This window comes from Marilutibacter maris, from assembly GCF_003233695.1.
Taxonomy (GTDB): Bacteria; Pseudomonadota; Gammaproteobacteria; order Xanthomonadales; family Xanthomonadaceae; genus Marilutibacter; species Marilutibacter maris.
The window spans coordinates 734202-846267 of record NZ_CP029843.1 but is presented as its reverse complement, the minus strand read 5'-3'; the positions used below and the strand labels follow the sequence as shown (position 1 = coordinate 846267).

Here is a 112066-nt window from a genome sequence, read left to right as displayed (position 1 = left end):
GGCAGACCTGCTGCGGCAGCCTGCACGCGCACGGTGGCGACGGCAGCGCCGCGCGCGCGCTGGCCGACGCCAACCGCGCCGCCTTCGCCGGCTGCGACACCGTGCTGACCCTGGCCAGCGGCTGCCACGACACGGTGGCCGCGGCGATGCCCGCCGGCACGGCCGCGGTCGACGCGCTCGCGTTCGTGCACCGCCATCGCGAGCGCCTGCGCTTCGGCGACGCCGGCGGCGAACGGGTCGCGCTGCACCTGCCCTGCACCCAGCGCGGCGTCGCCGGCTCGGTCGCGGCCCTGCGGGCGCTGCTGGCACGGATACCGGGGCTGGAGGTGATCGAGCTCGATCCCGGCCTCGGCTGCTGCGGCGCGGCCGGCATCCAGATGCTGACCGACCCCGTACGCGCGGCCGGCTACCGGGAGCCGCTGCTGGCGCAGTTGCACGACAGCGGCGCGACCCGCCTGCTCAGCGCCAACGTCGGCTGCCGCCTGCACCTGGCCGCCGCCGCCCGAGTGCCGGTCCAGCACCCGCTGGAGCTGCTGGCCGAACGCCTGCGTCCCTGAAGCCGCCGGCCGGCACCCGCCCCGCCAACGGCCGCGGCCGGCGGCGTAAACTGCATGCATGAACAGCTCCTCCACGCCTCCCCGCCGACTGACCCCGCTCGACCGGCTGCTCGACGGCACCCAACGCGCGCTCGACACCGTGTTCGGCGCACCGCGCGCCGAGCGCGCCAATCCCGCCGCGACCGAAGCCGACGTCGTCCTCGACGAGGCCGAGCGCCGCCACGCCGCCGGCCTGATGCGGATCAACCACGTCGGCGAAGTCTGTGCGCAGGCGCTGTATTGCGGCCAGGCCGCGGTCGCGCGCGACCCGGCCACCGAGCGCCACCTGCTCGACGCCGCCCAGGAGGAAACCGACCACCTGGCCTGGTGCGCGGACCGCCTGCGCGAGCTCGACAGCCGCCCGAGCCTGTTCAACCCGCTGTGGTACGGCGGCAGCTACGCGATCGGCGTGCTGGCCGGGCTGCGCGGCGACGGCTGGAACCTCGGCTTCGTGGTCGAGACCGAACGTCAGGTCGAGGCCCACATCGACGAGCACCTGACCTCGCTGCCCGAAGCCGACATCCGCAGCCGCGCGATCCTGGAGGTGATGAAGGCCGACGAGGCCCGCCACGCCGACAACGCCGAGGCCGCCGGCGCGCGGGTGCTGCCGCCACCGATCCCGACCGTGATGGCCGCCGCGTCGAAGCTGATGAAGGCCGTCGCCTACCGGCTGTGACCATGCCCCTGCGCTCGCAGGAGCGGCGCAAGCCGCGATGAAGCCCTCCCATGAAAGCCCCATCGCGGCTCACGCCGCTCCTACGAAATGCGACACAGCATGGACCCAGCCCCCTGAGTCAGGGGGCGATTCGCATCGCAGATGCGAATGGGGGTGTGGAAGCGCAACGGCGGGGCCCGAGGTTTGCGCAGCAAACCTTGGGAGATATCCGCGCGCAGCACGGATATCGTTCCCCCTGAGTCAGGGGGCGATTCGCATCGCAGATGCGAATGGGGGTGTGGAAGCGCAACGGCGGGGCCCGAGGTTTGCGCAGCAAACCTTGGGAGATATCCGCGCGCAGCCGGATATCGTTCCCCCCTGAGTCAGGGGGCGATTCGCGCATAGCGCGAATGGGGGTGTGGCAGCGCAACGGCGGGGCCCAAGGTTTGCGCAGCAAATCTTGGGAGATATCCGGGCGCAGCACGGATATCGTTCCCCCCTGAGTCAGGGGGCGATTCGCATCGCAGATGCGAATGGGGGTGTGGAAGCGCAACGGCGGGGCCCGAGGTTTGCGCAGCAAACCTTGGGAGATATCCGCGCGCAGCCGGATATCGTCCCCGCGCAGGAGCGGCGCAAGCCGCGATCGATGCCCCGCCACAAACGCGAAAGCCCGCCGGAGACGGCGGGCTTTCGGCTTTCCGGGCCCGGGGGCGAGCGCCCGGCGTCCGGCGCTCAGTCGACCAGATTGCGCCCGTGGTAGAGCTCCTCGATCTCGCGCTTGAGCCGCGCTTCGATCTTCATCCGCTCCTTGAACGACAGGTTGCGCGCCTTCTCCTCGAACAGGTAGGTGTCGAGGTCGAACTCCTTCAGGTGCATCTTGGTGTGGAAGATGTTCTCCTGGTAGACGTTGACGTCGAGCATCTCGTAGCGCGACTTCACGTTCTTGGCCAGGAAGTCCTGGATCGAGTTGATCTTGTGGTCGATGTAGTGCTTCTTGCCCTTCACGTCGCGGGTGAAGCCGCGCACGCGGTAGTCCATGATCACGATGTCGGACTCGAAGCTCTCGATCAGGTAGTTCAACGCCTTCAGCGGCGAGATCACGCCGCAGGTGGCGACGTCGATGTCGGCACGGAAGGTCGCAATGCCGTTGTCCGGATGGGTCTCCGGATAGGTGTGCACGGTGATGTGCGACTTGTCCATGTGCGCGACCACGGCGTCGGAGATCACGCCCTTGGCCTGCGACTTGTCGATCACCGGCTCCTCGGAGATCAGGATCGTCACCGACGCGCCCTGCGGATCGTAGTCCTGGCGCGCGATGTTGAGGATGTTGGCGCCGATGATCTCCGCCACGTCGGTCAGGATCTGGGTCAGGCGGTCGGCGTTGTAGGCCTCGTCGATGTACTCGATGTAGCGCTGACGCTGGTCTTCGGACACGGCGTAGCAGACATCGTAGATGTTGAACGAGAGGGCCTTGGTAAGGTTGTTGAAACCCTGCAGCCTCAGGCGAGGCAACGGCTTGACCACGTCGGCAATTCCGGGGGACGGCTGGGGGCACGCATTATGCGGCAATCGTCATGACCGTTAAAGCGATTGCCTCGCGGTCAGGTGAACGGCGTCGCACTCCGCTACCGGGTCGGCCGGGGTCGCGGATCCCGCCTCGCGAGCCGCCCCGGATCCCCGCCGGAGCTTGCTCTCAGGGCCCGCGACGGACCTGCGCACGGCGCCGCTCCGGCCCCGCGGCCACCGCCAAAAACGTCAGGATTTGCCCCCGGGCGTCGCTTGGGCCTAAGCTCCGTCGATTGAAGGATCACCACTACACCCAATTCAACCTATGCCTGCCGACCCGGTCGCCCATCTCACCGCGCTCCGCCGCACCCACAGCCCGCTGACTCCGGATGCCGCCACGATCGAGCGCTTCCTGGTTCACTGCCATCGCCGCCGCTACCCGTCGAGGACCGACGTGTTCCGGCCCGGCGACCCGGCCAGCACGCTCTACTACATCATCTCCGGCTCGGTCAGCATCATCACCGAGGAGGACGACGGTCGCGAGCTGGTGCTCGGCTACTTCGGCCCCGGCGAGTTCGTCGGCGAGCTCGGCCTGTTCATCGAAAGCGAGCAGCGCGAAGTGATCCTTCGCACGCGCACCGCCTGCGAGCTGGCCGAGATCGGCCACGACCGCTTCTACGACCTGCTGATGACCCGGCTGGCCGCGGATGCCCCGAAGCTGCTGTACGCGATCGGCGCGCAGATCTCGCGGCGCCTGCTCGATACCAGCCGCAAGGCCGGCCGCCTGGCCTTCCTCGACGTCACCGACCGCATCGTGCGCGCCCTGCACGACCTGGCCCGGGAGCCGGAGGCGATGAGCCATCCCGACGGCACCCAGCTGCGGGTGTCGCGCCAGGAGCTCTCGCGCCTGGTCGGCTGCTCGCGCGAGATGGCCGGCCGCGTGCTCAAGAAGCTGCAGGCCGACGGCAAGCTGCACGCCCGCGGCAAGACCGTGGTGCTGTACGGCACCCGCGGCTGACGCCAGCGACATCGCCGCGTCCCCGACGGGCAGCCCGTGCTTGCGGCATGAGCTGCCCGTTTCGTTTGCGCGCCGGCATCTGCGCAGCAGCGGCGTGAGTCGCGATCCGGGGCCTTGCCATGAAGGCCCCATCGCGGCTTGCGCCGCTCCTACAAAAAGCGGCGGAGCGGCGCGGGATGGATGGGCTGGTCTCGTGGGAGCGGCGTACGCCGCGGTCCCGGGCGCAGCCGGATATCGTTCCCCCCTGAGTCAGGGGGGCGATTCGCGCGCAGCGCGAATGGGGGGATGGATGCGCAACGGCGGGGCCCAAGGTTTGCGCAGCACACTTTGGGAGATATCCGGGCGCAGCCGGATATCGTCCCCGCCGGCTCAGGCCACCGGGTCGCCGGCGCGGCCCGGGCATCCCCAGTTGAGGATCGGCGTGCCGGCCGGCAGCAACTGGCGGAAGCGGTCCACGCGGCGCGCCTTCGGGTTCACCACCACCGGCTCGGCGGCCGCCAGCAGCAGCGGCAGGTCGGCGGTGCTGTCGGAATAGGCCTTGTGCACGGTGCCGTCGAAGCCGGCCTCGTGCAGCATCGTCATCTTCATCCGGTTGTGGCAGTGGCGGACCGGGCCGACTCCGCCCAGGCGCGGTCCGACCCGGGTGCCGACCACCGGCACGTCCTCGTGGGCGACGAAGGCCAGGATCGCCCGCGCCAGCTCCGGCGGCGCACCGGTGGCGACCACCACCCGGTCGCCGCGCTCGCGGTGCCCGTGCAGCACCTCCAGTGCGATCGGCAGCAGGCGGGCGCGGATCTGCTCGCGGTGGCCGTCGACGTAGCGGTCGATCACCGCGTCGAGATCGCGGCGGCCATGCAGGCCGAACACCGAGCCCACCCAGACGAAGCCGGAGATGCCGAACCGGCGGGTCGGCAGGAACGCCACCAGCGGCCCGAACAGCGGCGCGATCAGCACCGCCATCGCCACCCGCCACCACGACCGCCCGATCATCCAGCGGAACAGATGGGTACCGGAGTCGCCGTCGTAGAGCGTGTGATCGAAGTCGAACACCACCAGCGGCGCGTCCGCCCGCGCCGGCGGATAGCCGCGGCCGGCAACGCCGTCGTCGCCGCCGACCGCACTCATGCCGCGAACAGCCTCTGCAGGGCGGCGCCCGGGTCGGGTTCGCGCATGAAGCTCTCGCCGACCAGGAACGCGTCGATCCCGGCCTCGCGCATGCGCGCGACGTCCGCCGGCGTGGCGATGCCGCTCTCGGTGACCAGGGTGCGGTCCGGCGGCACCGCCTGCTTCAGCGCCAGGGTGGTGTCGAGCGAGACCTCGAAGGTGCGCAGATTGCGGTTGTTGACCCCGATCAGCTCGCAGTCGGTCTGCAGCGCGCGCTCCAGCTCGTCGATGTCGTGCACCTCGACCAGCACGTCCATGCCCAGCTCGTGGGCCAGGTTGGCCATCTCGATCATCGGTCCGTCCTCGAGCGCGGCGACGATCAGCAGGATGCAGTCGGCGCCGATCATCCGCGCCTCGTAGACCTGGTAGGGGTCGATGGTGAAGTCCTTGCGCAGCACCGGCAGCGCGCAGGCGCCGCGGGCCTCGCCCAGGTAGAGATTGCTGCCCTGGAAGAAATCGACGTCGGTCAGCACCGACAGGCAGGCGGCGCCGCCGGCCTCGTAGCTGCGCGCGATCTCGGCCGGCTGGAAGTCCGGACGGATCAGCCCTTTCGACGGGCTGGCCTTCTTGACCTCGGCGATCACCGCCGCCTGGCCGGCGCCGATCTTCCCGCCGATCGCGCGGACGAAGCCGCGCGTGGCCGGCATGGCCTCGGCGCGCGCGCGCACCATTTCCAGCGGCCGCATCCGGCTGCGCTGCTCGATCTCCTCGACCTTGCGGGCGAGAATGGTGTTGAGGATGTCGCTCATGCGTGCTGTTTCTTTCCGTAGGCGCGTTCGACCCGGGCCACGCGCAGTTCGAAGTGTCGGTACCAGTGTTCGCGACCGTGGGCGCGGGTCGCGGCGTGCTCGGCGTGGCGCTTCCACGCGAGGATCGCATCCTCGTCGCTCCAGTAGCTGACGGTGATGCCGAAGCCGTCGCCACCGCGGGTGGACTCGACCCCGAGGAAGCCCGGCTGCTGCCGCGCCAGCTCGACCATGCGGTCGGCGGCGCGGGCATAACCGGCGTCGTCGCCGTCGCTGCGGCGCGAGCTGAAGATCACCGCGTAGTACGGCGGTTCGGGCAGCTCGGCGAAGGCGTCGTCGCGGCTCATCGTCGCCCCCCCGGGTCAGGCCGGCGCCCGCGCGCCGAGCTCGCGGGTCAGGGCGACGAACGCGTCGAGCCTGGCTCTGGCCGCGCCCGAGCCCATCGCTTCGCGCGCGCGCTCGATGCCGTCGGCGATGCTGTCGGCGACGCCGGCCACGTACAGCGCCGCGCCGGCGTTCATCGCGACGATCTCCAGCGGCAGCCCGGGCTTGCCCGACAACACGTCGAGGACGATGTCGCGCGACTCCATCGCGTCGCCGACCTGCAGGTTGCGGGTCGCCGCCATCGAGATGCCGAAGTCCTCCGGGTGCACCTCGTACTCGCGCACCTGCCCGTCGCGCAGCTCGCCGACCAGGGTCGACGCGCCCAGCGACAGCTCGTCGAGGCCGTCGCGCCCCCACACCACCAGCGCACGCTGCGCGCCGAGCTTGCGCAGCACGCGGACCTGGATGCCGACCAGATCGGGATGGAACACGCCCATCAGGATGCTCGGCGCGCCGGCCGGGTTGGTCAGCGGACCGAGGATGTTGAACAGGGTGCGCACGCCCATCTCGCGACGCACCGGCGCGACCACCTTCATCGCCGGGTGATGCACCGGCGCGAACATGAAGCCGATTCCGCAGCGATCGATGCACTGCGCGACCTGTTCCGGCTGCAGCTCGATGCAGGCGCCCAGCGCCTCGAGCACGTCGGCGCTGCCCGACTTCGACGACACGCTGCGGTTGCCGTGCTTGGCGACCTTGGCGCCGGCGGCCGCGACCACGAACATGCTGGCGGTGGAAATATTGAAGGTATGGGCACCGTCGCCGCCGGTGCCGACGATGTCGACCAGACCGCTGCGGTCGGCGACCTCGACCGGGCGCGCGAACTCGCGCAGCACCGTCGCCGCGCCGGCGATCTCGCCGACGGTCTCCTTCTTCACCCGCAATCCGGTCAGGATCGCCGCGGTCATCGTCGGGCTCACCCCGCCCTGCATCACCTGGCGCATCAGCTCGACCATCTCGTCGTGGAAGATCTCGCGATGCTCGATGGTGCGTTGCAGGGCTTCCTGCGCGGTGATCGGCATGGGCTGGACTCCGTGTTCGCTCAAGGAATGGGCCGCCGGGCGGCGGCGATGGTGGATCGGGCGCGCGTGTCGACCGCTCAGCTCGCGCCCGGCCGCTCGAGGAAGTTCCTCAGCAGCGCATGACCGTGCTCGGTCAGGATAGATTCGGGGTGGAACTGTACGCCCTCGACCGGATGCTCGCGGTGGCGCAGGCCCATGATTTCGTCGAACGCCGGCGCATCGTCGGCGTCGGACTCGGTCCACGCGGTGATTTCCAGGCACTCGGGCAGGCTGTCGCGCTCGACCACCAGCGAGTGGTAGCGGGTCGCCTCGTAGTGGTCCGGCAGCCCCGCGAACACGCCCTCGCCGCGATGACGGATGCGCGAGGTCTTGCCGTGCATGATCCGCTTGGCCCGCACCACCCGGCCGCCGTAGGCCTGGCCCAGGCTCTGGTGGCCGAGACAGACGCCGAAGATCGGCACCTGCGCTCCCAGCTCGCGGATCACCTCGACCGACACACCGGCCTCGTTCGGGGTGCACGGACCGGGCGAGATCACGATCCGCTGCGGCGCCAGGGCGCTGATCCCGGCGACGTCGAGCTCGTCGTTGCGCACCACCTTGACCTCGGCCCCCAGCGTCTGCAGGTACTGCACGAGGTTCCAGGTGAAGCTGTCATAGTTATCGATCATCAGCAGCATGACACGCCCATCTCATTGATTCATATGAACAAATAGGCCATTGCCGATGAGCTGCACCGCTCCGGGTGCCCGCGCTTTTCGTGGGCCGCCTGCGCCCAGGCCACCATTTTGGACGAAGTCGGGACCTCCGTGTCCAATGAATAGCGGCTATGGCGACCCGCCCGCGGCCGCATTCGCCCGCTCCCGGACGCCCCGGCGACGGCCGCTCACCCGCGCACCTGACCTGGATCAAGTCGCGCCCGGGACGCGCGGCGCAGACTGTCGGCAGACCGTTCCAGGAGTCCCTGCCATGTCCACGCCCCGCCGTTCCGCTCCCCAGGCGCTCGCCCTGCTCGCCCTCGCCCTGCCACTCGCGATGGCGGCGACGCCGGCCTCGGCCGATCCCTGCGCCGCCACCATCGAGAGCACCGACGCGATGCAGTACACGGTCCACGAGCTGTCGGTACCGGCCTCGTGCAAGACCTTCACGGTGACCCTCAAGCACACCGGCAAACTGCCCAAGACGGTGATGGGCCACAACTTCGTGCTCGGCCGCAGCGCCGACATCGATGCGATCAACCGCGACGGCATGGCCGCGGGCGCGGCCAACGACTACGTCAAGCCCGCGGACGCGCGGGTCATCGCCTCCAGCAAGGTCATCGGCGGAGGCGAGACGACGACCATCGCGATCCCGGTCGCCAGGCTCGACGCCGGCGAGCGCTACACCTATACCTGCACCTTCCCCGGCCACTCGGCGGTGATGCGCGGCAGCCTCGCGCTGAAGCCGTGAGCACCGCGGCGCCCACCCCCGATGCGCCGACCGCCCACGCGCCGCTCGCCGAAGCGGATATCGCGCGCCTGGTCGAGCGCTTCTACCAGCGGGTCCGTCTGGACCCGTTGCTGGGGCCGGTGTTCGCGCCGGTGGTCGAGGACTGGGATGTCCACATCGCGACCCTGATCGACTTCTGGAGCGCCGTGGTCCTGCGCAGCGGGCGCTATCGCGGCAACCCGATGGCGATGCACCGCCGGCTGCCGATCCAGCCGGAGCACTTCGAGCGCTGGCTGGCGCTGTGGAACGAGACCGCGCGCGAAGAGCTGGGCGAGGACAACGCCCGGATCGTCGGCGACCATGCCGCGCGCATCGGCCGCAGTCTGCGCCATGGACTGGGACTGGGCCCGACGCGTCCATCGCCGCCGCAGGCGGACGCGTCCGGATCGATGCCGGGTTGACCCGGATCAAGACCGCGCGCCGCGCGCCTGCATAGGCTGTCGCCATGGACACGTCATTCGCCTTCGATGCGGACCTGCTGCGTCGCTACGACCGCCCCGGCCCGCGCTACACCTCCTATCCGACCGCCCCGCAGTTCGATGCCGGCTTCGACGAGGCGCAGTTGCGGCAGGCCGCCGCGGAAAGCAACGGCGACCCGATCCCGCGCCGGCTGTCGCTGTACGTCCACGTGCCGTTCTGCACGAGTCCGTGCTTCTACTGCGGCTGCAACCGGATCATCACCCGCGACACCGCGCGCGGCGAGGCCTACCTGGCGCGCCTGTACCGCGAGGTGGCGATGACCGCCGCACTGTTCGACCGCGACCGCGAAGTGATCCAGCTGCACTTCGGTGGCGGCACGCCCAACTTCCTCGCCCCCGGACAGCTGGGCGAGGCGGTCGACACGCTCCGCCATCACTTCCGCTTCAGCGATGCCGACGACCGCGACATCTCGATCGAGATCGACCCGCGCCAGGTCTCGCCGGGGGAGATCGGCGAGCTGGCGGCGATCGGATTCAACCGCGTCAGTCTCGGCATCCAGGACTTCGATCCACGGGTGCAGGAAGCGGTCAACCGCATCCAGCCGGCCGCGGACACCCTCGCCATCATCGACGCGGCGCGCCGCCACGGCATGCGTTCGGTCAACGTCGACCTGATCTACGGACTGCCGCGACAGACGCCGGAGGGCTTCGCGCGCACGCTCGACATCGTCACCGGGGCGCGTCCCGACCGGCTCGCGGTCTACGGCTACGCGCACATGCCGCGCCTGTTCCGCGCCCAGCGCCGGATCGTCGAGGAGGAACTGCCGTCGCCGGCGTCGCGGCTGGCCCTGCTGCAGTTGACGATCGAGAAGCTCACCGCCGCCGGTTACCGCTACATCGGCATGGACCACTTCGCCCTGCCCGAGGACGAGCTCGCCCGGGCGCAGGAAAACGGCAGCCTGCATCGGAACTTCATGGGCTACACCACCCATGCCGACACCGACCTGATCGGCCTGGGCGTGAGTGCGATCAGCCATGTCGGAAACAGCTTCAGCCAGAACCCGCGCGAGTTGGCCGACTGGCAGACCGCCCTGGACGAGGGACGGCTGCCGGTCGCCCGCGGCATGTGGCTGGACCCCGACGACGCGATCCGCGCCGACCTGATCCAGCAGCTGATGTGCCAGGGCTGCATCGAGGTGCCCGCGTTCGAGCGCCGCCACATGCTGCGCTTCCACGAGTACTTCGCCGCCGACCTGGCGCGCCTGCAGCCGCTGCTGGACGACGGCCTGGCGCGGTGGGACGGCAAGCGCCTGCAGGCGACTTCGCGTGGCCGCCTGCTTCTGCGTAACATGGCGATGTGCTTCGACCGGTACCTGCATCAGGATGTCCCAGCGAACACCCTCCGCTACTCGCGTGCCATCTGATCCCGCAACGGTGTCCGGACGCGCCGCGGATGGCAGCGGCGATCCCGCCGCGTTCCCGCGCAACGATTCGCGGACCTTCGCCAACGATGGCGACGCGCTGCGCTTCTGCTCGACCTGCGCGTTCTCGCAGGCCTGCCTGGCCGAGGGCATGGACAAGAGCGGCCTGGCCGACCTGCACATGCTGGTCGAACACATCGGCCCGTTCCGCGAGGGCGAACACATCTTCCGCGAGGGCGACCCGTTCGAGGCCATCGCCGCGGTCCGTGCCGGCACGGTGAAGACCTACATCGTCGACCGCGACGGCCGCGAGCACGTGCTGGGCTTCCACCTGCCCGGCGAGGTCATCGGCCTCAACGCCATCGACGGCGACCACTATCCCTGCAACGCGGTGGCGCTGGACACGGTGATGCTGTGCCGGTTCTCGTTCCCGCGGATATCGGTGCTGGCCACGCAACTGCCCGGGCTGCAGCGCCACCTGTTCCGGCTGATGAGCCGCGACATCAGCCGCGCCGCCCTGCACGCCGGCGACTGGAGCGCCGATCAGCGCATGGCGGCGTTCCTGATCGGCCTGTCGCGACGGCTGGCGGCACGCGGCTTCTCGCCCACGCGCTTCCAGCTGACGATGGCGCGCACCGACATCGCCAACTACCTGCGACTGGCGCCGGAAACGGTCAGTCGCGTGCTCAGGCGCTTCCAGCGCGACGGCCTGTTGCAGGTCGATCGCCGCGAACTCGAGCTGACCGACCCGCCCCGCCTGCAGGCGCTCGCCGCCCCGGTGCTGCGCAGCTGAGCGCGCGGCTCCGGCCGTTCCGGTTGACCTGCATCAAGGAGCCGCACGGACGCCGGCGCGACCATTTCCCGGTCCGAACCGGGAGACCGTCAATGAGCAGCACCCGAAAGCTATGGATGGGCCTGGCCCTCCTCCTCGTCGCATCGTTCAGCGTGCTGCTGTGGGCGGGCGGGGAGATATTCCGCAATGCGCCGCCGATGCCCGAACGCGTGGTCACCGCCCAGGGCGACGTCGTTTTCACCCGCGCCGACATCGAGCGCGGCCGCCAGGTCTGGCAGTCCATCGGCGGCATGCAGCTGGGATCGATCTGGGGCCACGGCGGCTATGTGGCGCCGGACTGGAGCGCCGACTGGCTGCACCGCGAGGCGACCGGCATCCTCGACCTGTGGGCCCGCGCCGAAGGCGGCGTCGCGGCCTGGTCGCAACTGGAACCGGAGGAACAGGCGCGGCTGCAGGGGCGGCTGAAGGCGCTGATGCGCGGCAACACCTACGATGCCGCGACCGGCACGATCACGATTGCGCGCGACCGCGCCGCGGCGATCTCCAACGTCGCCGCGCACTACGAAAGCCTGTTCGGCAACGATCCGGCCACCGCGGAACTGCGCGAAGCCTATGCGATGAAGGACAACACCGTGCCGGACCCGGCGCACCGCCGCGCCCTGACCGCGTTCTTCTGGTGGACCGCCTGGGCCGCCGGCACCGAACGCCCGGCCGCCATCGCCGACGACGGCAGCGCCGCACCGGTCGGACAGGTCGTCACCTACACCAACAACTGGCCCAGCGAACCGCTGATCGGCAACGCGCCGGCGGCGCCGATGTGGGTATGGTCGGCCTTCAGCGTGCTGTTCCTGCTCGCCGGCATCGCCCTGCTCGGCTGGCACCACGCGGTGACCCACGACCGCAACGACGCCCCGTCCCGGCTGCCGGCGACCGACCCGCTGGCCGGCATCCGCGTGACCGCCTCGATGCGGGCAACGGCGAAGTATTTCTGGGTGGTGCTGGCCCTGTTCCTGGTCCAGATCCTGCTGGGCGCGGTCACCGCCCACTATCAGGTCGAGGGCCAGCAGGCCTATGGTTTCGCGCTGTCGGAGGTACTGCCCTATTCGCTGTCGCGCACCTGGCATACGCAGCTGGCGGTGCTGTGGATCGCGGTGGCCTGGCTGGGCACCGGCCTGTACATCGCGCCGGCGCTGTCCGGACACGAGCCGCGCTTCCAGCGCTTGGGGGTCAACTTCCTGTTCGTGTGCCTGCTGGTGATCGTGATCGGCTCGTTCGCCGGCCAGTGGATGGCGGTGATGCAGAAGCTGGGGCTGGAGCACAACTTCTGGTTCGGCCACCAGGGCTGGGAGTACGCCGACATGGGGCGCTTCTGGCAGTGGTTCCTGTTCGTCGGGTTGTTGCTGTGGCTGACCTTGGTCGGCCGGGCGCTGTGGCCGGTGCTGCGCGGACCGGCGACCGAGTCCAAGTCGATCGTCGCGTTGTTGTTCATGTCGACCGTGGCGATCGGCCTGTTCTTCGGCGCCGCGCTGATGTGGGGCGAGCACACCCATCTGTCCGAGGTCGAATACTGGCGCTGGTGGCTGGTGCACCTGTGGGTGGAAGGCTTCTTCGAAGTGTTCGCCACCGCCGTGATGGCGCTGATCTTCACCCGCCTGGGCCTGGTGAAGGCGTCGATGGCGACGACCGCGGTGTTGTTCGCGACCATCGTGTTCATGGCCGGGGGCGTGCTGGGGACCCTGCACCACCTGTACTTCGTCGGCACGCCGACCGCGGTGGTGGCGCTGGGCGCGAGCTTCAGCGCACTGGAAGTGGTGCCGCTGGCCTACATCGGCTTCGAGGCCTACCACACCTGGAAGCTGGGGCGGGCCACTCCCTGGATGGCCCGCTACCGCTGGCCGATCCTGTTCTTCATCGCGGTCTCGTTCTGGAACCTGGTCGGCGCCGGTCTGTTCGGCTTCCTGATCAATCCGCCGTTGTCGCTGTACTACATGCAGGGTCTGAACCTGACTCCGCTGCACGGCCACACCGCACTGTTCGGCGTCTACGGCATGCTCGGCATCGCGCTGGTGCTGTTCTGCCTGCGCGGACTGCGCGGGCAAATGGTGTGGAACACCGGTGCGCTGAAGCTTGCGTTCTGGTCGCTCAACATCGGCCTGGCGCTGATGGCGCTGCTCACCCTGCTTCCGCTGGGCACGATGCAGCTGATCGCCGCGATCGAACACGGCTACGCCCATGCGCGATCGGCCGAGTTCATGCAGCAGCCGCTCGTCGACCTGCTGGTGTGGATGCGGGTACCGGGCGACACGATCTTCAGCATCGGCGCGGTCGCGCTGGCCTGGTTCGTGCTCAGGCTGTGGGTGGCGCCCCGGCGTGGCACGCTGCCCGAATGCGCCGCGGAGATGGCGGACTGAGTGGCGCACGCCGGCGCGGGCCCGACCGCGCCGGCCGTCTTCGATCCCGGCCGGCCGCCCTGCAGCTGACCTGGATCAAGGCGGCCGCACCACGACCTGGCCGATCCTGAGCCGATGCACGATTCGTCCGCCCTGCCGCCTCCGTCCCTGCATCGACTGGGGGGCGCACCGCACCGCCTGATGTTCTTCATCGGCTGCGTCAACCTGCTGGCGGCGATGCTCTGGTGGACGGCATGGCTCGCCGCCGCGCGCGGGGCGTTGCCGGCGATGCCGCAACCGCAGCCCTACGCTGGCTGGCTGCACGCCTTCGTCATGCAGTACCAGATGCTGCCCAGCTTCATCTTCGGCTTCCTGCTGACGACATTTCCGCGTTGGCTGGACCTGCCCGGGTTCACCGCGCGGCGCTTCCTGCCGGTCGGCGCGGGCATGTTCGGCGGCCAGCTGGCGACCCTGCTCGGCGCGCTGGGCTGGGGGCCTGGCATTTCCGTGGGCCTGGCAATGACCGCGGCAGGGTGGCTGGCCGGGCTGATCGCACTGGGCGGATGCCTGCTGCGCGACCGCGACAGCAATTGGCACGCGCGCTCCTGCTTCGCCGCACTCGCGATCGGCTTCGTCGGCCTGCTGTTCTGGGGCGGCCATGTCTGGGGCGGTTCGGCAACGGCGGCCTTCGTCAGCATCAAGCTGGGCACCTTCGGCATGCTGCTGCCGGTCTACCTGACCGTCGCCCACCGGATGTTCCCGTTCTTCGCCAGCCGCGTGGTGCCCGGCTATGTGCCGTGGCGTCCGGGCTGGGTGCTGGCATTGTTCTGGGCACTGCTGGCGGCCCACCTGACGCTGGAGCTGCATCACGCCTACGCATGGCTGTGGCTGGTCGACATCCCGCTGCTGGCCGGCTCGGCGATGCTGTTGCTGCGATGGTGGCCGGACCGCCCCGCACCCGGCCTGCTGAAGGTGCTGTTCCTCGGCAGTCTCTGGCTGCCGCTGACATTCGCGTTGTACGCGGCCCAGAGCGCCGCCTACCAGCTGACCGGCGCCTTCTGGCTTGGACGCGCACCCGCGCACGCACTGTTCATCGGCTTCTTCGGCAGCGTCCTGATCGCGATGGTGACCCGGGTCACCCGCGGCCACTCCGGACGCAGCCTGCGGATGCCGCCGATCGCCTGGTTCGCGTTCGCGACGATCCAGTTGTGCGCGCTGAGCCGGATCGGCGCCGAGCTGGCCGCCGCGCCGTTGACCTGGCAGTTGCTGTCGGCGTCGCTGTGGTTGCTGGCGCTGGGCCCCTGGGCGCTGCGAATGGGCCACATCTACCTCTCACCGCGCGTCGACGGCAAGCCCGGTTGAGCGCACCGCACAGGCAACCGCCCGATGATCGAGTTCTATCCCCAGATCAGGTCCATCCACATCGCGCTGGCGCTGTGCAGCGGTCTGCTGTTCGCGCTGCGCGGCGCCTGCGTGATCGCCGGCATGCGCTGGCCGCGTCACCCGCTGGTGCGCTGGAGCAGCTACCTGATCGACACCGCGCTGCTGACCGCCGCGCTGATGCTGCTGGCGATCCTGCCCGGCACGGTGTTCGCCAACGGCTGGCTGACCGCCAAGCTGGCCCTGTTGGTGCTGTATATCGGGCTGGGGGTCTGCGCGATCAGGCGCTCGCTCGGCAACCGCTGGCGGCTGCCGGCCTATCTCGCCGCATTGGCGACGTTCGCCCTCGTCTACACCATCGCGCGCGCCCATCACCCGCTCGGAGTCCTGCGCCAGTTCCTGGGCTGAGCCACTCGCACGCGCATCGTTCGGGTTCAACGCCGGTACCGCACGCTCCCGTCATCGGGCCACGCGGGCATCCGGCAACGGCCGTCGTCGCCGCCCTCGCCGCATGCCGCACAGCCGCGGTCGCAACCGCCATCGCAACCCGCCGCGTCGATGGCTTCGAGAATCGCCCGCTCGGGGCTGGCGCCGAACTCGGGAACGAAGGCCTGGACATGGGACATGGCGGGGCTTCCTGACTGGAGTGCCGGCAATCACAGCAGCCCCGCGCGGGCACCGCCCTGATCCAGGTCAGGCCGGCGACGCCCGCCGCGTCCGCCATCCGCAACCGCTTGACCTGGATCAAGCCGGCGCCATTGCCGCGCCGCCAGCGGCCGCAACTTGATCCCGATCAAGGCCGGCGGCGCATGCGGGTCGCACCCTCGTCCGTGAATGCTCACCCCCTTCCGGGACAAGGAGAACGCACGATGCGCCGTCATCCACGATTCGCCGCCGCCATCGCCCTGGCCGTCGCGCTTGCCGCCTGCGGCGGCCCCGCGCCCGCGCCGACCGCCGACGCCGGCGCCCAGGACACCGGCGGCTCGCGCCGCGGCGACTTCGGTCCTCCCCAGGGCGAGCCGGTCAAGGCGGTCCTGACCAGCCCGCCGCTGGTCCCACCCGCCACCGGTCGCGATCGTCCGGCGCGCGTGGTCGTGGAGCTGGACGTGGTCGAGAAGGTCATGCCGATTTCCGAAGGGGTCGAGTACACCTTCTGGACCTTCGGCGGCACCGTGCCCGGCAGCTTCATCCGCGTGCGCCAGGGCGACACCGTCGAATTCCATCTGCGCAACATGCCCGACAGCAAGATGCCCCACAACATCGACCTGCACGGGGTCACCGGTCCCGGTGGCGGCGCGACGTCCAGCTTCACCGCGCCCGGGCACGAGACGCAATTCAGCTTCAAGGCGCTCAACGCCGGACTGTTCGTCTATCACTGCGCCACCGCGCCGGTCGGCATGCACGTCGCCAACGGCATGTACGGCCTGATCCTGGTCGAACCGCCGGGCGGCCTGCCCGAGGTGGACCGGGAGTACTACGTCATGCAGGGCGACTTCTACACCACCGGCAACTACCGCGAGAAGGGCCTGCAGCCGTTCGACATGGAGAAGGCGATCGAGGAGCGGCCCACCTACGTGCTGTTCAACGGCGCCGAGGGCGCGCTCACCGGCGACAAGGCGCTGCAGGCCAACACCGACGAGACCGTCCGTCTCTACGTCGGCAACGGCGGCCCGAACCTGGTGTCGAGCTTCCACGTGATCGGCGAGATCTTCGACAAGGTCTGGTACGAGGGCGGCACCCGCTACCAGGAGAACGTGCAGACCACCCTGATTCCCGCCGGCGGCGCGGCGATGATGGAGTTCCACATGGAGGTGCCCGGCAGCTACGTGCTGGTCGACCACAGCCTGTTCCGCGCCTTCAACAAGGGCGCGCTGGGCATCCTCAAGGCCGAGGGTCCGGAGAACAAGGCGATCTACTCGGGACAGGAAGTGGACGCGGTCTACATCGGCGATCGCGCGCAACCGAACATGCAGGCGGTGGCCAGTGCCGCCGAGTCGGCGAGCAGCGGCGAGTTGACCGTCGAGCAGCAGATCGCCGCCGGCAAGGAGTTGTTCCTGGGCACCTGCTCGACCTGCCACCAGCCCACCGGCGCCGGCATGAAGGGCGTGTTCCCGCCGCTGGCCGCATCCGACTACATCGCCAACGACCCGGCCAGCCTGCCTCGGGTGATCGTCCACGGCCTGCAGGGCCCGATCAAGGTCAACGGGACCGACTACGACTCGGTGATGCCGCCGATGGCGCAGCTGACCGACGACGAGGTCGCCAACATCTCCACCTTCGTGCTCAACAGCTGGGGCAACCCGGGTGGCCGGATCAGCAAGGACGAGGTCGCCAGGCTCCGCGACGCGGCGCCCGCCGGCCCCGCGGCCGGGCACTGACATGCGCACGGCCTGGCTGCTGGCGCTGCTGCTCCCGTTCGCCGCCGCGGCCGGCGATGGCCGATACGTGAGCGTCCCGGCGGGCACGATCCGCAGCGCGCTGGCCTACGAGGACATCGTCGACGCGGTCGAGGTGGCGCCGTTCGCGATGCGCGAACGGCCGGTCACCAATGCGGAGTTCCTCGCCTTCGTCGCCGCCAACCCGCAGTGGCGACGCGACCGCGCGGCGAAGGCCCTGGTCGACGAGCGCTACCTCGGCCACTGGCAGGGGCCGCTGACGCCGGGCGAGGCCCGGGGCGGGCAGCCGGCGACCCAGGTCAGCTGGTTCGCGGCCGCCGCCTACTGCGCCAGCGAATCGGCGCGCCTGCCGACCTGGAGCGAATGGGAGTACGTGGCCGCCGCCGACGAAACCCGGCGCGACGCGCGACGGGACCCGGCCTGGCGCGAGCGCATCCTCGCCTGGTACTCCCGCCCCTCCGACAGCGCATTGCCGCGGGTCGGCCTGCAGGCGCCCAACGCCTACGGCGTCCAGGACATCCACGGCCTGGTGTGGGAGTGGACCGAGGACTTCTCGTCGCTGCTGGTGTCCAGCGACAACCGCAACCAGGGCGACCCCGACAACACCCGTTTCTGCGGCGCCGGCGCGCTGTCGATGCGCGACCGCGACAACTACGCGGTGCTGATGCGGGTCGCGATGCTGTCCTCGCTGTCGGCCCGCAGCACCACCGCCAACCTCGGTTTCCGATGCGTCAGGAGCCTGCCATGAACCGCTTCACCCGATCGCTGCCGGTCCTTGTGCTCGTCGCGGTCGCGGCGCTGGCCCCGGCCCGCGCCGCCGATCCTCCGCTGCCGTCGGAGTCGGTCTACCAACTGCCCGCGCGGCTGACCGACCAGGACGGCCGCAGCCGCAACTGGTCCGGGCTGCAGGGCAAACCACGCGTGATCTCGATGTTCTACACGTCCTGCCAGTACATCTGCCCGCTCATCGTCGAGAGCGGGAAGGCGATCGAGCGGCAACTGGATGACCCGCAGCGCGACCGGATCGGCTTCGTCCTGATCAGCATGGACCCGCGCAACGACACGCCGCAGGCCCTGGGCGAGGTCGTTTCGCGCTACCGGCTGGACACGCGTCGCTGGACCCTCGCCAGCCCGGCGCCGGACCAGGTCCGCGCGCTCGCCGGCGTGCTCGACATCCGCTACCGGGCACTGGCCGACGGCGGCTTCAACCACACCAGCGCGCTGGTGCTGGTCGATGCGCAGGGTCGGATCCTCGCGCGCACCGAAAAGACCGGCTCGCGACCCGATCCCGACTTCGTCCGCGCGGTGCGCGAAGCGGCGCATTGACCGGCCGCCCCGCGCGCAACGGCGCGGTCGGATGGCACGGGGCTCAGGCCGCCCGGGTTGTCAGGCCGCGCCAGATCCCCGTCGCAGCGGCACCGGCGCGGTCGCGATGCGCCGTTTCAGGTCGTCCATCGTGCCGGGCATGACCACCAGGTAGGCGATCAACTGCTCGGCCAGCTCCAGCATCAGGTCGACCGTCATCCGTTCGATCGCGGCCTCGTCCTCGAACTGGCGTCCGAAGGTGCCGGTCGGCGCCATCAGTTCGGCGACGTCCTGCAGCGGTCGCGACAGGTCCAGTTGGCGCGCCAGCGCGTCGAGCCGCTGCGGCAGCGACTGGTCGCGCTGCTCATCGCCCAGCAGCTGCACGGTCAGCCCCGCGATCAGGTGCCGCAGCATCAGCGCCGACGCACCCCACTCGGCATGGTTGTAGAGCTTCAGCGCGGAGTCGTAGGTGCGCGCCAGCGGCCCGGACAGGGCCTGCAGATGGGCCTGGCCGGCCATCGGCTCGCGTCCGCCCGGCGCCGGATGGCAGTACAGCCCATCGGGCTTGCGGCTGCCATCGGGCTGCAGCAACTGCACGAACAGCACCGTGCCCTCGCAGCGCGAGCAGGCCAGCTCGCTCGCCGCGACCTGCTGGCCGTGCTCCTGCCAGCTGGACGCCTCGAGGATCGCCGGCCGGTCGCAATGCGGACACAGCAACTCCACCGTGCGCGGAAACGTGTTGGAGAAGCGGGTTTGCACGAATCGGTCTTCGACAGGCTTCATCGCCGTCACCTCCTGGCCGTCACTCGCATGCCCCCAGGGCGGTACCCGGCTCCCAATGAACACCGCCACTTGTGAAGGAAACGTTGCTGAAGCGGCAAAGAGGTCGCCGGATCGCGAAACTGGTGCGCGCCTCACGGTTCGCCCGCGGCGATGAGATGCCGGCCACGGCGGTGCGCGGGGCCCGTCAGCCCCGTTCAGGAATCATGTCCAGAAGCGTCCGCCGCGCATCCCGCCGGCGCGCGGTTCACAGCCCGCGCGCGGCCTCGGCGACGGCGCGGAACAGCGCCCGGCCCTTGTTCATCGTCTCCTCCCACTCCTTCTGCGGGTCGGAGTCGTAGACGATGCCGGCGCCCGCCTGCACGTACAGACGGCCGTCCTGGATGACCGCGGTACGGATCGCGATCGCGGTGTCGGCGTCGCCGTGCCAGCCGATGTAGCCGACCGCGCCGGAGTAGATGTTGCGGCGGATCGGCTCCAGCTCGCGGATGATTTCCAGCGCGCGGATCTTCGGCGCGCCGCTGACGGTGCCGGCCGGGAAGGTCGCGCGCAGCACGTCGGCGTAGCTCATGCCGGCCTTCAGGCGCCCGGTCACCTCGCTGACGATGTGCATCACGTGGCTGTAGCGCTCGATGGTGAACTGCTCGCCCATCTGCACCGTGCCCGGCTCCGAGACCCGGCCGGCATCGTTGCGGCCCAGGTCGATCAGCATCAGGTGCTCGGCGCGTTCCTTGGGGTCGGCCAGCAGCTCGGCTTCCAGCGCGTCGTCCTGCTCCGGGGTCGCGCCGCGCGGACGGGTGCCGGCGATCGGGCGCACGGTCACGGTGTCGTCCTGCAGGCGCACCAGGATCTCCGGCGAGGAGCCGACCACCTGCATGTCGCCGACGTCGAGGAAGTACATGTACGGCGACGGGTTGAGCGCGCGCAATGCGCGGTAGACATCGACCGGACGCGCCTTGAACGGCACCGACAGGCGCTGGCTGAGCACGACCTGGAAGATGTCGCCGGCGCGGATGTACTCCTTCGACCTCTCGACCGCGGCGATGAAGCCCTCGCGGGTGAAGCCGGACACGAAATCGGCCTCGTCCAGGCCGTTGGGATCCAGTGTTTCCGGATAGCTGGTGCCGCCGTGGCGCAACCGGTGCACCAGCTGGTCGAGCCGCCGGGTGGCCTTGGCATAGGCCTGCGGCTCGCGTGGGTCGGCGTGCACGATCAGGTACAGCCGGCCGCGCAGGTTGTCGAACACCGCCAGCTCTTCGCTGAGCATCAGCAGGATGTCGGGCGTGCCGAGCTGGTCCTCCTTGTCGCCGCCGGCCAGGCGCGGCTCGATGTAGCCGACGCACTCGAAACCGAACCAGCCGACCAGGCCGCCGGTGAAGCCGGGCAGGCCCTCGATCTGCGGCACCGAATGCTCGCTGCGCAGGCGCTCGACCTCGGCGAACGGATCCTCGACCTGGCGGTGCTCGGCCAGCTCGCCGTGCTCGGTCACGAACAGGCTGTTGCCGGCGAACGCGTACACCCGCCGCGCCGGCAGACCGATGATCGAGTAGCGGCCGAAACGTTCGCCGCCTTCGACCGACTCGAACAGATAGGTGTGCGGGCCGTCGGCCAGCTTCAGGTAGACCGACAGCGGCGTGTCGAGGTCGGAAAACACCTCGCGGACCACCGGGATCCGGGTGTGGCCCTCGGCGGCGAGCTGCTGGAAACGTTCAGACGATGGTGTGGCGGTACGGGCGGGATGGTTCACGCGGCGATTCCTCGGAGTGCGACAGGGCGAGAGCGACGGTGGTCTGCAGCCGCCATCGCCAACCCGTGTCGCCACGGCAGGAATGCTGGATCGCCCGGATCTTCATCGGCGGCTACTTTATCCGATTTGGGCGACGCCGCTCAGACGGTCGCCAGTCCCGCCGCGGACCCGTCGCCGGAGCGGTGCCGGCTCCGCGCCGGCGCATCCGCCGGGCCGAGCAGCGGGCAGTCCGCGGACAGGTGCATGCGCAGCCGCGCCGGCACGCATTCGATCCGGAACGTCCGCGCGCGCACCGGCTCGCCGTCGAGGTTCAGGGTCATCGGCGTCGGCGACCGCAGTCGCAGCCACGGCAGCCGCGCGCGCACCGCGATGCGCTCGGCCACCGCCTCGCGGCCCTCGGTCAGCAGCGAATGCGCCAGCGCACCCAACTCGCCGTCCAGCGGCGGGATCACGGTCACGTCCAGCGCGCCGTCGTCGACCCACGCGTCCGGGCACAGCGGATGACCGCCGCCGGCCTGGCGGCCGTTGCCGATTCCCAGCGCGATCAGTTCGCCCGACCACTCGAAACCGGTCCCCTCCAGGCGCGCAGCGATCGGCTCGATGCGGCCCAGCCGGGCGATCCCGGTGACCAGGTAGGCCAGACCGCCCAGGGCCTTCTTCAGGGCCTCGTCGGTCTGCACGGTGATCTCGGTCCCGAAGCCGCCGCTGGCCACATTCACGCACCAGCGGCATGCGTCGTCGGCTTCGACCCGCAGCAGGTCGAGCGGGACCGCCGCGGTCCGGCCGATCAACCGCAACGCGCGCAGCGGATCGCGAGGGAGGCCGGCGGCGGTGGCGAAGTCGTTGGCGGTGCCCAGCGGCAGCACGGCCAGCGACGGCAGCGCCGCGGCGGTCCGGTCGTGCCTGGCCAGGGCCGTGGCGACCTCGTTCAGGGTGCCGTCGCCGCCACCGGCGATCACCGTGTCGACGCCATCGGCGATCGCCTCGTCGACATGGCGCGCGGCATCGCCGCCCTCCCAGGTCACCCGTACCGACAACGTGGTGCCTGCCTCGCGCATCGCCGCCACCGCCTGCCGCACGGCATCGTCGGCGGCGCGCTTGCCGTGCAGGATCAGGCGCCAGTGCGGGGGCCGGCTGGCCGCGTCGAATCCGGAATCGTCGTTCATCGCGTCAGGCTAGGCGAGCCGGGGCTACCGGTTCGTGAACGCGGCGCGCCGGTTGTCGATGCCGCCGTGCGCGTCATCATCCTGTAACCATCCGGACGGAGCATGGGAGTCCATTCTCAAGGATGACGGGCGGAGGCAGGATCGCCTCCAATTTTCCGAAGGGCGACGCCGAACCGCGTCGCCCTTCACCGCTTCTAAAGGATCGTTTCTAAAGGAGCGTTCTGCAGGACAGTTCCGCAGACCGCCGCCGCAAGCCAGCGGCAGACGGCGTCCACGCCGCGCTCAGCGCGCGGCGGCAACGGCGGCCTTCATCCGGCCGATCACGTCGGCGTAGTCCTCGGCATTGAAGATCGCCGAGCCGGCAACGAAGGTGTCGGCGCCGGCGGCGGCGATCTCGCCGATGTTGTCGGCCTTGACCCCGCCGTCGATCTCCAGCCGCACCTGTGGCGCGCGCGCGTCGATCATCGCCCGCACCCGGCGCAGCTTGTCCAGGGTCGAGGGGATGAAGGACTGGCCGCCGAAACCGGGATTGACCGACATCAGCAGCACCATGTCCAGGTCCTCCAGCACGTAGTCGAGCACCTCGACCGGCGTCGCCGGATTCAGCACCAGGCCGGCCTGGCAACCGTTGGCCTTGATCAGCTGGATCGTGCGGTGCACGTGCCGGCTGGCCTCCGGATGGAAACTGATCATCGAAGCGCCGGCCCTGGCGAAATCCGGCACGATCCGGTCGACCGGCTCGACCATCAGGTGCACGTCGATCGGCGCGGTGATGCCGTGCTTGCGCAGCGCCTCGCAGACCATCGGACCGATGGTCAGGTTGGGCACGTAGTGGTTGTCCATCACGTCGAAATGGACCCAGTCGGCTCCGGCTCCGAGGACCGCATTCACTTCATCGCCCAGGCGGGCGAAGTCGGCGGACAGGATGGACGGGGCGATCACGGTCGGTTGCATGGCGGTCACGGGCTCCGGGTCTTGCGCAGGGTCTTGATGCGGTCGTAGGCGGCGTTGAGCTCGCGCGAGCGGGCCTCGGCCTGGCGGCGCAGCTCGGGGGCGGCGCCCTCGAGCCGGTCGGGATGGTACTGGGCGATCAGCCGGCGATAGGCGCGATCGACCTCGGCGTCGCTGGCGTCCTCGCCCAGTCCAAACGCCGCGTACGGGTTGGCGCGGCGCTGCAGCCGGAACCAGTCGGCGTCGAAGGCGTGGCCGACCAGCAGGCCGATCAGTGCGCCCAGCAAGGGGTTGAAGCGCAGCAACAGCGCCCCGGCGATGAAGCCCAGCAACTTGCCGTACCAGCGGTTCATGGCACCTCTCTGCCTGTGGCCGGAGCGGGACCCGGCCGCGGCGGCGGGACCGGGACCCGAATTCAGGCCGGCAGTGTACCTGCACGGACGCCCGGACCGGCGTACACTGGCCGGCCCTGTCGCGCGGACGCGGCTTACCGGCCCCGCCCCCGCGAGGGGATGCATGTACAAGGAAATGCGCTAGACCGGGGGTATACCGTTGTCCACGCTGTCCACGACATTGACCCAGGCGCCGCCGTCCAGGACGGTCCTGTCCGAATCCGACCTGCCGGGGCTGGTGCTGCGCCACCGCGGCAAGGTCCGCGACGTGTTCGACCTGCCGCGCGAGGCCCTGCCGGCCGAGGCGCCGGCCGGCGACTGCCTGCTGATGGTCGCCACCGACCGCCTGAGCGCGTTCGACGTGGTGCTGCCCGACCCGATTCCGGGCAAGGGCGCGATGCTCTGCCAGATCAGCAACTTCTGGTTCGGCAGGACCGAGCACATCGTCCGCAACCACCTGACCGGCATCGACGTGGCCTCGGTGCTGCCCGACGGGGTCGATCCCGCCCCCTACCTGCAGCGCGCGGTGGTGACCCGGCGGCTGAAGCCGGTGCCGATCGAGTGCATCGCCCGCGGCTACGTGATCGGCAGCGGCTGGAAGGACTACCAGCGCACCGGCCGGATCAGTGGCATCTCGCTGCCCGACGGCCTGCGCCAGGCCGAGCAACTGGCCGAGCCGATCTTCACCCCCTCGACCAAGGCCGCGGTCGGCGACCACGACGAGAACATCGACTTCGACACCGCGGTCAAGCTGTGCGGCGCCGAACTGGCCGAAGCGGTCCGCGACGCGACCCTGCGGCTGTACCGCTTCGCCGCCGAATACGCGGCCGAGCGCGGCATCCTGCTGGCCGACACCAAGTTCGAGTTCGGCACCGACGCCGACGGCCGCCTGTACGTGATGGACGAGATGCTGACCCCGGATTCCTCGCGCTACTGGCCGGCCGACGAGTACGAGGTCGGCAGCAGCCCACCCAGCTACGACAAGCAGATCGTGCGCGACTACCTGGAGACGCTGGACTGGGACAAGACCCCGCCGGGCCCGCGCCTGCCGGCCGAGGTGATCGAACGCACCCGCGCCCGCTACGCCGAAGCGCTGCAGAAACTGGCCGGACTTTCGGTCGACTGAGCCCCGTCGGCCGGACCCGATCGACCGGACCCGACGGACCCGATCACTCCAATCCCAGGGGCTCCGGGCGTGCCGCAACGCGGCGGGCGCCCAGCCGCGCTTGCCGGTATGCTCGGGCGGTCGCCATACGCCAGCGCATTCCGAGCCGGGAGCCGCCATGAGCACCGCCACCGACACGCCCCGTGAGCCGGCCGCGCCGCAGCGCCGGATCGACCTGTGGTTCGCCCACTATTCCGGCGACCACCGCAACGCCACCAACCAGCTGATCCACGTGATCTGCGTGCCGGCGATCCTGTGGAGCGTGATCGCGCTGCTGTGGTGCATCCCCTCGCCCGGCACCTGGTTCCTGCCCGGGTTCTGGGCCGGAGCGGCGATGTTCGCGACCTGGGCGTTCTACTACCGCGCCTCGCGCCGGCTGGCGTTCGGCATGCTCGCGGTGTTCGTGGCGATGGGCTGGCTGACCCGCTGGCTGCACGACGGCTACGGCACGATGCACCTGCTGTACCTGGCGATCGCGGTATTCGTGGTCGCCTGGATCGGCCAGTTCGTCGGCCACAGCAAACTGTTCGAGGGCAAGCGCCCGAGCTTCCTGACCGACCTGCGCTACCTGCTGATCGGCCCCGCCTGGGTGCTGGCCAAGCTCTATCGCAGGCTGGGCTGGCGCTACTGACGCCCCAACCAACGGCCAATTGCGCCCGTCGGCGCATCTGCCCGATCATGCCCTCGTCCGTCTACGCAGCGATGGCGTAGGAGCGGCGTAAGCCGCGATCGGGCCTTCACGGCAAAGCTTCATCGCGGCTTGCGCCGCTCCTACGGTTTTTTTCCTTCCCGCCGCGGGCCCATCCCGTGGCCTTCCGGCGTCCGCCCATGTCTCCGCGCGATTTCCTGCTGATCCTGATCGTCGTCCTGGCCTGGGCCGGCAACTTCCTGACCTCGGCGCTGGCGATGCGCGAGATCCCGCCGCTGCTGTTCACCGCGCTGCGCTTCGCCCTGCTCGCGATCCCGCTGGCGTTCGTGCTCAAACGGCCGGCGCCGGGCCAGTGGCCGCGACTGATCGCGGTCTGCCTGTGCGTGGGCGTGCTGCACTTCGGACTGAGCTTCACCGCGCTGAAACTGGCCGGCAACCTGTCCTCGCCGGCGATCGTGATGCAGAGCTACGTGCCGATGACCGCCCTGCTGGGATGGGCGGTGCTGGGCGAGCGCTTCGGCTGGAAGACCGGCGTGGCGATCGCGACCAGCTTCGCCGGCGTGCTGGTGCTGGGCTTCGACCCGATCGTGCTCGATCGCCCGGCCGCGGTCGGGGTGATGCTGGTCTCGGCGCTGTTCCTGGCCGTCGGCACCGTGCTGATGAAGCCGCTGCGCGGGCTCGACATGTTCAGCCAGCAGGGCTGGACCGCGGTGATCAGCCTGCTGCCGCTGATCGCGCTGAGCGCCTGGCTGGAACCGGGCGCGATCGCGCGGCTGCCGCAGGTGAGCTGGGTCGGCTGGGCCGGCGCGCTGTACGCGGCCTTCGTGTCCTCGCTGCTCGGCCACGGCCTGTACTACGTGCTGGTGCAGCGCCACCCGGTCGCCCAGGTCACCCCCTGGCTGCTGCTGGTGCCGCCGCTGGCGATCGCGCTGGGCATCGCGTTCTGGGGCGACCGACCCGGCCCGAAGCTGTGGCTGGGCGGCGCGATGGTGCTCGGCGGCGTGCTCGGCGTCGCCCTGCGCACCCTGACCAAGAGCCGGCGACCGGCGCGCGCCGAAGAAATCTGAGCCGAAGAAATCTGATCGGACCGGCAGCGCTGGCGCGCGCTGCCGGCCCCACGATCAGGCCGGCGCGCGGAACATCGCCGCCTGCGGCCGGAACGGCCGCGGCGCATAACCGAAGTCGCGCGCGGCCGGGCCGGCATCGAACACCAGGTCCTCGCGCATCCGCGCCAGCACCGCATTGCCCGGCCCGCGCCCCAGCGCGCGCGCGGCGCCAGCGGCGAGTGCGAACAGGGGCGCCGGCAACTCAAGCAGCCGCGCCGGCGGCTGCAGGCTGGCCAGCACCCGCTCGACCATCTCGCGGTAGGCCAGGGTCTCGCCGCCGGGCAAGGCATAGGCCTGGCCGAAGCTGGCCGGGGCATCGATGCAGGCCAGCGCCGCCGCGGCCAGGTCCTCGACGTGCACCGGCTGGCGTCGGCCACTGGCGCCGGTCGGCAGCGGGAAGCGACGCCAGCGTGCGGCCAGCGCGGCGATCCGGGTCAGGGTCGCGTCGCGGCCGGCGCCGTAGACCAGGGTCGGCCGCAGCAGGGTCGCGGCGGCACCACGGGCGGCGGCCGAGGAAAACACACCGGCCTCGCCTTCGCGCAGGCGACCGGCGACGTCGCGCTCGGCCGCATCGGCGGAATCCTGTTTGGTCTCGACGCTGGTCGAACCGAACGCGATCACCCGCGGCGCCACAATCGCGGCGTCCGCGTACCAACGGGCGAACGCGTCCAGCGGGCCGGCACTGATCAGCGCATCGACCCGTTCCGGCAACGGCGGCATCGATTCGAACCCGCCCTGCAGCCACACCGTCCGGGCATCGCCACCGGGCGGCGCGGCGCGGGTCAGCGCGGTGACCGCCCAGCCGTCGCGGCGCAGGCCGGCGAGCAGCGGTTGCCCGATCTGCCCGCTGGCGCCGAAGATCAGCGCCCGGCGCACGGCAGGCGTTCGCGACCGTTGCGGCCGCGCGCGGGCGGCGTTTCATTCGGCGCTTCGACCAGCGCTTCGGCCGGCATGGGGCGGACATCGACCATCATCCGCACAGCATACCGAGCGTTGCGGCCGAACCGCCCCGACGGGCGACGCGATACCTTCGGGTAGAATGGCCGGCCGCGACGGCGAACCGGCGTCGCCCACCTCCCCCAACCCCTGAAGCGCTTGATTCCAAAGGAAGATTCCCGAGGAGTCGCGCAGGCCCCAGGAGCGAGATGCTGGAACTGCTGCTAGCCCTGCCGTTCGTGTTCGCCATCGTGGTGTTGCTGCACCGTTCGGCCTCGCGCCGGACCACCGCCTGGCTGGCCGGTGCCGCTCCGCTGATCGGACTCGGCCTGCTGGCCACCCTGACGCCGGCGGTGCTCGACGGCACCATTCCGCAATCGGTCCACCCGTGGATCCCGCAGCTGGGACTGGCGTTCTCGCTGCGGATGGACGGCCTGGCGTGGATGTTCGCGCTGATGGTGCTGGCGATCGGCGTGCTGGTGGTGATGTACGCCCGCTACTACCTCAGCGCCGAGGAGGATGCGCCGAAGTTCTTCGGCTACCTGCTGCTGTTCATGGGCTCGATGCTGGGCATGGTGATCGCCGGCAACCTGTTGCTGCTGGCGATCTTCTGGGAGCTGACCTCGATCAGCTCGTTCCTGCTGATCGGTTATTGGTCGCGGCAGAACGAGGCGCGCGAGGGCGCGCGCATGGCGCTGACCATCACCGGCGCCGGTGGCCTGGCCCTGCTCGGCGGCGTGATCCTGATCGGCCAGGTGGTCGGCAGCTACGAGCTGGACGCGGTGCTGGCGGCCGGCGACCAGCTGCGCGCCGACCCGATGTATCCGGCGATCCTGGCGCTGGTGCTGGCCGGCATCTTCACCAAGAGCGCGCAGTTCCCGTTCCATTTCTGGCTGCCGCACGCGATGGCGGCGCCGACCCCGGTCTCGGCTTATCTGCACTCGGCGACGATGGTGAAGGCCGGCGTGTTCCTGCTGGCGCGCCTGCACCCGGCCCTGGCCGGCACCGAACTGTTCTTCTACGTGGTCACCAGCATCGGCGCGGCGACCCTGCTGGTCGGCGCCTGGAACGCGATCTTCCAGCACGACCTCAAGGGCCTGCTGGCCTATTCGACGATCTCGCACCTGGGCCTGATCACGATGCTGTTCGGGTTGTCGACGCCGATGGCGGTGGTCGCCGGCCTGTTCCACATCCTCAACCACGCGACCTTCAAGGCCTCGTTGTTCATGGCCGCGGGCATCATCGACCACGAGACCGGCACCCGCGACATGCGCCGGCTCGGCAACCTACGCCGCTACCTGCCGTTCACCAGCACCCTGGCGATCATCGCCGCACTGGCGATGGCCGGCATCCCGCTGCTCAACGGCTTCCTGTCGAAGGAGATGTTCTTCGCCCTGGCGCTGGAGATCGAGGGCCACGCCGGGATGCGGATCGCCGCCTCGGTGGTCGCGTTCCTGGCCGGCGTGTTCGGCGTCGCCTACAGCCTGCGCTTCGTCCACGACACCTTCTTCGGCGACGGTCCGCGCGCGGTCGACCGCGAGATCCACGAGCCGCCGCGGTTCATGAAGATCCCGGTCGAGGTGCTGGTGGTGCTGTGCCTGGCGGTCGGCATCGTGCCGGCCTGGACGATCGCGCCGGTGCTGGCGACCGCCGCCCACGGCGTGCTCGGCGATGCGGTGCCCGAGTACAGCCTGGCGATCTGGCACGGCATCAACCTGCCGCTGCTGATGAGCTTCGGCGGCGTGATCGGCGGCGCGCTGCTGTACCTGGGCCTGCGCCGGCTGATCAACCTGCACGCGGTCGCCCGCCACGCGCTGGGCCGCCACCTGTTCCGGGTCAACACCCGCGCCCTGCTGACCAGCGCGCGCCGCTTCACCTTCCACGTCACCGACGGCAGCCTGCAGCGTTCGCTGTGGTGGGTGCTGATCGCCCTGATCGCGATCGCCGGCCTGCCGACCCTCGCCGCCCTCGCCGACGGCGTCGGCGCCAGCCAGCCGATGCCGGTGCTGGGCTGGGCGGTGTGGCTGGTCGCGATCGCCGCGACCGTCGGGACCGTGCTGCTGCATCGCCAGCGCCTGCTGGCGCTGCTGGTCATCGGCGCGGTCGGGCTGGCGGTCAGCCTGATCTTCGTGCTGATGTCGGCGCCCGACCTGGCCCTGACCCAGTTGCTGGTGGAGATGGTCACGATCGCGCTGATGCTGCTGGCGCTGAACTACCTGCCGCAGGAATCGCAGCGCACCGACGATGCCGCCCGCCGCTGGCGCGACGGCGCGATCGCGCTGGTGGTCGGCGCCGGCATCGGCGCGCTGGCCTACGCGATGATGACCCGCCCGCTGGACACCGTCGCCACCGAACTGCTGGCCCGCTCGCTGCCGGAGGGCTACGGCCGCAACGTGGTCAACGTGATCCTGGTCGACTTCCGCGGCTTCGACACCTTCGGCGAGATCACCGTGTTCGGCATCGCCGGCCTGGTCGTGCACGCGCTGCTGCGGCGCGCGCGGATCGCCGCCGACGAGGTCGTGCCCGGCGTCGCCGGTCCGCTGCCGATGCCGTCCAACCTCAGCCATCTGCTGTTCCCGCTGGCGCTGGCGGTATCGGCCTACCTGTTCCTGCGCGGCCACAACGCGCCCGGCGGCGGCTTCATCGCCGGCCTGGTGCTGGCGGTGCCGCTGTTGCTGCAGTACGTACTGCTGGGCTCGCAGTACGTCGAGTCGCGGCTTGGCTTCAACTACGTGCGCTGCATCGGGATCGGCCTGCTGATCGCCGCCGCGACCGGGCTGGCGCCGATGCTGCTGGGCTACCCGTTCCTGACCAGCGGCCACGTCGAGCCGCAGTTGCCGCTGATCGGCACGGTGCCGCTGGCCAGCGCGATCGGTTTCGACACCGGCGTGTACCTGGTCGTGTTCGGCGGCGCGATGCTGATCCTGTCGATGATGGGCACGGTCAATCCGCCGCGCCCACTGGTCCGGCGCGCCCAGCCGGCGCCGGATTCACCCGCCACCACAGGGGAGGACGCCTGATGGAACTCGCCCTCGCCAGCCTGATCGGCCTGCTGAGCGCCGCCGGGGTCTACCTGCTGCTGCGCGCGCGCAGCTTCGACGTGATCCTCGGCCTGACCCTGTTGTCGTACGCGACCAATCTGCTGATCTTCTCCTCGGGTCGGCTGGTGATCGGCAAGCCGCCGGTGTTGCAGGTCGATGAGGCCGGCAAGGCGATCGCGCCGACCCTGGCCCACTACACCGACCCGCTGCCGCAGGCGCTGGTGCTGACCGCGATCGTGATCGCCTTCGCGATGACCGCGGTGACCATCGTGATCGCGATGCGCAACCGCTCCGACAACGGCAGCGACCACGTCGATGCCGGCGGCGAGGGCATGCCGTGATCGCAGCGATCGATACCGCCGGAACCCTCACCACCCTCGGCGCCCACCTGCCGGTCCTGCCGATCCTGCTGCCGCTGCTGTTCGGCGCGGTGCTGCTGCTGGCCGAGCGTCGCGGCATCGCCGTGCAGCGCGCGGTGTCGGCGCTGGCGATGGCGGTGCTGACCCTGGTCGCCATCGCCCTGGTGCGCGCCGCCGACGCCGATACGATCTCGATGTACCTGGTCGGCGACTGGCCGGCGCGACTGGGCATCGCCCTGGTCGCCGACCGCACCAGCGCGCTACTGGTGCTGACCACGACCCTGCTCGCCGGCGCCTGCCTGCTGTACGCCTGCGCCGGCTGGGACCGCCGCGCGATCCACTTCCACGCGCTGTTCCAGTTGCAGCTGGCCGGCCTCAACGGCGCCTTCCTGACCGGCGACCTGTTCAACCTGTTCGTGTTCTTCGAGGTGATGCTGATCGCCTCCTACGGACTGCTGCTCAGCGGCGGTCGCGGTCCGCGGATGCGCGCCGGCCTGCACTACGTGGTGCTCAACATCACCGCCTCGACCCTGTTCCTGATCGCGCTGGGCCTGCTGTACGGCCTGCTGGGCAGCCTCAACATGGCCGAACTCGCCCAACGCGTCGGCCAGGCCGACCCGTCCAGCCTGGCGCTGATCCGCGCCGCCTCCGGTGTCCTGCTGGTGGTGTTCTGCGCCAAGGCCGCGCTGGTGCCGCTGTACCTGTGGCTGCCCAACGCCTACTCGCGCGCGCCGGCACCGGTGGCCGCGCTGTTCGCGGTGATGACCAAGGTCGGCGTCTACGCGGTGCTGCGGGTCTACAGCCTGGTGTTCGGCAGCGAGGCCGGCGCGCTCGCCGGCTGGGCCTGGGAATGGCTGCTGCCGGCCGGCCTGCTGACCCTGGTGCTGGCGACGCTCGGCGCGCTGGCGAGCAAATCGCTGCGGATGCTGGTCGCGTTCCTGGTGATCGCCTCGGCGGCGACCCTGTTCATCGCGATCTCGCTGAACACCGCCGGGTCGATCGCCGCCGGCCTGTACTACCTGGTCCACAGCACCTTCGTCGCCGGCGCGCTGTTCCTGGTGGTCGACCTGATCCGCCGCCAGCGCGGGGCGATCGGCGACAACCTCGACGTCGCCGGCCCGTTGCGCCACAACGCCATGCTCGGCCTGCTGTTCGCGACCGCCGCGATCTCGGTGTCCGGCATGCCGCCGCTGTCGGGCTTCCTCGGCAAGGTGATGCTGCTCGACGCGGTGCCCGCCGATGCGGTGGCCTGGGTGTGGTCGGTGGTGCTGGCGACGAGCCTGCTGACCGTGGTCGCGCTGGCGCGCACCGCCAGCCAGACCTTCTGGCGCGCGCAGCCGTGGCCGGACACCACCCCGGTCCCGGCGCCGCCGTCGCGCGCGCAGGTGGCGGCGGTCGTCCTGCTGCTGGCCTACGGCATCGGCATGACCGTGTTCGGCGGTCCGCTGATGCGCTACACCGATGCCGCGGCCGGACAACTGCTGGCGCCGGCCGACTACATCCACGCGGCGCATGCCACCGCGCCGCAGCTGCGGGAGCCTTCGCCATGAGACGCCTGCTGACCTCGCCGCCGTTGAGCCTGGCGGTACTGCTGCTGTGGCTGCTTCTGGTCGCCGACTTCTCGCCCGGCCAGCTGGCGATCGGCATCATCCTCGCCCTGCTGCTGCCGTGGCTGGCCGGCATGCTCGAACCCGAGCGCGCCAGTTTCGGCCGCACGATCGCGCTGCTGGCGCTGACCCGGCGGGTGTTGTGGGACATGCTGCTGTCGAACATCGAGGTCGCCCGCCGCATCCTCGGCCCGGAGCGCGTGCTGACCCCGGGCTTCGTCTGGATTCCGCTGGAACTGACCAACATCCACGGCATCACCGCGCTGGCCAGCATCATCACCCTGACCCCCGGCACGGTCTCGGCCGAGCTGACCGAGGATCGCCGCTTCCTGCTGGTGCACTGCTTCAACCTGAAGGACGCCGACGCCCAGGTCGCCGAGATCAAGGCACGCTACGAGTCGCTGCTGAAGGAGATCTTCCCGTGACCGTCATCGATCACGCGCTGACCGCCTCGCTGTACATGGTCGCCCTGGCCATGTTGTTCAGCCTGTACCGCCTGCTGGCCGGGCCGTCGGTGCCCGACCGCATCCTCGCCCTGGACACCCTCTACATCAACACCATCGCCGCCCTGATCCTGTTCGGCATGCAGTTGCGCTCGTCGATCTACTTCGAGGCCGCGCTGGTGATCGCGATGCTGGGCTTCGTCGGCACGGTGATGCTCAGCAAGTACGTGCTGCGCCGGGATATCGTCGAATGAACGCCGCGCTGGAATACCTGCTCGCCGCGCTGCTGCTGATCGGCAGCGGCTTCGTGCTGGTCGGCTCGCTCGGCCTGGTCAAGCTGTCGGACTTCTTCAAGCGCCTGCACGGGCCGACCAAGGCGACCACGCTCGGGGTCGGCTGCATCCTGCTGGCCTCGATCGGCTACCACGCCTGGATCGGCGACGGTCTGGGCCTGCGCGAGATCCTGGTCACCCTGTTCCTGTTCATCACCGCTCCGGTCAGCGCCCACCTGATGTCGCTGGCGGCGCTGAAGATCGGCCTGCAGCGGCGCCCCCCGCGCCCCGACGCGGAAACCGGCGGCGTCTCCGGGCGGGAGCCGGACGAAGCCGGCCACTGACCGCCCGGGCCGCGGGCCCGAAGCTGAACTGGCTGCCCATTTCGGCGCAGCCGGAGCGGCCGATCCGGCGAAAATGCGCTCCGGGCACAGTAGCATTACCGGTTTGCAAGCCAATCCGGACGGAAAATCATGACCCGATCCATTGCGAGTCTTTACGTCGCCTGCCTGCTGGCGTTCGCGCCGGCCGCCTTGGCGGGCGACTCGCAGGACGCCAACAGCAAGGACATCCTCGGCTGGATCGAATGGGTCGACATCGGCCGCGGGCCGCTGCGACTCAAGGCCAAGCTGGATACTGGCGCCACCACCTCCTCGCTGACCGCCGAGGACATCGAGGTGTTCAAGAAGGATGGCAAGCGCCACGTCCGCTTCGTGGTCCGCGATGTCGACCACGACATCGAGGAGTCGTTCGAGTCGCGCCTGGTCCGCTATGTCCGCATCCGCCGCCACGACGACACGACGCAGCGGCGCCCGGTGGTCGAGCTGGGCATGTGCCTGGGCACGGTCTACCGCAGGCAGGAGTTCACCCTGGTCGACCGCAGCTCGTTCGTGTACCCGGTGCTGGTCGGCCGCAACTTCATGGCCGGCCACGTCGTCGTCGACCCCGGCGAGACCTTCATCCAGCGGCCATCGTGCAGGCGCCAGGGAATGCTGAGTCCCGACGCCGCTGACGCGGTCGGCCCGGAAGCGGCATGAATCGCTGGCACCTCAGGATCCTCGCCACCCTGCTGGCGGCGGCCGCCATCGGGCTGATCGCCTACAAGGCCCGCGTGCTGGGGTATCCGCTGGTACCGGCCGAGGAGGTGGAGAGCTGGGTGGTGGAAGCGCGCCTGGGCTTCGAGCCCGACGGCCGCGCGATCAAGGCCGAACTCGCGATCCCGGCCAACCCGCCGGGCTTCCTGATCCTCGACGAGAACTTCGTCTCGCGCGGCTACGGCGTGCAGACCGAGGAACGCGAGGACAATCGGCTGGCGCTGTGGAGCATCCGCCGCGCGTCCGGCCAGCAGGCGCTGTACTACCGCGCGACCCTGTCCGGACACCAGAGCGAGACCGTGGACGAGGCGGTTCCGGCGCTGGACCAGGCACCGGAGTACGGCGAGCTCGAGGGGGCCGCGGTCGAGGCCATCCTCGACGAGGTCCGCAGCAAGTCCGCCGACATCGCGACCTTCTCATCGCTGCTGGTGAAGATGCTCGCCGGCCCCGCCCCCAACGAGAACGTGCAGCTGTTGCTGCCGCAGCCGGCGACCCGCGAGCAGCTGACCCGGACCTCGATCCATGTTCTGGCCGGCGCCCACATCCCGGCACGGATGGTCTGGGGCATCCATCTGGCCGAAGGCATCCGCGACCCGGTCCCCGAGCCCTGGCTGGAGGTCAACAACGGCGAGCGCTGGATCGCGATCAACCCCGCCGACGCCAGTCACGGCTACCCGTCCGACTTCCTGATCTGGTGGTACGGCGACGCGCCGCTGTTCACGGTCGAGAACGCGCGCCATCCCGAGCTCAAGTTCTCGGTCACCCGCAGCCTTGAGCCGGCCCTGGAGATGGTCGGCCGGCAGACCGAGCTGGTCGGCTCGCCGGTCAGCGCCTATTCGCTGTCGAACCTGCCGGTGCACGTGCAGAACGTCTACCGCTCGCTGCTGCTGGTGCCGATCGGCATCCTGCTGATCGTGATCCTGCGCAACGTGGTCGGCATCCGCACCTTCGGCACCTTCATGCCGGTGCTGATCTCGCTGGCGTTCCGCGAAACCGACCTGGCCTCCGGCGTGCTGCTGTTCTCGGTGATCGTGACCCTGGGCCTGGCGGTGCGGTTCTATCTCGAACACCTCAAGCTGCTGCTGGTGCCGCGACTGGCGGTGGTGGTGATCGTGGTGATCATGCTGATGCTGCTGGTGAGCATGCTGGCGCACCGGCTCGAGTTCGACGTCGGACTGTCGGTGGCGCTGTTCCCGATGGTGATCATGGCGATGACCATCGAGCGCATCTCGATCGTCTGGGAGGAGCACGGCCCGGCCGATGCGATCACCCAGGCGATCGGCAGCCTGGCGGTGGCGATCGCCTGCTATCTGGCGATGTACAACGCGCGGGTCGAGTACTTCGTGTTCGTGTTCCCCGAGGTGCTGCTGCTGGTGCTGGCGATCGCGCTGATGATGGGCCGCTACACCGGCTACCGTCTCAGCGAGCTGCTGCGCTTCCGCGCGCTCGCCCAGGGGGCGCGGCGGTGAGGTGGTTCGCCTGGCCCGGTGAGCTGCGCCGTGCCGGCGTGCTGAGCATGAACGCGCGCAACGCGCTGTACATCGCCGAGCGCAATCCGCGCCGGCTGTACCCGCGGGTGGACGACAAGCTGCTCACCAAGCAGCTCGCGCTGGACGCCGGAATGGCGGTGCCCGACCTCTACGGCGTGGTATCGACCTACCACGACGCGCGCCGCTTCGAGCGCCTGCTGGAGGGACGCGAGGACTTCGTCATCAAGCCCGCCCGCGGCGCCGGCGGCGACGGCATCGTGGTGGTGGCCGGACGCCTCGGCGACGGCTATCTGAAGATCAACGGCGCGCGGATGGCGCGCGAGGACATCGTCTACCACCTGGGCAACATCCTGTCCGGGATGTACAGCTTCGGCGGGCGCCCCGACCGCGCGATGATCGAATACCGGGTGCGGCCGGACTCGGTGTTCAACGCGATCTCGCACCTGGGCGTGCCCGACGTGCGGGTGATCGTGCAGCGCGGCTTCCCGGTGCTGGCGATGCTGCGACTGCCCACGCGCGCCTCCGGCGGCAAGGCCAACCTGCACCAGGGCGCGGTCGGCACCGGCATCGACATCGCCACCGGACTGACCACGCACGGGGTCTGGCACGGCCATCCGGTCGACAAGCACCCCGACAGTCTGGAACCGCTGGAAGGGGTGGAGATTCCGGGCTGGGACCGGATCCTCGAGCTGTCCGCGCGCGGCTACGAGCTGACCGGGCTGGGCTACCTCGGCGTCGACATCGTGATCGACCGCGAGCAGGGGCCGCTGATCCTGGAGCTCAACGCCCGACCCGGCCTGGCCATCCAGGTCGCCAACCGCCGCGGCCTGCGCGCGCGGCTGGAACAGATCGACCGCGAGGCGGACCCGAACATGGACGCGGACGCGCGCGCCGCCTTCGTGCGCGAAAGGTTCGCCGGCGCGCGATAGCCCCTCGCCGGCGCCTGCTCAGCCGTACAGGAACAGCAGCTCCAGACCGACCCAGCCGGCGCAGGCGGCCAGCAGCACGCCGCCCTCGCCGCGGCTGATGCGCAGATCGCCGCGCAGCATCGGCACCAGCATCAACGCGACCAGCAGCGCCGCCGGCAGCTCGAAGCGCACGAACGAGGCGGCGATCGGCAACGGCTGCCACAGCGCCATCGCGCCGACCACCACGAACAGGTTGAACAGGCTGGAGCCGATCACGTGGCCGGCGACCATGTCGCCCTGCCCGCGCCGTGCGGCCGCGATCGCCGCGGCGACCTCCGGCAGTGCCGTCGCGATCGCCACCGGCAGCAGGCCGGTCAGCAACGGGGTCATGCCCATCGCCGCGCCCAGCACCAGCGCGTTGTCGACCACCAGCCCGGCACCGTAGTACAGCAGCGCCGCGGCCACCGCGAAGCGCAGCAGGTTCAGCCCCAGCGCAGTCCGGGTCTGCGCGTAGGCGGCGATCGCGTCCTGCACCTCGGGCGCCTCGTTGCGGGTGCGCGCCAGCGCGAACGCCAGCACCGCGACGAAGGCCGCCAGCAGCCCCGCCCCCTCGATCCGGCCGAGACCGCCGTCCAGCGACAGCCCGATCACCGCCAGCGTGCCCAGCAACAACAGCAGCAGCAACGGCGACAGCGCGCGCCAACGCACCAGCAGCGGCGCCGCGACCGCGGCCGCGCCCAGGGTCAGACCGAAGTTGACGATATTGCTGCCGACCGCGTTGCCCAGTGCCAGCGCCTGCTGACCGTCGACCACGGCCCGGAGATTGACCGCCAGTTCCGGCAGCGAGGTGCCGAACGCCACCAGCACCAGTCCGGCCACGAACGGCGAGGCGCCGATCCGCTGGGCCAGGCCGGAAGCGCCCTTGACGATCGAATCGCCGCCCAGCGCCAGCAGCACCAGGCCGAGCACGAACCACAGGATGGTTGCGGACATCTGACGCTCCCCTACGCAGTCGGTCGGCGCGGGCCGGGCCTTGCGGCGCCCCCGCGTCGATCCATTCTAGCCACGATGCCGCGGCGGCGAGCGTCCGTGCCTGCGGCCGCTCAGGAGCAGCCTTCCACGTAGTCCACCTGCGGCGCGCGGCCGGCGCGCCAGGCGCTGACCCGGCCATCGGCGTCGACGACGAACACCAGTACGCCGTCGCCGCCGCCGGCATCGCCCACGCCCAGGCCGGTCACCCGCAGGTACTGCCCGCCCTCGACGTACTTGTGCGGCATCGCCTCGTAGCGGCCGGCGTAGAGCGCGCGGATCGCATCGCCCTGCACGCCCACGCGGCCACCGCCCGGCGCCTCGATGTCCGGGTCGGAGACGTCGTAACGCACGAACCGCCCGTCTTCGAGCATGAACGCCGGACTCTCCCCGCCGCTGCCGTTGCCGGCGCGCAGGTAGTGGCAACTGCTGCCCTCGGCCGGTTCGCCGATCGCGGCCAGCGCGGGTTGCTCCGTCCAGGCCGCGCGCATCTGCTCGGCAGTCATGCCGATCCGCAGCGGCCCGTACCCGTCCACCCGGGCCGGGCCGGTCTCGCGCGACGGCGGCGGCTGCAGGCCCGACGCGGTGGCCGGAGGCACGTCCTCGGCCGGCTGGTCGTCGAGCGCCAGCGTCTGTTGCGGCGCGCCATCATCGTCATCGCCGGGGACCGGCGCGGCGGCGGCGGCGCTCGCCGCCGGCGCATCCGTCGTGTCGACGATCGCGGCCGCATCTCCGCCATCGTCGTGACGCTGGCAGCCGACCAGCAGGACCGCCGCCAGCATCGCCGCCAGCGCGGCCGCAGGCACCGCCGGGCGCTCGCCCACGGGCAACGGATACGGTGCGTTCGACTGGGACCGGAGCATCCCGGTCTGCGCAGGTGTTCTCATGGGCGCTCTCATGGCTTGACGGACGGACAAGGGGCACAGACTAGCGGCTCCCCATGTGCAGCCGGCGCGAACGCGGTGGCGGCGACCCGCGCCCGGACACGAGGAACACGTCACGGATTCCAGCGATTCCTGTGCCACATCGCACACGGGGAACGCGAATGTAATCGCGTTTTAACCTGCCGTCACTAGCCTCTGGCGCGCACTCAGCGGGGGCCTGCGATGCTGCTGCACAAGACGCCCAAAGCCCATGCCGCCCTGACCGGCCATTCGGCCCGGCTCAGTACCGTGGAACGGCGCGCGCTGATCATCAGCAACGGCCAGCGCGATCTGGACGAGATCGTCGGCCTGCTCGGCGGCAATGCCCGCGCTGCGGTCGAACGGCTGCTGCGCGAGGACTATCTGGTCGCGAACCGGCGCCCGCGCTCGCCCCTGGATGCGGCGGCATCGATGCCGAAGGGCGCGCCGCAGGCCCCCGCTCGCCTGCCGCACGACACGCCGGCCCCGGCCTTCGGTGCGACCGCCGCACCCTCGCCCGCAGCGGCCACGCAACAGTCCCTGCGCAGCGCCCCCCGGCGCTCGCTGGCCGCGTCGAAGATGTACGTGATCGGCCTGTTGCAACTGCTGCGCAACGCTGATGCCGCAGCCCTGGCCGCCACCCTGCAGGCCAGCCGCGACCCGGACGAGACGGTCGCCGGCATGCTCGACGCGCTGCGCCACATCCATGCCACCTGCAACCCGTCCTATACCCACCGGGTCGCCGATCGCCTGACCGAGATCCTGCCCGAATCCCACCTGCTGACGCTGCATGCCGAGCGCGCCCGCTGGTCGCGGGCCTGAGGAACCCCCGGCACGCCCGCCGGCTGACAGTCAGCGCGGCGGTGCGAAGTGTTTCTTCAGGCCGGCCCAGCAGGCCTGGTAGTCGCGCTGGCGATGCCCGGCCTCGACCGCCTGCGGGGTCGGCCGCAGCACCGCGCGGGTCTCGAACATGAAGGCCATGGTGTCGGCGATCACGTCCGCCTGCGACAGGTCGGCACTGCTGGCCTTCTCGAAGGTCGCCGCATCCGGGCCGTGCCCGCTCATCGAGTTGTGCAGCGACGCGCCGCCGGGCACGAAGCCCTCGGCCTTGGCGTCGTAGGCGCCGTGCACCAGGCCCATGAACTCGCTGGCGATGTTGCGGTGGAACCACGGCGGCCGGAAGGTGTCCTGCGCGACCAGCCAGCGCGGCGGGAAGATCACGAAATCGAGGTTGCTGGTGCCCGGGGTGTCGCTGGCCGAGTGCAGGACCAGGAAGATGCTCGGGTCCGGATGGTCGTAGCTGATCGAACCGATCGTGTTGAAGCGACGCAGATCGTATTTGTACGGCGCGTAGTTGCCGTGCCAGCCGACCACGTCCAGCGGCGAATGCCCGATCGGCGCCCGCCACAGGTGGCCCTGGAACTTGGCGATCAGCTCGAAGTTCCCCTGCACGTCCTCGTAGGCCGCGTTCGGGGTCAGGAAGTCGCGCGGATTGGCCAGGCCATTGCTGCCGATCGGTCCCAGGTCGGGCAGGCGCAGCAGCGCGCCGAAGTTCTCGCACACGTAGCCGCGCGCCTCGCCGTCGGGCAGCGACACCGCGAAGCGGATGCCGCGCGGGATCACCGCGATCTCCTGCGGCTCGATCTCGATCATGCCCAGCTCGGTGGCGATGCGCAGGCGGCCCGACTGCGGCACGATCAGCAGCTCGCCGTCGGCGTCGTAGAACCAGCGCCCGTCCATGTCGCGGTTGGCCGCGTACAGGTGGATGCCGACGCCGTGCTGGCCGGCCGGCGAACCGTTGCCGGCCATGGTGAACAGGCCGTCGACGAAGTCGGTTGGCGACGACGGCATCGGCAGCGGGCCCCAGCGCATCTGGTCGGGACTGACCGGGCCGTCGCCGAAGTCGTTGTGGAAGGTGCCGGTATCGATCCGCTCGAACGCGCCGTGCATTGCCGCCGGACGGATCCGGTACAGCCAGCTGCGGCGGTTCTCGGCGCGTGGCGCGGTGAAGGCGGTGCCGGACAGCTGCTCCGCGTACAGACCGTGCGCGACCCGCTGCGGCGAGTTGCGTCCCACCGGCAGGGTGCCGGCGACCGCCTCGCTCGCGAACTCGTTGCCGAAACCGGATTGGTAACCGTTCGATTCCATGCGCGTCCCGCCTCGATCCGGGAACAGGGTTGATGTAGGAGCGGCGTGAGCCGCGAAACAGGTCGATCGCGGCTCACGCCGCTCCTACGGGAACATGCAACGACAGGGCCCGGCCTGCCTGGGACGGGCCCCGCGGCGAAGGGGCGTTACAGCACGCCGCGCTTCATCTGGTCGCGCTCGATCGACTCGAACAGGGCCTGGAAGTTGCCCTCGCCGAAGCCCTCGTTGCCCTTGCGCTGGATGATCTCGAAGAAGATCGGTCCGATCGCGTTCTGGGTGAAGATCTGCAGCAGCTTGCGCTGCTTGGTCTCCGGATCGGCGTCGATCAGGATCTTGTTCTTCCGCAGCCGCGGCACGTCCTCGCCGTGGTCCGGGATGCGCTGGTCGATCACCTCGAAGTAGGTGTCCGGGGTGTCCAGGAACTCGACGCCGGCCGCGCGCATCGCCTCGACGGTGTCGTAGATGTTGTCGGTGAAGCAGGCGATGTGCTGGATGCCCTCGCCCTTGTAGGCGTCGAGGTACTCGTTGATCTGCGACTTCGGATCGCTGGACTCGTTGAGCGGAATCCGCACGATGCCGTCCGGCGCGGTCATCGCCTTCGACACCAGGCCGGTCTTGGCGCCCTTGATGTCGAAGTAGCGGATCTCGCGGAAGTTGAACAGCTTCTCGTAGTAGTCCGACCACTTGGCCATGTTGCCGAAGTACAGGTTGTGGGTCAGGTGGTCGATGAAGGTCAGACCGAAGCCGGCCGGATTGGCGTCGGCGCCCTCGATCGCGGCATAGTCGTCGCCATAGACGCTGCCGGCGTCGCCGTACTTGTCGACCAGGTACAGCATGCAGTCGCCGATGCCCTTGACCACCGGCGCCTCGACCGCCTTGCTGTCGGCCTTGTCGGTCACCGCCTCGCCGCCGTTGCTGACCACGGTGTCGAACACCTTGCCGGCCGATTCCTTGAAGCGGATCGCGAAGCCGCAGGCGCACGGGCCGTGCTTGGCGGCGAAGTCCGCGGCGAAGCTGTCCGGGTCCTCGTTGACCAGGAAGTTGACACCGCCCTGCCGATACACCGTAATCGGACGGCGCTTGTGGCGCAGCACGGCAGTGAAGCCGAGCTTGCGGAAGTAGTCGTGCAGGGCCTCGCCCTGTCCGGCCGGCGCGGCGAATTCGACGAACTCGAAGCCGTCGATGCCGAGCGGATTCTCGAACGTGGTGACCTGCATGCCAAGGTTGGGCTGGGCGCTCATGGGGGACTCCTGGTGTCTGCTGGGGGCAGGGTCTGCCCTGGGGATGGAGAGGAACCGCCACCAACGACACGGACGGCGACGATCCACATCCCCGCTTTATAGTTTCAAATGAAACCATACGCAAGGCCATCGTACGAGATGAACAGCTCCAAGCCGACCGCCAATCCGCCCACGGGCAAGGCTCCGCAAGCCCCGGCCCATGCCCAGCTCGATCTCGAGCACTTCCTGCCGTACCGCCTGTCGGTGCTGTCGAACCGGGTCAGCTCGGCGATCGCGGGCGTCTATTCGGAGCGCTTCGCGCTGGGCATCACCGAATGGCGGGTGATGGCCGTGCTCGGCCGCTACCCGGACCTGTCCGCCAACGAGGTCGCCCAGCGCACCGCGATGGACAAGGTCGCGGTCAGCCGCGCGGTCGCGCGCCTGGTCGAGGCCGGACGCCTGGTCCGCGAGATGCACGACGACGACCGCCGCCGCTCGGTGCTGAGCCTCAGCGAGGACGGCTACCGGATCTACGATGAGGTCGCGCCGCTGGCGCTGGACTTCGAGCGGCGCCTGCTCGGCGGGATCAGCGAGGCCGAGCGCGCGGTGCTGTTCAACCTGCTCGACCGGCTCGACGAACTGGAACTGCAGGCCGAGGCCGAGGCCGCCGGCGGCTGAGACAGCACGGCTTGCCCATGGTCGGCGGCGCCCCCAGATCGGGAGCCGTCGCCATCGCACAGACCGCTTCCATGTCCGACGCCCCCACGCACACCGCCGACCTGGCCGGGATCAACCACAAGATCGTCGCCGACGGCGAAAGCCTCCCCGCAGTCAGACTCAAGGACGGCAGCACGGTGCAGACCGGCACCGTCGCCACGATGCTGCACAACATCGGCCTGTACAACGCCGGCGAACGCGGCGAGGTCGAGCGCCAGCTGGAACTGGCGGTGCCGACCCTGATCAAGGTCGGCCTGTTCGAACTGTTCCCGCCGAGCGAGTGGCTGGCCGGCGACAACCCCGGCCGCCGCTTCGTCGGACTGAAGGCGCGGGCCCTGCTCGACGGCGCCTGAGCCGCGACACGGCACTTCCCGATTCGCATCCCCACAACGGACGACGGCGACCCGAGGGCCGCCGTCGCCGGGTTCGATGACGGTCAGGCCGTCACTTCACGCCGTGCATCAGCTTGTTGACCAACGGCGCGATCAGGAACAGGAGCACGCCGGCGCCGGCCAGCAGCCAGAAGCTGAAGGTGAAGCCCTGCAGCGCGGAATCGACGGTCATGCCGGTCTCGCCGGAGATCTCGCCGGCCAGCAGACCCGACAGGTTGTTGCCGATCGCGACGCTGAGGAACCAGCCGCCCATCGCGAAGCCGACCAGGCGCAGCGGCGCCAGCTTGGTCACCATCGACAGCCCGATCGGCGACAGGCACAGCTCGCCGAGGGTCTGCAGCACATAGCACAGCACCAGCGGCCAGAACGGGATGGTATTGGCCTCCTTGTCGACCAGGCTGGTCAGCGCGTACATCAGCACCGCGAAGCCCAACGCATTGCCGATCAGGCCAAGGCCGAACTTGCGCGGGATCGACGGCTCGAAGCCCTTCTTGCTGGTGAACGCCCACACCGCGGTGACGATCGGTGCCAGCGCCACGATCGCGATCGGGTTCACCGACTGGAACCAGCCGGTCGGGAACACGAAGCCGCCGGGGCCGAACAGGTCGCGGTCGACGATGTTCTGGGCGAGGAAGTTGAACGAGCTGCCGGCCTGTTCGAAGAACATCCAGAACAGCACGTTGAACAGGAACAGGATCAGCATCGCGAAGCCGCGGTCGCGCTGCACGGCGCCTTCGCGGATCGCCTCGACGACCAGCATGCCGATCACCGCCACGAACAGGATGCCGAGCAGCCAGGCCAGGCCGACCGCGCCGACCTTGGCCATCAGCAGGTAGACCAGCGGGATCGCGGCGACGGCCGCCAGGGCGACGTAGACGACACGCTGCTTGCCCGCCATCTCCGGCGAGGGGCGCCCGATGTCGCCGAGCTGGCGGCGGCCGAACCAGAACCAGAACAGGCTGAACAGCATGCCGATGCCGGCGGCGGCGAACACCACCTTGTAGGCGGGGAATTCCGGGCTGCCACCGAGCATCTGCTCGGCCAGCCAACCGGTGATCAGCGGCGCGATCAGCGCACCGGCGTTGATGCCCATGTAGAACAGGGTGAAGCCGCGGTCGCGGCGCGGGTCGCCCTGCTTGTATAGCTGGCCGACCATCGTCGAGATATTGGGCTTGAACAGGCCGTTGCCGACGATCACCGTGGCCAGGCCGAGCAGGAAGATCTGCTGGTTCGGCACCATGATCATGAACAGGCCCGCGGACATGATCACCGCACCCAGCAGGATCGAACGCTGGTAGCCGATGACCCGGTCGGCGACGTAACCGCCGAAGATCGCGGTCGCGTAGACCAGTGCCAGATAGGCGCCATAGGTGCGGCCCGCATAGGCCTCGCCGCTGGAATCGCCATTGAAGAACTGCGCGACGATGTACAGCGTCAGCGCCCAGCGCATGCCGTAGAACGCGAAGCGTTCCCAGAACTCCGACATGAACAGCATCCACAGGGGTTTGGGATGCCCCATGATCTGCTTGAATTCCGGAATGGCGGCTCCCTGCCCCGGCGTTTGCGATGCGGTTCCGCTCATGCGGTCTCCCCCGTAAGAAAGTGTTTCTTAAGAATTATGAATGCGCCCGCGCTGGACACACGGGACGGGCGAGGATTACCGACGCCGCGGCCCCGCGTCAAACCAGCGGCGTATTGCTGCAATGCAACAAGACCCCGGACGGGAACCGCTCACCCGGCCGGATAGACGTAGCTCGCCCCGACCCCCAGCGGCAGCCCCAGCGCCCAGAAGGCGAGCAGGAACGCCGTCCACAACACCAGCAGGGCGATCGAATACGGCAGCATCAGCGCGATCAGGGTGCCGATTCCGCTGGATTTCACGTATTTCTGGCAGAACACCACGATCAGCGGGAAGTACGGCATCAGCGGGGTAATGATGTTGGTGCTGGAGTCGCCGACGCGATAGGCGGCCTGGGTCAGATCCGGCGACACTCCCAGTTGCATCAGCATCGGCACCATCACCGCGCCGATCAGCGCCCACTTGGCCGAGGCCGAGCCGACCATCAGGTTGACGAAGCCCGACAACAGGACGATGCCGGCCAGGGTCACCCCCATCGGCAGGTTCATCGCCTGCAGCAGGCTCGCGCCCTCGATCGCCAGCAGCGCGCCGAGGTTGCTCTGGCCGAAGGCATAGATGAACTGCGCGCAGAAGAAGGCCATCACCACGTAATAGCCCATCCCGCTCATCGCCTTGCTCATGCCCTTGATGATGTCGCGGTGCGAGCCGGCGCTGCCGGACACGTAGCCGTAGACGACGCCGGGAATCAGGAAGAACACGAAGATCAGGCCGACGATCGAGCGCATCAGCGGCGCCGCCGCGGTCAGCAGCGGATTCACCCCCGACAACACCTGGTCCGCCGGCGCCGCCCACGGCGTTCCCGGCAGCAGCAGGGTCGCCACGAACAGCATGATCGCCAGCACCGTCGCGACCAGCGCGGCAATCAGGCCACGGACCTCGGCGGCCGCCAGCGGCTCCATCTTCGGCATGTCGGCGGGGTCTCCATCGACCTGAGTGCCGCGCAGGCGCGGTTCGATCACCCGGTCGGTCAGGAACCAGCCGACCGCGACCACCAGGAAGGTCGACGCGGTGGTGAACACGTAGTTGTTGAGCGGGTTGATCTGGACCGAGGCATCGGTGATGTGCGCGGCCGCCTGGGTCAGCCCGGCCAGCAACGGGTCCAGGCTGGAAGGCACGAACATCGTCGCCGAGAAGCCGCCCGACACGCCGGCGAAGGCAGCGGCGACGCCGGCCAGCGGGTGGCGCCCGGCGGCGTAGAAGATCACCGCGCCCAGCGGGATCACCAGCACGTAGCCGGCGTCCACCGCGACATGGCTGAGCACGCCGACCGCGATCAGCATCGGCGTCAGCAGCACGCGCGGGGTGACCGTCAGGATCGCCCGCAACGCCGCGCTGATGAAGCCGGTGTGCTCGGCCACCCCCAGTCCCAGCATCGCCACCAGCACCACGCCCAGCGGCGGGAAGTTGACGAAGGTCGGCACCATCTGCGCCATGAACTCGACCAGCGCGTCGCCGCCGAGCATGTTGCGGATCTGGATCGGCTCGCCGCTGCGCGGGTCGATCGCGCCGAAGCTGACCTGGGACAGCAGCGCCGAAGCGACCCAGACCGCCAGCATCAGCAACAGGAACAGCATCGCCGGGTCCGGCAGGCGGTTGCCGACGCGTTCGACCGCATCGAGGAAACGGGTGACGATGCCGCGGGGCGTCGGGGTGGCGGTCGGCTCGGGCATGGAAGCTCCTGGCTGGATGGATCGGACCCGCGCTCGACACGACGGGCGGGGCGATCCTAGCAGCTGGCGGCCTCAGCTCCGGTCGGGCGCGGCCTCTCCGCCGCCATATCCGGCCGACGGCGAGATCGAGGTGCGCACGTCGAACAGTTCGGGGAAGAAGGTCAGCTCCAGCGCCTGCTTGAGGAAGCCCACCCCGCTGGAACCGCCGGTGCCGCGCTTGAAGCCGATGACCCGCATCACCGTGCGCATGTGGCGGAAGCGCCACAGCTGGAACTGGCTTTCCAGGTCGACCAGGTCCTCGCACAGCGCGTATTCGCGCCAGTAGCGGTCGGTATCCTCGTAGATGCCCTCGAATACCCGCACCAGCGCCGGGTCGTGCACGTGGGTGTGGCGCCAGTCGCGCTGCAGGTGGGCGTCCGGCACCGCGTGGCCGAAACGCGACAGATAGATCAGGAACTCGTCGTACAGGCTCGGTGCCAGCAGCACCCGCTCCAGGCCCGCCTGCGCCTGCGGATCGTAGGCGAACACCTTCAGCATCGCCTCGTTCTTGTTGCCCAGCAGGAACTCGATGGTGCGGTACTGCAGCGACTGGAAGCCCGAGGAGGGCCCCAGCGTCTCGCGGAAACCCATGTACTCGGACGGGGTCAGGGTCTCCAGCACCGACCACTGTTCGGTCAACTGGCGCATCACCTGCTTGCAGCGGGCGAGGATCTTGCGGCACTGCCAGACCTCGTCGCGCTGCAGATGGGCGATCGCCGCGGTCAGCTCGTGGATCATCAGCTTCATCCACAGCTCGGAGGTCTGGTGCTGGATGATGAACAGCAGCTCGTCGTGGTGCGCGGGGCGGGTCAGCGGCTCCTGCGCCGACAGCAGCCGGTCCAGGTGCAGATAGCCGCCGTAGCTCATCCGGCCCGAGAGGTCGGTATGGATGCCGGACTCCAGCTCGCGTTCGTTCTTGTCGACGGTCATGGGGAATTCCTGCGCGGGGGCGCAAGCGTAGCGCATCGACGCCGCCGCCGGCCGGCGGAGCCGCCCGGCCGGGCCCCGCCGGTCATGGTTTTGAAACCGGCGCGGCTCAGGCTAACGTGTCCCGTGCCGTCCGGGACCATGGTCGGTCCCAACAGGGGGACGGGCGCCCACAACCTTTATGGGGAAGGAATTCATGCATATCTCATCCGGCCGTTCAAGCGGCCGTCTGCTCGTGGCCGTCCTGGGGGTGGCCTCGCTGGCGACGTTCGCCGGCCAGGCCCACGCCGAGGTCGTCGTCAGCCAGGTCTACGGCGGCGGCGGCAACTCCGGGGCCACCTATCGCAACGACTTCATCGAACTGCGCAACAACGGCGCCAGTGCGGTCGACCTGAGCGGCTGGAGCGTCCAGTACGCCTCCTCCAGCGGCAGCTCCTGGCAGCGCACCGAACTGTCCGGCAGCATTGCCCCGGGCGGCTTCTACCTGGTCCAGCAGGCCGCCGGCTCCGGCGGTACCGCCGACCTGCCGACGCCCGACGCGATCGGCACGATCAGCATGTCCTCCAGCAACGGCAAGGTCGCCCTTGTCAACGGCGGCGGCGCGCTGAGCGGCACCTGCCCGCTGGGCGAGACCGTGGTGGTCGACTTCGTCGGCTTCGGCAGCGCCAACTGCTTCGAGGGCGCCGCCGCGACCCCGTCGCTGAACAACACCTCGGCCGCGCTGCGCAAGGGCGACGGCAGCATCGACAGCGACGACAACGCCGCCGACTTCGACCGCGGCGCGCCGGATCCGCGCAACAGCGGCGCCGAGCCGCCGGATCCGCCGGAACCCCCGGTCGCGCTGACGATCGCCCAGATCCAGGGCGACGGCCTGGTCTCGGCGCACGTCGACAAGACCGTGATCACCGAGGGCGTGGTCACCGCGCTGAAGTACAACAACGGCTTCTTCCTGCAGAGCGCCAACGACGACGGCAACCCGGCCACCTCGGACGGCATCTTCGTCTACACCGGCAGCGCCCCGACCGTCGCGGTCGGCGACAGTCTGCGGGTCACCGGCACGGTCACCGAGTTCACCCCGTTCTCCGACGCCAACCAGCTGAGCATCACCGAGCTGGTGTCGCCGACGATCGAAGTGCTGGCCAACGGCGCCGCACTGCCGGCGGCGATCGAACTGACCGCGACCGATCTCGGCCCCGACGCACTGCCCGGCGCCCTGGAGAAGCTCGAGGGCATGCGCGTGAGCGTCGCCGAGGCCATCGCGGTCTCCGGTTCCGGCGGCAGGATCGACGAGAACGACGCGCGCGCCTCCACCGACGGCGTGTTCCACGTCACCCTGCCCGGCATCGCCCGTCCGTTCCGCGAGGCCGGCATCGGCGTGCTCGACGCGGCCGACATCCCGGCCGACAAGAACCCGCCGCGCTTCGACACCAATCCCGAGCGTCTGATGGTGCGCAGCTGGGGCCAGATCGGCTCGGCGCCGCTGTCGGTCGACGCCGATGCGCAGGTCGCCGGGTTGCTGGGCGTGCTCGACTACTACTCCGGCACCTGGGCGCTGCTGCCCGACGTCGGCACCCCGCCGACCGTCGCCGGCGGCCGCCTGCCCGAAGCGGTCAACGACGCGTCCTACGACGAGGTCACCATCGCCAGCTTCAACATGCTGCGGCTGTTCGACGAGATCGCCGACGGCAATGGCGCGACGACCCTGACCCCGGAAGCGCTGGACCGGCGCCTGGCCAAGGCCGCGCTGGCGGTCTGCGACTACCTGAAGTCGCCCGACATCATCGGCGTGGTCGAGGTCGAGAACGCCCGCGTGCTGCAACTGCTGTCCGATCGCATCGACACCAGCTGCCCCGCGGCACCGGGCTATGTGCCCTACCTGGAGCCGGGCAACGACATCGGCGGCATCAACGTCGGCTTCCTGGTCAGCTCGCGCGCGGTCGACGGCGGCCTCGCCCGCGTCGAGGTCCTGGACGTGACCCAGTTCGGCAAGGACACCCTGCTGAACAACCCGAACGGCAGCACCAGCCTGCTCAACGACCGTCCGCCGCTGCGCCTGCGTGCGCGCATCCACCAGGACGGCAGCAGCGCCTACCCGGTGACGGTGATCGTCAACCACCTGCGTTCGCTCAACGGCATCGACGACTTCTCGCCGGGCAGCAGCGGCTGGGCGACGACCAGCGAGCGCGTGCGCGCCAAGCGTGGCGCCCAGGCGGCCTACCTGGCCGGTCTGGTCGAGCAGTTCCAGCAGAACGACCCGAACGAGCGCATCGTGCTGGTCGGCGACTTCAATGCCTTCGAGGTCAACGACGGCTACGTCGACGTGATGGGCATCGTCCGCGGCGACGCGGCGCCGGCCGACCAGGTCCTGACCTGGGTCGACAGCCCGCTGACCACGCCGCTGGTCGACGGCTCGCAGCTGATCCCGGATCCGGCCGAGCGCTACTCGTACGTGTTCGCCGGCAACGCGCAGACGCTGGACCACGTGCTGGTCAACGAGACCCTGGTGATGGACTCGGCGATGCTGGAAATCGATCACCCGCGCATCAATGCCGATTTCGGCGTCGACAACTTCGACGACGCCACCATCGCGATCCGCTCGTCCGACCACGACCCGGTGCGCCTGCGCATCGCCGTGCCTGGCTTCCGTCGCGCCGACCTGTCGGTGACCGCCTCGTCGGCCAGCACCGGCGCCGAGGTCGGCGACAGCGTCCGCTTCGACGCCAGCGTCGCCAATGCCGGTCCGGGCGAGGCGACCTCGACCGCGGTGGCGTTCGTGTTCGATGCCCTGCTGGTGCCGGCTCCGGCCAGCATCCCGAGCGGCTGGACCTGCGCCGCGCCGGTGCAGGATGCCGACAGCACCACCCTGACCTGCACCACCGCCTCGTTCGCGAGCGGTGCCAGTGCCGCGTTCGCGATCGACGCGATCGTCCCCGCCTCCAGCGCGGGCGACGCGCTGCGCGTGGGCGTCGCCGCCCAGTCGCAGGTCAACGACCCGGCCAACGCCGACAACCAGGCCAGCGTCAGCGTCCCAGTCGCCGCCCTGGGCTCGGCCGACCTGTCGGTGCGCCTGATCGGCGATGCCCGCCCGCTGCGTCGCAACACCATCGCGACCTTCCTGGCGCCGGTGCGCAACGCCGGTCCGGATGCGGCGAACAACGTGCGCCTGGTGGTCGAGGGCAACGTCGAGGCCAACCGTGCCGCGATCGCCGCCCCGCGCGGCTGGTCGTGCAGCCGCGCCACCGCCACCGCCAGCGGCTTCCGTGCCGAGTGCCTGCGCGAAGGCAGGATGGCGCGTGGCACCCAGTGGCTGGCGTTCGCGGTGATCGTCCCGGGCCATCCGCGACGTGGCCAGGCGCTGTCGTTCAGCGCCGAGGTCGACTCCGATACGCCGGACCCGCGTGGCGACAACAACCACGACGAACTGGACGTGCGCTTCGGCCGCGGCCACGCCTACGGCCGCCGTCACTGAGCACGGCCCAAGGCGGTAACCACGAGGGCGCGGCCGAAACGGCCGCGCCCTTTTTCGTGCCCGCAGGGATGGCGTAGGACGTGTCGCGAATCTGGACAGCCTCGTCGGTCGCGCGAACGGCAACGGTACGTCGCAGGAGCGGCACAAGCCGCGATGAAACATTCATGGGAAGGCCCATCGCGGCTCACGCCGCTCCTACGGGATGGGATGAGTGCCCGATCAGCCCCCTGAGTGAGGGGGCGATTCGCGCGCAGCGCGAATGGGGGTGTGGCAGCGCAACGGTGGGGCCCAAGGTTTGCGAAGCAAACTTTGGGGATTCCCGGGCGCAGCCCGGGGATCGCGGCTTACGCCGCTCCTGCGAAGAGCAGAACGGCATTCGCCTGTCCCATGAACCCAGCCCCCTGATCGAGGGGCGATTCGCATCGCAGATACGAATAGGGGTGTGGCAACGCAACGGCGGGGCCCAAGGTTTGCGCAGCAAACTTTGGGGATTCCCGGGCGCAGCCCGGGGATCGCGGTTCACGCCGCTCCCACGGGATGGAGGCGCATGGCCCGGCTCCGCTCGCCCCGCCTGTCCCGCGCGCCTAGCGCTTTTCCCGCAGGCTTGCATGTCGCAGCGCGCAACGGTCCCTTAAGGCGGCTTGGTTATCATCGGACGATCATGTTTTACGGGAACCAGTCGCGATGACCGTCGCCGCGAAGTTCGAAATCGAGTACCTGCAATACCTCGATCCGCAAGGAAAGCCGATCGGCAAGCTGCCGCCGGCGTTCAAGGATCCCAAGACCCTGCTGCCGCTGTTCAAGCAGATGCTGTTCGTGCGCACCTTCGACGACAAGGCGATCCGCCTGCAGCGCACCGGCAAGCTCGGCACCTACGCCGCCTGCCTCGGCCACGAGGCGACCCACGTCGGCATCGGCGCGTCGATGCAGGAGGCCGACGTGTTCGCACCCAGCTACCGCGAGTACGGCGCGCAGTTCATGCGCGGCGTGCAGGCGCGCGAGATCCTGCTGTACTGGGGCGGCGACGAGCGTGGCAACGACTTCGCCGTGCCGCGCCACGACTATGCCTGGAGCGTGCCGATCTCGACCCAGTGCCTGCACGCGGCCGGTGCCGCGCTGGCGTTCAAGCTGCGCGGGCAGAAGCAGCTCGCGGTCGCCTGCTGCGGCGACGGCGGCTCGTCCAAGACCGACTTCTACGCCGCGCTCAACTCCGCCGGCGCCTACCAGCTGCCGCTGATCCTGTGCGTGGTCAACAACGGCTGGGCGATCTCGGTGCCGCGCTCGGCCCAGACCGGCGCCCAGACCCTGGCGCAAAAGGGACTGGCCGGTGGTCTGCACTGCCTGCAGGTCGACGGCAACGACCTGATCGCCGTGCTCGAGGGCATGCGCCGCGCCGCCGAGCGCGCGCGCAACGGCGAGGGCGGCAGCGTGATCGAGTTCATGACCTACCGCCTGCACGACCACACCACCGCCGACGACGCCCGCCGCTACCGCGACGACGCCGAGGTCAAGGACGCCTGGACCCGCGACCCGATGGTCCGCCTGCGCAACTACCTGACCGCGCAGAAGCTGTGGAGCGAGGACGAGGAGAAGGCCTGGGCGGAGGAATGCGCGCGCAAGGTCGACGTCGAGATCAACGCCTACCTGGAGACCCCGGTGCAGCCGGTCGAGGCGATGTTCGATTACCTCTACGCCGATCCGCCGGCGGACCTGCTGGAACAGCGCGAAGCGGCGATCCGTCGCGAGGGACGCGCATGAACAAGGCCGAGACCATGACCGCGACTCCATCCAACGCCGCCGCCGAGGCGCCCGCCGCCGCCGCGATCACCCTGATCGAGGCGATCACCCAGGCGCTGGCCTACGAGATGCGCAACGACGACACCGTGCTGGTGCTGGGCGAGGACGTCGGCGTCAACGGCGGCGTGTTCCGCGCGACCGCCGGCCTGCAGCAGCAGTTCGGCCCCGAACGCGTGCTCGACACCCCGCTCGACGAGACCACCATCGCCGGCCTCACCGTCGGCCTGGCCAGCCAGGGCATGAAGCCGGTCGCCGAAGCGCAGTTCGACGGCTTCATGTATCCGATGGTCGACCACATCGTCTGCCACGCGGCGCGCTTCCGCTACCGCACCCGCGGCCGCCTGACCTGCCCGATGGTGCTGCGGGTGCCGTGGGGCGGCGGCATCCGCGCGCCGGAACACCACAGCGAGGCCAACGAGGCGATCTTCACCAACGTGCCCGGCCTGCGGGTGGTGATGCCGTCCTCGCCGGCGCGCGCCTACGGCCTGCTGCTGGCGGCGATCCGCGAACCCGACCCGGTGATCTTCTTCGAGCCCAAGCGCATCTACCGCCAGTACAAGGAGGTCGTGCCCGACGACGGAGAGGCGCTGCCGCTGGACGTGTGCTACGTGCTGCGCGACGGCAGCGACGTGACCCTGGTGACCTGGGGCGCGCAGGTGAAGGAGACCCTGGAGGCGGCCGACAAGCTCGCCGGCGAGGGCATCAGCGCCGAGGTCATCGACGTCGCCACCCTGCGCCCGCTCGACTTCGCCACCATCGCCGAGTCGGTGTCCCGCACCGGCCGCTGCGTGATCGTGCACGAGGCGCCCAAGACCGCCGGCTTCGGCGCCGAGATCGCCGCGCGCCTGGCCGAGGAATCGATGTACGACCTGCTCGCGCCGGTCGAGCGCGTCACCGGCTACGACACCCACATCCCACTGTTCCGTCTCGAGATGAAGTACCTGCCCGGCGTCGACCGCATCGTCGCCGCGGCCAAGCGTGCCCTCGCCAACGGCTGATCGACCTGCAAGGACCGACATGAGCGACAAGAAGACCTTCCTGCTGCCCGACCTCGGCGAGGGCCTGCCCGACGCCACCATCGTCGAGTGGTTCGTCAAGCCCGGCGACACCATCCGCCTGGACGACAACCTGGTGTCGATGGAAACCGCCAAGGCGGTCGTCGAGGTGCCCTCGCCGGTCTCCGGCAAGGTGCTGAAGCTGGCCGGCGAGGCCGGCGACGTGATCATCACCGGCAAGATGCTGGCCGAGTTCGAGATCGACCCGTCGATGCCGCAGCGCGCCGAGGGCCAGGACACCGGCCATCACCACGGCGGCGGCGATCACGACGAGGCACCGGCACCCGAGGCGCCCGCGCCTGCGCCGGCCGAGGCCGCCGGCGAGCGCGCCGACAGCGGCACCGTGGTCGGCGCGATGCAGTCCTCCGATACCGTCCACAGCGAGCAGGCCAGCAGCGTCGGCGGGGTCAGGGCGATGCCGGCGGTGCGCGCGATGGCGCGCAAGCTCAAGGTGGACCTGGGCCGGGTCCGCGCGACCGGCGCCGACGGCGTGGTGACCATGGCCGACGTCAAGCAGGCCGCCGCCGACGGCAGCGCCCCGCTCGGCGCCGCCCCTGCCCGCGCCGCGGCGCCCACGCCGGCAGCCCCCGTCCAGGCCGCCCAGCGCTCGACCCTGTCCCAGGCCGGCAAGCCGGTCCGCACCCGGCCGCCGGCCGCCAGCGCCGCCCCCAGCGGCCAGCCCGAGCCGCTGAAGGGCGTGCGCCGCAACATGGCGCGGGTGATGGCCGACGCCCACAGCAAGGTGGTGGCGACCACCCTCGCCGACGATGCCGACATCCATGCCTGGACGCCGGGCAACGACATCACCGGCCGCCTGGTCCGCGCGATCGTCGCCGCCTGCAAGGCGGTGCCGGCGCTCAACGCCTGGTTCGATGGCGACAACCTGACCCGCACCCTGCATCCGCACGTCGACATCGGCATCGCGGTCGACACCGACGACGGCCTGTTCGTGCCGGCGCTGCGCAACGCCGACGTGCTCGACGCGCGCGGCGTGCGCGAGGCGGTCAACCGGCTGCGCGCGCAGGTCGAGGACCGCAGCATTCCGGCCTCGGAGCTGAGCGGGTACACGATCTCGCTGTCGAACTTCGGCATGTTCGCCGGCCGCTACGCGACCCCGGTGGTGGTGCCGCCGTGCGTGGCGATCGTCGCCGCCGGCCGTGGCCGCCACCAGATGACCCCGGTGATGGGCGGAGTCGAGGCGCACAAGGTGATCCCGCTGTCGCTGACCTTCGACCACCGCGCCTGCACCGGCGGCGAGGCGGCGCGCTTCCTGCGCGCGATGATCGACGACCTGGCCCTGCCCGCCTGAGCCCGGCGGACAACTCCGGCGGCATCCGCAACACCCGCGCCATCGCGGGTGTTGCGCATTTATTACATATGTTTTTTGATCCGGAATAAAAAATTGCTACCCCGGTCACAAACCGTCCGCATCCAGACGATAGCTTGAGTTGGCGCCGATCCATCGCGCGCCGCCACCGGGGGCCAGGACCCGGCATCCATGGACAAACATGCAATGGAGAGGATCAAGCAATGACCGCAAAGACTTCATCCAGGCACCTACGGCTCCGCCTGTCGTCGCTCCTGCTGCTCGGCCTGTGCACCGCCGCCGTGCATGCCGCGCCCAATTTCCAGCTACCGGTCTGCGGCAAGAGCAGCACGCAGTGGCGGGTCAGCAACTGGAGCGGACACAATCCGGCGCATGCGGCCGACATCAACTGGGGTTCCGGCGATGCCGACCTCGGCAAACCCGTCGCCGCCGCGGCCGCCGGCACCGTGATCAAGGCCGCCTACGACACCAACACCGGCTACGGCCGCAACATCGTCATCGACCACGGCGGCGGCTGGCGCACGCGCTACGCGCACCTGAACGCGATGTCGGTGTCGAAAGGACAGACGGTGCGGCGCGGACAGAAGATCGGAACCGTCGGCAAGAGCAGCGCCAAGTACACCTTCGCCGCGCATCTGCACTACGAACAGATCTACAACGGCAGCGTCCGCGACCCGATCATCAACGGCGTGACCGTCCCCTACGGCGGCGTCAGGTACTTCTCCGCCGGCGACTGCAACACCTCCGGCGGCTCGGCGACCGGCACGGTCAGGACCAACGGCGCCAACCTCAACATCCGTTCCGGTCCCAGCACCAACTACTCGGTCGTCGGCAGCCTCGCCAACGGCAGCAAGGTGACCATCTACTGCCAGACCTACGGCCAGTCGATCTCCGGCTACTACGGCACCAGCTCGATCTGGAACCGCATCGGCAGCGGCAAGTGGATCCCGGATGCCTACACCTACACCGGCTCCAGCGGCTTCGTCGCCCCCAGGTGTTGAAGCCCACCGAGGTGGCGCCCGCTCGACCCGGCGCCACCGACTCCGGGCCCGTCGACGCACGCGTCGACGGGTTCCGCCCCTTCAACCCATCGCCGCAGGGGTGTGAACGCAGATGAGCCGATCGGGCACCGCCATCGCAGCCACCGCCGTCGTCGTCGCCGGCATCGCAATCGCGTGGTTCTGGGTGCCGCGATCGGAGCACGCGCCGGCACCACCAGCCGCGCAGACTGCGTCGCAGTCGCCCGCCACCGGGCCCGAGGCCTCGCCCGGGTCGCGCAGCGTCGGCGACGACCTCGACAGCGAAGTCCAACGTCTCCGGGACGATCCGACCTACCTGCAGCGGCTGCTGGCGATGTACGCCTCCGAGACCGACCTCGACACCCGCGGCGCCCTGCTGGCGGTGCTGCGCGGCGCCGCCGACGACAACGAGGAGATCCTGCGCTTCGCCCTCGACCTGGCCGACGACCCCGACCCGGCCAGGCACAGCGACGGGCTGGCCCTGCTGGAAGCCTATCCGCTGGACAACGCACAGGTCCGCGAGCTGCTCACGCGCCAGATCGGCGAGGAAGACGACCCGCAGATGCTGGGCCGGCTGGTCGGGATGCTGGAGGCGGCGGTGGTGCCGACCGAGGATGCCGCCCCGCTGGTCGAGCAGCTGACCCGCCTGCGCCAACACCCCGATCCCGGGGTCCGCGCCGCCAGCGTCATGCAGTCGGTCTCCTGGGACAAGGGCAGCGACCTGGAGGAGGTGCTCCACCAGGCCATCCTCGACGCCGCGCCGCAGGTGCGCCAGGCCGCTATCGGCGGAATCACCGCCTCGGGGGCGCGCTCGCCCCGGCTCAAGGACGCCCTGCTCGCGATCACCGCCGACCCGGCTTCGGGCAACGACGAACGGTTCGCGGCGGTGCTGGCCCTGCAGGACTTCCCGCTCAGTCGCGCCGAATACGCGATCTACCTGCAGGCGGCACGGATGACCGAGCACGGCGACCACGACCACTGAGCTTCGGCCACCGACCCGGCCGGTCGCCTGTCGCCGCCGCATTGGGCGCTATCCTCGTCATCGCCCCCTCAGCAACGGAAGCCACGCCATGGCACACCGCAGCCGCCTCGCCGGTTTCATCATCGACTGCAGGACCGACGATCTCGATGCCGCCGCCGATTTCTGGAGTCAGGCGCTGGGCATGAGCATCAGCGACCGCGAGGCCGGCGACGGCAGCGCCGAGTACCAGATGTTCGGCGACACCCCGGGCGACCTGCATGTCGAAGTCCAGAAGGTGACCCACGAATCGCGCGTGCACCTGGACATCGAGACCGACGACATCGACGCCGAGGCCGCGCGACTGGAGGCACTGGGCGCGAAGAAGATCGCCTTCCACAAGCGCTGGTGGGTGATGGAGGCGCCGACCGGACAACGCTTCTGCGTGGTCCGGATGAAGCATCCCGAGCGCGGCGCCCCGCCCAGGGAATGGAACGACTGAGTTCCCGGGCTGAGCCCGCAGGAGCGGCGCAAGCCGCGATCGGGCTTTCCCGTGAACGTGCCATCGCGGCTTACGCCGCTCCTGCGGGTGCTTGTGCCGGTGCTACGGGTCAGGGGACTGGTTGAACAGCGGGGTGTCGTCGGCGATCACCCGGTTGCGGCCGCCGGCCTTGGCCCGGTACAGGGCCTGGTCGGCGCGGTCGAACACCTGGTCCGCCCACAGCTCGCCGGGCTCGCCGGTCGCCACCCCGATCGACACCGTCAACGCGAACGGCAGCGCGGAACGCATCACCTTGTCGCGGATACGTTCGCCGACCTCGACCGCGCCGGCCAGGCGGGTTTCCGGCAGCACCACCAGGATTTCCTCGCCGCCGTAGCGGACCGCGATGTCGCCGGCCCGGATCGTCGCCGCGACCGCGTCGGCGACCGCCTGCAGCGCGCGGTCGCCGAGCAGATGGCCGTGGCGGTCGTTGACCTGCTTGAAGTGATCCACGTCGATCAGCATCAGGCTGTACGGCGAACCGCTGAGGCGCTCGATCGCCTCCGGGCGCTGCCGCAGCTGGGCCAGGCCGACCCGGTTCATCAGCCCGGTCAGCTGGTCGTGATTGGCGCGATGTTCGAGTTGCTCGTTGCGGCGCTCCAGGTCGGCGCGGGCCTCCTCCAGGCGGAGCGCGAACGCCTCGCGCTCGGCCAGCAACCGGCGTTGTTCGTGCGCGTAGCGGCGCAGCTCCAGCAGGTGCTGGGTCTGCCGTGCGAGCACCTGCAGGCCATCGCGCTGGGCCTCGCTGAGCTCGCGCGGCACCGTGTCCAGCACGCAGATCGTGCCCAGCGCATGGCCGTCGGGGCTGCGCAGCGGCATGCCGGCATAGAAGCGCAGGGGCTGCCCGACGACCTTCAACCCGAACCGCGAGAAGCGGCGGTCGGCCCCCACGTCGGCGACCTCCAGCAGCCGCTCGGGCGTGCGGATCGCGTGGTCGCAGATCGCCTCCCCGCGTGGCGTCTGGATCACGTCGACTCCGAGCCGTGCCTTGAACCATTGGCGGTCGTGGTCGATCAGCGACACCAGCGCGCCCGGGGTGGCGCAGACCGTCGCCGCCAGCCGGACGATGTCGTCGAAGGCCTGCTCCGGCGGCGTGCCGATCACGTCGTAGGCGTCCAGCGCGGCCTGGCGTCGGACCTCCTCCGCGAAGCCGCGCACGCCCACCGGCCCGGCCGTCGCATCGGCCGGGGCCTGGGCGATGCTTGCGGGAGCTTCGGATCGCAGACGCACGGAGATCGGGAGAGGTTTTGTGATCGCAGTCGAAAGGGTAGCGTGAAGCCGGGCGCCGTCCCGTGACGGCGCCCGCAAGAGCGGGCGCAAGTCCGCCGTGGCGCCGCGTCGTTCAGCCTGCGGCGCGGCGGCGCGCCAGCCAGACCTCCAGGCCCTGCGCGTTGAGCTCGATGTCCATCGCCAGCACGGCGGCGATCGCCGCGTCGTCCAGGGTCACCCCGTGGGCCCGCAGCCGCTGCCGGTACAGCGTCTCCAGTTCGGCGACCAGATGGGCGTGGACATCCTCCTCCGCCGCCGCCCGCAGCGCCGCGGCGACCATCGCGTCGACCTGTTCCAGCAACATCCCCGCCAGCCGCTCGACCCCTTCGACGCGACCGAAATGGGTCACGTACATCGCGTCCGGCCGCGCCTGGAGCAGGCGCCGTATCGAGGCCTTCAGCGCATCCGGCTCGAACTGCACCGGGGTCGTGGTCGGCAGCGCGAACGCGCCGTCGGCGGTATCGAACTCGCGGTAGGACAGCCCGAAAGTGTCGCCGGTGAACCAACTGCGGCTGCGCGCGTCCCACAGGCACAGGTGGTGGCGGGCGTGGCCGGGACTGTCGATGCAGTGCAGCGGGCGGCCGGCCAGCTCGATCACGCAGCCGTCCGGCGCCTCGACCACCCGCGCCTCCGGCACCGGCAGGATCGCGCCGTAGCTGCGCGCCATCTCCGCCTCGCCGTAGACCGCGGTCGCGCCGGCGATCAACCGCGACGGATCGATCATGTGCGGCGCCCCACGCGGATGTACCAGCAAGCGCGCGTTCGGCAGCTCGCGCATCAATGCGCCGGCGCCGCCGGCATGGTCCAGGTGCACGTGGGTGAGCACCAGCCAGTCGACATCGGCGACATCCAGCCCGTTGTCCTCCAGTGCCTGCAGCATCGCCGGAACGCTGTGGTTGGTGCCGCAGTCGACGAACGCGCCACGGCCACCCTCGACGATCAGGTAGGCCGCATCGAAGCGCGGCCGCTGGAAACCGGTGTCGATCGTGGTGATGCCATGTGCTGGTGGCGTGGTGCCGGCTGACGTCATGCGGTCCCTCCCATTGGCGATGCCTGGAACCCAGTCTAGAGCGCCGCCGCCGGATGGGACATTCGACGATCGCGTCGACCTGGGCCCCTCCGCGCTAGCCCATCCGGCGCAACCAGCGCCGCCGCAGCGCGAACGCGGCGGTCATTGCCGCCAGATAGACGCCGTAGCCGACGGCGGTCGCCAGCACCTGCCGCCACATGTGCCCGTAGCCCGGATCGGCGGCCGCGTGGGCCCAGTGGATGGCGGCCAGGAACGCCAGCAGGGCGACCAGCAGCGCGCTGGCGTCGAACAGCCGCCGCGCCCGCGTCCGCGGCTGCCGCGGAAAGCACCAGAACAGCACGCCGAGGATCAGGAACCACGGCAGGAACAGGATCAGGGCCAGGTTCGGCTCGACGAGCGGACTCATCGCGGGACTCGCGCGGGACCGGGCGGACCGCGCTCAGGCCTCCTCGGCGAAACGGCCGAGCACCTCGACCAGTTCCTCGACCACCACGCCCTCGCCCAGGTGGCCGACCAGCGCCTTGCCCAGGTGCACGCCCTTGTCCAGCACGTGGTGGACCTCGGCGCCGGCGGACTGCTTGAGCTTCGCGACCAGTTGGCCGGCATCGCGCGGCGAGGCGTGGCCCTCGCTCTGCAGCAGCACCCGGTCGCCCTGCACCAGCTTGAAGTAGAAGCGCCCGTCGGCCTCGCGGTACTGCTTGAACACCGGAGCGGCGACCTTCTCCGCGGTCTGCTCGGCGACCGCCTCGACCTTCGACAGGTCGCGCAGGCCGACCGCCTCGCGCACCCGCTTCAGCAGCGGCGCGGCATAGGTCTCGCGCAGCCGCACCGCGCCCTCGCGCAGGGTCAGCTCGATCCTGGCCGGATCGGCGATCAACGCCTGGTACTTCTCGCGCAGCGGCGAGATCTCCAGATCGATGCGCTCGAACAGCGCCTGCTTGGCGTCGCCCCAGCCGATCCCGTCGGCGAAGGCCTGGCGCATCGCCGCGGTCTCCTCCGCGCCGGCGAAGGCCTGGTAGAGCTGGAACAGCGCCGAACCCTCGGTCTGCTTGGGCTCGCCCGGCGCGCTGGAGTCGGTGACGATCGAGAAGATCAGCTTGCGCAGCTGCTCGCGCGGCACGAACAACGGAATCGTGTTGTCGTAGCTCTTGCTCATCTTGCGGCCGTCCAGGCCCGGCAACGTCGCCACGTTCTCCTCGATCACCACTTCCGGCAGCGAGAAGTGCTCGCCGTACAGATGGTTGAAGCGCTGGCCGAAGTCGCGCGCCATCTCGATGTGCTGGATCTGGTCGCGACCGACCGGCACCTTGTCGGCATTGAAGATCAGGATGTCGGCGGCCATCAGCACCGGGTACATGAACAACCCCGCGGTGATCCCGGCATCGTCGTCCTCGCCGGCCTCGCGATTCTTGTCGACCGCGGCCTTGTAGGCGTGCGCGCGGTTGAGGATGCCCTTGCCGGCCACGCAGGTCAGCAGCCAGGTCAGTTCCTGCACCTCGGGCACGTCGCTCTGGCGGTAGAACCAGACCTTGTCCGGGTCGAGCCCACAGGCCAGCCAGGTCGCGGCGATCTCCAGCGTCGAACGCTGCACGCGCGCCGGCTCCTGCACCTTGATCAGGGCGTGGTAGTCGGCGAGGAAATAGAAACTCTCCACCCCCTCGCCACGGCTGGCGGCCACGGCCGGGCGGATCGCGCCGACGTAGTTGCCCAGGTGCGGGGTTCCGGAGGTGGTGATGCCGGTCAGCACGCGGGTGCGCTGAGCGGAGGAGCTGGCAGGTTGCATGAAACGGAATACCGGCTAAACGACGCCGCAGTTTACCGGAGCCCGCCGCCACCGGCCCAACCCCGGACCGGCGACTCGCGCGTTGAGCACCATAGGTCCACAGGAGACGCCCCGATGCGCCGCATGTCCCGACTTTCCCCGTTCTCCCCGCGTACCGGTCCGTCCGGGCGCCCGGCGCGGCCGTCGCCGCCGGGCATCGCCCTGGGCGCGCTGCTGGCGACGCTGCTGGCGGCCCCGGCGCTCGCCGGCCCGCGCCATGTCCGGCCCTACCCCTCGCCCGTCGCCGATCCGGTGCAGATGACCCTGGTCGATCGCGACAACGGCGACTGGCTGCCGACGCACCCGCACCGAGGCGAACAGTGGGTCGCCGGCCAGCCGGGCCACCGCTATGCGGTGCGCCTGACCAATACCAGCGACCGCCGGGTGCTGGTGGTGCTGTCGGTGGACGGCGTCAATGCGGTCAGCGGCGAGACCGCCGACCCGTCCCAGGCAGGCTACGTGCTGCAACCCTGGCAGAGCACCGAGATCGGCGGTTGGCGCAAGTCGCTGGGCGAGGTCGCGCAGTTCGTGTTCACCGATCCGCGCAACAGCTACGCCAGCCGCACCGGACGCCCGCGCAATGTCGGCGTGATCGGGATCGCGGTGTTCGAGGAGGCCTGGCATCCGCGGCCCCACCCGCATGCACCGGGCATCGCCAAGTCCGAAGCCTCGCGCGCCGACGCTCCCGCCGCCGACATGGCCGAGGCCGAGTCGAGCGGCTACGCCTCGCGTGCGCAACGACAGCAACTGGGCACCGGCCATGGTCAGCGCGAGTGGTCGCCGGCCTCGCGCACCCACTTCGTCCGCGCCAGCCGCCACCCCAGCCAGGTCAGCGAGATCCGCTACGACACCCGCGCCCAGCTGGTCGCCCGCGGCATCATCCCGCGCTGGCGCCACCATCGCGACGGCATCGCCGCGCCGCGCGCGTTCCCGGGCGGCTTCGTCGCCGATCCGCCGCGATAACGCCGGACCACGCACCCACCCCGACCGCGAACCGGCCGCCCCCGGCCCCGCCGATGCGACGGAGCCGGGGACGGCCATGGGTCGGTTGCAGGTGTGGATCCGCCGAGGTGCCGATTCACTGAGGCGCGGATCCGGTCGGGGATCGATCCGGCGCGGGACCGATCCCCCGCAGGGGGTCAGCGGGGATCAGTGCAAGCCGCGCTCGAAGTCGCGCACCTCGCGCTTGGCGTGTTCGCGATCCCAGCCGTACTGCTCCTGCAGCTTGCCCGCCAGGTACTCGGAATTGCCTTCGGCGATGTCGAATACGTCATCGGTCAGGTCGCCCCAGCGGGCCTGGGCCTTGCCTTTGATCTGCTTCCAGTTGCCAGCAATGATGTCCTTGTTCATGCGGATGCCTCTCGATGTGTGTGGGGGAAGCGGTCGTACTGCGACCGCGCATGCAGGGTCCCGCACCCACCGTTCGCATCGGATCATCGCGGCGTTATTTCGCCGCAGATGTTCATGAACCCCTCCCGAGCCGTTCATCGCACGTACGGTTGCAAAGAAAAAGGCCGGGAAATTCCCGGCCTTTTCCGTGCGTGAGGCAGACTCGTCCAGCGGCTCAGCATTTGCCGTCCTTGCAGTCCTCGGCCTTCTCCTCGACCTTTTCGCCGACGGCCTGCACGTCCTTGCCGGCGCCGGCCATCGTGTTGCAGGCGCCCAGGGTGCCTGCCGAAAAGGCGGCCAGCAGCATCAGTGCGATCAGACGCTTCATTTCGCATTCCTCCCATCGTGTGGTGGCGGATCGCGCGGCACGCGGGTCGACCGCGAAGACAGTGCCCGCGAAGATCCGGGGCATGCGGGGGCATGCCGTGCCGCCCATCCCACGACAAGCGCCATGCAAACGACGTGAAACCGGCCGCCGCCGGTCAGCACCCGCTCAGCTGGCCTCGACGCTCTGTTCAGCCGGCGCGCTCAGTCGCGCATCAGGGTCGATTTGCCGAACAGGCTCTCGACCAGGTCCACCGCCAGCTTGCCGGTGCGGTTGCGCTTGTCCAGCACGGGATTGAGTTCGACGATGTCCAGCGAGGCCATGCGGCCGTTGTCGGCGATCATCTCCATCACCAGCTGCGCCTCGCGGTAGTTGGGACCGCCCGGCACGGTGGTGCCCACGCCCGGCGCGATGCTGGGGTCGAGGAAGTCGACGTCGAAGCTCACGTGCAGGTGGGTGTTGTCGTCGACGCCTTCCAGCGCCTCCTCCATCACCCGCTTCATCCCGACCTCGTCGATGTAGCGCATGTCGTAGATGTCCAGGCCGTGCTCCTTGACCAGCCGCTTCTCGCCCTGGTCGACCGAGCGGATGCCGATCTGGCGGATCACGTCGGGGGTGATCGCCGGGCCTTCGCCGTCGAGATGGGTCAGTTCACGGGGGCCGATCCCGCACAGGCAGGACACCGGCATGCCGTGGATGTTGCCCGACGGCGTCACCTGGCTGGTGTTGAAGTCGGCGTGGGCGTCGAGCCAGAGCACGCGCAGCTGCTTGCCGGTCTCGCGGCAATGGCGGGCGACCGCGGTGATCGAGCCCAGGCCGAGGCAGTGGTCGCCGCCTAGCACGATCGGCAACCGCCCCTCGCGCAGCTCCGCGCGCACCGCGTCCATCACCGCGCGGTTCCAGGTCACGACCTCGGCCAGGTGCCGGTAGCCGTCGACCGGCGGCAGCCACGGATTGCGCGGACCGTCGAGGTTGCCGCGGTCGACCACGTCGACGCCGCGCGCGATCAGCGCCTTGCCGAGCCCGGCGATGCGCAGCGCCTCCGGTCCCAGCCGCGCGCCCTGGTGGCCGGCGCCGATGTCGGTCGGTGCTCCGATCAGGGAAACGGGCGGATACTGGCGGCTCATTCGGGGACGACTCCTGTGCGATGCGTGCTGTGCGATGCGAGCTGTGCGATGCGCGCTCTGCGATGCATGTGGTGCCGGCTGTCAGATTCGAACTGACGACCTACCGCTTACAAGGCGGTTGCTCTACCAACTGAGCTAAGCCGGCACGGCAGGCCATTCTAACTGAAGCGTCGCGGCCGCCTCAGGGGACCGGCGCGCAGTCGATCTCCTCGTGGCCGGGCGCGCCGGCGGCAGCCTGGGCCTGTTCGGGATCGAAGTCGGCGCCGGCATCGACGTCGAACCAGACCTTGGCCGCGCCGCGGCCGATCGGCGCCATGCGCGCGGAAAACCCCTTCCCGGCCAGCGCCTCGACCCGCCGCTGCGCCGCGGTCTGGCTGCCGTAGCGGCCCAGCGCGATCGACTGCGCCTCGATGCCGTCGCGAACCACGAACATGTCGCTGACCCCGGCTTCCGACAGCGCCCGCGCGGCGGCCTGCACCGCTTCCGCATCCGCGAACGGCGGCAGGTAGACCCGCCAGGCCTGGGGCTCGCCCTCTTCCTGCTTGCGCGGAACGATACGCGTCACCAGCGGCTCCAGCGCGGTCCGCGCCAGCGCGGCGGCGTCGTTCTCGAACGGTCCGAAGCTGAAGCAGCGCGCGACCGTGGCCGCGGCGGCGTCGGGCGGGGTCTGCGGCTCCGGCGCGGGCGCCTCGCTGGCCAGTTGCAGGCGCGCCACCCCCAACGGCGGCGGCACTGGCGCCGCCGCCGGCGACGGGTCGCGGAAAGTCCACCAGGCGGCGACCCCGAGGTTGAGGACGGCCAGGAATACGATCAGGGCTCGGATCAGCATGGCGGCGATTCTAGCGGGTCGAGTTCGGCCGTCGCCCAGTGCGCCAGCCCCTCCAGCACCAGTCCGGGCGACCACCGCGCCGACGGCAGCATCGGCAGCAGGCGCTCGCCTCCGCCGCCATGCACATGCAGGGGCGGCTTCGATCCGAGCAGGCGCGCGGCCTCCTCGACGCTGCGCGCGATCAGCGCCAGCGCCGCGCCGTCGCAACCCGATGCCAGGGCGTCCTCGGTATCGGCGGCGAACTCGCGGTAGTCGCCACCGGAGACCGGCAGCTGCGCCGCGCGGGCATTCAGCGCCTCGCGCATCAGCGCCGGCGATGGCGCGATGCGGCCGCCGAGGTGACGGCCGCCGGCGTCGAGCAGGTCGACGGTCAGCGCGGTGCCGACGCCGCAACTCAGCGCCGGACCGCCGCGCCGATGCAGCGCGACCAGGGCCAGGAAGCGATCGACGCCGAGTTTGTGCGGACGCGCATAGGCGATCGTCATCCCGGCGAAACGCGGCTGGGTGCGTGCGCACGAGATCCGGCCGCAGTGCCGGCTCAGGGCATCGAGCACGGTCGCGGTCAGCTCCGGCGAAGCGACGCTGGCCAGATAGGCGACCTCGAAGCGTGCCGGCAACGCCGCGTCCATCGCCGCGGCCACATCCTCGATGCGATGCGGCAGCGCCAGCACCTCGCCGACGCCGCCGTCCGCGCGCAAGGGGGCGCACTTGAGGCGGGTATTGCCCAGATCGAACAGCCACCGGCCCGGCGGCCGGCTCTTGGATGTCGCGCTCACGGGGTGTCCTCCCGGTTCCGTGCCGCGTCCGCCGCTTCGCGCCGCACGCTGACCTCACCCGAATGCACGTTGCAGACCTCGCCCGAGGCCAGCCGCACCTGCAGGGCGCCGTCCGCGGCCAGCCCGGTGACCGTCGCCGCGCGGCTGCCGGTTTCCGAATGCAGGGTCACCCGGCGGCCGCGGAGAACGTCCAGCGCCGCATAGCGGGGCAGGAACGGCGCCAGCCCCTCGACGTCGAACGTGGTCAGCGCCGGCAGCCAGTGCGCGAGCAGGGTCGCGGCCAGTCGATTGCGGTCGCAGGCGCCGTCGGCGGCCAATCCGGCCAGGTCGCACCATGGCTGCCCGATCGAGGCGGCCGCATCGTCGGCCGGCATCCGCACGTTCAAGCCCAGGCCGATCACCGCATGCGCCGGGCCGGCATGCTCGCCGCCGCCCTCGACCAGCAGGCCGCCGAGTTTGCGCAGCCCGTCCGCATCCTCGACGACGATGTCGTTCGGCCACTTCAGCCGCGCCTGCTGCACGCCCAGCGCATGCAGCGCCTCGACCGTGGCGATGCCGGCGACCAGGCTCAGGCCGCCCAGGCGCGCCAGCCCGCCCTCGAAGCGGCGCCCCAGCGACAGGTACAGATGCGCCGCCAACGGCGATACCCAGACCCGTCCGCGGCGGCCGCGCCCTCCGGTCTGGCGCTCGGCCAGCAACACCCGTGCCCGCCGCGGCTGCAGATCGGCCGACGGTCGCCGCAGCAGTTCGCTGTTGGTCGAGTCGATGCTCCATGCCAGCTCCAGCGTCTGCAGTTGCGCGAGCAGCGGCGCCGGCAGGGCCGCGCGGATCGCCTCGGCGTCGAGCAGGTCCAGCGGCGTCGCCAGCATGTAGCCGCGCCCCGGCCGCGCCTGGATCGGCACGCCCGCCTCGCGCAGCGCCCGGACCCGTTTCCACACCGCCGCGCGGGTCTGTCCGAAGCGCCGGGCGAGCGCGTCGCCGGACACCGGGCCGGTCATCAATGCCTGCAGCAGGTCGCGCTCATCCATGCCGGCGCCCTCCGGCCGACGGACGGTCATCGTGTTCAGGGAACTGGGCCGGAGCCCGGGAAACAGTCATGGCGCGGTTCATCGGCGGCATTATGCGCGAGCCGCTCCTGCTGCAATGCAGCATGAACAATCGAACACGATCCGCAAAAACGGGCTATATTCGGGATCTGCCGGGGACCGCCCGGCGCCCGGCAAGGACCCCCCATGCTCCGGATTCGCCTCTGCCTGTCGATCATCGCCTTCGCCGTCGCGATCACCGCGCCGGTGCTGGCGCGCGACACCAAGATGAGCAGTCCGGACGGTGGCGGTTGCTCGGAGTCGCCGACGCCTGCGACGGCCCTCAGGGAGACGCCGGCGCCGAAGGCCAGCCGCGCAACCAATCCGGAGCGCGAGACCCGCGCCAAGCCGAGCGTGCACGGCGATGCCCCGCACAGCGGGCGGATGCCCTCGCGACGCTGGCACAGCTTCCTGCCGGGCATGGTGCGCTGAGCGACGCTGCGGCGGCGCGCCGCCTTCGATCCCCCTGACCGCCTCCACGATTCCGCACAGGATTGCGCTTGCTCGGTCTGTTCAAGCGGCTGCGTCGCACGCCGCCACCGATTCCCGACGATATCTGGAACAGCGTCCGTGCCGACACGCCCTGGCTGTGCCGGCTCGATGAGGTTCGTGCCGGCAGGCTGGCGACACTCAGCGCCCGCTTCCTGCACGAAAAGGCGATCACCCCGGTCGGCGAACTGACCCTGGACGCACCCGCGCGCTGCCGGCTCGCCGCGCTGTGCTGCCTGCCGCTGCTGGAGTTCGGCGGCGAAGGGCTGCACGGCTGGCGCCAGGTGCTGGTGTATCCGGACGCCTTCCGGGTGAATCGCAGTCACGTCGACGCCGCGGGCGTGCTGCACGAGTGGCAGGACGAGCTGATCGGCGAAGCCTGGGAACAGGGGCCCTTGATCCTGTCGTGGGCCGACATCGAGGCCGATTGCGCCGATCCGCGGGCCGGTTACTGCGTGGCCGCCCACGAGATGGCGCACAAGCTCGACGCCCTGGACGGCGTGCTCGACGGTACGCCGCCGCTGCCGCGACCGTGGCAACGCGAATGGGCACGCGACTTCCAGAGCGCCTACGACGCCTTCGCCGACGCGGTCGACGCCGGCCGCAGGACCGCGATCGACCCGTATGCGGTCGAGTCGCCGGAGGAGTTCTTCGCGGTCGCCACCGAGTACCACTTCAGCGACCCGCAACTGCTGCGCAGCCAGATGCCGGCGGTGGCCGATCACCTGCGCCGGCTGTACGGTGCATCGCCGTTCGAGCCCTGGCCGCTCCTACGGGCAACAGCTCGGGACCCAGCCCCGTGATTCGCGCAGTGCGCGAATAGGGGTGTGGATGGAAGATATCCGGGCGCAGCCAGGGGATCGCGGCTCACGCCGCGCCTACGACCCGTTCCACCGTTACAGGCCCGGCGGCAGCCTGACCTCGAAGCGGGCGCCGCCCAGCTCCTCGGAGCGCAGCACGTCGAGGGTGCCGCGGTAGCTGCGGACCACGTCCTGCACCGTCGCCAGACCAATGCCGTGGCCCTGCACGCGCTCGTCGCCACGGACGCCGCGCTGCAATACGCGCTCGATCTTGTCCACGGGAATGCCGGGGCCGTCGTCGTCGACCGCCAGCAACAGGCCCGGGCGGCGATTGGGGGCGACCTCGCCGGGCTTGACCGTCAGCAGCACCCGCGAGCCGGCCCACTTGAACGCGTTCTCCAGCAGGTTGCCGAGCACCTCCTGCAGGTCGCCGGGCTCGCCGTGGAAGGCGATCCCGGGCTCGATCTCGAACTCGCACAGCACGCCCTTGGACGCGTAGATCTTCTCCAGGCTGCGCACGATCTGGTCGGCGTAGGGCTCGATCTCGACCGGCGCCGCGAACAGCATGTGGCCCGAGCGCGCCGCGCGACCGAGCTGATAGGACACCAGGTCGCTCATCCGCCGCACCTGCAGATCGACCTCCTCGCGCAGTTCCTCGGCCGGCACGTGCTCGGCGCTGCGCGCGCGCAGCACCGCCAGCGGCGTCTTCAGGCTGTGGGCGAGATCGGCCATGGTGTTGCGCTGCCGTTCCAGGTTCTCGCGCTCGCTCTCGATGAACGCGTTGATGCTCTCGGTCAGCGGTTCCAGCTCGCGCGGGTGACGGCCGCTCATCCGCGACAGCAGACCGCGCTGCACGCGCTTGAGTTCGTCGACCACGCGCTTGAGCGGGCGCAGGCTCCAGCGCAGGATCAGTCCCTGCAGCAGCAGCAGGATCAGGCCGGCGCCGCCGAGGTAGCGCCACAGCGCCTCGCGGAACACCGCGACCTGGCGCCGCAACTGGGTGGTGTTTTCGAGGATGTAGATCGTGTAGCGGATGCCCTCGCCGGTGTCGCCGGTCTCGTGGATCACGCCGTAGCCGTAGCGGTAGACCTCGCCGATGCTGCCGTCGAGCTCGGTCACCGGCAGCTTGCGGTCGAAGCGCTCCTCGCCGGCCTCCAGCATGTCGCCGGGCGGCAGCTCCGGGCCGACCGCCGAGGCCGAGTCCCAGTGCGAGCCGTCGAGCACCACCTCGGCGTAGAGGCCGCTGCCGGGCATGTCGAAGCGCGGATCGACCGCGTCGTAGGGTGGGATGAACTCACCGTTGCGGGCGAACTCGCCCTTGCCGGTATAGGCCAGCGCGTAGCTCTTCAGCCGCTGGTACAGATTGCTTTCGGCGGTATCCAGGAACGCGCGGTCCAGCGCATAGCCGGCCAGCGCCAGGAACGCCAGCAGGCCCAGGCTGGCGGCGAGCAGCTGCCGTGCCTGCAGCGAACGCGGCTGGCCCCAGCTCACCGTCCAGCTCCACGGGACGGTGAGCTGTCCGTGATTCGCGAGGCGGACGATCCCGGAACGAGACACCGTCCTCCAGGCCGTGCGCACGTCGCGGTCATGGCCCCCTGCATGGCAGGAAGCGCCTGGACAGGTGCAAGTGGGTTGGAAGACGGGCTGGACATGCGGCGACAGGTTAGCGGTGCGGCGGCCGGGGATGCATCAGGGCGCTTTCGGGCGGAGCGGGCCGGGAAACCGGACGCTGGAAACGAAAGGGCGCGGACAAGGCCGCTGCCCTGTCCACGCCCGTCGTGGCCGGTCCACGTCGAATCCGGGACCGACGCCGGCTTCACTCCCCGCTGCGCGGGATCGCGAAGCGGTAGCCGCGACCGCGCACGGTCTCGATCGGCTTGAGCGCGCCTTCCGGATCGAGCTTCTTGCGCAGGCGACCGATGAAGACCTCCAGCACGTTGGAGTCGCGGTCGAAGTCCTGCTGGTAGATGTGCTCGGTCAGGTCGGCCTTGGAGACCAGCTCGCCGGCATGCATCATCAGGTACTCGAGCACCTTGTATTCGTAACTGGTCAGGTCGACGTTCTGGCCGTCGACGCTGACCGTCTGCGCGGCCAGGTCCAGGGTCACCGGCCCGCACTCCAGGGTCGGCTTGCTCCAGCCCGCGGCGCGGCGGACCAGCGCGTTGATGCGCGCCAGCAGCTCCTCGACGTGGAACGGCTTGACCAGGTAGTCGTCGGCGCCCTGCTTCAGGCCCTCGACCTTGTCCTGCCAGCTCGAACGCGCGGTCAGGATCAGGATCGGGAACTTCTTGCCCTCGTCGCGCAGCGCCTTGATCAGCTCCATGCCCGACATCTTGGGCAGGCCGAGGTCGATGATGCCCAGGTCGAACGGCACTTCGCGGCCCATGTACAGGCCTTCCTCGCCGTCCTGGGCGGCGTCGACCGCGTAACCGTCGCGCTTGAGGCGGGCGGCCAGGGTCTCGCGCAGCGGGGCTTCGTCTTCTACAAGCAGGATTCGCATGGGAACTCCGTTCGGGGGAACTCCGTGGAGGGGATGCCCGAGGCCGCCAACGGCCCGGGAATGCCTACACCTTGGAGCTTCAGTCGTCGTCGTCGCGTGTACGTCGCGCATCGAGCCGCTCGGGCATCGGGCGCGGCGCGCGCGAGGAATGGGGATCGTCCATGTAGACGCGGACCCGGCCGCTGGAGTCGACCACCTTGATGCGATTCACGTCGCGCCCGTCGAAAGGCACGCGTTCGGCGCTGAGAACCTGCCCGCCGGTACGCCGCTCGACCCGCCGTACCGCGTCGCTGAGCGCACGGTGGTCGGCACCGCGCGAGTGCCGGGCCGGCTCGGCCGGCCGCGACTCGCGACGGTCCGTCGGCGCCGGACCGCGTCCGAGTTGCTGCGCCGCGACCTCACCGCCGACGACCGCGGACGCGGCCAGCAGGATCAACACGGTGGAGCGGGCGAGCGATCTGGGCATGGGTCTCCGGCGCTTGCGGAACAGGTCGTTTCGGGAGCTGCCGCGACCGTTCACCGGAAACCGGTGCCGATGCGGCTGTGCAGAGGCCACGTGGGTGGCGTTGCAGGGGCATTCTCTGAACAAGGCGGTGAATCCGATCTGAACTTTTCCGGTATCCGGGCGGCCCCCATTCAGCCACGCCCGGGGAACGGACGCAAGCGTGCCGCCGCCACGGGCCCTGTCGGCAAGCCGTTGAGCGGACTCAGAAAATCTCGCCGACGCAGCAGCGCAGCGAGCCGCCGGCGGCCTCGACCGCGTCCAGCGCCACCGCGGCCACCCGGAATCCCGCCGCCCGCAGCGCGAATCGCCCGGCCTCGCCCAGCGCCCGCTGCGCGCGCGCGCTCATCCACACCGTGTCCGCACCCAGGGCGATCGCATTGCCGGCGTAGGCGGCGCGTGCCTCGGCCGACAGCATCAACGCATGCGGCGCGTACAGGCCGGCGATCGTCGCGGCCAGCGCCGGGTCGGCGAAACCATCGGCGCAGACCAGGGCCGCGCGTCCGGCCAGCACCGCCAGCACGACGTTGGTGTGGTACTCGCCCGGGGCCAGCTCGAACATCAGGGTCGCGCGCAGGCCAAAGGCCTCGTGCATCAGCCGCGCCCCGGCCTCGTCGCAGCGTTCCGACAGGCCGCAGAAGCCCAGCCCGCGGGCGCGATCGATCACCATCGAGCCGGTCAGCTCGCAGGGATGCGGCTGGGTCGACAGGTCATGCAGCGCGTAGCCCAGCACATCGCTGAAGAAGCCGCGGATGTCGGCGCGGGCGGCCTCGCGCTGGCGGACGGGGTGGCGCATCCGCGCGACCAGGCAACGCCCGGCCACGGTCGCGAACACATTGTTGGGGAACACCGCATCCGGGGTCGCCGGAACGCCGGCGAAGCAGACCGTCGGCAGGCAGGCCGACAGGGCGCGGTGCAGTCCGCGATGCTCGGCCAGCGCGCGCGTGGCATCGAAACCGGCGGCGGCCATGTAACGGTTGTCGCCGGCCGACTGCTCGGCGCGGGCGAAGCCATCCGGGGCGACCAGGAACGCCGCCCGTGCGGTCGCCGGCCCGAAGTCGGCGGCGCAGCCACGCGCGGCATCGAGGAAGGCGGATGGGTCGCGGGTGATCATGGCGATGGCGTCATGTCGGCGGGCCCGCGAGCGACCGGATCAGGCCCGCTGCCGCTCGGGCCCGGCGAAGGACTCGGTGAGCGCCAGCGCGCGCTCGACCAGCGACCAGTCGGCCCCGGGCTTGTGCGCGCCCTCGCTGAGCACCTGGCGGAACGCGCGGCCGCCGCGTTCGCCGGCGAACAGCCCCAGCAGGTGGCGGGTGATGTGTTTGAGGTAGACCCCGCGCTCGAGCTGCGCCTCGACATACGGCCGCAGCGCGCGCAGCAGCTCGCCGCGCGATTTCAGCACGCCATTGAAAGGCGGCCCCGCGAACCAGGCCACGTCGAGCCGGTGCAGCAGGTACGGCGTGTGGTAGGCCGCGCGGCCGAGCATCGCGCCGTCGGTGTGCGCCAGGTGCGCGGTCGCCTCGTCGGCATCGGCGATCCCGCCATTGACCAGCACCCGCAGATCGGGCCGCTCGCGCTTGAGCCGGTAGGCCCAGTCGTAGCGCAGCGGCGGCACCTCGCGATTCTCCTTCGGACTCAGGCCCTGCAGCCAGGCGTTGCGGGCGTGGACCACGAAGATCCCGCAACCGGCCGCGGCGACGGTGTCGATGAAGGCACGGAAGCGGTCGTAGTCGTGGTCGTCGTCGACCCCGAGCCGGCACTTGACCGTCACCGGTACCGGCCGCTCCAGCCCGGCGCAGGCCGCGACCATCGCCGCCACCGAATCGGCGACCAATGCCGGCTCGCGCATCAGACAGGCACCGAAGCGCCCCGCCTGGACCCGGTCGGACGGGCAGCCGCAGTTGAGGTTGATCTCGTCAAAGCCCCACTCCGCACCAATCCGCGCCGCCTGCGCCAGCAACGCCGGCTCGCTGCCGCCCAGTTGCAGCGCGACCGGATGCTCGACCGGATCCATCGCCAGCAGACGCTCGCGATCGCCATGGATCACCGCGTTGGCATGGACCATCTCGCTGTACAACCGCGCATGCGGTGCCAGCAGCCGGTGGAACACCCGGCAATGGGAGTCGGTCCAGTCCATCATCGGGGCGACCGACAGGCGCAGCGAGGCCGGATCCGGCATCGCGGCGGAGGTCGGGCCGGAGGACGATGGAGTGAAAGCGGTCATGGGACGAAGTGGCGGACAGGCACCGGGGGACCGCCATTCTCGCCGGTTGTCGGGGGCGGGTCGAATGGAGGCGGTGGGCAAGCCGATCCAATATCCGGATCGCCGCTCGTGCACGCCCTGCCGCTCCGGCGATGACAGGATTGGAAGTGCGGCTCCGGCGCGTTTCGCCGGCGACGGTCCAGGTGCACGATCGCTGCCTACAGGCATCGCACCGCGTGCCGCCAACCTCCACGTCCCGGCCACGATCTGCCGCCGGCCGTGCGCGACATCGGCAGGTTCGGGCACGACGCATCGAGCACAACGACCTTCGTGGCGACGCCCCTCCCGACTGGAGGGGCGGTCGGCCGCGGCCATCAGCCTTCCGCGCAGACACGCTCGGCGTTCTCCAGATCGGCGATCGGCGACAGCAGTGCGCAATTGAACTCCGAGACGGCGAGCCCGGCATCGACACGTCGCGGCCAATCGGCGTTGGCGAGCGCGCCACGTCCCAGCGAAACCATGCTGGCCTCGTCCGCGGCGATCATCGCGGTGGCGCGCTCGGGATGATGGAGCGAACCGTTGGCGATGACCGGCAGGCGGGCATGCTCCCGAGCGAGGGACGCCAGGCTCGCGCCCGCCCCGAACGCCGGCTGCCACGCCTCGAACTCGGTGGTGTGCACGTAGTCGACCGGCAGCCGGCCGATTCGCTGGAAGATGGTCCTGGCGTCTTCCAGCCCTTCCTCCCACTTGTGCGGGAAGTCGTTGACCTTGCCCTGGGAAACGCGGACCCCCACGACCTTGCCGTCACCCACCCGCTGGCGGACGGCGACGGCCACCTGCTCCAGCAGGCGGATGCGGTTGCCGGTATCGCCTCCGTAGCCATCCTGCCGGTGGTTGGAGTAGCGGGTCAGGAACTGGTCGATCAGGTAGCCGTTGGCACCATGGATCTCCACACCATCGAAGCCCGTGGCGAACGCACGCGCGGCGGCTTGCGCAAAGCCGTCCACGGCTTCGTCGATCTCCGCCTGCCCCATCTCCAGCGGAACGGGATAGCGGCCCTGCCCCCGGTAGAAGCTCATCTGCTCGCCCCTGGGCTCGACCGCCGACGGTCCGGCGCCGCGGTCGCGGAACCGGTTGCCCTGCGACAGCGCGCCGGCATGCATCAACTGGGCGAAGATCCGCGCGCCATGGGCGTGGACGCGATCGACGATCCCGTGCCACGCCGCCTGCTGCGCATCGTCGGTCAGCCCCGGCTGGTACAGGTAGCCCTGCGAGAACGCACGATCGGTGTAGATGCCCTCGGTGATCACCAGCCCGAACCCGCCACGCGCGAACGCCTCGTAGTAGTCGCGCATGCGCGTGGTGGGGACGCCCTCCGCGGTCGCGCTCACCCGGGTCATCGGTGCCACCGACAGCCGGTTGCGCAACTGGATCGGCCCGATCCGCGTCGGCGTCGACAGGATCCCGTGGGGGTGCATCGGGGTGGCGGAGGCGCGCATGTCAGCGCGCCTCGTCGACGACCGCGATCGCCTCGATCTCGATCATCACCTTGGGATCGTAGAGCGCGGAAACCTGGGCGATGGTGTCGGCCGGATAGGGCTCGGAGAAGAATTCGCGCCTCAGCGCGACGACGTCCTTGAAGTCGGCCATGTCGGTCACGAAGATCGTGACCTTGGCGACCTTGTCCAGGCTCGAGCCGCCGGCCTCCAGCGCTCGCCGCAGGTTGGCGAAGGCCTGGCGCCCCTGGGCAAGGAAGTCGCCGGGGACGATCTTGCCCGACGCGTCGTAGCCGGCCTGGCCGCTGACGAAGAGCAGGCGGTCGACGCGGATGGCCTGCGACAGCAGATAGGGGGCGTAGGGGTCCGGATGGGTGTTGACCTTGGCGATCATGGGGTTCTCCTGGGATAGACTGGTTTGGATGAGTCGCCCTCATGTCGAGGAGCGCAGGACCACTCTTCCAGAGCGTAAAAACACCGACAAACGACCATTTCTCGCCAAATAGATGAGATGAATTCACCCGTATGCCGATAACCCGAAGAAGACTGCCGCTGTCCGCCCTGCGCGCGTTCGAGGCAGCGGCGCGGATCGGCAGCTTCAAGGGCGCCGCCGAGGAACTCGGGGTGACCCCGACCGCGATCAGCCACCAGATCCGCGACCTGGAAGCGGAACTGGGCATCGCGCTGTTCACCCGCCAGGTCCGCAAAGTGGTGCTGACCGATGTCGGGCTCCAGCTGTTCCCGGTGCTCCGCAACGGCTTCGACGCGTTCCAGGACGCGATCGAGCGGGCGGCGAAACCGGGAGGCCGCACCGTCGTCACGATCGGGGCGACCAACGCCTTCACCGCGCGCTGGCTGGTTCCGCGGCTTGCCGCCTTCAGCAAACTGGAGCGGTCGATCGACCTCCAACTGGCGGCCTCCGACGATGTCGTGCCGCTTGCCCGCAGCGAGGTCGACATCGCCATCCGCTACGGCCAGGGCGACTACCCTGGCCACGTCGTCGAGCGTCTGTGGCAGGACGAGTTCTCCCCCGTCTGCAACCCCCTGCTGGAGATCGACAGCGCCGAAGCGGTCGCCACCACGCCTCTCATCGACTTCAAGTGGAAGCGCGCGACGCCGCGCAATCCGACCTGGGAACGCTGGAGCAAGGCCTCCGGCGTGGCGATTCCCGACGACACCCCGTTCTTGCGCTTCAGCGACGAAACCCACGCAATCCAGGCCGCCGTGGCCGGACAGGGAATCGGGCTGCTGAGCACCCTGCTGGTGGCGCCGGAACTGGCCTCGGGTGCGCTCGTGGAATGCTTCGGACCGCGCATGCCCGCCCACGACTACTTCCTGGTGACGCGGCCACGCGCAACGGACAATCCGGCCGTCGGCGCGGTTGCCTCATGGATCAAGGCGCAGTTCGCCGCCGTGCCGGATCGCGACGGGCGGCCGTCCGCTTCATAATGGCCACAAACACACACGCCGCTCACCGCCGGTGCCGGCGATCCAGCCAGGCCGGCACCGCTTCGCGGGCGTACTGGCACGCATGATCGGGAGGCCGCCATGAATCTGTGGTCGATCGCAGCAGCCGTCTTGTTTGGCGGCGTGTTTGCGCTGTTCGCCTTCTGGCGCATAGAAGCCGCGGACTCCAACGCCGTTCGCGGCGTGGTGATCGCATTCCTGTTCGGCTTCTACTGCGTCATCGTCGTATTCGGGGCTTCCGGAAAGAAGCGCTCACTGTCACTGTCGGCGCAGACTGTCCTGGGCGTCGCCCTGGCCTGCGCGATTGCCGCGTTGCTCGACGCCTCCTCGCAGGGCTACGTTCTCGCACTTGTGCTGGGAATTGTTCTCGGATTCACTGCGGACAAGTGGGTGGAACACGTGCAATTGCCGTAGCCGCCCCCCAACGGCTCGCCCACGGGACCGCTACAGAACATACCCGCATGCTCGTCTTCAAGGCCATCTCAGTGCTCCATCTGGTCGCGGGGCTGGTCCTTTTCGCCGTCGCGATGGATGCCGACTCCCGGGAGGGCGGACACCTCATCGCCGCTACGGCCTCATCCACCCTCCAATCCCGCACGCCTTCCCGCCATTCGCATCATCGGCCGGCATGATCCAACATGCCCCCCATCTGCACCGGACGCGGAGCCCGCCATGCCATTGACGATCAACCGCACCATCCTGTTCGGGGACTGCGATCCCGGGGGCGTGGTGTACACGCCGCGGATCGGTCACTTCGTGGTCGAGGCGGGGCTGGCGTTCCTGTCGCACCTCCTCGACGGACCGGCGGCGCGGCGGATCTTCGCGATGGGGGTGCTGCCACCGGCGCGGGCGCTGTCGATCGAGTTCCTGCACCCGATGACCTGGGACGAGGAGATCGCGATCAAAGTGTCGGTCGAGGAGATCCGCACGCACGCGTTCGCGCTGCGGGTCGTCGCCCGCAACCGCGACGGCACCGAGACCTTCCGCGCCTCCCAGACCCAGGTCTGCGTATCGCCGGACACCCGGCGCCCGGTGCCGTTGCCGGCGGACCTGCGGGCCGCACTGGAGCGGGATCTGGCCAGCTGATGCCTCCGGCCGCCGCGGTCGCTTCGCGTCCGCGTCCGGAAAGGCCGTTCGCGCCCGTTGCGGAAGGCTCCGGCTTCATCCTTGCCCGCCCGATCAACTGACAGCGTCGTCAATACGAGACGAAGTCCCCATACGAAGCGTACCTCGACCATCGCGAGCCTCTGCGACGCGCGCCCTCGGCATCGAACAGGGCCATGACGCCGCCCAGCCACTGGTCGACATCGCCGCCGGCATATGCGTCCTGGAACGTCCCGATCCTGCCCAGCGACGTGGCCAGCTCGTGCAGCTCTCTCCTCACGTTGCGCGATTGCCGCATCTTATCCAGATCGTCCCGATGCTTTCGGGCCCACTTCAACCAGCGGGCCCGACCCTCGTGGTTCCCCCGATCGTCCGCCTGCAGGCCCAGGTAGATCGTCTGCACATAGGCGATCGAGGAGTGGCCGATCGTCTCGTGTCCGGCGAAGGTGAGACCGAAACCGGCACCGAGCCCAAGGGTCAGCCCCCCATACAGCGGCACGCCACCGACGCCGGCGCTCAGGCCGACCGGCACGGTGGCGCGCTTGTACAACAGCTTGAAGCTCGGCAGGCTGACATCTCTCGCCAACATGCGTCTGGTCGTATTTCCGCTCTGATACCAGACCAGCGTGACCTGGGTCCCCGCATTGATTCCGATGCCGACGCTGCCCACGGGGAGGCTCATCTTCTCGATCGTCGCGCCGACGGTGCCGCTCAGCAGGTCCATCAAGGTGCCGCCGGCGGTGACGCTGATGTCGGCGGTCGCATCGACCGGCGCGCGCAGCAGGTTGGCGACGGCTTCCACGCTGCCGCTGATGGTGGCCGTGATGTAGGTGCCGTCGTTGTCCGGATTGGCATCGTTGTATATATGCGACAACGACAGGGTCCCGCTGAATGGTCCGGCATCGACGGAGGTAACGCCCTCGATGACGAAACCGGTCTTGCGTTCGTGTTTCCGCCCCCGGCTGGCGGTTTCGCCCCTGTCGAAATTGATCTTTCTGGTGAACCGCTTGCCGGTGACCGAGATCCCCGCTCCCGCGCCAAACAGGCCCATCAAGGCCCGGACATCGGCACGCGTGTCGACGGATATGGCCTTGACCCGAGTCCGCCTGCGTCGCTCCAGTTCGCGAATGGCGCTGTATTGCGGATCGTCGTTCTTCAGCCTGGTACCCCGCCCCCCCAGTCGCCCGAGCATCCGCTTGACGAACTTTCCCGCCTTGTACAGGACGAAGGTGGTGACAACGTCGGAGATCGAGCGCAGGTAGTGCGCGACGAAATGTTCGAGGTTGTCGTACGAACCGACAAGCGCCCCGCTGATCCCGGCACTCACCGAGGCGCTGGCGCCGGCTTTCTCGGCGATGTTGATGTTCAGGGCGCCGCTGACCTTGATCTTGATTGCCGAGCGGATCTTGTGGTCGTCGCCGGTGGTGATCGTCCCGCTGAGCTGCAAGGTCAACTCGGGACCGAGCCTCGCGAGCAGGCTGGTCGGCACGGGAATGCCCAGCGCGCCCGCCGTCAGCGCCATCGATATGACGTCAATCCCCAACGTGCCCGACCCATCGACACTGCATGCGGCACCCCGCTTGCGAAGCTTCCGCAGCGGCGATCCCCTGCCGACCGCCGCGTTGTACAGCTTGACGTAGCGTCGCTGCCCGTTGCGCCGGATGGCATCGCGCCTCACGGGCCCGTCGCCCCCGACGGTCTCAGGATTCTGGAGGCCATCCAGGGAACTGGACTCGTCTCTCCATGACTCTCCGGAGACATGGGACGAATCCTCGGTGGCGACTTCGGCGCTACCGACATCCGAGGCGCTCCGGTCCTCGGCCTCCTCGTTCCGCCCGGACTGAAAGTACATTTCCAGCAGATCGTCCGCGGCGACGTTCCGGCGCCCGTCCGCTTCTGCGCCATCCGCTCCCTCGCCCTCGACCACGGTCGATCTTTCGATCAACTCCATGAGGCTTTCTATGGTCGGTTCGTTGCCGGCCCCGGACACCTCCGGATCGTCCGGTCCGACCTCGTCGTACTCGTCGTCGGACTCCTCGTCGACCGGATCGTTTTCCCCGATATCGGCCACGAGCGCCGCGACATCGCCGCCGCACTCCAGTTCCACGTCTTCGAGCGTGTCCAGCAGTTCCCGGGCACCGGAGGCCTCCGGGCGGTCGAACCCCGGCGCTGCATCGCCCGAGAAGTCGTCCATGTCCGGGTCATGCTCGACATCGAACTCGTCGTCGCTTTCGTCATCGAACCCGTCGACCGGTTCACTGTACGGTTCGAGCGCCCCCTCGCCCTGCAGGCGGGCCAGTGTCTCTTCAGGCAGTTCTCTTTCCGAACCAGGCATGGCGATGCGCCTCCTAGGGCTGTTTCCGCTCGGTGCGGAAGATGGATTCAAGTTCCTCGTCCTCGAAAACCCGGCCGACCTTGGCGTACTCGCGCTGGGTGGCCGCGGACAGGTGACGCATGCCGACCGCGACGTCCTCTGCCGCAGCGAGGTAGGCGGCGGACACGGCGATGTTGCGCAGGTAGCCGCCGGACAGCTCGATGCCGTCGGCAAGACGTTCCAGATCGATGTCGTCGCTGCGCGGCGTCCGCGCCGGTAGCAGGCGCTGCCAGATCGCCAGTCGCTGTGTGCGGTCCGGAACCGTGAAGGGCACGATGAAGCGCAGGCGGCGGACAAAGGCCTCGTCCATGTTCCTGGGCAGGTTGGACGCCAGGATCACCAGTCCTTCGTACTCGTCGACCCGTTGCAGCAGGTAGCTGGTCTCCAGATTGGCGTAGCGGTCGTGGGAATCGCGGACCTCGGTGCGCTTGCCGAACAGGGCGTCGGCCTCGTCGAAGAACAGGATTGCGCTGTTGGCCTCGGCCTCGTCGAACAGGCGCGCCAAGTGCTTCTCGGTTTCGCCGATGTACTTGCTGACCACCTGCGACAGATCGACGTGATACAGGTCCAGGCCCAGCTCGGTGGCCAGGACCGCGGCGGCCATCGTCTTTCCGGTGCCGGGCGGGCCCGAGAACAGCGCACTGACCCCACGCCCCAGCATCAGGGTGCGGTCGAAGCCCCATTGCGCCATCACCTTGTGGCGGTAGCGGACGTGATGGCAGAGATCGCGCAGGGCCTTGCGGCGCGAATCCGGTAGCACCAGATCGTCCCAGCCCGGACGCGCCCGGATGCGCCGGGCCAGGGCGGACAACCCGCCGCTGTGCAGTTGGCGGGCCGCGGCCAGCAGCATGCGTCGGGAAACGAACGGTGCCCGCGGTTCCCGCAGCCGCGATAGCGCGGCGGCGGTCGCCCCGGCAGCCTCGATCGCCGCGGGCGGCAATCGCACCGTCGCGGTGAAGGACTCCAGGTCCAGGTCCGGGTCGATCGGCTTGAACGCGGAGGTGGCGTCGCGCCAGCACGCGGCCAGTTGCGCCGCATCCGGCGTCGGCACGGTCACCTCGACCACCGGCCGCCGGCCGAGCCGGCAATGGTGCCGCCAGTCGTCGCACCCGCCCGAGAACAGCCAGGGGCGATAGTCCGCGAGTGCCTGCCGCATCGCATGCTGCAACGGTGGCGAGCGCCCCGACATCCAGTCGTCCAGTCCGTCCCAATACACCGCCGCACGCTGCATCATCGCTTCGCGCAGGACGATCGCCGGCAGTCCCGGCGTCGCCAGCTCCAGCAGGGCGCGCTCGACCACCAGCAGCGGCCGCCCCTGGCGTGCGGCGAGCGCCGCCGCCAGCATCTTCTTGCCGCACCCCGCCGGTCCGGCCAGGTGGATGATCGCTCCCGGGCCCTGCACGGGTTGCGCCTCCAGCAGGTCGATCAGGGCGGCAAGACGTTCCGACGGCAGTGTCGGCCCACCGGCATCGCCACCCACCCGTACCACCCGCACATACGCAGCGATCCGTTCGTCCGGCGCGTCGTCTCCAAGCAGGAACGCGAGCACTCTCGGATCCGGCTGCAACGGCTGCCTCGGCGCCGGCAGCGGATCGGACTGGCGGCCATCCGGCAACCGCAACAGATCGTGGCGCCGCAGCGGCGCCTGTGCGCCGAGGCGGCTGCGCAGGCGCCAGCGCGCGTGACCATCGACGGCGAGCAGCCGCTCGGCCAGTTCCAATGTCGGCCATCCACCACGATGATCGGGCAGCAGATAGCCGAGCAGGTCGCTGAAGCGGCTGTCCAGCGCCGGCAACATCGACAGCAGCAACAGGTCGCGATCCTGCGGCTCCAGCGCGGCGTAGTCGGCCAGGCGCTCCAGTCGCAGGCATACACCCCGCGCCTGCGCGACCCGCGCCGATGCGGCATTTCGCGACCGCAGCGCCTCGCCGCGTTCGCGCGCGCTTTGCAGTTCGGGCCTCGCTTCCGGTTCCAGCAGGGTTCCGGTCAGTATCGTGTCGACCGTTTCGACGATCCCGCCGACGCCACGCTGCCGCCATTGCCGCGCATGCTCCGGTTGCACGGGCACCTCGGTCTCGCGTACTTCGGTGGCCGCACGCACGAGCCACTCCACCCGCTCCAGTTCGGCGCGCAGGTGTGAGTTCGAACAGGTGAAGCCGACGTCGACGATCGACGCGGCCTGGGCACTGGACATGGTCGTGTTCCTTTGGATCCGATCGGGCCTGCGTCGCCTTCGACAAAGGCGGCACCCGACACGGCCCCGTTCCTCCCGGGCCGGAATGCCGGATACCGCCTTCGTCATGGCGGCACCTAGGGGGTCCCGCCGTTCGAGGAGGGCATCGCGGCATCGGCCGCCGGCGGCACCTGGCGGACGCCCGCATCGTGCGAGCGGACGCCGGACGCATCCGACGGGTTTGCGAGCATCTCGCCCAGTACCGCCATCGCCCCCTCTATGCGCAGCAGGGTCCGGGCAAGCTGCGCGCGCTGCTCATCGAGCTCGGCGAGGGCTTGCCGGCCCTTTTGCTGCTCGGCGGCAAGCGTTTCCAGGCGTCTCTCCAGAAGCTCCTTCATACCGCCCTCCCCTCACTTCACGAGTCGGCCGGGTTACCGACCGGCATCCAGCACAGACTGCGCGCGGCAGGTCCGCTCGTACCACCGGGAAGGTCGCAGTCCTGCGAGAAATCCACCCTCCACTCCTCGCCCTTCCTCACCGGCATCGTGATGCTGCAATAGTCCACCAGCGTCTTGTTGCTGCCGTCGGCGTCGCGATGCGCCGATGCGGCGGCGCGGGTGCTTCCGTTCACCTGACCCACCAGGTTCCCCTGGCGCTTGTCGGTATGGCAGTCCAGCCATGCGACCACGATCCCATCGCTGGCGGCGGTGTAGTCGGTGCCCCATTCGTAGGTCTGCTTGCCCAGGCCCAGCAGGCTCGAAGGCCCGTTCAGCGTCATCCCGTCCTTGACCGTTAGGGTCTCGACGGTGACATCCTTATCCGCAACAACGTTCATGTCGTTCATAAATCCTCCATTGGGTTCAGTTGCCTATCGGCATGAAATACAGGCGACGCTGATTCGATCCGCTTGTGTCTCCAGGCAGATCGGAGTCCTGCGTGTGACTCACCTTCCACGTCTCTCCCTTTCTCACCGGCATCGTGATGCTGCAGTAGTCCACCAGTGTCTTGTTGCTGCCGTCGGCATCGCGATGCGAGGAAGCGGCCGCGCGGGTTTCTCCACCCACCTCGCCCACAATATTTTCCTGTCGCTTGTCGATGTGGCAGTCCAGCCAGGCCACCACGAATCCGTCGCTGGCGGCGCTGTATTCGGTACCGAACTCGAGGTCCTGCCTCTGGCCCAGCAGACTCGAATTTCCGTTGAGGGTCATGCCGTCGCCCACGGTCATGCCTCCATTGGCGTTCATGTGGGCCGCACCGGCGACGTTCACCGCGTTGCCGGTGACCGTGAACAGCCGGGTTCCACCGCTCCAGACCTCCAGCGGATGGGAGCTGTCGTCCGGCGCATGCCCGATCGACAAGGTCCCGCTGGTGTCGATGCGGGTATCCGACACGGCAAGACCGCCATTGGCGTTCAACCGGGCCGTCGCGCCCACGGCCACACTGCTGGTGGACACCGCGAGCAGCTTGGTGCCGCCGCCCCACACCTCCAGCGGATGCGTGACGTCGTCCGGGGCATGCCCGATCGACAGGGTGCCGGTGCCGTCGAAGCAGGTATCCGACACCGATATCCCGCCATTGGCGGAGAAGGGCTTGTTCGAGCATACGTTCACGCCATCGGCGGTGACCGCGAGCAGTTTGGTGGCGCCGTCCCAGACCTCGAGCGGGTGCGAGACATTGTCGGGCGCATGCCCGATCGAGACGGTGCCCGAGCCATCGATCCGCGTGTCGGCGACCACCAGTCCGCCGCCGGGCTTCAAGGGTATCGACTCGCTCACGTTCACGGCGCCGGGCGTGACCACGAACAACTTCGCATCGCCGCTCCACACCTCCAGCGGATGCGTCCGGTCGGAGGACGCATGCCCGATCGACATCACGCCGCTGTCGTAGATCTTCGTATCCGCGACGGTGACGCCGCCGCTCGCATGCAGGACGACGCCCGCATCCAGGGCGGCACTCTCGGCGGTCACGCCAAGAAGCCGCGCATTGCCGTCCCATACTTCCAGGTTGTCGTCGGGACTGCCGTTGGAATAGCTCTTCCCGATCGACATCCGGCCATTGGCGCCGATGGTCGCCTTCGAATAGGCCTGGATCCCCTTGGTTTCGTCCAGGACGCAGAACAGCGGCGCGGAAGCGCCGGGGTCGGCGTTGTTCCAGACCTCGAAATTATGGGTCGGCGACTGCGCGGTCCCGACCGCCATCATCGCCTGCGCGTTGAACAGGTCCGTCACCGCGCCGGTCCCGGTGACCACCAGGCCGTCGCGCGCCTCCATCGGCACGGACGCCGCGACCCCTTCCCCGGTCACCTCCAGCAATGGGCTACCGGCTTCCGCATCGACCTCGAATCCACCGCGCGCGGTCAACAACACCCGGTAGTCGGGCGGCACATAGCCGCCATCCTCCGGATAGGCGTCTGCGGTCTGCGCGGCAACCACGTTCTCGACCCGAAGCGTCGCCGCCTCGCCGGGAGGTCCCGGCAGGTGCGCGCCGGCATAGCGCCGGGTGCGCCCGTCCACCCGGACGCAGTCCATGTCGACGGCATCGATGCTGCCTCCGGTCACCCGCACCCTGGCCAGCGGCAGCGCTCCCTCCGGCACCTCGCTGCCGATACCGATCGTCTTCGCGGGCGCCTGGGTGAAGCGGGTTTCGCCGCCACTGCCCTGTTGCGGGTCGGACGGCGTCTCCACGAAACTGACGAAGACGAGGTAGTCGCCGTTGGCGGCATCGGCTTCCAGCGTCACCGTGGTCGCCTCGGCCAGCAGAATCTGGTTGCCCATCGCGTCCAGCGCCGAGCCTGGCGCGACCACGACCGACAACGGCGATGCCCCACTTCCGTCGATCCGCACCGCCAGGCCCTCGAGGACACCCGGCGCATGCAGGTGCGTCTCGTGCCGGGTCTGGCGATCGACGTGGTAGTTCTGTTCGTCGACGAAGTCCGCGGTCGCCAGGAACTCGCCGTCGAAGTAGCGCAGCCTCGAGGTGACGTACAGCGGCCGTCGCTGGTCGGCCGGCGGCGTGCTGGGGGTGTTGCTCATGACATCTCTCCTGTCGATGATTCGGGTCTGACCTGGTGGCGTGGCGCTCACGTCCGCGACGGCGGGCGATCGCTCACCGCCTGCAGCAGCGGCGCCGGCAACTTCACACCGGTCTGCATGTCCACCGGCACGCTGCCGAGCACGGTGTTGCGCGCCACGTACACGCCCTGCGCCGCGAGCACCGTTTCGCGCAGGGAGGGCGGATCGCCCAGGTCGGGATCGGGCCGATCCAGCAGGACCAGCGAGGGGTACTGCAGTTGCAGGCTGTAGTAGGTGTGCGCGGGCTTCTGCAGCTCGATCGCCGCCTCGACCTTGCGGTAGAGCTGGCGCAGCGTCGCCGGGTTCTGGCGCGCCCGGATGGTCAGGCTCACCACGAAGTGGTAGTGGTTGACCGACGAGTCGCCGTCGTCGACGCTGATCTCCACCGCCTCGGTGACGCACAGCCTCAGCATCTGCTCGATCCCCCTGCGGGTGCCGCGCAGCATGTACAGGGGCACGACCGATGCCACCACGTTGCGGCGGGTCGCGTCGGACCAGTCTTCGCGCAGGTCGACCGCCACCCAGCTCGCCAGCCACGGCAGGAAGTCCTCCGGCGTGTCCTGCGGGCGGAAGTAGGCGGAGATTCCGTCCAGGGTCTCGGCCAGTCCCTGCAGGCGTTCGACGCCGCGTCCGGCGCCGCTCGCGGGCACCGTCACGCCGCCGGACAGCACCGCCTGGAAGGCGAGCAGGAAGCGGCCAATGAAACGCCCGTCCTGCAGCGGCGCCGGCAGGTACTGCAGGTACTGGCTGACCTGACCGTCCTTGCAATCACCCCTCATCATCATTCAGCCTCCGTGTCCGGCATCCAGGCGACCCACTGGCTGCCCTGCTGGCCCAGGACGCCCTGCAGCACCATCGCGGTCGGATCGAAATCGGACGGCGCCATCTGCGGCAGCTGATCGTCCGCCAGCACGACCGAGTCGCCGCCGTTGACGCTCGCGCCCTCGACGAAGGCGACGCCGGGCACCGCGGCCAGCCGCACCGTCAGATCGCTGCCGCGGACGGTGCGCCCGAACGGCCAGCCGCCTCGATCGGCACCTCCATGAAGTGGATGCAGATACTCGAACAGCACCCGGCGGGCCCGCTCCAGGACCTCGGGTGCGCGGAAGTCGCTGTCGATGTACAGGGTGGCGGCGACCTGCAGCGCTACGAAGCGGGGACCGGCCACGCATACCGTCGTGGTCACGATGCGGCGGTCCTCGAAGAACGCCGACAGCGCATCGGCCAGATCGGCCGACGGTTGCGACCAGGGGGCGCTGTCGGTTGCCTGCGGCAACACGACAAGACTGATCGCGCCGGGCTGCGCTTCCGGCGCCGCTTCGCCGCCGCCAGCGGCTGCATTCACCTCGGGCAGGCAAACCAGACGCGCGATCGACCCGCCATCGGCGCTGGCGATCGCATCGGCGGCGTGCGTCTGCGGGAAGGCCAACAGCGCCAGTCGCTCGTAGTCGGTCACGGTGACCGCGCGATAGCGGCGGCGCAGCAGCTGCAGCACTTCGCGCACCGTCTGCAGCGGCTCGCCGGCTGAAGGATCGTGCGGACCTGCCAGCGCAGCCTCGTCCCCCGAGACCGCCTGCAGATCGCGCAGCACCGATTCTCCGTATCCGGTCAACAGCTGCAGGAACGCGCGGTAGCTTTCGGGCTGGATCCGGTTGCTGCGATAGACCAGCATCTCCGTCAGCCACGCCAGCATCTCCAGCACAGCGATTCCGGGGTCGGAAGGGTTGTAGTCGGTCCAGTCCGAGCCGTACCCCGGCAGCGCGGCAACCGCGCCGGAGATCAGCTCGTCGTAGTCGATATCGTCGAGATCGGGCAGTTCGATCGGCATGGTCATGCGCTCCCGGCAATCGTCACGGTGTGCCTGCCCGAGCAGACCAGCAGCACATCGAGCCTGCGGTCGGCGATGTCCTCGGCCACCTCGTTGCCGACCGCGGCTCCGGTCCGGGTCAGCAGCGGCCGTCGCGACACGGACAGCTCGCCGACCCCGTCGACGCCCGGCAGCGAGGCCAGCAGTCGCATCAGGTCGGAGTCGTGCACCATCTGCCCCAGCTCCCAGCCGGCGTGGTCGAAACCGCCCGACAGCGGATGCAGAAACCGCTCCAGCGCGCGTTCGACCTCCTCCCCCAGCGCATCGGCACGGTCCATGCCGCGCGCAACGACGGTGACCGTGACCGCGACCTGCATCCAGTCCGGTCCGGACAGCCCCAGCGCTACCGCGGGCGGCATGCGCGAGCGGATGAAGCCTTCGACCTGGCGCAGCAGGCCCAGCTGCGGCGACGGCCGCGCGCACTCGTCGTCGGGAACGACGACGATCAGAACATGGCCGGCACTGGGCGCGGAGCCGGCACTGGCGGTCGGGTCGAAGCCCGGTGTGATCGCCCTCACCTTGGCGATCTGCGGGAACCCCTGCCTGACCAGGTCCTCATAGTCCTGGCGCGCGGTGGCGCAACCTCGGTGGCGCAGCAGCTTCGGCCCCCAGTCCATGACCGCGCCGTTGTCCTCGCCGTCCGCGCCGCCCGACGCAGCCACGAGGTTGTCGACCGAAGCGACGTGGGCAACCGCGGTGACCAGGCGGTTGATCACTCCCGCGGGCAGATTGCCGTCGGCACCGCCGCCGGAGCGGTAGTGGGCCATCACCACGTTGTTCCTGCCGGCCGGCGGAACCCGACCGTTCCTGCCGTCGCCGAAGGTCACCGTGCCGCTGCCGTGATCGAGCGTGTAGTGGCGATCCTGCGGTCCGGAGGCCGCGAAGCTGCCGACCTGCTGCCAGCGCATCCAGGCCGTGCCGGTCTGCGTCGATCCGTCTTCCGGCTCCGCCTTCCCTGGCAGCTCGCCGCCGCCCGATGCCGGGTCGGCGGACGGCGCGAGCGGTTCGCGCACCACCAGCCTGGTGTTCTCCAGGACCGGCGTATGGGCGAGGACGAAGGTCTGCCCGGGGGTCTGATGACTGGACCCCAGCACCTCGTCGTGCACGCCCCGGGCGTTGCTCGCGGCCACGCTGTTGGGCAGCACCCGGCCCGCGCACGGAGATACCGCGTAGCCGCCCGCGCTCAGGCGCGCACGCAACCAGTACAGGGGCAGCGATCCGAACTGGGCGCTGCGCAGGTGGTCGGACGGAGCGATGAAGCGCAGGAAGCCGCTCTGGGCGAAGCCTTGGGTACCGTCCTCGACCTGCAGCGTCCGCCACCGGGTGACGCCCGACTCGGCGGAGACCGGATATTCCCAGCACACGTCCGCCAGGCCCTCGCCACCGAAACCGTTGCTCCCGTTCTTCACCGCGTTGACGCTCTCGCGGGTCACGCCCGACAGCGGGCTGACCTCCAGATACAGCGACACCGAGGCTTGGCCGAGCGAATCGCCGAAGGCCAGATAGAACGCCGGCTGGTCGTCGTCGCGGAAACGGAACGGCGTCAGCGGGGTCGAGAAATCCAGCACCTGACCGCCCTCGCCATTGTCGACCACGCAGACGGGCGTCACGCTGGGGGTGTACTCGGCGCTCACTGCGAGGCCGGCGAGGACAGGCGGACGACAGCCGTTGTCGATGACGCCGGTGACCGCATCGCCGTTGGCGGGGTCGGTGGCGGCGGTGACGCCGGTGCCATAGCTGCCCGACGCGATCCGGATGCGCAGGCTCGGCTGCTCGACATCGGACGGGGCGCGGAAAAGCCGGATTCGCGCGGTGCCGTCGTGCTTCAGTGTCGACACGCTGGCGTAGGTGGCATCGGACGGGGCATCGGCGTCCGCCACGTCGCTCCCCTGCGGCGGCGGGTCCGAGGTGAATTCGGGCATCACCGCACACCAGCGGTCGCCGGCACCCAGCTCCCAGGCGAGTCGCGGATCGTCGCCGGCCACCAGCGCCTGGTCCGAGGCGGCCAGGGTGACCCGCAAGGTGATCGTCGCGTCCGCCGCGACCGGCACCGGCGCGTAGACGACGGTGCAGCAATCGTTCAACGCCGGCTGCGGCCCCAACGGCTGGTAGTCCTTGCCGGTGTCGATCGCCAGACCATTGAACAACACCTGCTCGGGTGCGGCCTCGGCCATCAGGACCGGCACGGTCGTGGTCAGATGCGCGTCGCACCAATCGGGGATCGAGCCGACGCCTCCCAACGGAACGGTATCCAGGCGTACCCGGACCCAGCAGGCGTGCCCGGCCGCGGGCGCCGACCGCAACGTGCAGCCGGCCATGTCCGCGGGTCGCGTCTGCGGGTCGAACAACTGGCAGCGATAGGTCCGGTCGTCGGTCGTGCCCGCGCCGGGGACAAGCGGCTTCCACGCAGCGCCCTCGTCGGCGTCGGAAAAATACTCCCAGACCACGCTGCCGGCCTCCTGCAGGTCCGCCCAGGCCTCGGCATCGGCGGCGGACGCGAAGTCGATCGACAGCTCGACCGTCGCGTCGACAATCGAGATCACCTCGTCGGCGGCCAGATAGACCGCGTGCTCCACCGCGTCTTCTCCGGCGAACACCTGGTAGCTGCCCGCCGCCCTGCCGGTCGCGATCGAGGTATCGAACGAGATCCGGTCGAGACAGTTCGCCTCCTTCGGCTGGTAGCTGATCGCACGCGCCAGCAGCGGTCCGCCGGCCGGCAGCAACTCCAGCGCGTCGCTGGTGTAGAAGGTGACGCTGCTGCCGTCGGCACGCTGTCCACGCACCTGGGTGCCGGCCGGCACCCGCACCTGCTGGGCGCCCGCGCTGGCGGTGAACGTCAGCGGCACTTCGGCCGCGCGCGCGGGCCGCGGTTGCAGGCCGAGCATGCGCAGATAGGCCAGGAAATGCCGGTTCGGCATCTGGTTCAGGCGCGCGATGACCTGCTGCGCCATGCCGGCGAACGCACCGATCAGGGCCGAGGCCGCATCCGGGCCGGCGCCGGGCGACCAGCCCGACAGTGCCTGCGCCAGCCGCGATGTCTGCCGGACCAGGTCTGCGTTGTCGCGCGAATCGATGTCGGGAGGCGTGATGGGCTTCATGTCAGGCCGGCTCGGCAGCGGTGAGATAGAAGGGGTAGACCATGTTGAAACGGCTGTTGGTGGCGCGGATCAGGTAGTGGATCTCGACCGTCACCGCGCCCTCGGACGACTGCGACGGCTCCGATCGCACGCCGATCAGCTCGATGCGCGGCTCCCAAAGTTCCAGCGCCTGGCGCACGGCATGGTCGATCTGTCCGAGGGTCGAGGCATCGAGCGACGCGAAGACCAGGTCGTGGATCGCGCAGCCGAAATCCGGGCGACTGACGCGCTCGCCGATGGCGGTGCCGAGGATCAGCCAGATCGACTGGTGGACCAGTTGTTCGCCGTCGGCCTCGGCGATGCGGCCGTCCGCGTCCAGACCGATGCCGAATCCGTCGGAGCCGAGCGTGGGCAGACCGTAGTTCCATCCACTGCCGAGAAAGCCGCGCTGGCGCTTGTCCGAAGCCATGCTCAGCGCCCCCTCACCCGGGTCTGTCCGGGCAGGATGCTGACCGCAACGCCATTGGGCACGCTGACGCCCCGGTCGCCGTCCAGGAGCAGGGCCTGTCCCATCGACCGCAGTCGCAGCGCGCCGGTCGGCCACAACGCGGACACGCAGGGCAGCGGGCTCCCGCCCTCGGTCAGGTGCGGGCAGCCGGCGATCAGGTACGGCGGCGGCTGGGTCACGATCGGCTTGCCGCCAAGCCGGACCCGCGGATTCGGAGCGGTCGGCTGCGCCTTGCCACCATGGCCGCACAGCACGGTATTGGCGATGGTTGCCAGAAAGCCCATCAGGTCACCTCCAGAGCGTCCTTGTTGATGCGCACGCCGGCCAGGCACTCGATGTCGATGCCGCTGTCCGCGGACAGCCGGCCCTTGGCCCCCTGCAGCTCGCAGGACGACCTCGCGGTGACCTTGAAGGCGTTGCAGGAGACATTGACGTCGCCGTCGTCGCTGCTCAGGTCGATGCCCCCGGCGGCCGCGACCCGCACCTTTCCGGCGGACTCGATGGTGACGACGTCCTGGCTGGCGTCGATGACGACCCTGTTGCGTTGCGCGGCATCGATCAGGGTGATCGTCTCCGCGCCCTCGGTGTCGTCGAAGGTCAAGGTGAGGCCGCTGCGCGAACGGATCACCCGGCGATCGTTGCCGCCGTCGCGATTGTCGTCCGGCGGCGCGTCGACGCCGTTCCAGAGCGCGCCCACGACATAGGGCTGGTCGATGTTGCCGTGCGCGAACATCACCAGCACCTCGTCGCCGACCTCGGGCAGCATCCACACTCCGCGGTTGGCGCCCGCCATCGGCGTGGCGATCCGCGCCCAGCCGCTCTCGTCCTCGCTGCTGAGCCACGGCAGCCGCAACCTGACCCGCCCCATCCCTTCCGGGTCGACATTGTTGGAGACAAGCCCCACGACCGCGCCGTAGATGCGCCCGGGAACATGCGTGGCATCCGGCCACCGGCTTGATCCGGGCAGCGTCATGATGCGTTCCTCCGTACCTTGATCGTGGTCTGATAGCCACTCGTGGAAGAGAAGCCGTGGCGCGCCTGGGTGATGTAGTACGGACCACTGAAGCGCTCGCCCATGTCGCCGAGGGACACCACGCTCCCCGCCCGCAGGCGGGTCGAGCCATGACAGACGCCCTCTCCGAGAATGAAAGCCAGACCGCGGTTGGCGAACTGCCCCCGGCTGGCGGCATCCGCCTCGTCCTGGGAGTCGACCGGCTGCGCGATGCGTACCGAGCAGCTGTCGCCAAACGCGCGATCGGCGATATCCGCGCCCAGGGTTCCGTCCATCGCCCGCAATCCCGCGCTGTCCGCGTATCCGACGATCGCCTGCTTGTTGCCGATGTCCCAACCGTTGACCTGCAGCGCACCGACCTGGCCCTGACTGGTCATCCTGAGTTCGAACGACTCGATGTCGCGGTTGCTGAACAGCTCCGCCACCGGTTCGGCCGCGGTCTGGTGCGGGCGGAAGCACAGGGTCGAGCCCTGCATCGCGACCTCGTAACCGATAGCCTCGGCGCGGGCGCTCAGGAAACCCAGGTCGGACTGCGCGTGCTGCCAGACGTGCTCGTGAACCACGCCGCTGTCGACCACCTGCGCGGCCAGGTCGTTGTCGCGGGCGATCTGCGCGGCGATCTCGCTATCGCTCATCTGCACGAAGGTCCGCGTGCGCCCGCCGCGCAGCAGGCGATGGCGCCGGTCGTAGCCGCGCACCAGCAGGCGCGGCTGCGCGTCCGTGCCGACGCCGAGTTCGAGGCTGGTGATCTCGCCGCTGATGACCGTTTCGAGACGGTCGACATAGCCGAGCGCAACCTCGACCTCGGCACCGATCGCGAACAGATCGCTGTCCACCCAGGTGTAGCTCTGCGTGGCCTGGTGCCAGCTGGCCAAGGTCAGCGCGAACATCGACGGACCGGCGATGTCGTCCAGCACCGTGATGCCCAGCACGTCCGGCGCCACCGTAACGGGCAACGGCATGCGATCGACCTTGATCCGGTAGTCGGGAATCGCGCAGTTCTCGGGAACGTTCATGATCGGGCGCCTGGCATTCAGTTGCGGAGTTTGGGAACCAGAAGGACCTGACCCGGCGTCAGCCGCAACGGATCGCCCAGCGCATTGGCGTCGGCGATCGGCCGCCAGCGCCGGGCGTCGGCGTACATCGCCTCGGCGATGAGCATCAGGGTGTCGCCCGGCTGCACGGTGTACTTCTTGGCCACGTCGGCGGAGTGCAACTCGTCGGCCGGGCGCGACAGCGCCTCGCGGGCGACGAACCGGCAGCTCACGGACGCCCGTACCGGCGTCCCGTCCGGCAGGAACAGGGTGACGGTGGTGTCGGCTTCGGCCAGCACACCGCAGAACAGGGTGCCGCGCCCCCAGCGCAGGGTGCAGGTCGGCGGTTCGTGGGTCTCGCGATCGGGCCGGGTCAGCCGCTCTATCGCCCAGGTCTGGTCGAGCACATCGTGCGGCGCATTGCGGGTCACGCTGGCGAACGGCACCAATGCCCGGGCCCACGGTGCCGACGCGGGGTCCGGTGCATCGTAGGTGTCGAAGAACAGGTCCAGCGCGAGACTGGCCGGCGGGCTGCCCCTGAACTTCAGCGCCGATATCCAGCCGACCTGCGCGGCCTCGTCGCGCTCCCACGTGGCCTTGCGCCGGAACACCAGTCGGGCCGGATTGAACAGCGCCTTCAGGCTGACCGGCACGCCATCCCGCACATGTTCGATCGTGAGTTTCTCGAGCTTCACGACCATCCTCCCTGGCGCTCGGCGTCCACTGCCAGGCGCTTCATGATGTGCCTCTCGACCTTGCGCGCCAGCTGGTCGATGTCGACCGGCGCTCGCGGTTCGGGGCGCGGTACGGACACCCCCGGGGTTTGCCCGGCATCGTCCGTCGCCGGCAATGGCGATGGCGATGGCGAAGACATGAACGCGGCGACCGCATCGCTGCTGTCCGCATCGATGGCGGCGGACCGCGAGGCCGCTGGATCCGTATACCCGGCGTGTGGAAGCGTGGATGACGGATTGCGGCCGGGCTGGAACCCAACGGCTGTCGCCGGTACGGCCGCAACCGTGGCGCGTGCATGCCCGGCGCGCGGCGCCGTCGGCCTGAGCCCGACCGGGCTGGCAGCTGAGCTGGAACTCGAAACGGTCCCACCGCGCTCGGCGCCAACACCACCGGGCGGATACACCGGCCTCGAATGCAGAACCGGACGCAGCACATCGGAAGCATCGCCCGCCACCCACGGGTCGCGACGGCTCGCCCCCGCGCCCGCAAGCGTTGGTGCCGGCTGCGCCGGTAATGGCGATGCCGGCGCGACGGCGATGTGCGGCGTCGATACCGGCGATGACCCGCCCGTATCACTCTTGGCTACCGGGTTGTCCGTTGGCCCGCGTCCGGCATCCGCCGGCCTGCCGACGACGTTGCGCATCGGAGCCGACAACCCTGCGCCCGGTCGGCCACCGGCACTGGACTGGACCGCGTCCGCAGGAGCGGAACGCACTCGTGTCCGTGTATTGCGCAGCGGCGGAACGACGACCGTACCGGCGCCAACGCGCGGCTCTCCGTCGGCACCCGCATCGGTCGCGGCCCGCTGCTGCGGCTGCGGCTGCGCCGTAACCATCTCACCGGCTTGAATGCCGCGACGCGATCTCGCCCGGTGTCCGCCAGCGGGTACGCTGAGCACCGTCGTGCTGGCCGGCACGGGCGCCTCCGTCGCCGCGGATACCGGCGCGCCGGCACGCCCCAGGGACGTCGGGGCCGCGGCCGCCTCGTCCTCCCGGCCGGATTCGATAGGAACGCGTCGCAGCGCCGGCATGGCATCGCCCACCGAAGCGTTGTTGGCGGCCGGCGACTGCGGATGCGACACCACCACCGGCAGACGCCGCGTTCGCGACCGCTCCGGGGCCGTCGACGCTATCGTGGCGCTGGCGCGCTCCGGCTCTGGCTGCGGCGGCACCCGGATCACCGGCACCATCGCGGTGGCGCCCGACGACCGGACCGGTCCGGCCGAAGACGGGCCCGCCGCGGAGACGCGCCAACTCACGTGCACGATCGGCGCCTCTTCCACGATGCCCCCGGCCGCCCGCATGCGTCCGGCCAACCCGGTGCCCAGAGGCTGCGAACGGGTACGGAAGTAATCGATGCGCCGCCATATCCGTTCGCCCAGCGCGGTCGGAATGACCGTCGCCCTGCGCCGTAGCCGCTCCACCAGGCCAGGGACGAGGTGGCGCTGCCACGGCGCGCTCGCGTGGTCGTCCGCCATCGACGCGACTGTCGTCGTCCCGCTCATCGTCCACCGGTCTCCGACTCGACCAGCTCGGCCACGGCATGTGCCGCGCCAACGCCACGGCTGAGCAGGGGCTTGTCGATCCCACGATGGACCAGTTCGATCCGCTCGACCGCGATCTGGCTGGATTGCATCGCGTTGAAGTCCGGTCCGACCCACTTGACCGGCAACGCGGCGCTGACGTTCCACCACATCACCGGAACATGACGCCGGTCCAGCAGCATCACCGTGATGTCGCGCCGGGTCAGGTCGCCGCGGCACACGCGCGCGTGCCAGCTGTACAGGGTGTCCAGCTCGGTCACGCCGCGGGTCAGCACCAGCCGTGGATGGCGGGTTCCACCGGGGAGCTGATGGCGGTAGCCGTTGACCCCGCCTTCGTCGTGGCCGGTCACCTCCACCTCGCTCTGCAGGCCGCCCACCGCGCTGAAGCTGCCGGCCAGCAGGCCGTCGACCTCGACGAAGAAGTTGTTGCCCGCATGCGGGTCGAGGCGGACTCCCAGGTGATTCCTGGAAGCCACCAACGCCGCATTGATACCTATCGACATGAGATGAACTCCGCTGCGTTCCTGATTCGAATCCATCGCCGCGCCTCAGCCGGACGGGCGATTGAGCTCCTCGTTGACGGCGGCGACCTCGGCGACCCAGCGCCGTCGCTCCAGGTGATCCAGACCCAGGACGTCCCGGTAGGACCAATGCAGATAGCGGGACAGGTACGCTACCTCCTCGAACAGTCGCTCCGAGGGGTAGCTCACGCTTCCCCCGGTGGCTGCACCTCCACCTCGAACCGCTCCTGGCAGTGTGGGCAGCTCACCGGCAGACGCGCATGGCCCTGCTCGTTGAGGCGCCTGTAGAGGTCCTGCAGATAGACGAAGTCCTGCGACGCAAGCCCTTCCATCACCTTGGTGTTGATGTGCTTCAAACCGCCCAGGCCGACGACGACCCGGGACAGCAGGACGATGACCAGGTACCCGGGGTTGCTCCGCACCCTCGCGTCGTTGAGCGGCGCGATCTCGTCGTAGGCCGTCGCCAGGCGCATCCGCCCTTCCCGGTGCGTCGCTCCCTCCTCATCCGTGTAGCCGCAGGGCAGGACGAAGGGAAATTCCGCCGTCGCTACCACGTCTGCGCCTCGACGCCCTCGTGGGTCAGCTCGAGCGCCTCGATCGCGACGGCGTCGGAGGTGGCATCGAAGCCGGGGCCGTTCCAGCGCGCAGGCCAGGCATTCTTGAGATTCCAGCGGATCTGCTCTTCGCCCTTCTCGTTCATCAGGATGATCGACAGGTCGCGGCGCTGCAGATCTCCGGAATTCACGCTGTCGCGCCAATCCCACAGCGAACGGTCGGCGGTAATGCCCCGGCGCAGGGTCACGTTCGATCCCGACGAGAGTCCGGGCAGCTTGCGCTGGCCGAGGGTGGGGTCGGTGCCTTCGCGGTAGCTGACCACCGTCGTCGAGCTGTCCAGCCCGCTGCACTCCTTGAACGCGGTGCTGGTGATGCCGTCGATCTCGACCTTGAAGTTGTAGCCTCTGAACGGATCGGTCTGGGCCATGACTGCTTATCCTCCAACGTGTTGAAAAATGGCGAGATCGTTCCCGCCTACCCGAATGTCGATGGTGATGAACTCCGCCGGTGCCACCACCGCGATACCGGCCTCGACCACGACCTGCCCGCTCTCGCGTACCTGCGGAGGATTGGTATCGGCGTCGCAACGCACGAAGTACGCCTGCTCCGGCGTACCTCCCGCGAGCACGCCGCTGCGATACATGTTTTCGAACAGGGCGTTGACGATGCGGTTGACCCGCACCCACAGCAGCGGCGTATCCGGCTCGAACACGAGCGGAGCCAGCACTTGCTCCAGCCGGCGCGTCACCACCTGCAGGGTCCGCCGCGCGGTCACGTAGCGCAGCCCCGAATCAGCACCGTCGTAGAAGGTCCTCGCCCCCCAAACACGGATGCCGCGCTTGCGGAAGCCGCGCAACGGATTGATGCCGGCCCGGCCCACCGCCGCCAGCGCATCCGCGCCTTCGCCGTCCAGTGCCACCGCGCCGATCACGACCTCGTTCGCCGGTGCGCTCCAGACCCCCGCCGCGCGGTCGTTGCGGCTGTACACACCCGCGATGTGTCCGCATGCCGGCACCGCCATGCCAGGCATCGCGTCGACCGCGGGATGCGCGTCCGTGTGCTGCGACGGACGCCCACGGGCCACCTGCAGCCATGGGCCATAGCCGGCACCGAAGGAGGCCTCCACACCCGGCCGCCCACGCATGGCCGCCGCCAGTGCCTGGCGATAGGCGTCGAGGTCGTCCGCGCGCCGTGGCGCATCGAGGATCGCGAAGTGGCGGCCGCCACGGGCGCACCATGCCAGGATCCGTGCATGCGCCCGGGCCAGCTCATCGGCCGGGACCGACGCCGCCAGGTCGGGCGCGCAGACCAGGTCGAAGTCGCCGGCATGCGTCTCCATCGCCTCCAGCGCGTCCACATCCGCCTGCCCGGTCCCGGCGCTGTCCGCCGGGACCAGGTAACACCGTCGCCCGCCATTGGCAAAAAAGCCTCTGAGCGCATACGGCGTCATCCCCCGCATCGCGGCTGCCGCGGCGACGATCGCGTCGCGCTCGTCGCAATCCAGGCGGATGACGCGGTCGATACCGCGCACGCCGAGAAACACCGGCGTACCGGTATGGACGGGCTCGACGCCCGCGTCCACGGCCCGAGGCGACAGGTAGACGCCGGGAAGCGTCGCCTCCATCGTGGAAGCAACGACCTGCATGCGGGGGCTGGCGTCGCGGGCGGGCATGCGATCGTCCTCAGGCGCTCGTGGTCGGCGTGGCGCTGCCGGAGGTCAGGCCCAGCTGGAACACCACGAACTCGGCCGGCTTGGTGATCGCCACGCCCACCTCGGTGACGACCTCGCCGGCGTCACGCACGCTTTCGGGATTGGTGTCGGCGTCGCACTTGACGTAGAAGGCCTCCGCCGCGGTGCTGCCGAACAGCCCGCCCTCCTGCCACAGACGGGTCAGGAACGAGGTGACGTTGCGGGTGAGCTGGCCCCACAACGCCTGGGTGTTGGGCTCGAACACCGCCCACTGCGTGCCGCTCTCCAGCGACTGGCGGATGTAGTTGTAGGTGCGGCGGGTGCTGACGTACTTGAACTGCTCGTTCTCGTCGACCTGCAGGGTGCGCGCGCCCCAGACCAGGATCCCGCCGTTGATCTGGCGGATGCAATTGACGTTGATGCCGAGGACGCCGTCGCCATTGGGTTGCGAGCCGGGGTTGTTGAGATACTTCTGCTGGTTGTCGCTGACGTAGGTTTCCAGTGCCAGCGCGCCGTAGACGGACTCGTTGGCCGGCGCCTTGAACACGCCGCGCTGGGCGTCCACCCGGGCATAGACGCCGGCGATGTGGCCACTGGGCGGCGCGTAGATCTTCTGGCCGCTGCCGGCGTCGACGACCTGGATCCACGGGTAGTAGATCGCCGCGTAGTCGGAGTCGTTCGGAAGCTGGCTGCTCGGATAGATCGGCTGGTTGTCCTGGTTGGCCCAGTCCGCGCCCTGCGGCGCATCCAGCACCGCGAAGCAGTTCGGTGCGTTGTCGGTGCAATGGGTGATCAGCGCGCGCCAGTGGTTCTCGCCGGTCAACCCCGGCGCGGCGACGATCGAGATGTCGGTGAACGGCTCCAGGGCCGCCAGCGCCTTGCCGATGTCGTACTCGGCACTGTTCAGATCGGCCAGGCTCTTGGCCCGGTACTTGAGCCAGAGATCCTCCGCCCAGCGTTTCGACGCGCCCTTCAGCAGCTCCTTCAGCGCACTCCTGGGGGTCGATTCGAGATCGGCCAGGCTCTCGTCGAGCCAGTTCCACAGCGCGTCCTGCAACGGTCCCGCCTGTGCCGGCCGCGTCGGCAGGTCCATGTCCTGGAGCGCCGCCTGCAGACCGGCCTGCAGGCGCTTCTGCCGGTCCGCCTTCAGCGCCTGGCCATGACCGGCGAGAAACCCGGATACCAGGTCGACCGCGTTCTTGGCCAGCCACTGCTCGGCGGCCTTGACCCCGAACCACTGCCCGACCTTGCCCGCGATCGTATCCTTCTCATGCATGCACGACGCACGCGTGACGTAGCAGCGGGTGCCGCCGTTGTCGAAGAACCCATAGACGCCGTTGGCCAGCATATTGAGGCCGACGTCGTAGACAGGCAGCTTGCCGTCCACCGCGAACAGCTCGGCGAACTGCCGGTAGCTGGTCACGACGCGGACCGTTCCTGGCGGCGGCCCGCCGACGGTCAGGCCGACAAAGGCGGCAACATTGGTGCTCGCGCCCTGGATCGGGCCGGGAGCAGGGGGCACCTCCTGTACGTGCACCCCGGGCGTTTGGTAGGTCGTGGTACTCATGGTGCTCCTCCTCGGATGAAACGCTGATCAGGTGATGCCGCGCGCGGACGCGGCGAATCGGTATCGGGTACGGGCTCCGGCTGCTTCGTCCAGGCCACCGGACCCTCCGCGGGACGCGTCGGACCCTGTTCGCGGGACCGGCATACCGGACCGGTGCCCACGCGATGTCCGGGGACGATGTCCGTCGCTCATGAAGGAGCCTCTGCCGGCCGGCGCGACGACGCCGTGGCCATTGCCGAATCCAGCTGCATGTCGAGCACGCTCGAGCGCACCGGCGGGCCGAGGTCTTCGACGCCGCCGGTCCCGACGCAGATGGTGACCTTGTATTCCAGCGCCGCCCTCGGCTTTCCGCCCAGGGCCAGCCAGAAGTCGCCGCGTTGTTCGGCGGTTCCCTGGATCGCCACCGTGGACAACGGCATCGGCTGCAGCTTCATCGCGCCCCGACGCAGCTCGTCGGGCACGAAGCGGTGTTGCAGCAGCAACCTCAGCGCCCAGCCGAGCAGGCGATGCTCGGTTTTCTCCGGGGCCTGGTCACCGGCCGCGGCCCACGCGGTCACCAGGTAGGAGCAGTCCACCCGCACCGGTGCCTGATGGCCGACATAGGTGTCGCCCTCGAGCCGGGCCGACGGCACGCGACTGCGCAGGTCGCGGTTCTCCAGGATGGAGTGCAGGAACAGATTCAGGGTCGGGATCGTCGCCGCGAAATCCTCGTCCGGCCGGGCGAAGCTGATCGCGATCTGGTCTTCGAGCTTCGGCGGTATGCCGGCCCTGACCAGTGCCTCGATCGTTTCGTCCAAGCTCTCCAGCACTGCCCGGCTCCCGCCCCGTGAATTGGACGCTCAGCCTAGGAACGGCCCCTGCGACGGGACAGGAACAGAACGGACATCGACATGCAAAAAACGGCCATGCACGGAAAAACGAGAGCAAGATCACGTTTCAAAGGTGACGAGCCAATCGAATCTCTCGCGATCGCGCGCCATGACCGCAACAGGGCCGCCGGCCGCCTCGCGACGGTCGTCAGTCGTCGGTCGTATCGAAACGGGCGCGATAGATGCGGTACAGATAGCCTGGGTTGTCGAGGCCCACCCGGGCGCCGGCTTCCGACAGGGTCCGGCAACTGCCGTCGCTGATCAGCCGCCTGACCCGCAGCAAGCGCTGTTCGCGCAGCCATGCCACCGGCGACTGCCCGGTCAGTTCGATGACCCTGCGCCTGAGCTGACGCTCGGACAGGTGCGCTCGACGAGCCCAGGCGCCGACGCTGAAATCGGGATCGGCGAGCGCCTCCAATGCCGGCGCCAGCAATGGCGCGTCCCCCGCGTCGGAGACGATCTTCTCCTCGCTGCTGAAGTACAGACTGGCGTCCGGCCAGGCCCGCGAGATGGCCCCGATCAACGCCTCGAAGCCGAAGGGCTTGACCAGGTACTCGCTCGCGCCGGCCGCCACCCCCTCCTCGCTGCGGCGGGTCTCGGCCCGGGCCGATATCAACAAAACCGGGATCGCGGCCAGGCGCTGATCGGCCTTGATCCGTGTGCACAGCTCGATCCCGCTGATGCCCGGCAACACCACGTCAGAAACCACCGCACCGAACGCGTTGCACTGCAGCTGTTCGATGGCCTCCTCCGCGGAGGACACCACCTTGACCGGGCAGTACTCACCCAGGCGATGTCCCAGATAGTTCGCCAGTTCGGGATGATCCTCGACGATCAACACCTTCCTGCTGTCCATCGCCTTGCGGCCGGTGGCCGGCAACCGGACCGCCGCTTGCGTCGGCTTGGAATCCAGCTCGTCCAGAGACACGTGGGCGCTGCCGAGCGGCAGCGTGATCCAGAAGCTCGCGCCGCCCTGCGGCCGGCTGGACGCGCCTATCCTTCCGCCGTGCAGTTCGATGAGCTCCTTCGCGGTGGCCAGGCCGATTCCAAGCCCGTCGCGACCGGCGCGCTCACCCCGGAAGAAGCGCTGGAACAACTGCTTCGCGATGGCCGGCGAGAATCCGGGGCCGGAATCGCTGACCGTGATCCGCAGGGTCTCGTCCCGGGTTTCCGCGCTGAGTTCGACATCGATCACGCTGCCGGCCGGCGCGTGGCGGCTGGCATTGTCGAGCAGATTCTCCAGCACCGTCGTCAGGCGGTCGCGATCGGCGAATATCGGCAGGAAGTCCACATTGCGGCGCAGCTCGTAGCCCCGCTCAAGCTTCCGGTCCAACACCCGGAACCCGTCGACGACCTGCTCCAGCCATTTACAGGCGTCGAACGAAGCGATGTCCAACTTGAGCTGGCCGGCCTCGGCCTGCGCCAGGCTCAGCAGCTGCTGCACCAGCAGGGTCAGCCGGTCAAGCTGGGAAATCGACAGCCGCAACCGTTCCGCGGTGTGCTCCGACAGCGTCGATACACGCGCCTGGACTTCCTTGAGTGGCATGCTCGCGAGCATCAGCGGTGTGCGCAGTTCATGACTGATGTCGGCAAACGAGCGCACCCTGAACTCGTAGAGCCGCTCCAACCGCGAGGCCTGATCCGCCAGCCGCAGGTTCTTCTTCTCGATAATGCGGTGGCTTTCGGACAGCTTCACCAACGCGTCCTCGGCCTGCCGCTTCTCGATATCCAGTTCCCGGGTTCTCGCCTCGACCTGACGCCCCAGCGCCTTGGCCTGAAGGCGGGCGCCGCGTACCCGCTGCCATGCCACCAACAGCACCAGCGCCATCAGCCCCAGGACCACCGTCAGCCTGAAACGCGTGGTTTCGAACCATCGCGCCGGAACGGTGAACTCCAGCATCGCCGGGGTCGCCGCCCATGCTCCGTCTCCGTTGGCGGCGACCAGCTCGAAGCGATAGCGGCCCGGCGACATCGAGGCCAGCGAAACGGTCCGCTGACCACCGACGTCGACCCAGTGTCCGTCGCCGGGCATCAGTCGGTAACGGAACCGGACCGCCCTGCCGTCATGAAGGTCCGCGGCGCTGTAGTGAATGCTCAGCGACCGGACCCCGACCGGCAACGGCGACGGCCCCGAAACGAATCCGGTGCCTGCGGCCCGCAGTCCGTCTATCACCGGCACCGGTGCCGCCCTCGTCCTGGAGAATCGCTTCGGATCGACCCGGATCACACCGCGCTGATAGGGAAACCAGATTCTTCCGTCCCTGTCGAATGCCGCGGCGGGCTGCACGCCACCGTTACCCTCCAACTCGGTGACCCCATCGGCGAATCCCAGCATCAGCGGCGTCAACGTCGCCGACTCCCCTGAGATCCACGCCTGCAGATCGCGCCTTCCGAGCTTGAAGACACCCTGGTTGCTGTTGACCCACAAGTTGCCGCCATCGTCCTCGAGCACCGCGTGCGGACTGTCCGATGGCAGCCCCTCCGCGCGCCCCAGATGCAGGGCTTCGGGCGCCTCGCGCGGATCGATACGAGCCAGCCCATAGCCTTCGGTGCTCGCCCAGACCACGCCGCTGCGGTCCTGCATCAGGTCGCGCACGGTGATGCCTGCCAGCAGCTCGGCGGCGACCGCGCCACGGCCCTGCCGCCACAGCCCCCGGTCGGTGCCGAGCCAGGCATTGCCATCGGTGGCATGCAGGATGCTGTGGACCGCGGCATCTCCCGTTTCCGGCCAGACCCTACGCCAGGATGCGCCACTGCGGCACCAGGCCCCCCGGGTCGTGCCCAGCCACAACCGCCCGCTCCGATCGAAGCTGATCGCCAGTATTCGTGCCTGCGCAAGCGGCCCGGGCAGGGGCACCGCCTCGAAGCGGCGCCGACCGGGGGGCTTGCGGAACAGGCCCGGCGCGTATGTGCCGACATGGATCGAGTCGTCCGGCGCCGCCGCGATCACCCACGGGTTCGCTCCCGGAAGCCCGCTTTCGATGCCATAGCGCTCGATGTCGCCATCGGGCGCGATCGCCTGCACCGGCCCGTCGAGACTTCCCAGCCACATCGTCCCGGCGCTGTCGCGGGTCACCGAGTACACATTGTCTGATGACAGTCCGTCGGCGACGCCAAGGGTCTCCACGCGCGGCCGCGACAACGCATAGAGGCCATCCCGCAAGGTACTGACCCACGCCGTCCCGGTGGCGTCGAAGCTGACGTCGGTGATCCGGCCATCGCTTTCCAGCACCTGCGCACCGTCGCGGAAAAGGGCGCCTCCGGAGCTTTCCCATAGCGCACCGTCGGCCGCGCGCCAGCTCTGCGACCGCATCGGACCGCGATGCCCCGCCCGATCCCCGACCCGGTGCAGGGCCCGCTGATCGAAGCGAAACAAGCCCCGGTCGGTGCCGACCCACAAGGTGTCATCGCGATCGGAACGAAGCTGGACGATGTGGACCGGATCGCGCCCGCCGCGCAGCAGCCAGTGCGATGTGCCGTCGCGCGCAAGGCGCAACAGGCCACGGTCCAGCGCGACGATCAGGCTGCCATCGGATCCCACGACCGCCATCGGGGGCAGCCCGGGAGGCCTGTAGGCATCGGCGTCGTCGAACAGTACACGACGTTGCCGGCCGGTCTGCAGCACGATTCCCTTGCCACGGACAAGCAACCAGGCCTGATCGTCGCCGACCGGAAACGCCGCCGTCACTTCGTCGCCCGGATCGAAGATCTGGCGCGCGTGGAAGCCGCCTTCGCGGTCCTCGCAGAACAGTCCCTGCGCGGTGGTCACGCACAGCGGTCGCTCGTGGATCGAACGTATCGGCGAACCGGTTCGACCGTCCGCGCCCAGGCGGATCCGTCGAACACCGCCCACCTCCAGACGCAGCAGATCGCCACCGGCCGTCAACGCATGGAGGCGTCCGCCGCTGTCCGGATAGATGTCGACGATCCGGTTGTCGCGTATCGCCGGCGAGTTGGAGGTGTTGTAGACCTTGAAGGCCTGGCCATCGAATCGCACCAGCCCGTCGTGGGTCGCGATCCACAGGAATCCCTTGCCGTCGACGTGACTGCCGGCGGCGCTGCTCACCGGCAACCCGTCGCTCAGGCGATAGTGACGGATCACCCACGGGCCACGCGCATGGGCGGGCAGGATCGCGCCCACCGCAAACACCAGCAGCACGCTCACCCATGCCACCACGCGGGCGGCGCGAACACGAATCCGGATCAGGCCCATCGACTTCTATGCGCAGCGGCGACGTCCGCGATCTGTCCACTCACAATGGCGATGGCACACGCATCGTCCTTGACGGCCCGGAGCCGGGCCGCATCGCTGTCCTGCCGGCGGCCGCATCAGGCGATGGCGCACCGGCAGGGTAGCCGGGCACCGGGCCGATGGACTTTCGCAACAGGGGTCATCTGAATGGGCAGAACGCTGGGGAGGTGTCAGTCCCGTTCAGGATGTCAGACATGCACGACCGGCACGAGTCTTCAGTCGGCGATGCCGTGGCCGGCCCCATCGGTTGCGCCGGCACGCGCGCGCAGCATGCGTTCGACGCGCGTGGTGGCGTCCCTGGGTGCATGCACACGTTCTTGCCCTTGCCTTGGCTAGGCTCTTGCCCCCGGGACTGATCCCGCCACCGGAGAGCGAAGATGAAGGCCGCCCCTATCCTGCTGCCACTATGCCTGGCCGCCGCCGCATGCAGCCCGCCCGCGGATGCGCCCGACGCCGCCGCGCCGACGGACGCGGCACCCGCCGCAGAGGCTGTGCCCGACGCCGCACCCATGGAGCCGGCACCCTCACCGGAAGCCGCACCCGCACCGATGGACGCCGCGGCGCCGGCTGACGATGCGCCGAAGGCGAAGATCACGATGTTCAACGCGACCTGCCCCGGCGACATCGAGGTCCATGCCGACGACGGCGGCCCGGTGTTCGTCAACGGACGCGAGGCCGCCTACAAGTCGTTCAGCGAGAGCTACTACGAGGCGACCGACGCCGAGACCGGCGTGACCGTCTCGGTCAGCATCAATACCGACGGCACCCTGTCGCTGTCGTACACCGGCAAGGGCGGCGCCAACGGCATCTGCGCCCTGGCCGAATAGGCGGTCGCCGCCGCGGGCCTGGATGCGCGGACGATTCCGTCACCGTGCCCGCATCGCCTGCGGCAACGCCCCGGCCGCCCGGGCCGGGGCGCTGCCATCGTCGAGCCACGCGGCCGCACCGTCCGGGCGTGGTCGGCGGCGGCTCAGAAGCGGTAGCCGACCGTGGCGACGAACTCGCGGCCCGGTGCCGGGAAGCCGATGTTCAGGCCGCTGCCGGGATGGTAGGAGTAGGTGCCGTGGTCGTAGTGGAAGTCGTCGAGCAGGTTGTTCACGCCGACGCCCAGGGTGATCCGGTCGTCGCGCAGCTTCCAGTTCGCGAGCAGGTCGAGCACCGCGTACGAGCCCTTGGCCGGCGCCTCCGGCGAGATCCGGTTCTCGGCCGCCTCGACGTAGCGCGCACGGATGCCGTAGTGCGCGACCGCTGACGGGGTCCAGTCGAGCCGGCCGGTCCAGGTGCGTCCGATGGTGGTGCCCAGGCCGAGGTCGGCGTCGTTGAGCGGGCGGCCGTCGAACGCGTTGTCCGACTCCCACACGCCGACGCTGAAGCCGATATCGTCCCATTGCTTGCCGACCTCCAGCTCGAAGCCGTCGACCTCGGCGGTGCCGGTATTGGCCCAGTAGCCCCACTCCGTCGACGGCGGGCCGACGAAGATCGCGTTGATGAAGTGCTCGATCTCCTGGCGGAACACGGTGCCGCGCAAGTGGAAGCCGTCGCGCTCGTAGGCGAAGCCGAACTCGACGTTGTCGCCCTCCTCGCCGCGCAGGTCGCCACGGTGCGCGTACAGCGCGCTGAAGAAGGCCTCGCGGATGGTGATGCCGCGAAATGCCTGCGAATAGGCGCCGCGCAGACTGAGGTGATCGGTCAACTGCCACTGCAGCGACAGGTTCGGGCTGAGCTTGCTGTCGGAATTGCTCGCACCGGCGCCGACACCGCTGTCGACGTCGAGCCGGTAGTGGTCGTAGCGCAGGCCGGTCGACAACAGCCATGCCGGCGCGAAGCGCCAGTTCGCCTGCGCGTACAGGCCGGCGACACGCGCATGCTGTTCGGTGCTGCCCCAGTACGCCGGTGGGGTCGCCTGCTGTGTCGCGTCGAGGCTGTCGCGGCGGAAGTCCAGGCCGTAGACCAGATCCAGGTCCTGCCAGCGCGAGGTGTTGCGCAGGTCCAGGCCGATCGAACTCTGCTCGCCGGAACCGTAGACCAGGCCGGTGCTGTTGCGGCGGTTCTCGAACTCGGAGCGGTTGTAGAACACCGTCGCCTCCACGTCCACGGCATCGCTGCCCGGATCGTAGCGATGGTTGTACGACACCGTGTCGCGGGTCATCTTGTGATCGGAGAGCAGGAAGCGGCCGGCGAAGTTGGTCATGTGCGGACGCTCGTAGTAGGTCCCGGTGTCGTCCAGGTGCTCGGCCGACAGGTCGAAGCTGTGCGCGTCGAACAGACCGGTCAGCTTGACCTGGCCGCGACGGTGGTCGTACGCGGTCGGATCGACCCGGTCGCCGTTGCCGTCGTCGTAGTCGCCGCCGTCCTGGCGCACGTAGGTCGCCATCAGGCCCAGGCCGTTGGACAGACGCCCGTACACGGAGGCCACGCCCTTGTAGTTGTTCTCGCCGTTGAAGCCGGCCGAGGCCTTCAGCAGCGCGCCGAAGTCCTGGTCGGGACGCAGCATGTCGAAGGCATCCTTGGTACGCACCCGCATCGCGCCGGTCAGCGCGCCCGGACCGGCGGTGGCGGCACCGGCGCCGGCGTCGAGTTCGATCGACTTGATGAATTCCGGCTCGATCTGCACCCGGGTCTGGTGGTGGTACAGCTCGGCCGGCTGCTGCGCTCCGTCGATGGTGACGTTGAGCATGGTGTCCTCGAAGCCGCGCACGTAGACCTTCTGCGACACCGTCGAACCGCCGCCGACGGCGACGCCGGACTCGTTGGAGAGCAGGTCGGACAGGTCGGAAGCCTGGGTGAGCTCGACCTCGTCGGCGTCGATGTCGAAGTTGCCCGGCTCGCGCTCGGCCTCCACGACGATGGTGTCGATGGTGGTGGCGTCGGTGCCGTCGGCGGCCTGCGACAGCGGCACGATCGCGAGGAAGGTCAGGCCTGTCAGCGACAGGCAGCGGGGGGTGAAAGCCATGTTTCATTTCCTTGTCATGGAGGCGGCCCCGCCGGGGCCGACCGAAGGCGCAGCGGCGCCGCAAACCGGGCCGTGATCCCTTGCACCGGACCCGGCCGCGGGAACCGCCACGGCGCCTGCCGCAGCGGAAGCGGCGACATTGTGATCGGATCGACTGTCAAACACAAATGCGAATCACTAACATTTAACGCGTCGTCGCCCATCATCGACGGCGACGACGGCACGGACGCCCGTCCACGCCGTGCGTCGATGCATGCCGCATCCCGCCAGCGGGCTACCACGCCTGCCAGCTGATTCCACTGACAGCCCCCGACAGCCCGCAGGTAACTTCATGGACGCTTCCTCCAGCGCCGCGACCGCGTTCGCCGACGCGCCGGCAATCCCGCATCCGAGCTCGCCACGGATGTCCCCCCGTCCGCCACGCGATGCATTGCTCGATGCCTGGCGGCCGGGCGACGGCCTGTTCTCCTCGCCACGCCAGCAGTTGCATTGCCGCGGGGTACAGGCGCGTTTGCGCAGAGCCGCCAACGACGGACTCGCCGACGCCGCCGACGCCCTGCTGGCCGGATGCGGTCGCGACGGCAGCGATCGCCTGCCGCTGATCGGCGCGATCCCGTTCGACCGTCACGCACCGGCGCGGCTGTGGTTGCCGCAGCAGGCGGTGTACGCCAGCGGCCACGCGCGGCATCGCGGCAGCCGGCGGCCCTCCGACCGCGGCGGCGACGCGCACGCCTTGCCGCCGGCGCGCTCGATACCCTCGGCGTCGGACTACCTCGCCGCGGTCGCGCAGGCGCTGGCGCGGATCGAGCGCGGCGAGCTGGACAAGGTGGTGATGTCGCGCTGCCTGTGCCTGCGTACCCGGGTCGACGTCGACGCACTGTTGTCGGCACTGCTGGCGCGCGACCCGGCCGGCTACACCTTCGCGGTCGATGCCGGCGACGACACGCGCGCCGGCCAACTGGTCGGCACCAGCCCGGAACTGCTGCTGCGCAAGCACGGCGCGCGGGTCACTTCCAATCCCCTGGCCGGTTCGGCGCCGCGCAGCGTCGATCCGGACGAGGACGCGCATCGCGCGCAGGCACTGCTGGCCTCGGCCAAGGACCGCCACGAGCACGCCCTGGTGGTCGACGCGGTCGCGACCGCGCTGGCTCCCTGGTGCCGGAACCTGGAAGTGCCGGCGACGCCGTCGCTGCTGGCGACGCCGACCATGTGGCATCTGTCGACGCGGATCGACGGCACCCTCGCCGATGCCTCGACCCATGCCCTGCGCCTGGCCCTGCAACTGCACCCGACGCCGGCAGTGTGCGGGCACCCGACCGCCGCGGCACGCACCGCGATCGGCGAACTGGAGGGCTACGACCGCGACCTGTTCACCGGCCTAGTCGGCTGGTGCGACGCCCACGGCGACGGCGAATGGGCGGTGACGATCCGCTGCGCCCTGGTCGAGGCCGAAGCGGCGACGCTGTATGCCGGCGCCGGCGTGGTCGCCGGCTCGACGCCCGAGGCCGAGCTGGCCGAAACCAGCGCCAAGCTGGGCACGATGCTGACGGCGATGGGGCTGCCGCCGCTGACCGAGGGCCAGCCATGAACGCGATGACGACGCCGGACAGGCCCGACGCCGACTTCACCCCATGGCCGGACAACTTCGTTCGCCGCTACCGCGAGCGCGGCCATTGGACCGGCACCACCCTGCACGGCCGCCTGGCCGAGGTTGCCGCCGCGCAACCCGACCGTCCGGCCCTGGTCTGCGGCGAGCGCCGCTGGAACTATGCCGAGCTCGACCGCCGTGTGCGCGCCGCCGCCGCCGGCCTGGCGCGCCTGGGCATCGCCCGCGGCGACCGGGTGGTACTGCAACTGCCGAATATCGCCGAATTCCACGTCGCCTGCTTCGCCCTGTTCCGGATCGGCGCGCTGCCGGTGTTCGCCCTGCCCGCGCACCGCGAGGCCGAGCTCGGCCACTTCATCGCCGACACCGGCGCCTGCGCGGCGATCACCGTCGACCGCGAGGCCGGCTTCGACCACGCCGCGATGATGCGTCGCCTGCGCGAAGCGCATCCGTGCCTGCGTGAACTGGTGGTGGTCGGCGGCGGCGGAGACGGCCACGACTTCGACGCGCTGTACGCCGACAGCGGCGACCGCGACGTCGACGCGCACCACGACGCCACGGCGGTCGCCTTCCTGCAGCTGTCCGGCGGCAGTACCGGCACCCCGAAGCTGATCCCGCGCACCCACGACGACTATCTCTACAGCGTCCGCGAGAGCGCCCGCATCTGCGGCTTCGATACCGATACCCGATACCTGTGCCTGTTGCCGGCGGCGCACAACTTCCCGATGAGCTCGCCCGGCGCCTTCGGCACCTTCCATGCCGGCGGCTGCGTGGTGATGGCGCGGCATCCGGAGCCGGCCGCGAGCTTCGCCGTGATCGAACGCGAGCGCGTCACCGCGACCGCGCTGGTGCCGGCGCTGGCGTTGGCCTGGCTCGCCTCCGCCACGCGCGGGCGACATGACCTGTCAAGCCTGCGCCTGATCCAGATCGGCGGCGCCCACCTCGCCCGCGATGTCGCGCGGCGGATGATCGAAAGCTTCGACGCGCGCCTGCAACAGGTGTTCGGCATGGCCGAAGGCCTGGTCAACTACACCCGCCTGGACGACCCGCCGGACCTGATCGCCAGCAGCCAGGGCCGCCCGATCAGCGACGACGACGAGATCCGCATCGTCGACGACGGCGATCGCGACGTGCCCGAGGGCGAGGTCGGCCATCTGCTGACCCGAGGCCCCTACACCATCCGCGGCTACTACCGCGCCGACGCCCACAACCGCCGCGCGTTCACCGCCGACGGCTTCTACCGCACCGGCGACCGGGTCCGCCGCCTCGCCTCCGGCCACCTGATCGTGGAGGGGCGCAGCAAGGACCAGATCAACCGCGGCGGCGACAAGATCGCGGCCGAGGAAATCGAAAGCCATCTGCTGACCCATCCGGCCGTGTTCGACGCCGCCCTGGTCGCGATGCCCGACCGCTGGCTGGGCGAGAAGGCCTGCGCCTTCGTGGTGCTGCGCGAGGCACTGGCGCCGCGCGAGTTGCAGCAGTACCTGCGCACGCGCGGCCTGGCCGCGTTCAAGATCCCCGAGCGCATCGAGATCGTCGACACCCTGCCGCGCACGGCGGTCGGCAAGGTCGACAAGCGCGCCCTGCGCGCCCGCTTCGCGCCCCCTGCTCCCATCCAGTCCGCCACCGAGGCCACCGCATGAGCATTCCCCGTATCGCCCCCTACCCGCTGCCGGACCGGTTGCCCGCGCAGGACCGGGTCGACTGGCGGCCCGATCCCGAACGCGCGGTGTTGCTGGTGCACGATCTGCAGGACTATTTCCTGGATTTCTACGACACCGCGCAGAGCCCGGTCGCGCCGATGCTCGACAACGTGCGCGCCCTGCGCGAGGCCTGCGACGGGGCCGGGGTGCCGGTGATCTATACCGCGCAGCCGCCGCAGCAGACCGTGCGCCAGCGTGGCCTGCTGCAGGACTGGTGGGGGCCGGGCGTGACCGCCCGGCCGGAGCGCGCCGGCATCGCCGCCACGGTCGCTCCGCGCGACCACGACACCGTGCTGACCAAATGGCGCTACAGCGCGTTCGCATCCAGCGACCTGCTGGAACGGATGCGCGAGCAGGGCCGCGACCAGTTGCTGATCTGCGGCGTCTACGCCCACATCGGTTGCATGACCACCGCGCTGGACGCGTTCATGCGCGACATCCAGCCGTTCATGCTCGCCGATGCCCTGGCCGACTTCAGCGCCGAGGAACACGCCATGGCGCTGGCCTACGTGGCGCGCCGCTGCGGCGTCGCGTTGACCACCGACGCCTGCATCGACGCCCTGAAGGCCACGTCGGGTCTGCCGGCCAGCCTGGACGCCCTGCGCGCGGAACTGGCGCGGATCATCGAGCTGCCGGTCGAACAGGTCGGCGCCGACGACAACCCGCTGCACCTGGGTCTGGACTCGATCCGCCTGATGAGCCTGCTCGAACGCTGGTCCGCGGCCGGTGCCGAGATCGGCTTCGTCGACCTCGCCGAACGCGAGCGCGTGGCCGACTGGTGGGCACTGCTGCAGCGGCACCGCGAGGCGTTGCGATGAGCGCGGACACGCGGCCGCTGACGGCGCCGCAGTACGGCATGTGGGCCGGCCAGCGGATGGAACCGGACAGCCCCGCATTCTGGACCGCCGAGGCGATCGAACTGCGCGGTCCGCTGGACGTGGCCACGCTCGGCCATGCGGTGATCGACACCCTGCGTCGCTGCGACGCCCTGCACATGCGTTACCGCGACGACGGCGACGGCGTGCGCCAGCGGCTGGACCCGGCGCGCGCCGTGGCGTGGCCGCAACACGACTTCAGCGGCGAGGCCGATCCGTGGCGGGCCGCCGAG

The 112066-nt window shown here is 69.7% G+C and carries 106 protein-coding genes and 1 tRNA gene (2 of these 107 only partly in view); 46 read left to right on the top strand and 61 right to left on the bottom strand.

Annotated elements, in window-relative coordinates; all coding sequences use genetic code 11:
• Both C9I47_RS03805 and coq7 read left to right on the top strand, forming a co-directional pair.
• Nucleotides 1-557, top strand: partial view of a (Fe-S)-binding protein gene (locus C9I47_RS03805; RefSeq protein WP_111265566.1) — the end only. Its footprint begins 598 nt before the window's first position; 557 of the gene's 1155 nt are visible here — the last part of the coding sequence; its start codon lies beyond the left edge, outside the window; the stop codon is at nucleotides 555-557.
• Between the two features lie 58 nt (nucleotides 558-615).
• Nucleotides 616-1272 (top strand): 2-polyprenyl-3-methyl-6-methoxy-1,4-benzoquinone monooxygenase, encoded by a 657-nt coding sequence (coq7, locus tag C9I47_RS03800; protein WP_111265565.1) that lies wholly within the window; start codon nucleotides 616-618, stop codon nucleotides 1270-1272.
• Nucleotides 1273-1983: 711 nt separating this feature from the next.
• On the opposite strand, the gene speD is transcribed toward coq7, so the two are convergent.
• Entirely contained in the window at nucleotides 1984-2775 is a 792-nt protein-coding gene (gene speD, locus C9I47_RS03795; RefSeq protein ID WP_111265564.1) for an adenosylmethionine decarboxylase, read from the bottom strand.
• A 307-nt stretch (nucleotides 2776-3082) separates the two neighbouring features.
• Here speD and crp point away from each other — a divergent pair, with 307 nt between their 5' ends.
• Nucleotides 3083-3775, top strand: a complete 693-nt coding sequence (gene crp / locus C9I47_RS03790; protein WP_111265563.1) for a cAMP-activated global transcriptional regulator CRP — start codon at nucleotides 3083-3085, stop codon at nucleotides 3773-3775.
• A 369-nt stretch (nucleotides 3776-4144) separates the two neighbouring features.
• Here the strand turns inward: crp and C9I47_RS03785 are convergent, their stop codons facing one another.
• From C9I47_RS03785 to C9I47_RS03765, 5 genes are all read right to left on the bottom strand, one after another.
• Nucleotides 4145-4900: a haloacid dehalogenase-like hydrolase gene (locus tag C9I47_RS03785; protein ID WP_111265562.1), complete on the bottom strand. Its 756-nt coding sequence runs from the start codon at nucleotides 4898-4900 to the stop codon at nucleotides 4145-4147.
• Nucleotides 4897-5688, bottom strand: a complete 792-nt coding sequence (gene trpC, locus C9I47_RS03780) for an indole-3-glycerol phosphate synthase TrpC (protein ID WP_111265561.1) — start codon at nucleotides 5686-5688, stop codon at nucleotides 4897-4899. The genes C9I47_RS03785 and trpC overlap by 4 nt, the downstream gene beginning before the upstream one ends.
• A complete protein-coding gene (locus C9I47_RS03775; RefSeq protein WP_111265560.1) occupies nucleotides 5685-6032 on the bottom strand; it encodes an antibiotic biosynthesis monooxygenase family protein in 348 nt (115 codons plus the stop codon). The genes trpC and C9I47_RS03775 overlap by 4 nt, the downstream gene beginning before the upstream one ends.
• A 15-nt stretch (nucleotides 6033-6047) precedes the next feature.
• Nucleotides 6048-7091 carry an anthranilate phosphoribosyltransferase gene (trpD, locus tag C9I47_RS03770; protein ID WP_111265559.1) on the bottom strand — a complete coding sequence of 348 codons (1044 nt, stop codon included), beginning with the start codon at nucleotides 7089-7091 and terminating at the stop codon, nucleotides 6048-6050.
• 77 nt (nucleotides 7092-7168) lie between these two features.
• A complete protein-coding gene (locus C9I47_RS03765; protein WP_111265558.1) occupies nucleotides 7169-7768 on the bottom strand; it encodes an anthranilate synthase component II in 600 nt (199 codons plus the stop codon).
• A 289-nt stretch (nucleotides 7769-8057) separates the two neighbouring features.
• Here C9I47_RS03765 and azu point away from each other — a divergent pair, with 289 nt between their 5' ends.
• The 7 genes from azu to C9I47_RS03730 all read left to right on the top strand — a co-directional run bounded on the left by azu (nucleotide 8058) and on the right by C9I47_RS03730 (nucleotide 15387).
• On the top strand, nucleotides 8058-8537 hold the full coding sequence (azu, locus tag C9I47_RS03760) for an azurin (protein WP_111265557.1): 480 nt from the start codon (nucleotides 8058-8060) through the stop codon (nucleotides 8535-8537).
• Nucleotides 8534-8977 carry a group III truncated hemoglobin gene (locus tag C9I47_RS03755; protein WP_111265556.1) on the top strand — a complete coding sequence of 148 codons (444 nt, stop codon included), beginning with the start codon at nucleotides 8534-8536 and terminating at the stop codon, nucleotides 8975-8977. The genes azu and C9I47_RS03755 overlap by 4 nt, the downstream gene beginning before the upstream one ends.
• A gap of 44 nt (nucleotides 8978-9021) precedes the next feature.
• A complete protein-coding gene (gene hemN / locus C9I47_RS03750; protein ID WP_111265555.1) occupies nucleotides 9022-10419 on the top strand; it encodes an oxygen-independent coproporphyrinogen III oxidase in 1398 nt (465 codons plus the stop codon).
• A gap of 10 nt (nucleotides 10420-10429) precedes the next feature.
• Nucleotides 10430-11209: a helix-turn-helix domain-containing protein gene (locus C9I47_RS03745; protein WP_407067496.1), complete on the top strand. Its 780-nt coding sequence runs from the start codon at nucleotides 10430-10432 to the stop codon at nucleotides 11207-11209.
• 92 nt (nucleotides 11210-11301) lie between these two features.
• Nucleotides 11302-13620: a nitric-oxide reductase large subunit gene (locus tag C9I47_RS03740; protein ID WP_111265553.1), complete on the top strand. Its 2319-nt coding sequence runs from the start codon at nucleotides 11302-11304 to the stop codon at nucleotides 13618-13620.
• 114 nt (nucleotides 13621-13734) lie between these two features.
• Nucleotides 13735-14961 carry an NnrS family protein gene (locus C9I47_RS03735; protein WP_111265552.1) on the top strand — a complete coding sequence of 409 codons (1227 nt, stop codon included), beginning with the start codon at nucleotides 13735-13737 and terminating at the stop codon, nucleotides 14959-14961.
• A 24-nt stretch (nucleotides 14962-14985) separates the two neighbouring features.
• Nucleotides 14986-15387 carry a SirB2 family protein gene (locus C9I47_RS03730; protein WP_111265551.1) on the top strand — a complete coding sequence of 134 codons (402 nt, stop codon included), beginning with the start codon at nucleotides 14986-14988 and terminating at the stop codon, nucleotides 15385-15387.
• Between the two features lie 26 nt (nucleotides 15388-15413).
• Here C9I47_RS03730 and C9I47_RS03725 read toward each other — a convergent pair whose 3' ends face one another.
• On the bottom strand, nucleotides 15414-15605 hold the full coding sequence (locus C9I47_RS03725; RefSeq protein WP_111265550.1) for a hypothetical protein: 192 nt from the start codon (nucleotides 15603-15605) through the stop codon (nucleotides 15414-15416).
• A gap of 243 nt (nucleotides 15606-15848) precedes the next feature.
• On the opposite strand from C9I47_RS03725, the gene nirK reads away from it, so the two are divergent.
• The 3 genes from nirK to C9I47_RS03710 are packed head-to-tail and all read left to right on the top strand — an operon-like array spanning nucleotide 15849 to nucleotide 18701.
• Nucleotides 15849-17357, top strand: coding sequence for a copper-containing nitrite reductase (gene nirK, locus C9I47_RS03720; protein ID WP_111265549.1), 1509 nt, complete (start codon nucleotides 15849-15851; stop codon nucleotides 17355-17357).
• Nucleotide 17358: 1 nt separating this feature from the next.
• Complete coding sequence (locus tag C9I47_RS03715) at nucleotides 17359-18123, top strand: formylglycine-generating enzyme family protein (RefSeq protein WP_111265548.1); 765 nt, start codon at nucleotides 17359-17361, stop codon at nucleotides 18121-18123.
• Complete coding sequence (locus C9I47_RS03710; RefSeq protein WP_190238596.1) at nucleotides 18120-18701, top strand: SCO family protein; 582 nt, start codon at nucleotides 18120-18122, stop codon at nucleotides 18699-18701. The genes C9I47_RS03715 and C9I47_RS03710 overlap by 4 nt, the downstream gene beginning before the upstream one ends.
• Nucleotides 18702-18761: 60 nt before the next feature.
• On the opposite strand, the gene C9I47_RS03705 is transcribed toward C9I47_RS03710, so the two are convergent.
• The 5 genes from C9I47_RS03705 to C9I47_RS03685 all read right to left on the bottom strand — a co-directional run bounded on the left by C9I47_RS03705 (nucleotide 18762) and on the right by C9I47_RS03685 (nucleotide 23677).
• Nucleotides 18762-19463 (bottom strand): hypothetical protein, encoded by a 702-nt coding sequence (locus C9I47_RS03705; protein WP_111265546.1) that lies wholly within the window; start codon nucleotides 19461-19463, stop codon nucleotides 18762-18764.
• 244 nt (nucleotides 19464-19707) lie between these two features.
• Complete coding sequence (gene trpE, locus C9I47_RS03700) at nucleotides 19708-21207, bottom strand: anthranilate synthase component I (protein WP_111265545.1); 1500 nt, start codon at nucleotides 21205-21207, stop codon at nucleotides 19708-19710.
• Between the two features lie 140 nt (nucleotides 21208-21347).
• Nucleotides 21348-22373: a lipid kinase YegS gene (yegS, locus tag C9I47_RS03695; RefSeq protein ID WP_111265544.1), complete on the bottom strand. Its 1026-nt coding sequence runs from the start codon at nucleotides 22371-22373 to the stop codon at nucleotides 21348-21350.
• A 282-nt stretch (nucleotides 22374-22655) separates the two neighbouring features.
• The gene (rpe, locus tag C9I47_RS03690; RefSeq protein ID WP_111265543.1) at nucleotides 22656-23327 is read right to left on the bottom strand and encodes a ribulose-phosphate 3-epimerase; all 672 of its coding nucleotides are present in this window, start codon (nucleotides 23325-23327) and stop codon (nucleotides 22656-22658) included.
• A gap of 5 nt (nucleotides 23328-23332) precedes the next feature.
• Nucleotides 23333-23677, bottom strand: a complete 345-nt coding sequence (locus C9I47_RS03685; RefSeq protein ID WP_111265542.1) for a J domain-containing protein — start codon at nucleotides 23675-23677, stop codon at nucleotides 23333-23335.
• A 220-nt stretch (nucleotides 23678-23897) separates the two neighbouring features.
• Here C9I47_RS03685 and C9I47_RS03680 point away from each other — a divergent pair, with 220 nt between their 5' ends.
• The 3 genes from C9I47_RS03680 (at nucleotide 23898) to C9I47_RS03670 (ending at nucleotide 26597) form a co-directional block, all read left to right on the top strand.
• Complete coding sequence (locus C9I47_RS03680; protein ID WP_111265541.1) at nucleotides 23898-24842, top strand: phosphoribosylaminoimidazolesuccinocarboxamide synthase; 945 nt, start codon at nucleotides 23898-23900, stop codon at nucleotides 24840-24842.
• 157 nt (nucleotides 24843-24999) lie between these two features.
• Nucleotides 25000-25512 (top strand): Mpo1 family 2-hydroxy fatty acid dioxygenase, encoded by a 513-nt coding sequence (locus C9I47_RS03675; RefSeq protein WP_111265540.1) that lies wholly within the window; start codon nucleotides 25000-25002, stop codon nucleotides 25510-25512.
• Nucleotides 25513-25709: 197 nt separating this feature from the next.
• Nucleotides 25710-26597, top strand: coding sequence for a DMT family transporter (locus C9I47_RS03670; protein WP_111265539.1), 888 nt, complete (start codon nucleotides 25710-25712; stop codon nucleotides 26595-26597).
• A 54-nt stretch (nucleotides 26598-26651) separates the two neighbouring features.
• On the opposite strand, the gene C9I47_RS03665 is transcribed toward C9I47_RS03670, so the two are convergent.
• A complete protein-coding gene (locus C9I47_RS03665) occupies nucleotides 26652-27512 on the bottom strand; it encodes an NAD-dependent epimerase/dehydratase family protein (protein WP_111265538.1) in 861 nt (286 codons plus the stop codon).
• Nucleotides 27513-27781: 269 nt separating this feature from the next.
• Here C9I47_RS03665 and C9I47_RS03660 point away from each other — a divergent pair, with 269 nt between their 5' ends.
• From C9I47_RS03660 to C9I47_RS03620, 9 genes are all read left to right on the top strand, one after another.
• Nucleotides 27782-30592, top strand: a complete 2811-nt coding sequence (locus C9I47_RS03660) for a monovalent cation/H+ antiporter subunit A (protein WP_111265537.1) — start codon at nucleotides 27782-27784, stop codon at nucleotides 30590-30592.
• On the top strand, nucleotides 30592-30954 hold the full coding sequence (locus tag C9I47_RS03655) for a Na+/H+ antiporter subunit C (protein ID WP_111265536.1): 363 nt from the start codon (nucleotides 30592-30594) through the stop codon (nucleotides 30952-30954). Before C9I47_RS03660 ends, C9I47_RS03655 begins: the two co-directional genes overlap by 1 nt.
• On the top strand, nucleotides 30951-32522 hold the full coding sequence (locus tag C9I47_RS03650; protein WP_249041086.1) for a monovalent cation/H+ antiporter subunit D: 1572 nt from the start codon (nucleotides 30951-30953) through the stop codon (nucleotides 32520-32522). Before C9I47_RS03655 ends, C9I47_RS03650 begins: the two co-directional genes overlap by 4 nt.
• Nucleotides 32519-33004: a Na+/H+ antiporter subunit E gene (locus C9I47_RS03645; RefSeq protein ID WP_111265535.1), complete on the top strand. Its 486-nt coding sequence runs from the start codon at nucleotides 32519-32521 to the stop codon at nucleotides 33002-33004. Before C9I47_RS03650 ends, C9I47_RS03645 begins: the two co-directional genes overlap by 4 nt.
• A 35-nt stretch (nucleotides 33005-33039) precedes the next feature.
• The gene (locus C9I47_RS03640; protein ID WP_111267942.1) at nucleotides 33040-33276 is read left to right on the top strand and encodes a K+/H+ antiporter subunit F; all 237 of its coding nucleotides are present in this window, start codon (nucleotides 33040-33042) and stop codon (nucleotides 33274-33276) included.
• Entirely contained in the window at nucleotides 33273-33638 is a 366-nt protein-coding gene (locus C9I47_RS03635) for a Na+/H+ antiporter subunit G (RefSeq protein ID WP_111265534.1), read from the top strand. The genes C9I47_RS03640 and C9I47_RS03635 overlap by 4 nt, the downstream gene beginning before the upstream one ends.
• 129 nt (nucleotides 33639-33767) lie before the next feature.
• Complete coding sequence (locus C9I47_RS03630; protein WP_111265533.1) at nucleotides 33768-34331, top strand: ATP-dependent zinc protease family protein; 564 nt, start codon at nucleotides 33768-33770, stop codon at nucleotides 34329-34331.
• Nucleotides 34328-35857 carry an inactive transglutaminase family protein gene (locus C9I47_RS03625; protein ID WP_111265532.1) on the top strand — a complete coding sequence of 510 codons (1530 nt, stop codon included), beginning with the start codon at nucleotides 34328-34330 and terminating at the stop codon, nucleotides 35855-35857. Before C9I47_RS03630 ends, C9I47_RS03625 begins: the two co-directional genes overlap by 4 nt.
• Nucleotides 35854-36807 carry an alpha-L-glutamate ligase-like protein gene (locus C9I47_RS03620; RefSeq protein WP_111265531.1) on the top strand — a complete coding sequence of 318 codons (954 nt, stop codon included), beginning with the start codon at nucleotides 35854-35856 and terminating at the stop codon, nucleotides 36805-36807. The genes C9I47_RS03625 and C9I47_RS03620 overlap by 4 nt, the downstream gene beginning before the upstream one ends.
• A gap of 18 nt (nucleotides 36808-36825) precedes the next feature.
• Here the strand turns inward: C9I47_RS03620 and C9I47_RS03615 are convergent, their stop codons facing one another.
• On the bottom strand, nucleotides 36826-37779 hold the full coding sequence (locus C9I47_RS03615; RefSeq protein ID WP_111265530.1) for a sodium:calcium antiporter: 954 nt from the start codon (nucleotides 37777-37779) through the stop codon (nucleotides 36826-36828).
• A gap of 110 nt (nucleotides 37780-37889) precedes the next feature.
• Complete coding sequence (locus C9I47_RS03610; RefSeq protein ID WP_145985417.1) at nucleotides 37890-38678, bottom strand: lectin; 789 nt, start codon at nucleotides 38676-38678, stop codon at nucleotides 37890-37892.
• 243 nt (nucleotides 38679-38921) lie between these two features.
• Between C9I47_RS03610 and C9I47_RS03605 the strand changes: the two genes are divergently transcribed.
• Complete coding sequence (locus C9I47_RS03605; protein WP_111265528.1) at nucleotides 38922-39539, top strand: hypothetical protein; 618 nt, start codon at nucleotides 38922-38924, stop codon at nucleotides 39537-39539.
• Nucleotides 39540-39569: 30 nt separating this feature from the next.
• On the opposite strand, the gene hmgA is transcribed toward C9I47_RS03605, so the two are convergent.
• Nucleotides 39570-40865, bottom strand: a complete 1296-nt coding sequence (gene hmgA / locus C9I47_RS03600) for a homogentisate 1,2-dioxygenase (protein WP_111265527.1) — start codon at nucleotides 40863-40865, stop codon at nucleotides 39570-39572.
• A 146-nt stretch (nucleotides 40866-41011) separates the two neighbouring features.
• Nucleotides 41012-42106: a 4-hydroxyphenylpyruvate dioxygenase gene (gene hppD, locus C9I47_RS03595; RefSeq protein ID WP_190238595.1), complete on the bottom strand. Its 1095-nt coding sequence runs from the start codon at nucleotides 42104-42106 to the stop codon at nucleotides 41012-41014.
• Nucleotides 42107-42244: 138 nt separating this feature from the next.
• Here hppD and C9I47_RS03590 point away from each other — a divergent pair, with 138 nt between their 5' ends.
• Together C9I47_RS03590 and C9I47_RS03585 are read left to right on the top strand one after the other, a co-directional pair.
• Nucleotides 42245-42763 (top strand): MarR family winged helix-turn-helix transcriptional regulator, encoded by a 519-nt coding sequence (locus tag C9I47_RS03590; protein ID WP_111265525.1) that lies wholly within the window; start codon nucleotides 42245-42247, stop codon nucleotides 42761-42763.
• 71 nt (nucleotides 42764-42834) lie between these two features.
• On the top strand, nucleotides 42835-43155 hold the full coding sequence (locus tag C9I47_RS03585) for a DUF7709 family protein (protein ID WP_111265524.1): 321 nt from the start codon (nucleotides 42835-42837) through the stop codon (nucleotides 43153-43155).
• A 91-nt stretch (nucleotides 43156-43246) separates the two neighbouring features.
• On the opposite strand, the gene C9I47_RS03580 is transcribed toward C9I47_RS03585, so the two are convergent.
• The 3 genes from C9I47_RS03580 to C9I47_RS03570 all read right to left on the bottom strand — a co-directional run bounded on the left by C9I47_RS03580 (nucleotide 43247) and on the right by C9I47_RS03570 (nucleotide 47472).
• Nucleotides 43247-44776, bottom strand: coding sequence for a peptide MFS transporter (locus C9I47_RS03580; protein WP_111265523.1), 1530 nt, complete (start codon nucleotides 44774-44776; stop codon nucleotides 43247-43249).
• A gap of 149 nt (nucleotides 44777-44925) precedes the next feature.
• Entirely contained in the window at nucleotides 44926-46503 is a 1578-nt protein-coding gene (locus tag C9I47_RS03575) for an AbgT family transporter (protein WP_111265522.1), read from the bottom strand.
• A gap of 72 nt (nucleotides 46504-46575) precedes the next feature.
• The gene (locus C9I47_RS03570; protein WP_111265521.1) at nucleotides 46576-47472 is read right to left on the bottom strand and encodes a tryptophan 2,3-dioxygenase; all 897 of its coding nucleotides are present in this window, start codon (nucleotides 47470-47472) and stop codon (nucleotides 46576-46578) included.
• A gap of 193 nt (nucleotides 47473-47665) precedes the next feature.
• Here C9I47_RS03570 and C9I47_RS03565 point away from each other — a divergent pair, with 193 nt between their 5' ends.
• The 7 genes from C9I47_RS03565 to C9I47_RS03535 all read left to right on the top strand — a co-directional run bounded on the left by C9I47_RS03565 (nucleotide 47666) and on the right by C9I47_RS03535 (nucleotide 57596).
• Complete coding sequence (locus C9I47_RS03565) at nucleotides 47666-50938, top strand: lamin tail domain-containing protein (protein WP_190238594.1); 3273 nt, start codon at nucleotides 47666-47668, stop codon at nucleotides 50936-50938.
• A gap of 684 nt (nucleotides 50939-51622) precedes the next feature.
• Nucleotides 51623-52696, top strand: a complete 1074-nt coding sequence (gene pdhA / locus C9I47_RS03560) for a pyruvate dehydrogenase (acetyl-transferring) E1 component subunit alpha (RefSeq protein WP_111265519.1) — start codon at nucleotides 51623-51625, stop codon at nucleotides 52694-52696.
• The gene (locus tag C9I47_RS03555) at nucleotides 52693-53733 is read left to right on the top strand and encodes an alpha-ketoacid dehydrogenase subunit beta (protein WP_407067494.1); all 1041 of its coding nucleotides are present in this window, start codon (nucleotides 52693-52695) and stop codon (nucleotides 53731-53733) included. Before pdhA ends, C9I47_RS03555 begins: the two co-directional genes overlap by 4 nt.
• 19 nt (nucleotides 53734-53752) lie before the next feature.
• Nucleotides 53753-55099 carry a dihydrolipoamide acetyltransferase family protein gene (locus C9I47_RS03550; protein ID WP_111265518.1) on the top strand — a complete coding sequence of 449 codons (1347 nt, stop codon included), beginning with the start codon at nucleotides 53753-53755 and terminating at the stop codon, nucleotides 55097-55099.
• 221 nt (nucleotides 55100-55320) lie between these two features.
• A complete protein-coding gene (locus C9I47_RS03545; protein ID WP_111265517.1) occupies nucleotides 55321-56118 on the top strand; it encodes a M23 family metallopeptidase in 798 nt (265 codons plus the stop codon).
• Between the two features lie 112 nt (nucleotides 56119-56230).
• On the top strand, nucleotides 56231-57118 hold the full coding sequence (locus tag C9I47_RS03540; protein ID WP_111265516.1) for a HEAT repeat domain-containing protein: 888 nt from the start codon (nucleotides 56231-56233) through the stop codon (nucleotides 57116-57118).
• Between the two features lie 88 nt (nucleotides 57119-57206).
• The gene (locus C9I47_RS03535; protein ID WP_111265515.1) at nucleotides 57207-57596 is read left to right on the top strand and encodes a VOC family protein; all 390 of its coding nucleotides are present in this window, start codon (nucleotides 57207-57209) and stop codon (nucleotides 57594-57596) included.
• 102 nt (nucleotides 57597-57698) lie between these two features.
• On the opposite strand, the gene C9I47_RS03530 is transcribed toward C9I47_RS03535, so the two are convergent.
• The 4 genes from C9I47_RS03530 to C9I47_RS03515 all read right to left on the bottom strand — a co-directional run bounded on the left by C9I47_RS03530 (nucleotide 57699) and on the right by C9I47_RS03515 (nucleotide 61717).
• Complete coding sequence (locus C9I47_RS03530) at nucleotides 57699-58865, bottom strand: GGDEF domain-containing protein (RefSeq protein ID WP_190238593.1); 1167 nt, start codon at nucleotides 58863-58865, stop codon at nucleotides 57699-57701.
• Between the two features lie 112 nt (nucleotides 58866-58977).
• Entirely contained in the window at nucleotides 58978-59934 is a 957-nt protein-coding gene (locus C9I47_RS03525) for an MBL fold metallo-hydrolase (RefSeq protein WP_111265513.1), read from the bottom strand.
• Between the two features lie 94 nt (nucleotides 59935-60028).
• Nucleotides 60029-60340, bottom strand: a complete 312-nt coding sequence (locus C9I47_RS03520) for a hypothetical protein (protein WP_111265512.1) — start codon at nucleotides 60338-60340, stop codon at nucleotides 60029-60031.
• A 33-nt stretch (nucleotides 60341-60373) separates the two neighbouring features.
• Nucleotides 60374-61717 carry a tryptophan--tRNA ligase gene (locus C9I47_RS03515; protein WP_111265511.1) on the bottom strand — a complete coding sequence of 448 codons (1344 nt, stop codon included), beginning with the start codon at nucleotides 61715-61717 and terminating at the stop codon, nucleotides 60374-60376.
• A 201-nt stretch (nucleotides 61718-61918) separates the two neighbouring features.
• Between C9I47_RS03515 and C9I47_RS03510 the strand changes: the two genes are divergently transcribed.
• Nucleotides 61919-62719, top strand: coding sequence for a hypothetical protein (locus C9I47_RS03510; protein ID WP_111267940.1), 801 nt, complete (start codon nucleotides 61919-61921; stop codon nucleotides 62717-62719).
• 186 nt (nucleotides 62720-62905) lie between these two features.
• Here the strand turns inward: C9I47_RS03510 and C9I47_RS03505 are convergent, their stop codons facing one another.
• The 7 genes from C9I47_RS03505 to birA form a co-directional block, all read right to left on the bottom strand.
• Nucleotides 62906-63106, bottom strand: coding sequence for a CsbD family protein (locus tag C9I47_RS03505; protein WP_111265510.1), 201 nt, complete (start codon nucleotides 63104-63106; stop codon nucleotides 62906-62908).
• A 214-nt stretch (nucleotides 63107-63320) separates the two neighbouring features.
• On the bottom strand, nucleotides 63321-63473 hold the full coding sequence (locus tag C9I47_RS03500; protein WP_111265509.1) for an entericidin A/B family lipoprotein: 153 nt from the start codon (nucleotides 63471-63473) through the stop codon (nucleotides 63321-63323).
• A 200-nt stretch (nucleotides 63474-63673) separates the two neighbouring features.
• Nucleotides 63674-64597 carry an arginase gene (gene rocF, locus C9I47_RS03495; RefSeq protein ID WP_111265508.1) on the bottom strand — a complete coding sequence of 308 codons (924 nt, stop codon included), beginning with the start codon at nucleotides 64595-64597 and terminating at the stop codon, nucleotides 63674-63676.
• Between the two features lie 69 nt (nucleotides 64598-64666).
• A tRNA-Thr gene (locus tag C9I47_RS03490) sits at nucleotides 64667-64742 on the bottom strand.
• A 36-nt stretch (nucleotides 64743-64778) separates the two neighbouring features.
• A complete protein-coding gene (locus C9I47_RS03485) occupies nucleotides 64779-65426 on the bottom strand; it encodes a hypothetical protein (RefSeq protein ID WP_111265507.1) in 648 nt (215 codons plus the stop codon).
• Complete coding sequence (locus C9I47_RS03480) at nucleotides 65420-66202, bottom strand: type III pantothenate kinase (protein ID WP_111265506.1); 783 nt, start codon at nucleotides 66200-66202, stop codon at nucleotides 65420-65422. The genes C9I47_RS03485 and C9I47_RS03480 overlap by 7 nt, the downstream gene beginning before the upstream one ends.
• The gene (gene birA, locus C9I47_RS03475; RefSeq protein ID WP_111267939.1) at nucleotides 66199-67230 is read right to left on the bottom strand and encodes a bifunctional biotin--[acetyl-CoA-carboxylase] ligase/biotin operon repressor BirA; all 1032 of its coding nucleotides are present in this window, start codon (nucleotides 67228-67230) and stop codon (nucleotides 66199-66201) included. The genes C9I47_RS03480 and birA overlap by 4 nt, the downstream gene beginning before the upstream one ends.
• A 204-nt stretch (nucleotides 67231-67434) precedes the next feature.
• On the opposite strand from birA, the gene C9I47_RS03470 reads away from it, so the two are divergent.
• Both C9I47_RS03470 and C9I47_RS03465 read left to right on the top strand, forming a co-directional pair.
• Nucleotides 67435-67719 carry a hypothetical protein gene (locus C9I47_RS03470; protein WP_111265505.1) on the top strand — a complete coding sequence of 95 codons (285 nt, stop codon included), beginning with the start codon at nucleotides 67435-67437 and terminating at the stop codon, nucleotides 67717-67719.
• 77 nt (nucleotides 67720-67796) lie between these two features.
• Nucleotides 67797-68579, top strand: coding sequence for a M90 family metallopeptidase (locus tag C9I47_RS03465; protein ID WP_111267938.1), 783 nt, complete (start codon nucleotides 67797-67799; stop codon nucleotides 68577-68579).
• Between the two features lie 93 nt (nucleotides 68580-68672).
• Here the strand turns inward: C9I47_RS03465 and C9I47_RS03460 are convergent, their stop codons facing one another.
• The 7 genes from C9I47_RS03460 to C9I47_RS03430 form a co-directional block, all read right to left on the bottom strand.
• Nucleotides 68673-70043: an ATP-binding protein gene (locus tag C9I47_RS03460; protein WP_170288161.1), complete on the bottom strand. Its 1371-nt coding sequence runs from the start codon at nucleotides 70041-70043 to the stop codon at nucleotides 68673-68675.
• A gap of 349 nt (nucleotides 70044-70392) precedes the next feature.
• Nucleotides 70393-71076 (bottom strand): response regulator transcription factor, encoded by a 684-nt coding sequence (locus C9I47_RS03455; RefSeq protein WP_111265503.1) that lies wholly within the window; start codon nucleotides 71074-71076, stop codon nucleotides 70393-70395.
• 79 nt (nucleotides 71077-71155) lie between these two features.
• Entirely contained in the window at nucleotides 71156-71542 is a 387-nt protein-coding gene (locus C9I47_RS03450) for a PepSY domain-containing protein (RefSeq protein ID WP_111265502.1), read from the bottom strand.
• 241 nt (nucleotides 71543-71783) lie between these two features.
• Nucleotides 71784-72692: an arginine deiminase-related protein gene (locus C9I47_RS03445; RefSeq protein ID WP_111265501.1), complete on the bottom strand. Its 909-nt coding sequence runs from the start codon at nucleotides 72690-72692 to the stop codon at nucleotides 71784-71786.
• A 39-nt stretch (nucleotides 72693-72731) separates the two neighbouring features.
• Nucleotides 72732-73802: a tRNA dihydrouridine(20/20a) synthase DusA gene (dusA, locus tag C9I47_RS03440; RefSeq protein ID WP_190238592.1), complete on the bottom strand. Its 1071-nt coding sequence runs from the start codon at nucleotides 73800-73802 to the stop codon at nucleotides 72732-72734.
• 353 nt (nucleotides 73803-74155) lie between these two features.
• The gene (locus C9I47_RS03435) at nucleotides 74156-75280 is read right to left on the bottom strand and encodes an oxidoreductase (protein WP_223250265.1); all 1125 of its coding nucleotides are present in this window, start codon (nucleotides 75278-75280) and stop codon (nucleotides 74156-74158) included.
• A gap of 1 nt (nucleotide 75281) precedes the next feature.
• Complete coding sequence (locus tag C9I47_RS03430; RefSeq protein WP_111265499.1) at nucleotides 75282-75671, bottom strand: RidA family protein; 390 nt, start codon at nucleotides 75669-75671, stop codon at nucleotides 75282-75284.
• Nucleotides 75672-75802: 131 nt separating this feature from the next.
• Between C9I47_RS03430 and C9I47_RS03425 the strand changes: the two genes are divergently transcribed.
• The 3 genes from C9I47_RS03425 (at nucleotide 75803) to C9I47_RS03415 (ending at nucleotide 77830) form a co-directional block, all read left to right on the top strand.
• Nucleotides 75803-76726 (top strand): LysR substrate-binding domain-containing protein, encoded by a 924-nt coding sequence (locus tag C9I47_RS03425; RefSeq protein ID WP_223250264.1) that lies wholly within the window; start codon nucleotides 75803-75805, stop codon nucleotides 76724-76726.
• A gap of 99 nt (nucleotides 76727-76825) precedes the next feature.
• Nucleotides 76826-77158: a hypothetical protein gene (locus C9I47_RS03420; protein ID WP_111265498.1), complete on the top strand. Its 333-nt coding sequence runs from the start codon at nucleotides 76826-76828 to the stop codon at nucleotides 77156-77158.
• Between the two features lie 258 nt (nucleotides 77159-77416).
• Complete coding sequence (locus tag C9I47_RS03415; protein ID WP_111265497.1) at nucleotides 77417-77830, top strand: acyl-CoA thioesterase; 414 nt, start codon at nucleotides 77417-77419, stop codon at nucleotides 77828-77830.
• 109 nt (nucleotides 77831-77939) lie between these two features.
• Here C9I47_RS03415 and C9I47_RS03410 read toward each other — a convergent pair whose 3' ends face one another.
• The 22 genes from C9I47_RS03410 to C9I47_RS03305 form a co-directional block, all read right to left on the bottom strand.
• Nucleotides 77940-80183: a hypothetical protein gene (locus C9I47_RS03410; RefSeq protein WP_111265496.1), complete on the bottom strand. Its 2244-nt coding sequence runs from the start codon at nucleotides 80181-80183 to the stop codon at nucleotides 77940-77942.
• 13 nt (nucleotides 80184-80196) lie between these two features.
• Complete coding sequence (locus tag C9I47_RS03405) at nucleotides 80197-82416, bottom strand: ATP-binding protein (protein WP_111265495.1); 2220 nt, start codon at nucleotides 82414-82416, stop codon at nucleotides 80197-80199.
• Between the two features lie 116 nt (nucleotides 82417-82532).
• A complete protein-coding gene (locus tag C9I47_RS03400) occupies nucleotides 82533-82793 on the bottom strand; it encodes a hypothetical protein (RefSeq protein ID WP_111265494.1) in 261 nt (86 codons plus the stop codon).
• A gap of 17 nt (nucleotides 82794-82810) precedes the next feature.
• Nucleotides 82811-83239 carry a hypothetical protein gene (locus tag C9I47_RS03395; protein ID WP_111265493.1) on the bottom strand — a complete coding sequence of 143 codons (429 nt, stop codon included), beginning with the start codon at nucleotides 83237-83239 and terminating at the stop codon, nucleotides 82811-82813.
• Between the two features lie 16 nt (nucleotides 83240-83255).
• Complete coding sequence (locus C9I47_RS03390; RefSeq protein ID WP_111265492.1) at nucleotides 83256-85427, bottom strand: hypothetical protein; 2172 nt, start codon at nucleotides 85425-85427, stop codon at nucleotides 83256-83258.
• Between the two features lie 47 nt (nucleotides 85428-85474).
• Nucleotides 85475-86248: a phage tail protein gene (locus C9I47_RS03385; protein ID WP_190238591.1), complete on the bottom strand. Its 774-nt coding sequence runs from the start codon at nucleotides 86246-86248 to the stop codon at nucleotides 85475-85477.
• Nucleotides 86248-87300 (bottom strand): baseplate J/gp47 family protein, encoded by a 1053-nt coding sequence (locus C9I47_RS03380; protein ID WP_145985415.1) that lies wholly within the window; start codon nucleotides 87298-87300, stop codon nucleotides 86248-86250. Before C9I47_RS03380 ends, C9I47_RS03385 begins: the two co-directional genes overlap by 1 nt.
• Nucleotides 87297-90431 (bottom strand): putative baseplate assembly protein, encoded by a 3135-nt coding sequence (locus tag C9I47_RS03375; RefSeq protein ID WP_111265489.1) that lies wholly within the window; start codon nucleotides 90429-90431, stop codon nucleotides 87297-87299. The genes C9I47_RS03380 and C9I47_RS03375 overlap by 4 nt, the downstream gene beginning before the upstream one ends.
• A 1-nt stretch (nucleotide 90432) precedes the next feature.
• On the bottom strand, nucleotides 90433-90879 hold the full coding sequence (locus C9I47_RS03370) for a GPW/gp25 family protein (RefSeq protein ID WP_111265488.1): 447 nt from the start codon (nucleotides 90877-90879) through the stop codon (nucleotides 90433-90435).
• 2 nt (nucleotides 90880-90881) lie between these two features.
• Complete coding sequence (locus C9I47_RS03365; RefSeq protein WP_223250263.1) at nucleotides 90882-91202, bottom strand: hypothetical protein; 321 nt, start codon at nucleotides 91200-91202, stop codon at nucleotides 90882-90884.
• The gene (locus C9I47_RS17430; RefSeq protein ID WP_145985414.1) at nucleotides 91202-91891 is read right to left on the bottom strand and encodes a phage baseplate assembly protein V; all 690 of its coding nucleotides are present in this window, start codon (nucleotides 91889-91891) and stop codon (nucleotides 91202-91204) included. Before C9I47_RS17430 ends, C9I47_RS03365 begins: the two co-directional genes overlap by 1 nt.
• Complete coding sequence (locus C9I47_RS03350) at nucleotides 91888-92946, bottom strand: phage late control D family protein (protein WP_111265485.1); 1059 nt, start codon at nucleotides 92944-92946, stop codon at nucleotides 91888-91890. The genes C9I47_RS17430 and C9I47_RS03350 overlap by 4 nt, the downstream gene beginning before the upstream one ends.
• A gap of 17 nt (nucleotides 92947-92963) precedes the next feature.
• Complete coding sequence (locus C9I47_RS03345) at nucleotides 92964-93659, bottom strand: CIS tube protein (protein WP_170288151.1); 696 nt, start codon at nucleotides 93657-93659, stop codon at nucleotides 92964-92966.
• Nucleotides 93656-95203 carry a hypothetical protein gene (locus tag C9I47_RS17425; protein WP_145985413.1) on the bottom strand — a complete coding sequence of 516 codons (1548 nt, stop codon included), beginning with the start codon at nucleotides 95201-95203 and terminating at the stop codon, nucleotides 93656-93658. Before C9I47_RS17425 ends, C9I47_RS03345 begins: the two co-directional genes overlap by 4 nt.
• Nucleotides 95200-95745 (bottom strand): phage tail protein, encoded by a 546-nt coding sequence (locus C9I47_RS03335; protein WP_211371736.1) that lies wholly within the window; start codon nucleotides 95743-95745, stop codon nucleotides 95200-95202. The genes C9I47_RS17425 and C9I47_RS03335 overlap by 4 nt, the downstream gene beginning before the upstream one ends.
• 45 nt (nucleotides 95746-95790) lie before the next feature.
• Complete coding sequence (locus tag C9I47_RS17685) at nucleotides 95791-95952, bottom strand: DUF6760 family protein (protein WP_170288152.1); 162 nt, start codon at nucleotides 95950-95952, stop codon at nucleotides 95791-95793.
• On the bottom strand, nucleotides 95949-96236 hold the full coding sequence (locus tag C9I47_RS03330) for a hypothetical protein (RefSeq protein ID WP_211371737.1): 288 nt from the start codon (nucleotides 96234-96236) through the stop codon (nucleotides 95949-95951). The genes C9I47_RS17685 and C9I47_RS03330 overlap by 4 nt, the downstream gene beginning before the upstream one ends.
• Nucleotides 96237-96310: 74 nt before the next feature.
• The gene (locus C9I47_RS03325) at nucleotides 96311-96745 is read right to left on the bottom strand and encodes a phage tail protein (RefSeq protein WP_111265481.1); all 435 of its coding nucleotides are present in this window, start codon (nucleotides 96743-96745) and stop codon (nucleotides 96311-96313) included.
• A gap of 6 nt (nucleotides 96746-96751) precedes the next feature.
• Complete coding sequence (locus C9I47_RS03320) at nucleotides 96752-97990, bottom strand: phage tail sheath family protein (RefSeq protein ID WP_111265480.1); 1239 nt, start codon at nucleotides 97988-97990, stop codon at nucleotides 96752-96754.
• 10 nt (nucleotides 97991-98000) lie between these two features.
• Nucleotides 98001-99575 (bottom strand): phage tail sheath family protein, encoded by a 1575-nt coding sequence (locus C9I47_RS03315; protein WP_211371738.1) that lies wholly within the window; start codon nucleotides 99573-99575, stop codon nucleotides 98001-98003.
• Between the two features lie 188 nt (nucleotides 99576-99763).
• Nucleotides 99764-100372 (bottom strand): DUF4255 domain-containing protein, encoded by a 609-nt coding sequence (locus C9I47_RS03310; protein ID WP_190238590.1) that lies wholly within the window; start codon nucleotides 100370-100372, stop codon nucleotides 99764-99766.
• Between the two features lie 220 nt (nucleotides 100373-100592).
• Nucleotides 100593-104609 carry an ATP-binding protein gene (locus C9I47_RS03305; RefSeq protein ID WP_190238589.1) on the bottom strand — a complete coding sequence of 1339 codons (4017 nt, stop codon included), beginning with the start codon at nucleotides 104607-104609 and terminating at the stop codon, nucleotides 100593-100595.
• A 464-nt stretch (nucleotides 104610-105073) separates the two neighbouring features.
• Here C9I47_RS03305 and C9I47_RS17825 point away from each other — a divergent pair, with 464 nt between their 5' ends.
• A complete protein-coding gene (locus C9I47_RS17825; protein WP_223250262.1) occupies nucleotides 105074-105523 on the top strand; it encodes a hypothetical protein in 450 nt (149 codons plus the stop codon).
• Between the two features lie 143 nt (nucleotides 105524-105666).
• Here the strand turns inward: C9I47_RS17825 and C9I47_RS03295 are convergent, their stop codons facing one another.
• Nucleotides 105667-107649 carry a TonB-dependent receptor domain-containing protein gene (locus C9I47_RS03295; RefSeq protein WP_111265477.1) on the bottom strand — a complete coding sequence of 661 codons (1983 nt, stop codon included), beginning with the start codon at nucleotides 107647-107649 and terminating at the stop codon, nucleotides 105667-105669.
• Nucleotides 107650-107980: 331 nt separating this feature from the next.
• On the opposite strand from C9I47_RS03295, the gene C9I47_RS03290 reads away from it, so the two are divergent.
• The 4 genes in view from C9I47_RS03290 to C9I47_RS03275 are tightly spaced (each overlapping or abutting the next) and all read left to right on the top strand, a layout consistent with a single transcriptional unit that may run on beyond the window.
• A complete protein-coding gene (locus C9I47_RS03290) occupies nucleotides 107981-109237 on the top strand; it encodes an isochorismate synthase (protein ID WP_111265476.1) in 1257 nt (418 codons plus the stop codon).
• Nucleotides 109234-110898, top strand: coding sequence for a (2,3-dihydroxybenzoyl)adenylate synthase (locus tag C9I47_RS03285; protein ID WP_407067493.1), 1665 nt, complete (start codon nucleotides 109234-109236; stop codon nucleotides 110896-110898). Before C9I47_RS03290 ends, C9I47_RS03285 begins: the two co-directional genes overlap by 4 nt.
• Entirely contained in the window at nucleotides 110895-111776 is an 882-nt protein-coding gene (locus C9I47_RS03280) for an isochorismatase family protein (RefSeq protein WP_111265475.1), read from the top strand. Before C9I47_RS03285 ends, C9I47_RS03280 begins: the two co-directional genes overlap by 4 nt.
• A protein-coding gene (locus tag C9I47_RS03275; RefSeq protein WP_111265474.1) for a condensation domain-containing protein crosses the window boundary here: on the top strand, nucleotides 111773-112066 show its 5' portion. It continues 1014 nt past the right edge of the window; 294 of the gene's 1308 nt are visible here — the first part of the coding sequence; the start codon lies at nucleotides 111773-111775; its stop codon lies beyond the right edge, outside the window. Before C9I47_RS03280 ends, C9I47_RS03275 begins: the two co-directional genes overlap by 4 nt.

Excerpts from the sequence above, each read along its gene's own strand:
- C9I47_RS03415 (WP_111265497.1), top strand. The coding sequence starts at position 77,417 with ATGCCATTGACGATCAACCGCACCATCCTGTTCGGGGACTGCGATCCC.
- C9I47_RS03635 (WP_111265534.1), top strand. The coding sequence starts at position 33,273 with ATGAACGCCGCGCTGGAATACCTGCTCGCCGCGCTGCTGCTGATCGGC.
- C9I47_RS03425 (WP_223250264.1), top strand. The coding sequence starts at position 75,803 with ATGCCGATAACCCGAAGAAGACTGCCGCTGTCCGCCCTGCGCGCGTTC.
- C9I47_RS03525 (WP_111265513.1), bottom strand. The coding sequence starts at position 59,934 with ATGACGTCAGCCGGCACCACGCCACCAGCACATGGCATCACCACGATC.
- birA (WP_111267939.1), bottom strand. The coding sequence starts at position 67,230 with ATGGATGAGCGCGACCTGCTGCAGGCATTGATGACCGGCCCGGTGTCC.
- C9I47_RS03375 (WP_111265489.1), bottom strand. The coding sequence starts at position 90,431 with ATGAAGCCCATCACGCCTCCCGACATCGATTCGCGCGACAACGCAGAC.
- C9I47_RS03430 (WP_111265499.1), bottom strand. The coding sequence starts at position 75,671 with ATGATCGCCAAGGTCAACACCCATCCGGACCCCTACGCCCCCTATCTG.
- C9I47_RS03390 (WP_111265492.1), bottom strand. The coding sequence starts at position 85,427 with ATGAGCAACACCCCCAGCACGCCGCCGGCCGACCAGCGACGGCCGCTG.
- C9I47_RS03615 (WP_111265530.1), bottom strand. The coding sequence starts at position 37,779 with ATGTCCGCAACCATCCTGTGGTTCGTGCTCGGCCTGGTGCTGCTGGCG.
- C9I47_RS03400 (WP_111265494.1), bottom strand. The coding sequence starts at position 82,793 with ATGAAGGAGCTTCTGGAGAGACGCCTGGAAACGCTTGCCGCCGAGCAG.
- C9I47_RS03505 (WP_111265510.1), bottom strand. The coding sequence starts at position 63,106 with ATGAACAAGGACATCATTGCTGGCAACTGGAAGCAGATCAAAGGCAAG.
- C9I47_RS03330 (WP_211371737.1), bottom strand. The coding sequence starts at position 96,236 with ATGCGCCTGGCGACGGCCTACGACGAGATCGCGCCGCTCAACGACGCG.
- C9I47_RS03435 (WP_223250265.1), bottom strand. The coding sequence starts at position 75,280 with ATGCGCGCCTCCGCCACCCCGATGCACCCCCACGGGATCCTGTCGACG.
- C9I47_RS03445 (WP_111265501.1), bottom strand. The coding sequence starts at position 72,692 with ATGATCACCCGCGACCCATCCGCCTTCCTCGATGCCGCGCGTGGCTGC.
- C9I47_RS03420 (WP_111265498.1), top strand. The coding sequence starts at position 76,826 with ATGAATCTGTGGTCGATCGCAGCAGCCGTCTTGTTTGGCGGCGTGTTT.
- C9I47_RS03675 (WP_111265540.1), top strand. The coding sequence starts at position 25,000 with ATGAGCACCGCCACCGACACGCCCCGTGAGCCGGCCGCGCCGCAGCGC.
- C9I47_RS03785 (WP_111265562.1), bottom strand. The coding sequence starts at position 4,900 with ATGAGTGCGGTCGGCGGCGACGACGGCGTTGCCGGCCGCGGCTATCCG.
- C9I47_RS03335 (WP_211371736.1), bottom strand. The coding sequence starts at position 95,745 with ATGTCGATAGGTATCAATGCGGCGTTGGTGGCTTCCAGGAATCACCTG.
- hemN (WP_111265555.1), top strand. The coding sequence starts at position 9,022 with ATGGACACGTCATTCGCCTTCGATGCGGACCTGCTGCGTCGCTACGAC.
- C9I47_RS03535 (WP_111265515.1), top strand. The coding sequence starts at position 57,207 with ATGGCACACCGCAGCCGCCTCGCCGGTTTCATCATCGACTGCAGGACC.
- C9I47_RS03455 (WP_111265503.1), bottom strand. The coding sequence starts at position 71,076 with ATGCGAATCCTGCTTGTAGAAGACGAAGCCCCGCTGCGCGAGACCCTG.
- C9I47_RS03555 (WP_407067494.1), top strand. The coding sequence starts at position 52,693 with ATGAACAAGGCCGAGACCATGACCGCGACTCCATCCAACGCCGCCGCC.
- rpe (WP_111265543.1), bottom strand. The coding sequence starts at position 23,327 with ATGCAACCGACCGTGATCGCCCCGTCCATCCTGTCCGCCGACTTCGCC.
- C9I47_RS03515 (WP_111265511.1), bottom strand. The coding sequence starts at position 61,717 with ATGCAACCTGCCAGCTCCTCCGCTCAGCGCACCCGCGTGCTGACCGGC.
- C9I47_RS03295 (WP_111265477.1), bottom strand. The coding sequence starts at position 107,649 with ATGGCTTTCACCCCCCGCTGCCTGTCGCTGACAGGCCTGACCTTCCTC.
- C9I47_RS03575 (WP_111265522.1), bottom strand. The coding sequence starts at position 46,503 with ATGCCCGAGCCGACCGCCACCCCGACGCCCCGCGGCATCGTCACCCGT.
- C9I47_RS03470 (WP_111265505.1), top strand. The coding sequence starts at position 67,435 with ATGCTCCGGATTCGCCTCTGCCTGTCGATCATCGCCTTCGCCGTCGCG.
- C9I47_RS03565 (WP_190238594.1), top strand. The coding sequence starts at position 47,666 with ATGCATATCTCATCCGGCCGTTCAAGCGGCCGTCTGCTCGTGGCCGTC.
- yegS (WP_111265544.1), bottom strand. The coding sequence starts at position 22,373 with ATGAACGACGATTCCGGATTCGACGCGGCCAGCCGGCCCCCGCACTGG.
- C9I47_RS03670 (WP_111265539.1), top strand. The coding sequence starts at position 25,710 with ATGTCTCCGCGCGATTTCCTGCTGATCCTGATCGTCGTCCTGGCCTGG.
- C9I47_RS03570 (WP_111265521.1), bottom strand. The coding sequence starts at position 47,472 with ATGACCGTCGACAAGAACGAACGCGAGCTGGAGTCCGGCATCCATACC.
- C9I47_RS03410 (WP_111265496.1), bottom strand. The coding sequence starts at position 80,183 with ATGCCTGGTTCGGAAAGAGAACTGCCTGAAGAGACACTGGCCCGCCTG.
- dusA (WP_190238592.1), bottom strand. The coding sequence starts at position 73,802 with ATGACCGCTTTCACTCCATCGTCCTCCGGCCCGACCTCCGCCGCGATG.
- C9I47_RS03685 (WP_111265542.1), bottom strand. The coding sequence starts at position 23,677 with ATGAACCGCTGGTACGGCAAGTTGCTGGGCTTCATCGCCGGGGCGCTG.
- C9I47_RS03730 (WP_111265551.1), top strand. The coding sequence starts at position 14,986 with ATGATCGAGTTCTATCCCCAGATCAGGTCCATCCACATCGCGCTGGCG.
- pdhA (WP_111265519.1), top strand. The coding sequence starts at position 51,623 with ATGACCGTCGCCGCGAAGTTCGAAATCGAGTACCTGCAATACCTCGAT.
- C9I47_RS03500 (WP_111265509.1), bottom strand. The coding sequence starts at position 63,473 with ATGAAGCGTCTGATCGCACTGATGCTGCTGGCCGCCTTTTCGGCAGGC.
- C9I47_RS03405 (WP_111265495.1), bottom strand. The coding sequence starts at position 82,416 with ATGTCCAGTGCCCAGGCCGCGTCGATCGTCGACGTCGGCTTCACCTGT.
- C9I47_RS17425 (WP_145985413.1), bottom strand. The coding sequence starts at position 95,203 with ATGAGCGGGACGACGACAGTCGCGTCGATGGCGGACGACCACGCGAGC.
- C9I47_RS03350 (WP_111265485.1), bottom strand. The coding sequence starts at position 92,946 with ATGAACGTTCCCGAGAACTGCGCGATTCCCGACTACCGGATCAAGGTC.
- C9I47_RS03540 (WP_111265516.1), top strand. The coding sequence starts at position 56,231 with ATGAGCCGATCGGGCACCGCCATCGCAGCCACCGCCGTCGTCGTCGCC.
- C9I47_RS03625 (WP_111265532.1), top strand. The coding sequence starts at position 34,328 with ATGAATCGCTGGCACCTCAGGATCCTCGCCACCCTGCTGGCGGCGGCC.
- C9I47_RS03630 (WP_111265533.1), top strand. The coding sequence starts at position 33,768 with ATGACCCGATCCATTGCGAGTCTTTACGTCGCCTGCCTGCTGGCGTTC.
- rocF (WP_111265508.1), bottom strand. The coding sequence starts at position 64,597 with ATGAGCCGCCAGTATCCGCCCGTTTCCCTGATCGGAGCACCGACCGAC.
- C9I47_RS03285 (WP_407067493.1), top strand. The coding sequence starts at position 109,234 with ATGAACGCGATGACGACGCCGGACAGGCCCGACGCCGACTTCACCCCA.
- C9I47_RS03580 (WP_111265523.1), bottom strand. The coding sequence starts at position 44,776 with ATGAGCGGAACCGCATCGCAAACGCCGGGGCAGGGAGCCGCCATTCCG.
- C9I47_RS03705 (WP_111265546.1), bottom strand. The coding sequence starts at position 19,463 with ATGAAGCCTGTCGAAGACCGATTCGTGCAAACCCGCTTCTCCAACACG.
- C9I47_RS03605 (WP_111265528.1), top strand. The coding sequence starts at position 38,922 with ATGCTGCTGCACAAGACGCCCAAAGCCCATGCCGCCCTGACCGGCCAT.
- C9I47_RS03735 (WP_111265552.1), top strand. The coding sequence starts at position 13,735 with ATGCACGATTCGTCCGCCCTGCCGCCTCCGTCCCTGCATCGACTGGGG.
- C9I47_RS03590 (WP_111265525.1), top strand. The coding sequence starts at position 42,245 with ATGAACAGCTCCAAGCCGACCGCCAATCCGCCCACGGGCAAGGCTCCG.
- crp (WP_111265563.1), top strand. The coding sequence starts at position 3,083 with ATGCCTGCCGACCCGGTCGCCCATCTCACCGCGCTCCGCCGCACCCAC.
- C9I47_RS03725 (WP_111265550.1), bottom strand. The coding sequence starts at position 15,605 with ATGTCCCATGTCCAGGCCTTCGTTCCCGAGTTCGGCGCCAGCCCCGAG.
- nirK (WP_111265549.1), top strand. The coding sequence starts at position 15,849 with ATGCGCCGTCATCCACGATTCGCCGCCGCCATCGCCCTGGCCGTCGCG.
- C9I47_RS03450 (WP_111265502.1), bottom strand. The coding sequence starts at position 71,542 with ATGCCCAGATCGCTCGCCCGCTCCACCGTGTTGATCCTGCTGGCCGCG.
- C9I47_RS03290 (WP_111265476.1), top strand. The coding sequence starts at position 107,981 with ATGGACGCTTCCTCCAGCGCCGCGACCGCGTTCGCCGACGCGCCGGCA.
- C9I47_RS17825 (WP_223250262.1), top strand. The coding sequence starts at position 105,074 with ATGAAGGCCGCCCCTATCCTGCTGCCACTATGCCTGGCCGCCGCCGCA.
- C9I47_RS03610 (WP_145985417.1), bottom strand. The coding sequence starts at position 38,678 with ATGCTCCGGTCCCAGTCGAACGCACCGTATCCGTTGCCCGTGGGCGAG.
- C9I47_RS03485 (WP_111265507.1), bottom strand. The coding sequence starts at position 65,426 with ATGCTGATCCGAGCCCTGATCGTATTCCTGGCCGTCCTCAACCTCGGG.
- C9I47_RS03370 (WP_111265488.1), bottom strand. The coding sequence starts at position 90,879 with ATGGCTTCGGACAAGCGCCAGCGCGGCTTTCTCGGCAGTGGATGGAAC.
- C9I47_RS03380 (WP_145985415.1), bottom strand. The coding sequence starts at position 87,300 with ATGACCATGCCGATCGAACTGCCCGATCTCGACGATATCGACTACGAC.
- C9I47_RS03385 (WP_190238591.1), bottom strand. The coding sequence starts at position 86,248 with ATGATGAGGGGTGATTGCAAGGACGGTCAGGTCAGCCAGTACCTGCAG.
- hmgA (WP_111265527.1), bottom strand. The coding sequence starts at position 40,865 with ATGGAATCGAACGGTTACCAATCCGGTTTCGGCAACGAGTTCGCGAGC.
- C9I47_RS03545 (WP_111265517.1), top strand. The coding sequence starts at position 55,321 with ATGACCGCAAAGACTTCATCCAGGCACCTACGGCTCCGCCTGTCGTCG.
- C9I47_RS03320 (WP_111265480.1), bottom strand. The coding sequence starts at position 97,990 with ATGCCCGCCCGCGACGCCAGCCCCCGCATGCAGGTCGTTGCTTCCACG.
- C9I47_RS03715 (WP_111265548.1), top strand. The coding sequence starts at position 17,359 with ATGCGCACGGCCTGGCTGCTGGCGCTGCTGCTCCCGTTCGCCGCCGCG.
- C9I47_RS03765 (WP_111265558.1), bottom strand. The coding sequence starts at position 7,768 with ATGCTGCTGATGATCGATAACTATGACAGCTTCACCTGGAACCTCGTG.
- C9I47_RS03365 (WP_223250263.1), bottom strand. The coding sequence starts at position 91,202 with ATGGGCTTTCTGGCAACCATCGCCAATACCGTGCTGTGCGGCCATGGT.
- azu (WP_111265557.1), top strand. The coding sequence starts at position 8,058 with ATGTCCACGCCCCGCCGTTCCGCTCCCCAGGCGCTCGCCCTGCTCGCC.
- C9I47_RS03640 (WP_111267942.1), top strand. The coding sequence starts at position 33,040 with ATGGTCGCCCTGGCCATGTTGTTCAGCCTGTACCGCCTGCTGGCCGGG.
- C9I47_RS03395 (WP_111265493.1), bottom strand. The coding sequence starts at position 83,239 with ATGAACGACATGAACGTTGTTGCGGATAAGGATGTCACCGTCGAGACC.
- C9I47_RS03660 (WP_111265537.1), top strand. The coding sequence starts at position 27,782 with ATGCTGGAACTGCTGCTAGCCCTGCCGTTCGTGTTCGCCATCGTGGTG.
- C9I47_RS03645 (WP_111265535.1), top strand. The coding sequence starts at position 32,519 with ATGAGACGCCTGCTGACCTCGCCGCCGTTGAGCCTGGCGGTACTGCTG.
- C9I47_RS03740 (WP_111265553.1), top strand. The coding sequence starts at position 11,302 with ATGAGCAGCACCCGAAAGCTATGGATGGGCCTGGCCCTCCTCCTCGTC.
- C9I47_RS03325 (WP_111265481.1), bottom strand. The coding sequence starts at position 96,745 with ATGGCCCAGACCGATCCGTTCAGAGGCTACAACTTCAAGGTCGAGATC.
- C9I47_RS17430 (WP_145985414.1), bottom strand. The coding sequence starts at position 91,891 with ATGACGCTGCCCGGATCAAGCCGGTGGCCGGATGCCACGCATGTTCCC.
- C9I47_RS03655 (WP_111265536.1), top strand. The coding sequence starts at position 30,592 with ATGGAACTCGCCCTCGCCAGCCTGATCGGCCTGCTGAGCGCCGCCGGG.
- C9I47_RS03520 (WP_111265512.1), bottom strand. The coding sequence starts at position 60,340 with ATGAGTCCGCTCGTCGAGCCGAACCTGGCCCTGATCCTGTTCCTGCCG.
- C9I47_RS03280 (WP_111265475.1), top strand. The coding sequence starts at position 110,895 with ATGAGCATTCCCCGTATCGCCCCCTACCCGCTGCCGGACCGGTTGCCC.
- C9I47_RS03585 (WP_111265524.1), top strand. The coding sequence starts at position 42,835 with ATGTCCGACGCCCCCACGCACACCGCCGACCTGGCCGGGATCAACCAC.
- coq7 (WP_111265565.1), top strand. The coding sequence starts at position 616 with ATGAACAGCTCCTCCACGCCTCCCCGCCGACTGACCCCGCTCGACCGG.
- hppD (WP_190238595.1), bottom strand. The coding sequence starts at position 42,106 with ATGAGCGCCCAGCCCAACCTTGGCATGCAGGTCACCACGTTCGAGAAT.
- C9I47_RS03710 (WP_190238596.1), top strand. The coding sequence starts at position 18,120 with ATGAACCGCTTCACCCGATCGCTGCCGGTCCTTGTGCTCGTCGCGGTC.
- trpC (WP_111265561.1), bottom strand. The coding sequence starts at position 5,688 with ATGAGCGACATCCTCAACACCATTCTCGCCCGCAAGGTCGAGGAGATC.
- C9I47_RS03550 (WP_111265518.1), top strand. The coding sequence starts at position 53,753 with ATGAGCGACAAGAAGACCTTCCTGCTGCCCGACCTCGGCGAGGGCCTG.
- C9I47_RS03775 (WP_111265560.1), bottom strand. The coding sequence starts at position 6,032 with ATGAGCCGCGACGACGCCTTCGCCGAGCTGCCCGAACCGCCGTACTAC.
- C9I47_RS03315 (WP_211371738.1), bottom strand. The coding sequence starts at position 99,575 with ATGAGTACCACGACCTACCAAACGCCCGGGGTGCACGTACAGGAGGTG.
- trpD (WP_111265559.1), bottom strand. The coding sequence starts at position 7,091 with ATGCCGATCACCGCGCAGGAAGCCCTGCAACGCACCATCGAGCATCGC.